119 protein-coding genes, 5 tRNA genes, 3 rRNA genes and 1 pseudogene (2 of these 128 only partly in view) are annotated in these 112,822 nt (G+C 61.8%); 81 read left to right on the plus strand and 47 right to left on the minus strand.

What is annotated here, in order from left to right; translation table 11 throughout:
- The 9 genes from METLI_RS07945 to METLI_RS07985 form a co-directional block, all read left to right on the plus strand.
- On the plus strand, positions 1-105 hold the end of the coding sequence (locus METLI_RS07945; RefSeq protein WP_004039316.1) for an NADH-quinone oxidoreductase subunit 5 family protein. It extends 1,800 nt beyond the left edge of the window; 105 of the gene's 1,905 nt are visible here — the last part of the coding sequence; its start codon lies off the left edge, out of view; its stop codon occupies positions 103-105.
- A gap of 11 nt (positions 106-116) precedes the next feature.
- A complete protein-coding gene (locus METLI_RS07950) occupies positions 117-962 on the plus strand; it encodes a respiratory chain complex I subunit 1 family protein (RefSeq protein ID WP_004039317.1) in 846 nt (281 codons plus the stop codon).
- Between the two features lie 4 nt (positions 963-966).
- Positions 967-1,410, plus strand: a complete 444-nt coding sequence (locus METLI_RS07955; RefSeq protein WP_004039318.1) for an NADH-quinone oxidoreductase subunit B family protein — start codon at positions 967-969, stop codon at positions 1,408-1,410.
- Positions 1,407-1,784 carry an NADH-quinone oxidoreductase subunit C gene (locus METLI_RS07960; RefSeq protein ID WP_004039319.1) on the plus strand — a complete coding sequence of 126 codons (378 nt, stop codon included), beginning with the start codon at positions 1,407-1,409 and terminating at the stop codon, positions 1,782-1,784. Before METLI_RS07955 ends, METLI_RS07960 begins: the two co-directional genes overlap by 4 nt.
- Positions 1,769-2,848, plus strand: a complete 1,080-nt coding sequence (locus METLI_RS07965) for a hydrogenase large subunit (RefSeq protein WP_004039320.1) — start codon at positions 1,769-1,771, stop codon at positions 2,846-2,848. The genes METLI_RS07960 and METLI_RS07965 overlap by 16 nt, the downstream gene beginning before the upstream one ends.
- A 6-nt stretch (positions 2,849-2,854) precedes the next feature.
- Complete coding sequence (locus METLI_RS07970; RefSeq protein ID WP_004039321.1) at positions 2,855-3,259, plus strand: 4Fe-4S dicluster domain-containing protein; 405 nt, start codon at positions 2,855-2,857, stop codon at positions 3,257-3,259.
- A gap of 98 nt (positions 3,260-3,357) precedes the next feature.
- Complete coding sequence (locus tag METLI_RS07975; RefSeq protein WP_004039322.1) at positions 3,358-4,674, plus strand: protoporphyrinogen/coproporphyrinogen oxidase; 1,317 nt, start codon at positions 3,358-3,360, stop codon at positions 4,672-4,674.
- Positions 4,671-5,645, plus strand: coding sequence for a glycosyltransferase family 4 protein (locus METLI_RS07980; RefSeq protein ID WP_004039323.1), 975 nt, complete (start codon positions 4,671-4,673; stop codon positions 5,643-5,645). Before METLI_RS07975 ends, METLI_RS07980 begins: the two co-directional genes overlap by 4 nt.
- Positions 5,642-6,343: a glycosyltransferase gene (locus METLI_RS07985; protein WP_004039324.1), complete on the plus strand. Its 702-nt coding sequence runs from the start codon at positions 5,642-5,644 to the stop codon at positions 6,341-6,343. The genes METLI_RS07980 and METLI_RS07985 overlap by 4 nt, the downstream gene beginning before the upstream one ends.
- Before the next feature lie 131 nt (positions 6,344-6,474).
- Here METLI_RS07985 and METLI_RS07990 read toward each other — a convergent pair whose 3' ends face one another.
- On the minus strand, positions 6,475-7,512 hold the full coding sequence (locus METLI_RS07990) for a radical SAM protein (RefSeq protein WP_004039325.1): 1,038 nt from the start codon (positions 7,510-7,512) through the stop codon (positions 6,475-6,477).
- A 94-nt stretch (positions 7,513-7,606) separates the two neighbouring features.
- On the opposite strand from METLI_RS07990, the gene METLI_RS07995 reads away from it, so the two are divergent.
- The 4 genes from METLI_RS07995 to METLI_RS08010 all read left to right on the plus strand — a co-directional run bounded on the left by METLI_RS07995 (position 7,607) and on the right by METLI_RS08010 (position 10,933).
- On the plus strand, positions 7,607-8,158 hold the full coding sequence (locus tag METLI_RS07995; RefSeq protein WP_004039326.1) for a ferredoxin domain-containing protein: 552 nt from the start codon (positions 7,607-7,609) through the stop codon (positions 8,156-8,158).
- A 9-nt stretch (positions 8,159-8,167) separates the two neighbouring features.
- On the plus strand, positions 8,168-9,241 hold the full coding sequence (locus METLI_RS08000; protein WP_004039327.1) for a GHMP family kinase ATP-binding protein: 1,074 nt from the start codon (positions 8,168-8,170) through the stop codon (positions 9,239-9,241).
- A gap of 177 nt (positions 9,242-9,418) precedes the next feature.
- The gene (locus METLI_RS08005; RefSeq protein ID WP_048103722.1) at positions 9,419-9,976 is read left to right on the plus strand and encodes a hypothetical protein; all 558 of its coding nucleotides are present in this window, start codon (positions 9,419-9,421) and stop codon (positions 9,974-9,976) included.
- A gap of 156 nt (positions 9,977-10,132) precedes the next feature.
- Positions 10,133-10,933, plus strand: coding sequence for a lipase family alpha/beta hydrolase (locus METLI_RS08010; protein ID WP_048104174.1), 801 nt, complete (start codon positions 10,133-10,135; stop codon positions 10,931-10,933).
- A gap of 89 nt (positions 10,934-11,022) precedes the next feature.
- On the opposite strand, the gene METLI_RS08015 is transcribed toward METLI_RS08010, so the two are convergent.
- Positions 11,023-11,529 (minus strand): hypothetical protein, encoded by a 507-nt coding sequence (locus METLI_RS08015; protein WP_004039330.1) that lies wholly within the window; start codon positions 11,527-11,529, stop codon positions 11,023-11,025.
- Positions 11,530-11,641: 112 nt separating this feature from the next.
- Here METLI_RS08015 and METLI_RS08020 point away from each other — a divergent pair, with 112 nt between their 5' ends.
- The 7 genes from METLI_RS08020 to METLI_RS08050 are packed head-to-tail and all read left to right on the plus strand — an operon-like array spanning position 11,642 to position 18,049.
- Positions 11,642-11,911, plus strand: coding sequence for a hypothetical protein (locus tag METLI_RS08020; protein WP_048103723.1), 270 nt, complete (start codon positions 11,642-11,644; stop codon positions 11,909-11,911).
- Between the two features lie 11 nt (positions 11,912-11,922).
- Positions 11,923-13,641, plus strand: coding sequence for a carboxypeptidase-like regulatory domain-containing protein (locus tag METLI_RS08025; RefSeq protein WP_004039332.1), 1,719 nt, complete (start codon positions 11,923-11,925; stop codon positions 13,639-13,641).
- Positions 13,625-14,527, plus strand: a complete 903-nt coding sequence (locus METLI_RS08030; protein ID WP_004039333.1) for a DUF4350 domain-containing protein — start codon at positions 13,625-13,627, stop codon at positions 14,525-14,527. The genes METLI_RS08025 and METLI_RS08030 overlap by 17 nt, the downstream gene beginning before the upstream one ends.
- Positions 14,524-15,498: an AAA family ATPase gene (locus METLI_RS08035; protein WP_004039334.1), complete on the plus strand. Its 975-nt coding sequence runs from the start codon at positions 14,524-14,526 to the stop codon at positions 15,496-15,498. The genes METLI_RS08030 and METLI_RS08035 overlap by 4 nt, the downstream gene beginning before the upstream one ends.
- Complete coding sequence (locus METLI_RS08040) at positions 15,499-16,806, plus strand: DUF58 domain-containing protein (RefSeq protein WP_004039335.1); 1,308 nt, start codon at positions 15,499-15,501, stop codon at positions 16,804-16,806.
- Positions 16,803-17,270, plus strand: coding sequence for a hypothetical protein (locus METLI_RS08045; RefSeq protein WP_004039336.1), 468 nt, complete (start codon positions 16,803-16,805; stop codon positions 17,268-17,270). Before METLI_RS08040 ends, METLI_RS08045 begins: the two co-directional genes overlap by 4 nt.
- A complete protein-coding gene (locus tag METLI_RS08050; protein ID WP_004039337.1) occupies positions 17,267-18,049 on the plus strand; it encodes a hypothetical protein in 783 nt (260 codons plus the stop codon). The genes METLI_RS08045 and METLI_RS08050 overlap by 4 nt, the downstream gene beginning before the upstream one ends.
- 42 nt (positions 18,050-18,091) lie before the next feature.
- Here the strand turns inward: METLI_RS08050 and METLI_RS13160 are convergent, their stop codons facing one another.
- Together METLI_RS13160 and METLI_RS13470 are read right to left on the minus strand one after the other, a co-directional pair.
- Entirely contained in the window at positions 18,092-18,337 is a 246-nt protein-coding gene (locus METLI_RS13160; protein ID WP_157203247.1) for a hypothetical protein, read from the minus strand.
- 556 nt (positions 18,338-18,893) lie between these two features.
- The gene (locus METLI_RS13470) at positions 18,894-20,195 is read right to left on the minus strand and encodes a hypothetical protein (RefSeq protein WP_004039338.1); all 1,302 of its coding nucleotides are present in this window, start codon (positions 20,193-20,195) and stop codon (positions 18,894-18,896) included.
- Between the two features lie 144 nt (positions 20,196-20,339).
- Between METLI_RS13470 and METLI_RS08060 the strand changes: the two genes are divergently transcribed.
- Both METLI_RS08060 and mmp10 read left to right on the plus strand, forming a co-directional pair.
- A complete protein-coding gene (locus METLI_RS08060) occupies positions 20,340-21,956 on the plus strand; it encodes a hypothetical protein (protein ID WP_157203248.1) in 1,617 nt (538 codons plus the stop codon).
- A gap of 105 nt (positions 21,957-22,061) precedes the next feature.
- Positions 22,062-23,294, plus strand: a complete 1,233-nt coding sequence (gene mmp10, locus METLI_RS08065) for a methyl coenzyme M reductase-arginine methyltransferase Mmp10 (protein WP_004039340.1) — start codon at positions 22,062-22,064, stop codon at positions 23,292-23,294.
- A gap of 268 nt (positions 23,295-23,562) precedes the next feature.
- Here mmp10 and METLI_RS08070 read toward each other — a convergent pair whose 3' ends face one another.
- The 3 genes from METLI_RS08070 to METLI_RS08080 form a co-directional block, all read right to left on the minus strand.
- Positions 23,563-25,212: an AMP-binding protein gene (locus METLI_RS08070; protein ID WP_245529345.1), complete on the minus strand. Its 1,650-nt coding sequence runs from the start codon at positions 25,210-25,212 to the stop codon at positions 23,563-23,565.
- A gap of 80 nt (positions 25,213-25,292) precedes the next feature.
- On the minus strand, positions 25,293-26,975 hold the full coding sequence (locus tag METLI_RS08075; protein ID WP_004039342.1) for an AMP-binding protein: 1,683 nt from the start codon (positions 26,973-26,975) through the stop codon (positions 25,293-25,295).
- A gap of 96 nt (positions 26,976-27,071) precedes the next feature.
- Positions 27,072-27,491: an EVE domain-containing protein gene (locus tag METLI_RS08080; RefSeq protein WP_004039343.1), complete on the minus strand. Its 420-nt coding sequence runs from the start codon at positions 27,489-27,491 to the stop codon at positions 27,072-27,074.
- A 105-nt stretch (positions 27,492-27,596) separates the two neighbouring features.
- Between METLI_RS08080 and METLI_RS08085 the strand changes: the two genes are divergently transcribed.
- Positions 27,597-27,815: a hypothetical protein gene (locus METLI_RS08085; RefSeq protein WP_004039344.1), complete on the plus strand. Its 219-nt coding sequence runs from the start codon at positions 27,597-27,599 to the stop codon at positions 27,813-27,815.
- A gap of 803 nt (positions 27,816-28,618) precedes the next feature.
- Here the strand turns inward: METLI_RS08085 and METLI_RS08090 are convergent.
- Both METLI_RS08090 and METLI_RS08095 read right to left on the minus strand, forming a co-directional pair.
- Positions 28,619-29,797 (minus strand): hypothetical protein, encoded by a 1,179-nt coding sequence (locus METLI_RS08090; RefSeq protein ID WP_004039346.1) that lies wholly within the window; start codon positions 29,795-29,797, stop codon positions 28,619-28,621.
- A gap of 71 nt (positions 29,798-29,868) precedes the next feature.
- The gene (locus METLI_RS08095) at positions 29,869-30,822 is read right to left on the minus strand and encodes a methyltransferase domain-containing protein (RefSeq protein ID WP_048103729.1); all 954 of its coding nucleotides are present in this window, start codon (positions 30,820-30,822) and stop codon (positions 29,869-29,871) included.
- A gap of 50 nt (positions 30,823-30,872) precedes the next feature.
- On the opposite strand from METLI_RS08095, the gene METLI_RS08100 reads away from it, so the two are divergent.
- From METLI_RS08100 to METLI_RS08150, 11 genes are read left to right on the plus strand one after another with little or no spacing between them, the layout of a single operon-like run.
- Positions 30,873-31,493: a DUF5591 domain-containing protein gene (locus METLI_RS08100; protein ID WP_004039348.1), complete on the plus strand. Its 621-nt coding sequence runs from the start codon at positions 30,873-30,875 to the stop codon at positions 31,491-31,493.
- A gap of 30 nt (positions 31,494-31,523) precedes the next feature.
- A complete protein-coding gene (locus METLI_RS08105) occupies positions 31,524-31,862 on the plus strand; it encodes a dihydroneopterin aldolase family protein (RefSeq protein WP_004039349.1) in 339 nt (112 codons plus the stop codon).
- The gene (locus tag METLI_RS08110) at positions 31,849-32,676 is read left to right on the plus strand and encodes a TatD family hydrolase (RefSeq protein ID WP_004039350.1); all 828 of its coding nucleotides are present in this window, start codon (positions 31,849-31,851) and stop codon (positions 32,674-32,676) included. Before METLI_RS08105 ends, METLI_RS08110 begins: the two co-directional genes overlap by 14 nt.
- Positions 32,677-32,719: 43 nt before the next feature.
- Positions 32,720-33,010, plus strand: coding sequence for a DUF424 domain-containing protein (locus tag METLI_RS08115; protein WP_004039351.1), 291 nt, complete (start codon positions 32,720-32,722; stop codon positions 33,008-33,010).
- A 2-nt stretch (positions 33,011-33,012) separates the two neighbouring features.
- Complete coding sequence (locus METLI_RS08120; protein ID WP_004039352.1) at positions 33,013-34,053, plus strand: 60S ribosomal export protein NMD3; 1,041 nt, start codon at positions 33,013-33,015, stop codon at positions 34,051-34,053.
- 2 nt (positions 34,054-34,055) lie between these two features.
- Positions 34,056-34,925 (plus strand): class I SAM-dependent methyltransferase, encoded by an 870-nt coding sequence (locus METLI_RS08125; RefSeq protein ID WP_004039353.1) that lies wholly within the window; start codon positions 34,056-34,058, stop codon positions 34,923-34,925.
- A complete protein-coding gene (gene coaBC, locus METLI_RS08130) occupies positions 34,922-36,055 on the plus strand; it encodes a bifunctional phosphopantothenoylcysteine decarboxylase/phosphopantothenate--cysteine ligase CoaBC (RefSeq protein WP_004039354.1) in 1,134 nt (377 codons plus the stop codon). The genes METLI_RS08125 and coaBC overlap by 4 nt, the downstream gene beginning before the upstream one ends.
- A complete protein-coding gene (locus METLI_RS08135) occupies positions 36,037-36,897 on the plus strand; it encodes a pantoate kinase (protein WP_004039355.1) in 861 nt (286 codons plus the stop codon). Before coaBC ends, METLI_RS08135 begins: the two co-directional genes overlap by 19 nt.
- The gene (locus tag METLI_RS08140; protein WP_004039356.1) at positions 36,894-37,634 is read left to right on the plus strand and encodes a 4-phosphopantoate--beta-alanine ligase; all 741 of its coding nucleotides are present in this window, start codon (positions 36,894-36,896) and stop codon (positions 37,632-37,634) included. Before METLI_RS08135 ends, METLI_RS08140 begins: the two co-directional genes overlap by 4 nt.
- Positions 37,621-38,619 carry a replication factor C small subunit gene (locus tag METLI_RS08145; RefSeq protein WP_004039357.1) on the plus strand — a complete coding sequence of 333 codons (999 nt, stop codon included), beginning with the start codon at positions 37,621-37,623 and terminating at the stop codon, positions 38,617-38,619. Before METLI_RS08140 ends, METLI_RS08145 begins: the two co-directional genes overlap by 14 nt.
- Positions 38,616-39,341 carry a class I SAM-dependent methyltransferase gene (locus METLI_RS08150; RefSeq protein ID WP_004039358.1) on the plus strand — a complete coding sequence of 242 codons (726 nt, stop codon included), beginning with the start codon at positions 38,616-38,618 and terminating at the stop codon, positions 39,339-39,341. Before METLI_RS08145 ends, METLI_RS08150 begins: the two co-directional genes overlap by 4 nt.
- A 7-nt stretch (positions 39,342-39,348) precedes the next feature.
- On the opposite strand, the gene METLI_RS08155 is transcribed toward METLI_RS08150, so the two are convergent.
- A complete protein-coding gene (locus tag METLI_RS08155) occupies positions 39,349-40,677 on the minus strand; it encodes an AIR synthase-related protein (protein WP_004039359.1) in 1,329 nt (442 codons plus the stop codon).
- Positions 40,678-40,730: 53 nt separating this feature from the next.
- Between METLI_RS08155 and METLI_RS13475 the strand changes: the two genes are divergently transcribed.
- The 14 genes from METLI_RS13475 to METLI_RS08235 all read left to right on the plus strand — a co-directional run bounded on the left by METLI_RS13475 (position 40,731) and on the right by METLI_RS08235 (position 51,561).
- Positions 40,731-41,024: a type II toxin-antitoxin system HicB family antitoxin gene (locus METLI_RS13475; RefSeq protein WP_245529346.1), complete on the plus strand. Its 294-nt coding sequence runs from the start codon at positions 40,731-40,733 to the stop codon at positions 41,022-41,024.
- A gap of 141 nt (positions 41,025-41,165) precedes the next feature.
- The gene (locus METLI_RS08165; RefSeq protein ID WP_004039361.1) at positions 41,166-41,393 is read left to right on the plus strand and encodes an antitoxin VapB family protein; all 228 of its coding nucleotides are present in this window, start codon (positions 41,166-41,168) and stop codon (positions 41,391-41,393) included.
- A 373-nt stretch (positions 41,394-41,766) separates the two neighbouring features.
- Positions 41,767-42,012 (plus strand): DUF7557 family protein, encoded by a 246-nt coding sequence (locus METLI_RS08175; protein ID WP_004039362.1) that lies wholly within the window; start codon positions 41,767-41,769, stop codon positions 42,010-42,012.
- Positions 42,009-42,281 (plus strand): type II toxin-antitoxin system RelE family toxin, encoded by a 273-nt coding sequence (locus METLI_RS08180; protein WP_004039363.1) that lies wholly within the window; start codon positions 42,009-42,011, stop codon positions 42,279-42,281. Before METLI_RS08175 ends, METLI_RS08180 begins: the two co-directional genes overlap by 4 nt.
- 267 nt (positions 42,282-42,548) lie before the next feature.
- On the plus strand, positions 42,549-43,352 hold the full coding sequence (gene thiD / locus METLI_RS08185) for a bifunctional hydroxymethylpyrimidine kinase/phosphomethylpyrimidine kinase (protein ID WP_004039364.1): 804 nt from the start codon (positions 42,549-42,551) through the stop codon (positions 43,350-43,352).
- Positions 43,353-43,753: 401 nt separating this feature from the next.
- Entirely contained in the window at positions 43,754-44,212 is a 459-nt protein-coding gene (locus tag METLI_RS08190; RefSeq protein ID WP_004039365.1) for a type IV pilin, read from the plus strand.
- A 15-nt stretch (positions 44,213-44,227) separates the two neighbouring features.
- The gene (locus METLI_RS12790) at positions 44,228-45,985 is read left to right on the plus strand and encodes a glycosyltransferase family 39 protein (RefSeq protein WP_004039366.1); all 1,758 of its coding nucleotides are present in this window, start codon (positions 44,228-44,230) and stop codon (positions 45,983-45,985) included.
- Between the two features lie 145 nt (positions 45,986-46,130).
- Entirely contained in the window at positions 46,131-46,517 is a 387-nt protein-coding gene (locus tag METLI_RS08200; RefSeq protein ID WP_004039367.1) for a type IV pilin N-terminal domain-containing protein, read from the plus strand.
- A 128-nt stretch (positions 46,518-46,645) separates the two neighbouring features.
- On the plus strand, positions 46,646-46,810 hold the full coding sequence (locus METLI_RS13175) for a hypothetical protein (protein ID WP_157203249.1): 165 nt from the start codon (positions 46,646-46,648) through the stop codon (positions 46,808-46,810).
- A 445-nt stretch (positions 46,811-47,255) separates the two neighbouring features.
- Positions 47,256-47,567, plus strand: a complete 312-nt coding sequence (locus METLI_RS08210; protein ID WP_004039369.1) for a nucleotidyltransferase family protein — start codon at positions 47,256-47,258, stop codon at positions 47,565-47,567.
- Complete coding sequence (locus METLI_RS08215) at positions 47,554-47,922, plus strand: HepT-like ribonuclease domain-containing protein (RefSeq protein ID WP_004039370.1); 369 nt, start codon at positions 47,554-47,556, stop codon at positions 47,920-47,922. The genes METLI_RS08210 and METLI_RS08215 overlap by 14 nt, the downstream gene beginning before the upstream one ends.
- A 25-nt stretch (positions 47,923-47,947) precedes the next feature.
- Positions 47,948-48,280, plus strand: a complete 333-nt coding sequence (locus METLI_RS08220) for a hypothetical protein (protein ID WP_004039371.1) — start codon at positions 47,948-47,950, stop codon at positions 48,278-48,280.
- 1,411 nt (positions 48,281-49,691) lie between these two features.
- On the plus strand, positions 49,692-50,951 hold the full coding sequence (locus METLI_RS08230; protein WP_004039372.1) for an AAA family ATPase: 1,260 nt from the start codon (positions 49,692-49,694) through the stop codon (positions 50,949-50,951).
- Between the two features lie 4 nt (positions 50,952-50,955).
- Entirely contained in the window at positions 50,956-51,561 is a 606-nt protein-coding gene (locus tag METLI_RS08235) for a DUF4276 family protein (RefSeq protein WP_004039373.1), read from the plus strand.
- 91 nt (positions 51,562-51,652) lie between these two features.
- On the opposite strand, the gene METLI_RS08240 is transcribed toward METLI_RS08235, so the two are convergent.
- Complete coding sequence (locus tag METLI_RS08240) at positions 51,653-51,892, minus strand: type II toxin-antitoxin system HicB family antitoxin (RefSeq protein ID WP_004039374.1); 240 nt, start codon at positions 51,890-51,892, stop codon at positions 51,653-51,655.
- A gap of 174 nt (positions 51,893-52,066) precedes the next feature.
- On the opposite strand from METLI_RS08240, the gene METLI_RS08245 reads away from it, so the two are divergent.
- The 6 genes from METLI_RS08245 to METLI_RS08265 all read left to right on the plus strand — a co-directional run bounded on the left by METLI_RS08245 (position 52,067) and on the right by METLI_RS08265 (position 53,691).
- Positions 52,067-52,327: a type II toxin-antitoxin system HicB family antitoxin gene (locus tag METLI_RS08245; protein WP_004039375.1), complete on the plus strand. Its 261-nt coding sequence runs from the start codon at positions 52,067-52,069 to the stop codon at positions 52,325-52,327.
- Positions 52,314-52,547 (plus strand): type II toxin-antitoxin system HicA family toxin, encoded by a 234-nt coding sequence (locus tag METLI_RS08250; protein ID WP_004039376.1) that lies wholly within the window; start codon positions 52,314-52,316, stop codon positions 52,545-52,547. Before METLI_RS08245 ends, METLI_RS08250 begins: the two co-directional genes overlap by 14 nt.
- Positions 52,548-52,557: 10 nt before the next feature.
- Entirely contained in the window at positions 52,558-52,806 is a 249-nt protein-coding gene (locus tag METLI_RS12795; RefSeq protein ID WP_281034262.1) for a HepT-like ribonuclease domain-containing protein, read from the plus strand.
- A gap of 16 nt (positions 52,807-52,822) precedes the next feature.
- On the plus strand, positions 52,823-53,008 hold the full coding sequence (locus tag METLI_RS08255) for a type II toxin-antitoxin system HicB family antitoxin (RefSeq protein WP_004039377.1): 186 nt from the start codon (positions 52,823-52,825) through the stop codon (positions 53,006-53,008).
- Between the two features lie 64 nt (positions 53,009-53,072).
- Positions 53,073-53,270 carry an antitoxin family protein gene (locus METLI_RS08260; protein WP_004039378.1) on the plus strand — a complete coding sequence of 66 codons (198 nt, stop codon included), beginning with the start codon at positions 53,073-53,075 and terminating at the stop codon, positions 53,268-53,270.
- Positions 53,251-53,691, plus strand: coding sequence for a type II toxin-antitoxin system VapC family toxin (locus METLI_RS08265; protein WP_004039379.1), 441 nt, complete (start codon positions 53,251-53,253; stop codon positions 53,689-53,691). The genes METLI_RS08260 and METLI_RS08265 overlap by 20 nt, the downstream gene beginning before the upstream one ends.
- 58 nt (positions 53,692-53,749) lie before the next feature.
- Here the strand turns inward: METLI_RS08265 and METLI_RS08270 are convergent, their stop codons facing one another.
- A complete protein-coding gene (locus METLI_RS08270; RefSeq protein WP_245529347.1) occupies positions 53,750-54,223 on the minus strand; it encodes a nucleotidyltransferase domain-containing protein in 474 nt (157 codons plus the stop codon).
- Between the two features lie 74 nt (positions 54,224-54,297).
- On the opposite strand from METLI_RS08270, the gene METLI_RS08275 reads away from it, so the two are divergent.
- The 8 genes from METLI_RS08275 (at position 54,298) to METLI_RS08305 (ending at position 56,739) form a co-directional block, all read left to right on the plus strand.
- On the plus strand, positions 54,298-54,516 hold the full coding sequence (locus METLI_RS08275) for a hypothetical protein (protein WP_048103739.1): 219 nt from the start codon (positions 54,298-54,300) through the stop codon (positions 54,514-54,516).
- A 124-nt stretch (positions 54,517-54,640) separates the two neighbouring features.
- Complete coding sequence (locus METLI_RS08280) at positions 54,641-54,880, plus strand: hypothetical protein (RefSeq protein ID WP_004039383.1); 240 nt, start codon at positions 54,641-54,643, stop codon at positions 54,878-54,880.
- Complete coding sequence (locus tag METLI_RS08285) at positions 54,877-55,140, plus strand: type II toxin-antitoxin system RelE family toxin (RefSeq protein ID WP_004039386.1); 264 nt, start codon at positions 54,877-54,879, stop codon at positions 55,138-55,140. Before METLI_RS08280 ends, METLI_RS08285 begins: the two co-directional genes overlap by 4 nt.
- Before the next feature lie 192 nt (positions 55,141-55,332).
- Positions 55,333-55,506: a HepT-like ribonuclease domain-containing protein gene (locus METLI_RS12800; RefSeq protein WP_281034263.1), complete on the plus strand. Its 174-nt coding sequence runs from the start codon at positions 55,333-55,335 to the stop codon at positions 55,504-55,506.
- 121 nt (positions 55,507-55,627) lie between these two features.
- A complete protein-coding gene (locus tag METLI_RS08290) occupies positions 55,628-55,843 on the plus strand; it encodes a type II toxin-antitoxin system HicB family antitoxin (protein ID WP_004039388.1) in 216 nt (71 codons plus the stop codon).
- Complete coding sequence (locus tag METLI_RS08295; RefSeq protein WP_004039390.1) at positions 55,821-56,057, plus strand: type II toxin-antitoxin system HicA family toxin; 237 nt, start codon at positions 55,821-55,823, stop codon at positions 56,055-56,057. Before METLI_RS08290 ends, METLI_RS08295 begins: the two co-directional genes overlap by 23 nt.
- A 33-nt stretch (positions 56,058-56,090) precedes the next feature.
- Positions 56,091-56,285, plus strand: coding sequence for a hypothetical protein (locus METLI_RS08300; protein WP_004039392.1), 195 nt, complete (start codon positions 56,091-56,093; stop codon positions 56,283-56,285).
- Between the two features lie 64 nt (positions 56,286-56,349).
- On the plus strand, positions 56,350-56,739 hold the full coding sequence (locus tag METLI_RS08305) for a type IV pilin N-terminal domain-containing protein (protein ID WP_004039394.1): 390 nt from the start codon (positions 56,350-56,352) through the stop codon (positions 56,737-56,739).
- A 7-nt stretch (positions 56,740-56,746) separates the two neighbouring features.
- Here METLI_RS08305 and hgcB read toward each other — a convergent pair whose 3' ends face one another.
- Genes hgcB through hgcC form a run of 3 tightly spaced genes read right to left on the minus strand, consistent with a single transcriptional unit; the run spans position 56,747 to position 58,403 of the window.
- Positions 56,747-57,079 carry a mercury methylation ferredoxin HgcB gene (gene hgcB / locus METLI_RS08310; protein WP_004039396.1) on the minus strand — a complete coding sequence of 111 codons (333 nt, stop codon included), beginning with the start codon at positions 57,077-57,079 and terminating at the stop codon, positions 56,747-56,749.
- Complete coding sequence (gene hgcA / locus METLI_RS08315) at positions 57,080-58,108, minus strand: mercury methylation corrinoid protein HgcA (protein ID WP_004039402.1); 1,029 nt, start codon at positions 58,106-58,108, stop codon at positions 57,080-57,082.
- 4 nt (positions 58,109-58,112) lie between these two features.
- Positions 58,113-58,403: an HgcAB-associated protein HgcC gene (hgcC, locus tag METLI_RS08320; RefSeq protein WP_004039405.1), complete on the minus strand. Its 291-nt coding sequence runs from the start codon at positions 58,401-58,403 to the stop codon at positions 58,113-58,115.
- A gap of 126 nt (positions 58,404-58,529) precedes the next feature.
- Here hgcC and METLI_RS13185 point away from each other — a divergent pair, with 126 nt between their 5' ends.
- Both METLI_RS13185 and METLI_RS08325 read left to right on the plus strand, forming a co-directional pair.
- Entirely contained in the window at positions 58,530-58,697 is a 168-nt protein-coding gene (locus METLI_RS13185) for a hypothetical protein (protein WP_004039406.1), read from the plus strand.
- Positions 58,698-58,702: 5 nt separating this feature from the next.
- On the plus strand, positions 58,703-59,023 hold the full coding sequence (locus METLI_RS08325) for a YbjQ family protein (RefSeq protein WP_004039407.1): 321 nt from the start codon (positions 58,703-58,705) through the stop codon (positions 59,021-59,023).
- Here the strand turns inward: METLI_RS08325 and METLI_RS08330 are convergent.
- Genes METLI_RS08330 through METLI_RS08340 form a run of 3 tightly spaced genes read right to left on the minus strand, consistent with a single transcriptional unit; the run spans position 59,016 to position 61,490 of the window.
- A complete protein-coding gene (locus tag METLI_RS08330) occupies positions 59,016-59,573 on the minus strand; it encodes a DUF447 domain-containing protein (protein ID WP_004039408.1) in 558 nt (185 codons plus the stop codon). The genes METLI_RS08325 and METLI_RS08330 overlap by 8 nt on opposite strands.
- A complete protein-coding gene (locus METLI_RS08335) occupies positions 59,561-60,382 on the minus strand; it encodes a triphosphoribosyl-dephospho-CoA synthase (protein ID WP_004039411.1) in 822 nt (273 codons plus the stop codon). Before METLI_RS08335 ends, METLI_RS08330 begins: the two co-directional genes overlap by 13 nt.
- Positions 60,354-61,490, minus strand: a complete 1,137-nt coding sequence (locus tag METLI_RS08340) for a methanogenesis marker 9 domain-containing protein (protein WP_004039414.1) — start codon at positions 61,488-61,490, stop codon at positions 60,354-60,356. Before METLI_RS08340 ends, METLI_RS08335 begins: the two co-directional genes overlap by 29 nt.
- Positions 61,491-61,641: 151 nt before the next feature.
- Here METLI_RS08340 and cfbA point away from each other — a divergent pair, with 151 nt between their 5' ends.
- The 7 genes from cfbA (at position 61,642) to METLI_RS08375 (ending at position 67,646) form a co-directional block, all read left to right on the plus strand.
- Complete coding sequence (cfbA, locus tag METLI_RS08345; RefSeq protein WP_004039415.1) at positions 61,642-62,046, plus strand: sirohydrochlorin nickelochelatase; 405 nt, start codon at positions 61,642-61,644, stop codon at positions 62,044-62,046.
- A gap of 2 nt (positions 62,047-62,048) precedes the next feature.
- The gene (gene cfbE / locus METLI_RS08350) at positions 62,049-63,221 is read left to right on the plus strand and encodes a coenzyme F430 synthase (RefSeq protein WP_004039416.1); all 1,173 of its coding nucleotides are present in this window, start codon (positions 62,049-62,051) and stop codon (positions 63,219-63,221) included.
- 2 nt (positions 63,222-63,223) lie between these two features.
- Positions 63,224-64,297 carry a Ni-sirohydrochlorin a,c-diamide reductive cyclase catalytic subunit gene (cfbD, locus tag METLI_RS08355; protein ID WP_004039418.1) on the plus strand — a complete coding sequence of 358 codons (1,074 nt, stop codon included), beginning with the start codon at positions 63,224-63,226 and terminating at the stop codon, positions 64,295-64,297.
- Position 64,298: 1 nt separating this feature from the next.
- Positions 64,299-65,678: a Ni-sirohydrochlorin a,c-diamide synthase gene (cfbB, locus tag METLI_RS08360; RefSeq protein ID WP_004039420.1), complete on the plus strand. Its 1,380-nt coding sequence runs from the start codon at positions 64,299-64,301 to the stop codon at positions 65,676-65,678.
- 47 nt (positions 65,679-65,725) lie between these two features.
- Entirely contained in the window at positions 65,726-66,592 is an 867-nt protein-coding gene (gene ilvE / locus METLI_RS08365) for a branched-chain-amino-acid transaminase (protein WP_004039423.1), read from the plus strand.
- A 46-nt stretch (positions 66,593-66,638) separates the two neighbouring features.
- Positions 66,639-67,460, plus strand: a complete 822-nt coding sequence (locus METLI_RS08370) for a nitroreductase family protein (RefSeq protein WP_004039425.1) — start codon at positions 66,639-66,641, stop codon at positions 67,458-67,460.
- Between the two features lie 113 nt (positions 67,461-67,573).
- Positions 67,574-67,646 (plus strand) — tRNA-Glu (locus tag METLI_RS08375).
- A gap of 164 nt (positions 67,647-67,810) precedes the next feature.
- On the opposite strand, the gene METLI_RS08380 is transcribed toward METLI_RS08375, so the two are convergent.
- The 4 genes from METLI_RS08380 to METLI_RS08395 form a co-directional block, all read right to left on the minus strand.
- A complete protein-coding gene (locus tag METLI_RS08380; protein ID WP_004039428.1) occupies positions 67,811-68,899 on the minus strand; it encodes a hypothetical protein in 1,089 nt (362 codons plus the stop codon).
- 7 nt (positions 68,900-68,906) lie between these two features.
- A complete protein-coding gene (locus METLI_RS08385; protein WP_004039430.1) occupies positions 68,907-73,160 on the minus strand; it encodes an autotransporter outer membrane beta-barrel domain-containing protein in 4,254 nt (1,417 codons plus the stop codon).
- 421 nt (positions 73,161-73,581) lie between these two features.
- The gene (locus METLI_RS08390) at positions 73,582-73,983 is read right to left on the minus strand and encodes a cupin domain-containing protein (RefSeq protein WP_004039432.1); all 402 of its coding nucleotides are present in this window, start codon (positions 73,981-73,983) and stop codon (positions 73,582-73,584) included.
- Between the two features lie 58 nt (positions 73,984-74,041).
- Positions 74,042-74,884, minus strand: a complete 843-nt coding sequence (locus METLI_RS08395; protein ID WP_048104180.1) for an ATP-binding protein — start codon at positions 74,882-74,884, stop codon at positions 74,042-74,044.
- A gap of 142 nt (positions 74,885-75,026) precedes the next feature.
- Between METLI_RS08395 and METLI_RS08400 the strand changes: the two genes are divergently transcribed.
- Complete coding sequence (locus METLI_RS08400) at positions 75,027-76,484, plus strand: catalase (RefSeq protein ID WP_004039435.1); 1,458 nt, start codon at positions 75,027-75,029, stop codon at positions 76,482-76,484.
- Between the two features lie 18 nt (positions 76,485-76,502).
- Here METLI_RS08400 and METLI_RS08405 read toward each other — a convergent pair whose 3' ends face one another.
- The 4 genes and pseudogenes from METLI_RS08405 to METLI_RS08420 form a co-directional block, all read right to left on the minus strand.
- Positions 76,503-77,687, minus strand: a complete 1,185-nt coding sequence (locus tag METLI_RS08405) for a radical SAM/SPASM domain-containing protein (RefSeq protein ID WP_004039445.1) — start codon at positions 77,685-77,687, stop codon at positions 76,503-76,505.
- Entirely contained in the window at positions 77,684-78,172 is a 489-nt protein-coding gene (ahbB, locus tag METLI_RS08410; RefSeq protein WP_004039447.1) for a siroheme decarboxylase subunit beta, read from the minus strand. Before ahbB ends, METLI_RS08405 begins: the two co-directional genes overlap by 4 nt.
- On the minus strand, positions 78,159-79,706 hold the full coding sequence (locus METLI_RS08415) for a radical SAM/SPASM domain-containing protein (RefSeq protein ID WP_004039449.1): 1,548 nt from the start codon (positions 79,704-79,706) through the stop codon (positions 78,159-78,161). Before METLI_RS08415 ends, ahbB begins: the two co-directional genes overlap by 14 nt.
- A 488-nt stretch (positions 79,707-80,194) precedes the next feature.
- Positions 80,195-81,133 (minus strand): annotated as a pseudogene (locus METLI_RS08420) (IS5 family transposase); the annotation flags it as partial.
- Between the two features lie 246 nt (positions 81,134-81,379).
- Between METLI_RS08420 and METLI_RS08425 the strand changes: the two are divergent.
- Entirely contained in the window at positions 81,380-82,009 is a 630-nt protein-coding gene (locus METLI_RS08425; protein ID WP_004039450.1) for a type 1 glutamine amidotransferase family protein, read from the plus strand.
- Between the two features lie 293 nt (positions 82,010-82,302).
- On the opposite strand, the gene METLI_RS13190 is transcribed toward METLI_RS08425, so the two are convergent.
- A complete protein-coding gene (locus tag METLI_RS13190) occupies positions 82,303-82,479 on the minus strand; it encodes a hypothetical protein (protein WP_157203251.1) in 177 nt (58 codons plus the stop codon).
- Positions 82,480-83,272: 793 nt separating this feature from the next.
- Here METLI_RS13190 and METLI_RS08430 point away from each other — a divergent pair.
- On the plus strand, positions 83,273-86,308 hold the full coding sequence (locus METLI_RS08430; RefSeq protein ID WP_004039451.1) for an Ig-like domain-containing protein: 3,036 nt from the start codon (positions 83,273-83,275) through the stop codon (positions 86,306-86,308).
- Positions 86,309-86,446: 138 nt separating this feature from the next.
- On the opposite strand, the gene rrf is transcribed toward METLI_RS08430, so the two are convergent.
- The 11 genes from rrf to METLI_RS12805 form a co-directional block, all read right to left on the minus strand.
- Positions 86,447-86,568 (minus strand): 5S ribosomal RNA (gene rrf, locus METLI_RS08435).
- Between the two features lie 6 nt (positions 86,569-86,574).
- Positions 86,575-86,646 (minus strand) — tRNA-Cys (locus METLI_RS08440).
- A 74-nt stretch (positions 86,647-86,720) separates the two neighbouring features.
- Positions 86,721-89,646: ribosomal RNA gene (locus METLI_RS08445) — 23S ribosomal RNA — on the minus strand.
- 109 nt (positions 89,647-89,755) lie between these two features.
- Positions 89,756-89,827: transfer RNA gene (locus METLI_RS08450), tRNA-Ala, on the minus strand.
- A 70-nt stretch (positions 89,828-89,897) separates the two neighbouring features.
- Positions 89,898-91,365 (minus strand): 16S ribosomal RNA (locus METLI_RS08455).
- Together the 16S, 23S and 5S rRNA genes with 2 tRNA genes alongside form the textbook arrangement of a ribosomal RNA operon.
- A gap of 1,344 nt (positions 91,366-92,709) precedes the next feature.
- Entirely contained in the window at positions 92,710-93,891 is a 1,182-nt protein-coding gene (locus tag METLI_RS08460) for an RNA-guided endonuclease TnpB family protein (protein ID WP_217178670.1), read from the minus strand.
- Between the two features lie 355 nt (positions 93,892-94,246).
- Entirely contained in the window at positions 94,247-95,953 is a 1,707-nt protein-coding gene (mcrA, locus tag METLI_RS08465; protein WP_004039455.1) for a coenzyme-B sulfoethylthiotransferase subunit alpha, read from the minus strand.
- Between the two features lie 5 nt (positions 95,954-95,958).
- A complete protein-coding gene (mcrG, locus tag METLI_RS08470; protein ID WP_004039458.1) occupies positions 95,959-96,723 on the minus strand; it encodes a coenzyme-B sulfoethylthiotransferase subunit gamma in 765 nt (254 codons plus the stop codon).
- Positions 96,724-96,732: 9 nt separating this feature from the next.
- Positions 96,733-97,260, minus strand: coding sequence for a methyl-coenzyme M reductase operon protein D (gene mcrD / locus METLI_RS08475; protein WP_004039459.1), 528 nt, complete (start codon positions 97,258-97,260; stop codon positions 96,733-96,735).
- Positions 97,253-98,575 (minus strand): coenzyme-B sulfoethylthiotransferase subunit beta, encoded by a 1,323-nt coding sequence (mcrB, locus tag METLI_RS08480; RefSeq protein ID WP_004039463.1) that lies wholly within the window; start codon positions 98,573-98,575, stop codon positions 97,253-97,255. The genes mcrD and mcrB overlap by 8 nt, the downstream gene beginning before the upstream one ends.
- A gap of 910 nt (positions 98,576-99,485) precedes the next feature.
- Entirely contained in the window at positions 99,486-99,668 is a 183-nt protein-coding gene (locus tag METLI_RS12805) for a CxxC-x17-CxxC domain-containing protein (protein ID WP_083838699.1), read from the minus strand.
- 391 nt (positions 99,669-100,059) lie between these two features.
- On the opposite strand from METLI_RS12805, the gene METLI_RS08485 reads away from it, so the two are divergent.
- Together METLI_RS08485 and METLI_RS08490 are read left to right on the plus strand one after the other, a co-directional pair.
- A complete protein-coding gene (locus tag METLI_RS08485; protein WP_004039468.1) occupies positions 100,060-100,734 on the plus strand; it encodes a flavodoxin family protein in 675 nt (224 codons plus the stop codon).
- Positions 100,735-100,774: 40 nt separating this feature from the next.
- Entirely contained in the window at positions 100,775-101,197 is a 423-nt protein-coding gene (locus tag METLI_RS08490) for a hypothetical protein (RefSeq protein WP_004039470.1), read from the plus strand.
- Here METLI_RS08490 and METLI_RS08495 read toward each other — a convergent pair.
- Both METLI_RS08495 and amrS read right to left on the minus strand, forming a co-directional pair.
- Positions 101,184-101,687, minus strand: coding sequence for a Mut7-C RNAse domain-containing protein (locus METLI_RS08495; RefSeq protein WP_245529348.1), 504 nt, complete (start codon positions 101,685-101,687; stop codon positions 101,184-101,186). The two genes, METLI_RS08490 and METLI_RS08495, sit on opposite strands and share 14 nt — an antisense overlap.
- A complete protein-coding gene (gene amrS / locus METLI_RS08500) occupies positions 101,671-102,681 on the minus strand; it encodes an AmmeMemoRadiSam system radical SAM enzyme (protein ID WP_004039474.1) in 1,011 nt (336 codons plus the stop codon). Before amrS ends, METLI_RS08495 begins: the two co-directional genes overlap by 17 nt.
- A gap of 102 nt (positions 102,682-102,783) precedes the next feature.
- Here amrS and pyrH point away from each other — a divergent pair, with 102 nt between their 5' ends.
- The 3 genes from pyrH (at position 102,784) to nth (ending at position 104,280) form a co-directional block, all read left to right on the plus strand.
- Positions 102,784-103,488, plus strand: a complete 705-nt coding sequence (pyrH, locus tag METLI_RS08505) for a UMP kinase (RefSeq protein ID WP_004039476.1) — start codon at positions 102,784-102,786, stop codon at positions 103,486-103,488.
- A 55-nt stretch (positions 103,489-103,543) separates the two neighbouring features.
- Positions 103,544-103,618, plus strand: a tRNA-Pro gene (locus METLI_RS08510).
- Positions 103,619-103,623: 5 nt separating this feature from the next.
- Positions 103,624-104,280 carry an endonuclease III gene (nth, locus tag METLI_RS08515; RefSeq protein ID WP_004039479.1) on the plus strand — a complete coding sequence of 219 codons (657 nt, stop codon included), beginning with the start codon at positions 103,624-103,626 and terminating at the stop codon, positions 104,278-104,280.
- On the opposite strand, the gene METLI_RS08520 is transcribed toward nth, so the two are convergent.
- The 5 genes from METLI_RS08520 to METLI_RS08540 all read right to left on the minus strand — a co-directional run bounded on the left by METLI_RS08520 (position 104,244) and on the right by METLI_RS08540 (position 109,118).
- Complete coding sequence (locus METLI_RS08520; RefSeq protein WP_004039480.1) at positions 104,244-105,425, minus strand: inorganic phosphate transporter; 1,182 nt, start codon at positions 105,423-105,425, stop codon at positions 104,244-104,246. The genes nth and METLI_RS08520 overlap by 37 nt on opposite strands.
- Before the next feature lie 4 nt (positions 105,426-105,429).
- Positions 105,430-106,077, minus strand: coding sequence for a DUF47 domain-containing protein (locus METLI_RS08525; RefSeq protein WP_004039481.1), 648 nt, complete (start codon positions 106,075-106,077; stop codon positions 105,430-105,432).
- A 209-nt stretch (positions 106,078-106,286) separates the two neighbouring features.
- The gene (locus METLI_RS12470; protein ID WP_169313809.1) at positions 106,287-107,564 is read right to left on the minus strand and encodes a response regulator; all 1,278 of its coding nucleotides are present in this window, start codon (positions 107,562-107,564) and stop codon (positions 106,287-106,289) included.
- A gap of 287 nt (positions 107,565-107,851) precedes the next feature.
- Positions 107,852-107,923, minus strand: a tRNA-Ala gene (locus METLI_RS08535).
- An 85-nt stretch (positions 107,924-108,008) separates the two neighbouring features.
- Positions 108,009-109,118: a nicotinate phosphoribosyltransferase gene (locus tag METLI_RS08540; protein WP_004039483.1), complete on the minus strand. Its 1,110-nt coding sequence runs from the start codon at positions 109,116-109,118 to the stop codon at positions 108,009-108,011.
- A gap of 116 nt (positions 109,119-109,234) precedes the next feature.
- Here METLI_RS08540 and METLI_RS08545 point away from each other — a divergent pair, with 116 nt between their 5' ends.
- Complete coding sequence (locus tag METLI_RS08545; RefSeq protein WP_004039484.1) at positions 109,235-109,906, plus strand: MTAP family purine nucleoside phosphorylase; 672 nt, start codon at positions 109,235-109,237, stop codon at positions 109,904-109,906.
- A 9-nt stretch (positions 109,907-109,915) separates the two neighbouring features.
- Positions 109,916-111,220, plus strand: a complete 1,305-nt coding sequence (locus tag METLI_RS08550; protein WP_004039485.1) for an amidohydrolase — start codon at positions 109,916-109,918, stop codon at positions 111,218-111,220.
- A 21-nt stretch (positions 111,221-111,241) separates the two neighbouring features.
- On the opposite strand, the gene METLI_RS08555 is transcribed toward METLI_RS08550, so the two are convergent.
- Together METLI_RS08555 and METLI_RS08560 are read right to left on the minus strand one after the other, a co-directional pair.
- Positions 111,242-112,183, minus strand: a complete 942-nt coding sequence (locus METLI_RS08555) for an HPr kinase/phosphorylase (protein WP_004039486.1) — start codon at positions 112,181-112,183, stop codon at positions 111,242-111,244.
- Positions 112,184-112,235: 52 nt separating this feature from the next.
- On the minus strand, positions 112,236-112,822 hold the 3' end of the coding sequence (locus METLI_RS08560) for an AMP-binding protein (protein WP_004039487.1). The gene runs 1,114 nt beyond the window's last position; 587 of the gene's 1,701 nt are visible here — the last part of the coding sequence; its start codon lies beyond the right edge, outside the window; it ends in the stop codon at positions 112,236-112,238.

The raw sequence follows: 112,822 nt of genomic DNA on the forward strand, positions 1-112,822 counted from the left end.
TTCACCGAGTACTTCGGCGAGGGCAAACTCCTGCGTGTGGCAAATCCGCTCTGCATCCTGCTGATCCTGCTCGCAGGGGCGATCCTGGCGGGGGCGATCCTGTGACCTCGGTTGTCATGGCAATCGTCTACCTGATCCTCGCTCCCGTTCTCGGCGGGCTGATCGCCGGGATCGACCGGAAGATCACCGCACGGATGCAGGGGAGAGTCGGGCCGCCGATCCTCCAGCCCTTCTATGACGTGGCAAAGCTCTTCGAGAAGGAGGACGTCACCGTCACCCCCTCGCAGAACTTCTACATCCTCTCGTACCTGGTCTTCATGGCCGTGACAGGCGCCCTCTTCTTTGCCGGAGAGGACCTGCTGCTCGTGATCTTCGCCTTTACCCTGGCCCACATCTTCATCGTGCTCGGGGCGTACGCCGCCTACTCGCCGTACAGCTATGTGGGGGCCGAGCGGGAGCTGATCACCCTGATGGCCTATGAGCCGATGATCATCCTCACCGCCATCGGGCTCTATCTGGTCACCGGGAGCTTCTATGTGGAGACGATCGCCACATCGCAGGTGCCGGTGATCCTCTACCTGCCGGGCGTCTTCCTGGGCTTCCTGACGGTGCTGACGATCAAACTGAGAAAATCGCCCTTCGACATCTCGACCTCGCACCACGCCCACCAGGAACTGGTGAAGGGGCTGACCACGGAGTTCTCCGGGGCGACCCTGGGGAAGATCGAGATCGCCCACTGGTACGAGACGGTGGTGCTCCTCGGGATTGTGTACCTCTTCTTCGGGTTCAACCCGCTGCTGGGGCTCGCCGTCATCGTTGTCGCCTACATCCTGGAGATCTTCATCGACAACACCTTCTCGCGGATGAAGTGGCAGATGACCATGAAGAGCGGATGGGGTTCTGCCGCAATACTCGGGTTCCTTAACCTCGTCGTCCTTTATTACTTCTATCTGGGGGTGTGAAACGATGGCATATCTGAAAAAATCACCATGGCTCCTCCATTATGACGCCTCAAGCTGCAACGGCTGCGATATCGAGGTGCTCGCCTGTCTCACCCCGCTGTACGACGTGGAGCGGTTCGGGATCATCAACACCGGCAACCCGAAACACGCCGATGTCTTCGTGATCACCGGCGGGGTCAACGAGATGAACCGGCAGGTCGTGAAAAACATCTACGAACAGATGCCCGACCCGAAGGTCGTCGTCGCCGTGGGCATCTGCGCCGCGACCGGCGGCGTCTTCAGGGAGTGCTACAACGTCGCCGGGGGCGTCGACGAGGTGATCCCGGTGGACGTCTATGTGCCGGGCTGCGCCGCGCGTCCCGAGTCGATCATCGACGGGATCGTGAAGGCGCTCGGGATTCTTGAGGAGAAACGAGCGAAAATGAAGGGACAGGAGGGATCGGCATGATAGAAGACGAACCGATAACGACGATCGACCAGGGCGACCTGCTTGCACGGGTCAGGACATACCGCGAGGCAGGTTTCCGCCTGGTCCAGGTCAGCTGCACAAAAATCGAAGAGACCTTCGAGATCACCTACTGTTTCGACAAAGACAACCGTCTCGAGAGCCTGCGCATCACCGTCCCGGTCGGGACGACGCTCCCGAGCATCTCAGGGATCTACTGGGGGGCGTTCATCTACGAGAACGAGATGCACGACTTCTTCGGGGTCGAGGTCACCGGTATAAACGTCGATTACAAGGGGAACCTGCTGAAGACGGCGAAAAAGTACCCGTTCAGCAACGTCACCTTCAGGGGGGAGGTCACATGTCAAAAGAAATAGTCATGCCCTTTGGCCCGCAGCACCCGGTCCTTCCTGAGCCGATCCATCTCGACCTCGTCATCGAGGACGAGAAGGTGAAGGAGGCCCTGCCCTCCATCGGGTATATCCATCGCGGTCTTGAGACCCTCGTTGAGAAGAGAGAGTATCCCGAATACGTCTATATCGCCGAACGGATCTGCGGGATCTGCAGTTTCATCCACGGCGCCACCTACTGCCAGGGCGTCGAGGCGGTGATGAACGTCGAGGTGCCCGAACGCGCCCTCTACCTCCGGACGATCTGGTCGGAGTACTCGAGGCTCCACTCCCATCTCCTCTGGCTCGGGCTCTTTGCCGACGGCATGGGGTTCGAGAACCTCTTCATGGACGCCTGGCGGCTGCGCGAGCATATCCTGGACGACCTCGAGGCGACCACCGGCGGCCGCGTGATCCAGGGGAGTTGCAAGGTGGGCGGGGTCCGGCGGGACATCGACGCCGAGAAACTCGACGAGATGGCGAACGGCCTCGAAACGATGAGAGGGGAACTCACCGATATGGTGGGCGTCTTTTTGAACGACAGCTCGGTGAAGTCCAGGCTGAGAAACATCGGCATCCTCTCGAAAGAGGATGCCTATGCAGACGGGGCGGTCGGCCCGGTGCTCAGGGCGAGCGGAGTCGCTTCCGACGCCCGGATGCTCGGCTACGCCGCCTACGACCGCCTCCATTTCACGCCGGTGGTCGAGGACGGCTGCGACTGTTATGCCCGCTGCGCCGTCAGGGCAAAGGAGATGTACGCTTCGATCGACCTGATCAAAGAGGCGGTCCAGAAGATACCTGACGGCCCGATCGAGGTGAAGGTGACCGGGAAGCCCGACGGCGAGTACTTCGCCAGGGCCGAACAGCCCCGCGGCGAGGTGGTCCATTACGTGAAGGGGAACGGCACGCGCAACCTCGCCCGCCACCGGGTGCGCACCCCGACGATCACGAACATCCCGCCGATGGTGAAGATGCTGGCCGGCTGCGAACTCGCCGACGTCCCGGTGATCGTGCTCTCGATCGACCCGTGCATCGGCTGCTGCGAGAGGTGATCTGATATGGCATACTTTGAGATGGCAAAAACGGTGTTGAAATCGGTCCTCCACGGCCCGGCCACCATCCGCTACCCGGCACAGCCCGCGAAGATCACCCCGATCTCGCGGGGCCACGTAACGATCGATCCGTCGACGTGCATCTCCTGCGGGATGTGCATGCGCAAGTGCCCGTCGGACGCGATCTGCGTCTCGCGCGAGGAGAAGACCTGGGAGATCGATGTGCTCCGCTGCCATGTCTGCAACTGCTGCGTGGAGGTCTGCCCGGTGCACTGCCTCACGATGGAGACGCAGTACTCCTCTGCGGTCACGGTCCATGAGGGGCGCCATCTGGTGAAGATCACCTACGTGAAGCCCGAGCGGCCCGCGAAGCCCGAAGCCGGTCCGAAGGAATCGGCCGGATCTTCGTGAGCAAACCCTCCATCTTTTTTTCACCGTTGTTCTGGTCTGCCGGTGCCCGCGGCCCTAGATGATCAACCATATATGAACTCACCGCACACCTATATGCCGTGAAAACGGCGATACTGGGCGGCGGGCTGACCGGGGTGACGCTTGCCCGGGGCTTGCACGAGCGGGGGGAGGACGTGGTCGTCCTGGAGGCGGAACCCGATTACGGCGGGCTCTGCCGCTCGAAGAGGAGGGAGGGGTTCACCTTCGACACCGGCGGTTCGCACATCATCTTCTCCCGCGACGCCGCCGTGCTCTCCTTCATGAAGGAGGCGCTCGGCGAGAACCGCACCGAGCGGGACCGTCTGACCAAGATCTTCTACAAGGGGCGCTATGTCAAATATCCGTTTGAAAACGGTCTTTCCGACCTGCCGAAAGAGGATCTCTTCTTCTGCATCAACGAGTTCGTCAAAAACCTGATCGCGGTCGAGAAAGGGGCTGCCGCCCCGCCGGAAAACTTCAGGGACTGGATCGTCGCCACCTTCGGGGCAGGGATTGCCGGGTGCTATATGATCCCGTACAACCGGAAGATCTGGAAGTTCCCGCCCGAGCAGATGTCGGCGCACTGGATGGAAGGAAGAGTCCCGATGCCGCCGGTCGAAGACGTGATCAGGTCGGCGATCGGGATCGAGACCGAGGGCTACACCCACCAGTCGGTCTTCTCGTACCCGCAGAGCGGCGGGATCGAGGCGCTCGTGCAGGCGATCGCCGCCCCGGTCGAGGACGCCATCAGGACCGGCTTCGTCGTCCGTTCGGTGCGGCGGCAGGAGGACGGGAAGTGGGTGATCGGCGACGGAAACGAAGAGATCGTCGCCGACCGGTGCGTCGCCACCATTCCCCTGCAGGCCCTTCTCCCCTGCCTCGAAGAGGTGCCGGCGGAGGTGGCTGCGGCATGTGCGGCACTGAAATATAACGCGGTCGCCTGTGTCTGCATCGGGATCAGGGGCGCGACAAAGCCGTATTCCTGGGTGTACGTCCCGCAGGAGGAGATCGGACTCTTCAACCGCATCTCGTTCCCCTCCGGCTACAGCGACGGCAACGCCCCTGCCGGGTGCAGTTCGGTCCTTGCCGAAATCACCTACCGGGAGGGCGACGAGGCGGCACGGATGAGCGACGACGCCCTCGTCGAACACACGGTCGAAGGGCTCATGAAGATGGAGGTGATCGCCTCTGCCGACGATGTCGTCTACGCCGCAGTCGAGCGGCAGCGATACGCCTACGTCATCTACGACCTTGCCTATCTGGAGAATATCAGGGTCATCAGGGAGTTTGTCGAGGGAACCGGGATCGACCTCCTGGGCCGTTTCGCCGAGTTCGAGTACCTGAACATGGACGGGTGCATCCGCCACGTCCTCGATTATCTCGGAGCGAGCAGATGAAGGTGAACTTTTTCGTCGAGGATATGCTTTTTTTCAAGTATATCGGGTGCGCCACCCTTGCACGGATGCTCGCCGGAAAACTCGCCGAGAATGCGGACCTGGACCTCGCCTGGAACGCTCACGGCTACGATTACGATGTGGTCCACTACCATACCTTCGGACCCCTGGCCCTGGCGAACAAGAAGTACAGCCGCGGCGTCAAGGTGCTCACCGCCCACTCCACTCCCCGCCTCAACAACGGCAACCTCGCCTTCTCGGATACGGTGAACCGCCTCTATCCGGGGATATACCGGGGCTTCGACCACATCATCACGATCTCCGGCCCGAACGACCAGGAGGTGCGCGAGATGGCGCCCGACGTGCCGGTGACCCTCATCCCGAACGGCGTAAACCGGGACCGTTTCAGGCCTGAACCGGAAAAACGCGCCGCATTCCGCAGGGAACACGGCATCGGCGACGAAGAGATGGTGGTGCTCACGGTGGCGCAGCAGACGCCGCGGAAAGGGATCTACGATTTCATCGCCCTTTCAAAGGAGCACCCGGACATCAAATTCGTCTGGGTCGGAGGGTTCCCGTACGGCTCCTTCTCCAAGGACTACAGACGGATCGAAGAGGAGAAGAAAGGGTGCGGCAAGAACGTCATCTTCACCGGATTTGTCAGGGACATCACGGCGGCCTACTGCAGCGCCGACCTCTTCTTCATGCCGTCGTTTGCCGAGGGCCTGCCGATGGTCATCCTTGAATCGATGGCGACCGGCGTTCCCGTCCTCGCCCGCAGGATACCGGAGTTCGTCGAGAACTTCGAGGGCGCCGCCCTCTTCTTCGACGACCTTGAGGAGGCCGGGGCGGTCGTCGAGGACGAAACCGTCATCAGGCGGCACGCCGCCCTTTCGCGCCCCTTCACCGATCGTTTCGACATCGGGAGGGTGGCCGACCTCCATGTGAATCTCTATAAGGAGTTGATACCGTGATCTCGGTGATTGTGCCGACCTACAACGAGGAGGAGAGCATCGCCTCCTGCCTCGAATCCCTCTGCAACCAGACCATCCCCAGGGGCGCCTACGAGATCATCGTCGTAGACGGGAACTCGAAGGACCGGACACGCGAGATCGCCGCGAAATATGCCGACCAGGTCTTTGTCCAGACGAGCAAAAAGGTCGGCGGGGCGAGAAACGACGGTGCCGTGGCGGCGAAGGGCGAGATCGTCGCCACCACCGATGCCGACTGTTACCTCCCGCCCGACTGGCTGGAGGGGATCGAGCGGACCTTTGCCGACCACCCCGACGCCGTCCAGGTCTACGGCCTCGTTTTCCCGAAGGAGAAGGGGATCAAGAATACGGTCTCCCTCTGGCTTGCAAACTTCTTCTCGCGCCTGGGCTACCTGACGCACACGATCTACTACACCCTGGGCTGCAACACCGCCTTTCGGCGGGACGCCTTCATGGCGATCGGGATGTACCACACCATCGACGCCGGCGACGACCTGGAGATCGCACGGCGGGCGCGGAAGGCCGGAAAGGTCGTGCTCGTTCCTGCCCTGAAGGTCGGGTTTTCCATGCGCCGCTACGAGCAGTTCGGCACGTTAAAGTCCCTCTGGGAGTGGGTGTATATCGTGGTGAAGGGCGGCGAGTCTGAGAAGTACTCGTATTCAAAGCGCGAATACAAGTGAAGGGTGCCACGCCCGCACCCCTTCACCTTTTTTTTGGGAGAGAGGTTTGCTCCAGATAGCCCGGAGGGATCGCCTTCCCCCCTCGCGCGAAGGTGCACATCCCCAAACCCCCCTATCCCCGCACACTCCCCTCAAAACGCAAACAGCGTGGTCTGCACATCCCTCTCCTCGAACACCAGATACTCGACCGCCCTGTGTGCAACACCGCACCGCCGCAGGTCGGCGCCCGAGTGGAGCGGCCTTCTCCGGCGGGCATCCAGGATCCGCCTGGCGCCCTCAGGCCCGATCCCGGGCACCCGGAGGAGATCGGCGTACGGGGCGGCGTTGACGTCGACCGGCGGCATCTCCCGTGCAAGGAGAATCTTCGGGTCGGCGTCCGTAAGAAAACCGTCTCCGTCCAGCACCTCCGCGACGCGGTCAGGACGCCAGCCGTACGCCCGCACCAGGGCGTCGAGCTGGTAGAGCCGGTTCTGGCGCCAGAGCGTGGCGGCCGGGCGGCCCTGCAGAGGCGTGCCGGCGAGGGGAGTGAACGCCGAGTAATACACCCTGGCCGTGCCGAGGCGGCGGTACTGCCGTTCCATGCACGTGAGGATCTCGGCGTCGCTTTCCCCGGCCGCCCCGACGACGACCTGGGTGGTGTGCCGTCCCGGCATCGCATCGGCGATCCATGCCTGCCGTTTTTCGATGTCCTGCCGGTAGTCCTTCACGCCGGCGACCTCGGAGAGCCGCGAGGCCGAGGGCGCCTCCAGGTTGATCGAGATCCGGTCGGCCAGCCGTGCCGCCTCGGCGATGTCGGCCCGCGCGGCGCCGGGGAGGACCTTTAAGTGGAGGTAGCCGGTATATCCGCTCCTCCTCAGGATCTCGCCGGTCTCCAGGATCCCGGCCATCGTCTCGTCCACGTCGCGGGGGATGCCCGAGGAGAGGAAGAGCCCGTCGGCCCGGCCCTCGCGGTGCATCGTCAGAAAGGCCCGGGCGAGGTCGGCCGGGGCAAGGGCGTAGGCCTCCCGCTTTGTCCTGACCGCGCAGTAGGCGCAGTCGAACGAGCACTTCCCGCAGAGGAGGACCTTGAGCAGGCGCCCGCACCGGGCGCGAACCGGGCGTTCAGAGCGCGGGCTCATGTCGAAGCCGGCCGCTTCGGTGAGCACCGCAAGGGTTTCTCCCAGGGACATAATCGATCCTCTGTGGCCAGAGAAGGAAGATAAGAGGGCGCCGTGCAGGGCGAAAGTGAGAGGATATATGTGTCCGGGGGCGGTACATACACCCATGACTGCGGAATACGATGCAGTACAGACCGTCGCCTCCTTAATGGCGCTCTCAGCACGAACGGCGCCGAAGGGGAAGGGCGTCGACACCATCCGCGTGGAGGTGGTCGGCAGGGCCGATATGGGGCGGCTCGCCGATGCGATGCGCACCTACGGGGAAGCGCACACACTCGGCTTTTTCTCAAGGGACGCGAAAGGAATCGAACAGTCAGATGCCTGCGTCCTGATCGGGTGCCGGGGGCAGGAGGTGGCCGGGATCAACTGCGGCGGATGCGGGTATCAGACCTGCGCCGGGATGACGGCTTCGGTGGCTGACGCACCCGAAAGCGGCGGCGCCCCCTTCAAAGGCCCCAACTGCGTGATCAGGATGGCCGATCTCGGCATCGCCGTCGGTTCGGCGGCGCGGACCGCCGCCATCCACAACGTCGACAACCGGATCCTCTACTCAGGCGGGGTCGGCGCCCTCTCCCTCGGCATGATGGAGGATTGCAGCGTGGTCTATGCGATTCCGCTCAAAGCATCCGGGAAAAATATCTTCTTTGACCGCACATAGGAACAGACCATGCCAACGATGATGATCAGGGGCGGGGACCTCGACCTCGTCGAGTACGAGTTCGAGCCCTTCGCCGCAGGCGAGGGGATCAGGCCCCTGGATATCGGGAGGGAGGTGATCCCGAGGCCGCAGGCCGGCGTCTTCACCGTGCAGGCCCCGGCCCGGATCCACGCCACCGTCCTGGACATGAACAGGTTCGCTCCAGGTCAGCCCGGCGGCGGCGGGTTCGGGTTTGCCGTGAAGGTCTACTGCACGGCGAGCGCAGAATGCACGGACGGAAGCGTCGAGATCGACTACGACCGCGTGCCGATCGTCAGGCATATCGTCGAGGCGTTCAGGGCGACGGTGGGATACGGGGGCGGGTTCCACATCGTCGCCCGGGACCACCGCTACAAGCACGTCGGCCTCGGTTCGACCGGGACGATCCTCCTCTCGGTCTGCCACGCGATGAACGCCGCCCTCGGGTCGCCCCTCACCGCCGAGGAACTCCGCATCCTCGTCGGCAGAAATTTCGTGGAGGAGACGGCCGACGATCGGGTCGCCTTCGGGTTCGAGACCGGCGTCGGCCCGGCCGCCAGCACCTATGGCGGGTTTGTCGTGCTGGGCGACGACCTCAGCCTCGCCTACCGCCACCCCTTTGCCGGGGACAAGAACGTCTTTATCATCATCCCCTCCAGCGAGATCTCCTCGTCCGGGACGTCGGAGTTCAACGTCCTGATGAACCGGGCACGCGACCTCGATTACCGCGACCGTCCGCTCAAGGCCTACATGGTCCTGATGGACCTGATCCCGGCGATAGAGGCGGGCAACCTCAAACGAGCCGGAGAGGTGATGTGGGAGATCGAGTTTAGGGGCTCGAAACGGGCCGAGATCGAGCACCACAGCTTTGCGATCTATACCATGATGAGCGGCCTGCGGGACGCCGGGATCGAATTCGTGGGCATGAGTTCGGTCGGGCCGTCGATTGCGGTGATCACGGAGAAAACAGAGGAGGAGGTCAGAGCGATTGCAAAACGTCTCGGGCTTTCGATCGCCCTCGCCACCGCCGTCGACAACGAGGGGATCAGGATCACGGGGCCGTGAGATCGCACTTCACCGTCACACTTTTTCCCGGTCGAACACCCACCTGCTGACGGTCGGGGCAACGTTTCCGCACCGGCGGCAGCGGCGATGGGAAACGCCCCGTGCGCAGGAATTATAGAGACCGCAGCTGCATGGGGGGATGCGCAGGACTATATACCGCCATCGCCTCTCTCCTGCATGGTCGGGGCGAGATCTGCGGCGCGGGTGCCGGATGCAAGAGGGACCTTCGAGGGAGCCGGTTCTATCGCGAGGAACACCCGGGAAGAACAGGGACAGGACGTTCGTGAAGCCCGGGCGGTGACCGCGACGAAGTGCATCCCCATAGCCATACTTCTTCTCTGCCTCGCCGCACCGCTCCTTGCGGCGGGATGCGTCTCCGGGGGAGACGACGACGTGGCGGTCGTCGAGTATCACCGCACCGGCGGGATCGCCGGTTTCGACGATCGCCTGGTGATCTACGAGAACGGGACGGCAACCGTTTCCAGGCACGGAACCTTCACAACCTTCTCTCCGGATCCGCAGGCCCTCGCCCGGGTCCGCGCCATCGTTGCGTCCGAAGCCTTCCAGTCCCTTGAAGAATCGTATCTGCCGCAGCAGCAGGGCTATGACCTCATCTCCTATGAGGTGACGGCAGGGGGGAAGCGCGTGCGGGCGGAGGACGGAGCGGTCCCGGCGGCACTGGAGCCGCTGATCACCGAACTTAACGAGATCATCCGGGAGAGCACGGCGCCCTGACTCTTTTTTTCCTTCATCCCGCAACACGCGCCGGATAGAAAAGCGATCGGCAGTTTTGAGAGAAAAACTCCTCGTCCTGCACTCCGGGCCGAATATTTAATGCTCGCCCAAAGACCATAATATATAACCACCCATATGATGCGGTCAGACGAGATCATGAGAACCGAGCAGACGCCGGTCGTCCTGGTGCACGGATGGAAGAGCCATCCAGGCATCTGGAACCACCTCACGCCGCAGCTTGAGCGTGCATCCATACCGTACTGGAACTTCGACCATACCTCCATGGGAGATACCCCACCGGCAGCGATCGCTCTGGCCCTGCAGGAGTTCATCCGAACGATGCGGGATGAAAACGCATATCCCGGACCGGTCGACGTCGTATGCCATTCCGTAGGGACGTGTATCGCCCGGTACCTCCTCGAAGTCCTCGACGGCCGGAAGCGGGAAGAGCAGGTCAGGCACCTGATCGGGATCGGGCCGCCGAACAACGGTTCCGCTCTGGCCGAACTCTTCAACGATCCGGTCTATGGGCCGCAGATCCTCGATCAGCTCGCCGGTGTATTTGTGCCGCGGCGCTACGATCCGGCAGACGACGTCATCGCCCAGGAGGTCAGGCCGGGAAGCCGGACGATGGCCGCCCTGCGGTCTGCGGGCGTCCGCCAGGACGTGGCGTACCGGTTCATCCTGAGCGCCAACCTCACCGCCACCCCGGATCTCTTTCCCTGTTTTGACGGAAAAACCTGGGAGCGCTCCGCGGATGGTGAGTGGCAGATGACCTATGCAGGCGATGGGATCGTGCCGCATACCGATTCGTACCTGCCCGGCGCGGGCATCGAGATCCTGCCGGCCGAGCCGGCGGCGCTGAGGTGCAACCCCGATCACTACGGCCATATCAGGCTGCCGCGGAACGCCGAGGTGGTGGACCGGGTGATGGCGCACCTCATGGGCTCTCCCTGAAATTTTTCGGGAGAGGCTCACGCGAAGCCGCAAAAGGCGCGAAGGTGCCGGGGTTAGCGCCGTAAAAGGGCAAAAGCCCGGAAAAAAGATCAGGGGGTGGCGGGGATGGTCCGCGACACCTTCGGGATCTCGGCGACATTCTCAAGCGTCTCGACCGAGCCGTCAGGGAAGGTGACGGTGGTCACCGCCGGGGAGAAATCGGCCTGGACAAGGGGCGCAAACCAGTAACTGTTCAATGCCTGCTCTGCATCACGCAGGTCGATGGCAGGGGTAGTATAGGTCGTCTCGTTCCCGGACCGTGAGATCTTCGCGAAATGTTCGACCCTGAAGGAGGCCGCGTGATCGTCCAGGGCCACTGACTCGACACTCTGGCCGGAAAAAGTCTCGAGTGCTTTTTTAAACTCGTCAGAGGGATCGGCGATCTTGAAGAAGACCGCAATCCGTTCAATCCACGAGAGGGTGTAGTCGAAGGTGACGATCGCCGCTCCGTTTTCATCGATTGACATATCCAGCCTGTCTGCGGTGAACGCTCCTGCAGGCAGAGTTAGGCCGGCGACAAGGAGCAGCACGACCCCGATGCGAACCCATATATCCATACTCTCAACTCCAGATATACATCTGGCTTTCCTCATATAAACATACTGAACAGGATGCCTGTCCACCAGAAATATAGAAAATATATTTATATTAGAATTGTCATCGGTGGTGATGATGGGCTATCCGAAGAAACACTTCGCCGCCGCAGGGCTGATGGGGTGGCTTTTTATGATCATTTTTTTTCTGATCTTCATAAGAAGCATCGATCTCACCATCTTCCTCCTGCTCGTTTCCCTGGGGCTGTTCGTACTCATAGAAGTACTGGACACGTCCTTCGCCAAACCCTCCCATATCATGTATCTTAAATACTGGGTCGCTGTCGGGCTTGTGTTTTTCGTCACCGTCATCGTCGATAAAGTGGTGAGGGTCGTTCAGGCATGAAGAGGAGACACATGCAATGGGTTCTGGCAGGGGTATCCCTGGCGATCATCCTCATCTGCGGGAGCATGATCACCTCGCCGATACTGTACTCGGCCGAAAACGCCTCTTCCACGGCGCATCATGCCGACCCGTCCCTCATCTCCAGAACGGCGGAGAACAGGGCAGGATCGGTCGTGCCTGCCATGGACAACCTTATCGAGAGCACGGGAACAATTGTTCTGAACATTAAAAACAAGGATTTTAAAGCGGCACAGGCCGATCTGGAAGCCTATATGGCCGCCTCGAGGTCATTCAACAGCCTCGTCGTCAACCTGGACCTGTCCGAGAGCGAGATCGGGGAGTTCGTGGAGATCAACAGGGAAAACATTGAATCCCTTTCCACCCTCTTTGAGGAGAGCAAACGCTTTGAGGAGATCTCCAGCCTTGAGGTGGTATACCGGGACGAGGAGAACCCTGAAGCGCTCTACTCGGTTGCCTACGAGGGAGAAGCGCTCAGGATGAAAATGGAAGAGGCGTATCAGCGCTACGCCGCACAGCAGTCGTCCCTTCAGAGTGTGAGCAGCCGCTACGGCCTCTCCACCGCCTCATACAACCAGAGCGTGACCGAGTTTGCCGCGGTCGTCGGCGAGACCGACGCCGCACAGGAGAGCCGGCTGGATGCAATCCCGAAAAACGATGTCTTTCCTCTCACCCTCGGGATAGAACCGACCACCGCCACCTTCGGCGATCGGATCCTGATCGCGGGCACCCTGTACCGGAGCCCGGGGCAGGAGGTCGGGATCTCTATCGACAGCCGCCTGTGGGGGACGGCGATCACCGACATCAACGGCAGATATACGGCCTATTATCCGGTAACAGCGATCGGCACGGGAAAACACCTGATCTATACCTCCCGGGGCAGCAGGTATTCAGATGTGATCGAGTTCACCATCGTGCCGGCGCCGGCCGCCCTGACACTCGAGGCCACGCAGGGGGATTACGGGGCCGGGGAAAACGTCCTTTTCACCGGCACCCTCTCAAGCCTTGACAGACCGGTCTCAAACGCCCTGGTCTCCATCGTGCCCGACGAAGGGGCGGCGATCCAGGTGCTCACCGACGAGAAGGGAGTTTACTCCTGCACCGGCCTGCTGGATCCGGGGATCAGAGAGGTGAAGGCAGTCGTTTCGGGCGAGTCCCTCCCCTTTGCATATACCGCCAGCAGCCCGGTCACCGTGGACGTACCCCATGCATGGATGGGGTTTGCCTCCCTTGTGATGAAGGGTGCGGTAATCCTGGTCCTCGGGCTCGGGCTGGAGTTCATGGTCAGGAGCATACGGGAACAGCGTTCAAAGAGGCGTGCCACTCCCATCAGCCGTCACGAAATTCCTGTCCTCAGGCAGCCCGCCCTGCCACCCGCACCAATAGCCGAGCCGCTGTCTCCCGCCGAGGTGGCGCGGCAGTATGCGCTCCACGTTGGAAACGGCGACTACAGAGAGGCGATCAGGACCCTGTACCTCGCCCTCGCAGACAGGATCGGACGAAAGGCAGAGATCAGGAATTATATCGCATGGACGCCGCGGGAGATTCTTGGCGCTACATCGGGCGCGAGCGAGGCCAAAAACCTCGCCGAATTTATCGGGAAGTACGAACATTCCCATTACGGCACCACGGAAACCTCGCACGGACAGGCTGAGGCGCTGCTGCGGTGGTACGGCAGCGTCACCGAGGCCATGGGTGGTGGTCAGGATTAAGTTCATCAGACTGGCAGCGGCCGCCATCGCTCTTCTGGCCGTTTCTGTCCTTTTCCTCCACCTCTCCACGACCGACCACGAGTTCAGCAGATACAATATCGGGTGGAACGGCACCTCGGTCTTTGCCGGGAACCTGGAGGATGCCGGCGGCGTGGTCCTGCACGAGACTGCGGACCTGCCGAACTACCAGGACGCCGTCCTTCTTCTGATCGCGCCGGAGGGAGAGATCCCTGATAGCGAGATCGGCGATTATAGAGCATTTCTTAAGCGTAACAACACGCTTTTTATTTCTGACGAGTCAGGGGCGTCAAACAAACTGCTCAAAGAAATCGGTTCGGATATCAGAGTTATTCCAGGCAAAATCGCAGGTTTCGACTCGGGATATGCGGATCCGCTCCTTCCGAACGGCTATCCAGAGGGCGATCATCCGCTGCTCGAAGGCGTGGCGTCGATCGCCTTCAACCACCCTGCACAGGTGATGGGAGGCGAGGCCCTCGTCAGTTCTGGCATCTTTAGTTGGTACGACCTGGACGGGAACGGGCGGATGGAGGTGGGAGAGCCTTCAGGAAGGTTCGTCTTCATCTCCAGCCAGCCGGTCGGCGGGGGTGAGGTGATCGTCTGCGCGGACCCGAGCATCCTGATCAACACAATGCTGGGGCGGGGCGTGCCCGGGGACGGCGCCATCTTCGCCGACAATCTGCTTTCGTACAGGAATACCGCAATTCTGGAGAGTGCCCACTCCGCAACCGCCGCGACCGGGGGCATCGGGCAGGCTCTGGCGCACCTGAAGGCGTCGCCTCCCCTGCAGGCAGGCATCATGGGTGCCTGCCTTCTGGTGGCCGGGATTGCGTGGAGAAGAAGAGTATGTCCAGGGGGTCAATCATGACAGGCGAAACAATCGAGCGTGAACTCAAAGCGATATCGAAGTCTTATACCAGGATTGCAGAGCAGGTTGGAAAATTCGTGGTGGGCAACACACCCCTCATCGAGATGATCTTCGTCAGCATGCTCAGCGAGGGGCATATCCTTCTTGAAGGAGTGCCGGGCACGGCCAAGACCGTCATTGCAAAGACGGTAGCAGCCCTTTCAGGCTGTGATTTCAGACGCATTCAATGCGCCGTCGATATGCAGCCAGCCGACATCGTCGGGGTGCGGATGTATGATACGGAGCGGAAGGATTTTGTCCTGAAAAAAGGGCCGATCTTCTCCAATTTCATTCTGGTCGACGAGATCAACCGGGTCAGCCCGCGCACGCAGAGCGCCTTCATCGAGGCAATGAGCGAGCGGCAGACCACGATCGACGGGATTACGCACCCGTTTACCGATCCGTTCTTCGTGATCGCCACCCAGAACCCGTACGAGTTCGAGGGCACCTTCCCCCTCATCGAGGCCCAGAAGGACCGGTTCATGTTCAGCACAAAACTCAGGTACCTTGACGCCGACGAGGAACTTGAGATCATCAGACGGGAGAGCACCGGCTATCTCGACTGGGACGCCTACCGGTCGGCGATCGCCCCGGTGCTTACGCCCGATATGATCCGGCATTTCATCGGGACGGTCAGGAGTGTGCGGGCTGAAGAGCCGATCCTCAGGTATATCAGGGACATCGTCCTCGAAACGCGGAAACACGACGATATCTGGCTCGGCGCCAGCCCCAGGGCGTCAATCGCCTTTGTGCGCGGCAGCAAGGCCCTTGCTGCACTGAACGGGAGAGAATATGTTATTCCTGACGATGTAAAGCGGATCGCACGGCTCGCCCTGCCCCATCGCCTGATCTTGAGACGAGAGTCCGATCTCGGCGGTGTGACGACCGGCGAGGTCACCGAAGATATCCTTGCGGCGGTCGAGGTGCTGTAAGTGGAGGTCGGCCGGAGTGTGCAGGCCGCGCTCCTCTTCACCGTCATACTTGCAGGGTTCTCGATCCTCGCCGACAGCGTTGCCGCCGCTCTTGGCGCCTGCACCCTCGGGGCGTTTCTGGTCTCGCGCTCTGCCGTAGCATCGTTTCATTTCAGGACGGTTGCCGGATCGCTCTCCATCGAACGCACGCTGGAAAAAAAAGTGGTAAAACAGGACGCCTCGATCGAGGTCGGGATAAAGGTCAGGGTCAGGGTGCCGCAGGGGGTCGCCCTGCTGATCGAGGATCTCCCGCCGGTCGGGGCGCGGGTTATAGAGGGGGTCTGCTCCCTTCAGATCCAGGGGCCGTTTGATGGTGAAGAGACGACCACCTACCGCATGACGGTGCCGACAGAGGGACGTGTCAGGTTCGCCGGGGTGAGGGTCGATATACCCGACCACTTTTTCCCGAAATCGGCAACATTTGCCGGGGAATCCATGCAGATGCCCGGTTTTATGGTCAAACCAAACAGGCTGTTTCTGACGCACCGTGGAGGGCACGAGACGCGGGGGCCTGAAGAGCGCCGACTCTACTCGGCGTCTTCGGACCTTGTCAGGTCGTTCAGAGAATTTGTCGACGGCGACGATTACCGGAACGTCGACTGGAAAATGACGGCAAAACACGATGCCCTCTATATAAAGGAATATTCAGCAGAGATCGCTGCACCCCCCCTGATCCTGGTCGATATCCCGCAGGTGCCGGTGGATCCCTCGGTGCGCTCGGCATTTCTCGATACCGTGCAGGCGGCGGTCGCCACCTGGATGCAGGAGTCGGGATCAGTCTCCCTCATGATCATAAAAGGGCCGGCAGTCCTCTCGTTTCTCCCTAAAGATACCGATTACGCCGGGGTGCTGCGTGCCATTCCGGCTTCATGGGACACGATTCAAGAGACATGGTTCTACCGTTCACGCCCTGCATCAGGTCTGCAGATGGAGATCGCCGCCCTTTCAAAGATGGCGAAAAAAGAGGGGGAGGAAAGCGACTCTAAAAAATACTTTGCCAACCTCTCGGCATATTACACCGCGGTTCTGGCCGGAAGAAGCCTCTCGGTCTTTGAAGAGCAGGTCGCCAGAGCGCTCTGGAGGCTCAACCCCGGACGCATCGATATTTTCTCGTGCAACACAGGAGATCAGAGTCATATTCGTCTGGTGACCAGCATCGCAGAGCACCAGGGAATAGCGGTGGAGGTCTGGGCACAGAAGGGCCAGGAGAAGACGGCGGTGTTCGAGCGGATCGGGTTCGATCAGAGAGCGGGGGCGGAGGCGGCATGAACGCCGGGGCCGGTGCATGGGCCGTCCTGATCCTGCCGGCAATTGTTGCAGCCGGTATCGCTGCATATGCCAATCTGGGGATCTATTCGGGTATATTTTCAATCGTGTACCTTTTCGCCGCCATTTATTCGATAAAATGGGGGTCTGAAGGCTGGATACTGGTCTTCGCCGCAGGAGAGCCGCTTGTGCTGGCGACGGCGGCGGCGTCCCCCATCTTCATCGTCCCGGTCCAGGTTACCGTGCTCTGGGCGGCGATGCTGAGCGGCTGGGGAGGGGAAGGCCGGATTTCGATTCTCAAATGGGTGGTTCTGGGAGGGGCGATCGTCGGGATCGCAGGCATAGGGGCGATCCGCACCGTTCATGCCCTGCCGCTTCTTTCCGGCGCGGCGTGTGCAGGGATCGCTGCCGTCGCAATCGTGTGGCTTGGCGAACTCCGCCTGAAGAAAAAGGTCGGGATACAATGATGAGAAAACAGGAGTACAATGACTATTTCCTCAGCGGTGCAGTCCTGATCGGGCTCTCTGCCCTGGTGATCGTCGTCGCCCTCGTCATGGGGAGGGGCGACATGACCGGAGCCGTCCTGGTCGTGAGCGGGATCGCGTGTTTCGTCGGTGGGCTCTTTGTCCTGACGCTTTCGAAAGGTGAGCCTGTGGACCCGGCATATGTGGGCATTCTCCCTGCTGCCGGGACGATCAACCTCAGCCGGGTGGCATCGGACCTCGGCCTGATGGGCGACGGGATCTATATCCCGCAGAAAGGCGGTTCACCCTCGGTTCTCCAGCTCGTCCCGGCCGGATCGTTTGAGGGCGCGGATCTGAAGGGCGATTTTTCCTTTGCGACGGAAAAAGGTTCGACCGGACTGGTCATGATCCCGCAGGGGCTGCCCCTCCTCGAACAGATCCGGAGAGATGCCGGACTGGTCGTGCCGTCCAGCGAACCCAAGGTGCTTGCTTCACTCAAGGAGGTCTGCTCAGAGATACTGGAGATAGCCGAGAGCACGACTGCCGTGAGAAGCGGGGAGAGCATCGTCGTGAGGCTGGATCGATACCGTCTCTTCTCTGGCTGCAACGCCGTGCGCGCCGAGTCGCCGAAGTGCTGCACGATGATCGGGTGTCCGGTCTGCAGCCTGATCGCCTGCATGCTTGCAGAAGGACTCGGGAGGCCCTGCACCCTCTCACGGACCGAGGCCGACGAGAAAAACAAACAACTCACCCTGATCTATACTTTTGCAGACGCATCCTGACAGGGGGATGCACGGCTGGCGGTTTTTTTTCCGCCGTCATTTTCAGCGTGCCCATCCGGCCGCCGCCACCTCTGTGGAGAGGCGGTCTCCCACCGCTTCTGTTAGTACCCAGGGCCGTTGAGGCGTACCGGCGGAGAGGATGGAGCAGTTCTGGCGCCTGTGGAGGCGATGCCGCTCGATCTCAATTGCAGTGGTGCCAATATCCATGGAGCAGGACGTCATGCCCACGCAGGGGCATGGCAGGTTCGCCGGGAACATGGCGCTTCGCTCGTGTGTGTGGGTAGCCATGACACCTTTATCAAACACCGCTCAGGCGATCCGGGACGATAGGCCACAATGAGATGGGGTGAAGTGTTTCTGGACGAACATTGATTGATCCATCCACCGGTGCGATCGGGGGATGATTGATGAGCGCCTCTCCAGCCCGACCGCTCCCTCGTCTCCGGGGCAATCGCATGCGGGGGTCCGGGGGTGCAACCCCCGGCCGGTGTCCGCTCCACCCATCAGAGCGATTTCTACATCCAGACGCTGAGAGCATGAGGGTTCCCGAAAGCCCGGGCAGACACCAGCCGGGGGGCTGGCTGCCCCCCGACACACCCCCGCCGAATGCGATTGGGGCAGGAACCCGCAAAACCCTCCGGCACGACCACCCAGAATTTTTCATCGACCGATGCTCCGCCCTCCCCGTCCCCACATGTCCAGGGCAATCCTCGCGGGGGGTCCGGGGGTGCAACCTCCGGCCAAACATGCGGGGGGGAGGCGATTGATCGTCAGGTCGGTGCGAAGGGGTCGCCTGCGTGAAAGGGCGAAGAGCCGAGAAAATATTCCGGGTCAAAAAAAAAGGTTATTTCCTGCCTCTTGCAAAGAGGAGGAACGCAACGAGAAGGCCGATCAGGCAGGCGGCCAGCCCCAGGGGCTGCTGCTGTGCCGCAGTCGTCGGCGCCCCGGTTGCAGAGGTGCCGGTCTGAGTGAGGGTCGGGGCGTCGGTCGCCCCGGCATCGGCAAAACGCATCGGGCAGAAAGTCCCGCCGCCGGCGATCTCCGTACAGACCATGTTGTTCTCGATGGTGCTGGGGAGTATCTCCCATTTTTCGCCGATGTAGGCGGCGATGAAGACAAGGGCAGAACTGCTCCTCAGGTCCTCGGGCAGGGCGAACCGCAGACGCGCGGCATCGGGAAACACCGCTCCTTCGGGTGTTACTGAAACCGGTCTGCCGATAACACTCCATCCTTCAGGCACATTCCCGGCATCGGTCTCGACAAGGGCGACATTCTCAAGGGCGCACCCTACGATACATGCGCCAAGACTTTCAGACCAGATCTGGACGGCGTCTTCAGGGTCTGTCGTCGTCGAAAGAATGCCGCCGCCGTCCGAGCCGCCGCTCGACACCACGCCCGAACCAGGAGAGGTCGTGGGCGATGATGTGGGTGACGTCGTAGGTGACGTGGTCGGTGAAGTCGTGGGCGAGGTCGTGGGCGATGTTGTGGGTGACGTCGTAGGCGACGTGGTCGGTGAAGTCGTGGGCGGGGTGGTCGGGTCGGTGGTGGGCGACCCATCTCCGATAGGTATGGTCTTTTCAAAGACGTCCTTTCCATCGATGCTGACCACGATCCTGCTCGATCCCTCTTCCACCCCGTTTACGACAAAGGTGATCTGGCTATCAGAGGGCCCGGTCTTGGTCCCGGTCAGGCGAAACTGTGCGACGACAGCCGAGGCGTCGGGCATGGCCTGTCCCTGGAGCCTGAAATAGTCATAAGTTCCTGCCGGGATGTTTTCCTCCCTGGTGAACGTGAAGACGCCGCTCTTCGAGGGCCCTCCCACGTTGATCGTATTCCCGTTGATATACGTGGAGAGTGTCGTATAGACCGTGTTCTGCGTCGAGGCAGAGATCCATCCGCCGCTCAGAGAGAGAGGCATCTGGAAATCGTCCACTTCAAATATGAACCGCTCTCCAGAACCTACCTCGAATCTACCCTCAACAAGGATGGCAAATGACACCCGGTCGGGAAGATCCGTCACCTGTATGGTGATCTGATCCCCGGCCTCGACGGCGTCAGGCGATACGGCGATGCTGACCGCACTGCATCCAGCGACGATACCTGCCAGAAGGATAATCTGGGCAATAATAGCAATTCTGAAACGCAATTTTCCGTCCCCCCGATTACGTGAGATAGTAACCATTATATATTATAAATGTTACTTGGGTTACGGGGGAACGTGATGAAGATAACCTCAGAGTATAGCGTAGCGTCCATACGTATTATGCTCCTTCTGGTCCTGATCTGCGGAATGATAACAGTTGTCTCAGCAGTAGCACCTGTGGTCACAGTATCTGGCAGTCAGTCATTCACCTATAAAGGAGTTGAGGTTCAGGGGATCGACGTGATCGATCTGCTTGATCCATCGGTATCGCATGTCGAGCTTGCCGCAACCGGTGAGAACGATCTGAAAAGCATAGCAGGACCGGAGATCAGATACATTAAGCGGGACTACCCTGCCGCGACCATTACGATTGAAGGGTTTACGATCTCGGTCAATGAGGTCGGCGAGGTTGACCGGTCAGGTCTGAATACCTACCATCTCTACTCCACGCCGGTGATCCCGACGATCAATGCAGCTGTGCCCGGCGAGACAGGAAATATTCTTCTGATCAAGGTGCCGGATATTCCTGACGCCGACAACCTCATGGATCTCAAAAGCCTGCTGACCTCGACCGATACGATGTACATGTACACCGATGGCGGGATCATCTACTGCAACCCGCAGACGAACTCCTATATCCTGTGGGGCAGTGTCAATCCCGGCGACTACAACCCGAGCAACTTCGCAAAGACGCTGAAGGCGACTGAGGTGGACCTTGACGCTTACACCGGCGACGCGGCTCTCGCGCAGATGATGGGGGACATCTACCCTGAGGCCCTACCCGCGGCAGGCGAGTACGCCTGCTACATCTTCAGGTACGATCCCGATGCAAAGAAGATCATCGTCCTCGGTATGGCGGCAGTGATCGTCATGGACAGCGACCGCAGTCTCACCTGGAACGGGAGCACCACGCCTGGTGCGTGGGAGGACGGCGGAGATGCCGCACTCTCCTTTGAAGACGGGGACGATGTGGCGGCGTGTGCCTACCTGATCGTGCGGAAGAACGCCGTCTTCGATGCTGAAATGAGCGTGAACTCAGAGAACCTCAAGGCACTGAAGAACCACCCGACAATCACGGTCTCCTGTCTCTTTGATTTCCTCAAACAGCAGGTGCCAGGCCACACCTATGCAAACAGCCCGATTGAGGTGGCACTGATCGTCGACGGTGCGGCGCAGGCGCCCGACGACATCAACTCGGTCATTCCGATATCGACCGGCTACGGGATCGCAGGGGCCGAAGTCGGCGGGCAGGTGACGGTGTCGGCAGCGGCGCTCTCGGCTCTCGGTGACGGGACCTACAGTGTGATCCTTCTCGGCATCGGCGGTGACGGTTCGGTCGTTGCACTCGACCAGAAAGAGGTCGCCATCGGTTCTGAAAATGGAGGAGCGGCATTGTATTACGAATCCGACAACACCGATTGGAGTGAGCTGGACATCTCCAAGACCAGAAAGGTCCTGACAGTCAAAGATTCCAAGGCAGCAGATGCAAACGCCAATCTGAACGTTGCAGAGATCGAGAGCCTGTCTGGAGACGGGAGTGACGCAGGGGGAGAGGGTGCGGCAAATTCGGCATCGGCAGCTGGCGATGCATCGGTCAGGGATATGAACGTTGCAAACGCTGCTGCGATCGGAGCGGAACCGGCCAGCACGGCAAACCCCTTCGGCGGGGTAAGTCTCACCCCGACAACCCTCGGTTATACCGTGATCGGGCTTATTGTCCTGGGAGCGGCCGGCATGATGCTCACCCGCAACCGGCTCAGATAGAACGGCAGAAAACCGCCCCATCCTTTTTTTTGTTTTTGTGATCCTCAGGCGCGGCCGGGCGGTGTCGCAAGCCTTTAACCACACGGAGAGAGAAAAGATTAGCAGATGGCTCAGCTGACCGTGGACCTTGGCGGACGGCCCGGTGTGGACTGCCGGGGGTTCTGCGAATACTGTTATTTCAGGCATGTCAGGGACGTCGCACCCCTCGGGTGCCGGTACTGCCCCCCGTTCAGGGTAGGGTGCGATTACTGCAGCAGGGGCGTTAAAGAGCAGTACAGCGGGTTCAAGCCACTGTCCACCGTTGCAGACGATATCCTGGCCAGCCTGCAGATGCTCCCGGACGATATCAGCCGGGTCACGATCAGCGGGGGCGGGGATCCGAGTTGTTATCCTGAGTTTGTAGACCTGATCGAACTCCTGGGGAGCATGGAGGCCCCGCTCCATATCGGCTATACCAGCGGCAAGGGGTTCGACGACCCGGCCATTGCCGATTTTCTGATCGATAACGGGCTGACCGAGGTGTCGTACACCATCTTTTCCGCCAACCCGGCTCTCAGGAAACGGTATATGCACGACCCGACGCCTGAAGTGTCTCTTGCGGTCATGCGGAGGTTGTGCGAGGAGATCGACGTCTATGCCGCCGCCGTGGTCATGCCGGGCGTCAACGACGGCGCCGACCTGGAGCAGACCTGCGCATGGCTCGATGAGGCCGGGGCAAAGGGGCTGATCCTGATGCGGTTTGCAAACACCACCGAGCAGGGCCTGATCCTGGGCAACGCCCCGCTTATACCGGGTCAGCCGGTCGAGAGCGTCGAAGCGTTCAGGGAGCGGGTGACCGCCCTCAATGAGAGGTACGCCCTGAAGATCAGCGGCACCCCGCTCTGGGACCCGGAGATCGGGTCTCCGTTCGCCATCCTGGGGGAGCCCGACCTCCTCGCGAAACTCCCGGCGGTGCGGGCCTCCGCATCGGTGATCACCGGGAGCGTGGCGGCGCCCTCTATCAGGCGGGTGCTCGATGCCTGCGGCGGGGGGTGCGAGGTCGTCCCGGTCTCGAAGGAGATCGCATGCCTGATCACCCTGGAAGACCTCAGGGGCATCGACCTCGCCGACCTCGACGAGACCGTGATCATCCCGGGCCGCTGCTTTGTCCACGACCGGCAGGCGTCAGACCTCCTGAGCGCCGACGGGAGGATCAGGACCGTGCTGCGCGGGCCCGATATGCTCACCGCCGACGCCGAGACCTCCATGGGCATGAACAAGAACGAGGTCCTCCAGATGGAGATGGAAGGGTTTTCCGCCCTGATCCACTGCATCAACCAGAACGGCCGGAGAATATAGAGGGGCCTCCACCGATACGGCCCTCGATTCACGCGATAGACCGGAGAGCCCGCATGGCGATCTCGAATACATTTTTCCACTCGTTCGCGGCTTCCCGGCATCCCTGTGCCCGGAGTTTTTATTCCTTCAGTGCGGATTGGCCCGGGAAGGCAGACCCAGGATCCTGAGAGGGTACGCATCTCCCTCTCAATGATGGGGGCATCCAGCCCCCCGGCACCGGCCCTCCAGAACAGGATTTCTCCGGAGCCAAAAAAAGAGATATTATTTTTTAGTCTTCTTTGACCGAATTGTAGCGCTCGTTCTCGCGCTCGCGCAGGACGTTCCGCCTGATCTTGCCGGAGATCGTCTTGGGGAGTTCGTCCACAAACTCGATCGCGCGCGGGTACTTGTACGGGGCGGTCGTATTCTTCACGAACCGCTGGATCTCCTTGACCAGGGTCTCCGAGGGCGTAAAGCCAGGGGCGAGGATGACGAACGCCTTGACAATCATGCCGCGGATGACGTCGGGCGACCCGACGACGGCGCACTCCTGCACGGCCGGGTGCTCCATCAGGGCCGACTCCACCTCGAAGGGGCCGATCCGGTAGCCCGAACTCTTGATCACGTCGTCGGCGCGGCCGACAAACCAGAAATAGCCGTCCGCGTCCATGTAGGCCTTGTCGCCGGTGTAATACCAGTCCCCGCAGAAGGCGTCGGCGTTCGCCGCCTCGTTGTCGATGTACGAGAGGAACATGCCGGGGGGCCGCGGTTCGGCCCAGATGGCGATCCGCCCCTCTTCACCGACCGGAACCGATTGCCCGTCATCGTCGTGGAGCTCGATCCGCCACCCCGGCGCAGGTCGGCCCATCGCCCCCTGCTTCACCTCCATGCCCGGGAACGTCCCGATGCAGAGCACCGTCTCGGTCTGGCCGTAGCCCTCGTAGATGGTAAGCCCGGTGCCTTCCTTCCACGCCCTGATCACCTCGGGGTTCATGGGCTCGCCGGCGCTCACGCAGTGACGGAGCTGGGAGAAGTCGAACTTGCCGAGATCGGCCAGGATCAGCATCCGGTAGACCGTCGGCGGGGCGCAGAAGGTGGTCACCTCGTACTTCTCCAGCACCGGCAGGAGTTCGGTCGCTTTGAACTTGCCGCGGATATCGTAGACCAGGGTGCAGGCGCCCTGCATCCACGGCCCGAAGAACTTGCCCCAGGAGGACTTCCCCCACCCGGTGTCGGCGAGGGTGAAGTGGAGATCGTTCTGCTTGAGGTCGAGCCAGAACCTGCCGGTGATGATGTGCCCGATCGGGTAGGCATGGTTGTGGAGGACCATCTTCGGCTCGCCCGTCGTGCCCGATGAGAAGAAGATGAGCATCGGATCGGTCGAGCGGGTCCTCTTCATGCCAGGGAGTTTTATCAGCTGGGACGAGACCGGGGCCGGGTAGGTGAGCTCCTGGTGGTAACTGACCCAGCCGGGAAGCTCCCCGTCCACCACGAAGCGGGAGACCAGGGAGGGGCACTGGTCGCAGATCTCGTTCACCTTTGCGGCGTTTTCCAGGTCGGTGACGACCATCTTGAACTTGCCGGCGTTCACCCGGTACTTCAGGTCTTTGGCCGTCAGCATCGTCGGGGTCGGACAGAAAACAACGCCGAGCTTAATCGCTGCTGTGGCAAAGATCCACCACTCGGGAATGCGGTGGAGCATGATGATGATCCGGTCGCCCTTGTTGATGCCGTACTTGAGGAGCATGTTCGCCGCCTGGTTGGAGAGGTTCATCAGGTGGCGGAAGGTGTAGAACTTTTCATGCCCTTCCTGGTCGGCCCAGATCATCGCCAGGCGGTTGCGGTCCTGCTTTGCCCACATATCGACGACGTCGAAGCCGAAGTTGAAGTACTCCGGCACCTCCGCATGGTAGGAGGCATAGACGTCCTCGTAATTCATTGCAGTATGCTCGGCGTCTTGCATAGCGGTACTAGATTTGGAGGACAGGTAGATAAGGGGCTCGATTAAAAAAGAGGGGGTCAGGCGTCGGGGCGGTCGCCGGTCTGACCGTTTTCAAACTGCTGCATCTCCTTCATCTTCAGCTCCTTGCGTTTGATCTTGCCGGAGATGGTCTTGGGGAGTTCGTCCACGAACTCGACGGTGCGCGGGTACTTGTACGGGGCGGTCGTCCGTTTGACGTGTTTTTGCAGTTCTTTTACGAGTTGCTCCGAGGGTTCGAAACCGGCGTTGAGGACGACGAACGCCTTGACGATCAGGCCGCGGATCAGGTCTGGGGACCCGACGACGGCGCATTCCTGCACGGCCGGGTGCTCCATCAGCGCCGATTCCACCTCGAAGGGGCCGATACGGTAGCCCGAACTCTTGATCACGTCGTCGTCCCGGCCGACGAACCAGAAGTAGCCCTCGTCGTCCATATAGGCGCGGTCGCCGGTATAGTACCAGCCGTTCTTGAACGATTCCTCGTTTGCCTCTTTGTTCTCAAGGTATTCCACAATGAGGCCGACCGGCCGCGGGTTGAGGGAGATGGCGATCCTTCCTTCCTCGAAGGGTTCGCAGGGGCCGCCTTCCTCGGTGTGGAGCTCGATGTGCCAGCCGGGCGAAGGTTTGCCCATCGACCCGAATTTCGGCTGCATGCACGGGAAGGAGGCGATGGCACAGACCGTCTCGGTCTGGCCGTAGCCTTCCCTGATGGTGAGGCCGGTGCCTTCCTGCCAGATGCGGATCACCTCGGGGTTTAAGGGTTCGCCAGCACTGGTGCAGTGGCGCAGTTCCCTGAGGTCGTATTTCTTGAGGTCGGCCAGGATCAGCATCCGGTAGATGGTCGGCGGGGCGCAGAAGGTGGTCACCTCATATTTCTCAAGGATCGGGAGGATCTCGGTCGCCGAGAACTTGCCCCTGATGTCGTAGACGAAGATCGCCGCACCGGCGATCCACTGCCCGAAAATCTTGCCCCAGCCGCATTTCGCCCACCCGGTGTCGGAGAGGGTGAAATGGAGGTCGTGCTCGGTGAGGTCCTGCCAGAGTTTTGCGGTGATGATGTGGCCGAGCGGGTGGGCGTTGTTGTGGAGGACCATCTTCGGCTCCCCGGTGGTGCCTGAGGTGAAGTAGATGAGCATCGGGTCGGTGGCGCGGGTCCGTTTCGCCACCGGCATCGAGACGGTGCGGTGGGAAACCGGCGCCGGGTAGATCAGTTCGTACGGGAAGCTCGCCCATCCCTCGAGTTCGCCGTCGGCCAGGAACCTGACCTGCAATGACGGGCATTCCCTGCAGATCTCGTCGATCTTCCAGGTATTTTCCAGGTCGGTGATGACCATCTTGAACTTTCCTGCCCTGATCCGGTATTTGAGGTCTTTGGGGGTGAGGAGGGTCGGGCACGGGCAGTATACGGCGCCGAGTTTGATGAGAGCGATGACGAAGATCCACCACTCAGGGATCCGCGGAAGGAGGAGGAGTACACGGTCGCCCTTGCCGATGCCGTATTTGAGAAGGATATTTGCCGCCTGGTTCGAGAGGTTCATCATGTCCCTGAAGGTGAACTTCTTCTCGTTGCCTTTCTGGTCAACCCAGATCATGGCCAGACGGTTCCGGTCTTTTCTGGCCCAGGCGTCGATGACGTCGTAGCCGAAGTTGAACGCCTCGGGGACGTCAATAGAAAAAGACGCTCTGGTCTCTTCGTAGTCTTCCATGTTATGCTCTGCCATGGGATCGGTCCGTATAGGTATGGCGCGTCAGCGTTTTTTAAGTTCACTAATGTTGTGCGCTCGTTTGCGGTCCTGAAAAAGAGAAGGGGGACGGGGTCAGGATCTGCCGGTGGCGGCGATCAGACGCGTGCAGTCGGTGTCGGGGATTGCCCGCATCACTGTTTCCCGGAGATCAGCCACCCAGTCCGCAGAACCGGCAAAGGTTTCGAGGTCGCCAGCGACGGAGGCGAGCGGGAGGGGGTGGTCGAAGATGGTTACCGGCCTGAGTTTCAGCCGCAGCGGGTAGACTTCGCCGGAGCCCCCGAAGATGGGCGTCTGGTTGACGAAGAGTTCAGATATGACCTCATAGACGCCAAAAAGGGAGGGGGCTCCCATGTCCGGTGCACAGAGGAGGATACGGTCGCCGAGGTGTACTTTGCTGATCGTATCGGCATGGCGCTGTGCAACGCCCCAGATCCGTTTTTCCCGGACAATTTCCGGCGCTTTCCCCTCAGAAATGCCAATCCAGCAGGTCATGGATGGTGATAGGCGATGCTCTATTAATATGTTTCGGATGTGGTCGGGCGCTGCGAAACAATTAAATAAGGTGCACCTGTAATCGCCCCATACGGGAGGGACAGTATGCCGTACAAATGGGTAAGCAACAAAGATGTGGATGAGGCCGTGGTCGTGATCATGAACACCCTTGAGGAGGGGAAGGAGTTCCCCGAATGGTTGAGAAGGACGCTTCAGGGGGCGATCGACGATTCTGATCCGGTGTATGTGCGATATTTCTACGATCAGGTGAAGAAGTTCGCACCTTCGTCGCTGAAGGTCTTCGGAGAGACGCCGGTCGTCTGAGGGCGGACAGGGACACCATTTCTTTTTTTGGCTCTTTTCTCCGCGGTTCAGGATGGCTATTGACACCCCGGTTCCCTCGCACATGCGATCGGGGCGGGGACGGGAAAACCACTATGGCATGGATATCCATTATTTTTCATCAATAGATGCTCCGCCTGGTCCCCCTTCCCATGGCCAGGGCAATCATGCGCGGGATCCGGGGGTAAGAACCCCCGGCGCGGGGTGGGCGTTGTGTGAGCGTATGGGAAATATGACTATGCCTCTGCCGGGGGGCCTGCCGCCCCACGGTCCCCCTGCCAATTGCGATTGGGGCAGGGATGGACAAGACACTCCGGCACGTCCATCAATAATTTTTTCATCGACAGATGCTCCGCCCGGCCCGAATCCTCATGTCTGGGGCAATCGTATGCGGGGATCCGGGGGTGCAACCCCCGGTGCGGGGTGGTCGGTGTGTGCGTGTACGGGCAATCGAGCAGCCTCTGCCGGGGGGCCTGTCGCCCCCCGGTCACCCTGCAGATTGCGATTGGGGCGGGGACGGACAAACCACGCCGGCACGCCCGTCCATTATTTTTCATCGACAGATGCGCCGCCCCCTCCCGTTCCCTCATGTCCAGGACAATCCTCGCGGGGGGGTCCGGGGGTGAGAGCCCCCGGCCAGAGGCGACCTTCGCTATGACATACGGGTTACCATGAAAAACATTTCATGGGGTATGCTTGCGTCCCCTTCCCGGACTCATGTGCGATTCTAGAAGATCCAGGGACCTCTCCCTGGTGGAGCCTGCTGCCCCTTCAAAATCCCGGCTTCACTTCTTCCCGGCGGCCTCGCCCTCGACGAAATACTCGATGAGCGTCCGCGTCATCTTTGTGCCCAGGGTGGGGCGCGTGCTTTCGAGCCAGAGGAAAAAGCCCGCCATATGGGGTGTGCGCCGGCTTTCGTACTTGAACCCGCCGACTTTTGCCGGGACCATCTTGAAGTACTCTTTTTTCTTGCGCGATCTGAAGTACAGGATCGGGCGGAGGTCGGGGAGGTTCACGGCGAGGATCACCTTGGAGAAGTCCCTCATGATGCTCTCGTAGGTGAGGGCCTCGCCCCTCATGGTGATGGCACTCTTCTGGCAGAGCAGGCGTATTGCCGGCGGGTAGAGCCCGCCGAAGACGATCTTTTTTACGATCGGGGGGATCTCGTCGGGTTTAAGGAGGTCGGCAGGGGTGGCGCCCGCATCCATCAGTTCGAGCATCCGGTCCCTCCGCTCGTCGTGGAGTTTGCGGTAGTCGAAGGAGCGCCTGGTATGGATGTCGGCAAGGTGGAGAAGTTTCGGGTGGGCAATGGGTTTTCTCGGCTGGTAGCGTATTTCCCGCTGGCTGAGCACCCGTTTGATCTCCTCGCAGGACGAGGTGGTGATCAGCACCGACTCGGGCTCCTTCATCAGCCGCTGCACGATGGAGTTGCGCGAGATGTCCACCGAGGAGACCAGGATGAACGGGACGATCGGCTGCCCGAAGAGGTAGCCGATCAGCCGTTTTTTGAAGATGATCTCCTGCTCGAACTCTTTTAAGTCCGAGGGGGAGGTGACGATCTCGCCGAAACCGACGGTGTTCTGGACGTCGAGGAACATCAGGTCGAACTCGGCGAGGTCCTGGCCGTTGCCGCGGACCTTGATATCGCCGTAATTGGAGTAGAAGGTGCCGTTCTGTTCCTGCGTGATCTTCTGCCTGATATAGGGGGCGTCGGCGCCTTTTCTGACGACGCCCTTGATCAGGTTGCAGTCCGCGACCGTCTCGAGCAGGGCCTCATAGATGACCCCCTCGTACCACCGCCCTTCGGCGGTTCTCATCAGGGAGATGTCCTCTGAAAATAAGTTCTTCTTCTCGGACTTGCGGAGATGGCGCGTGGCTTTCAGGGCCTGGGTGCGTGTCGGCGTGATCGCATTGAGGTGCGCGCGCAGCCACTCCACCATCTCCATTCCGTTATTCGATACCATTTGATGTTCCTGTCTTTCCGGTGTGTTGGTCGGTCGGCGGGTATATAGTTTTACGGGCAATCCCGACCGGGTTATTCGAGAACGAGGATCCGCCGGGTGAGGCTCTTGTGGACCCGCTGTTCATGGTACTGGACGATGCTGAACCGGGCGGCGGCGATCTCTCTGATGTCCCGGTGGGTGACGACGACGGCACGCCGCCCCCCTTTCAGCACCCTCCCGATCTCGTCGAGGGCGCCTTCGTACAGGCGGGTGAAGTTCTCCCCGAGGACGCAGACCGACTGGCCGTACGGCAGGTCGGTGACGACGGCGTCGACTGAACCGGTGCGGAGGGGCAGGGCCGTGGCATCGGCCAGGAGGAGGTCGGCTTCGGGGACGTTGAGGCGTGAGCCAGCGATCATGGTGCGGTCGAAGTCGCTCCCGACGACCCGCACCCCGATCCGCCGTCCCTCTTCGAGCATGCCGCCGGTGCCGCAGAACGGGTCTGCCATCACCTCGCCGGGCATGACGAGGGAGAGGTTGAGGAGGGCCCGCGCCGTCCTCGGCATCATGACGCCCGGGTGGAAATATGGGCGGGTGGACGGGCTCCTGCTTTCGTACGAGGTGCGGAGGTCGCTATAGATGACCCGGCCGAGGTAGCAGCGGTCCTCGGTGAGAACCGCTCGATATACCGTTTCAGGCGCTTTCAGGGAGACCGGGCCGGCGATGCCGTGTCCGATCAGCCGTTCGAGGGCGAGCTGGGAGGGGTACTCCCGGGAGCCCGGGATGATCTTCACCCGCGCCGCAAAGGGGCGCTCCGAGGTGAGGGCGAGGTCGGCCAGAAGGGCGCTGACGGCGTCCGCTGTCGGTTCGCACTCGCCGAGATATTCCATGACGGTATGGGTGAGGGCGAGGCGGTCGGTCGCCGCGGGGTCGGGGCACTCGGCGACGGCCACGCGGTCGCGGCGGTCGCAGATCCGGCCCACACATTCGAGCTCGGCGTAGGGGAGCGTCGGATGCTCCCCCGAGAGCTCAAAGAGCATTTTCATGGCCACTTATTATAAGGGATTCTCAGATATATAGGGGAGCGTGAACGCCCATGAAAGACCGGGATGATACGGAGAGGAGTCCGGAGGGGAGGGGAGACGGGACGCCGCCGTTTTTCCGCCCGGAGTTCGAGGAGGCGTTCCGGTTTATCGTCGGGGCGTATGCCGTCCGGCCCTCTGAACTGGCGGTGTTTCTCCCCTGCTCGGTCCAGAAACCCTACAGCACGAGCCCGAGCCACCGGAAGTTCGACGAGGTGATCGCCGCGGCGGTCCCGGCAGGGAAGGCCCATGTGGTGGTCTTCGGCACCTGCGGGGTGGTGCCACGGGAGCTGGAGCGGATGTACCCCTATGCCACGTACCGCTACAACCTGGGCCGGTGCCCTGACCCGATAGTCCACCGCTCCTTTCTCAGGATCGAGACCCCCAGGATCGCCGCGTACCTGGAGAAGACAGAGGACATCTACCGCCGGCGGGTGGCCTACTGCCTGGGGGACTTCAGGGCGGCGATGACGGCGGCGGTGGAGCGCACCGCCATTCCGGTCACGATTGCGCCGGCGGAGGAGACGATCGCCGCCTGCCGCGACCCCTCGGCGCGGTTTCCCGACGGGAGCCTGAACTCCCGGGCGTATCTTCTGGATTTCGAGCGGGCGCTCTCGGCAGCAGTCCGGCGATGATATAAATCAGCCGGACGCCAACCTCATGCCATGGTTTCTGACAGGGAACAGGCGGTCTTCGAGGCCGGGATCAAACTCGGCGCCCTGTACCACCAGTGGGTCGGCACCCCGATATCGCGGGCGACGGCGGCCTCTGTGGAGGCGGCGATCGAGGCGGCGGTCGGGCTCCAGCCCTACGTGACCGCGATCACGGTCAGGCTCAACCGCGACCTGATGACGGCGAACCCGTTCGGCTACTCTGAGCTGCGGGGCGAGATGTTCGCGGTGACGATCACGACCGAGTACGGCGGGGCTCGCTGCGTCGCCGACCTGCACTATACCGGCGAATACCCGCTGATGAGCATTCGAAGTGTCGATGAAGTCCCCTGAGATCCCGATCACCGACGATCACATCCACTTCAACCCGCGTGCAGGCCGCGGCGTCGAGGCGGCGAAGGACTTCTGGCGGGCCGGCGGGACGCACCTGTTCATGGTCTCCCTGCCGGCGTATTCCCTGGGCGTTCTGCCGCGGACCGGCGACGACTACCGGGAGGCCTTCGATGAGACGCTCCGCGTGGCCGAACTGGTGCGGGGCGTCGGGATCACGGTCTTCCCGGTCCTCGGCGTCCACCCGGTCGAACTCCTGAAGTATGCGGAGAGCGTCGGCCTCCAGGCCGCCGAGGAGATCGTCTGCGCGGGGCTCGAAGTGGCGGCCGGATACGTGGAGGAAGGACTGGCCGTCGCCCTCAAGAGCGGGCGGCCGCATTTCCCGGTGGCGCCCGAGATCGCCGCGGCGTCCGAACGCGTGCTGGTGCGGGCGCTGGAGTTGAGCGCCGATGCCGGGTGCGCCCTCCAGATCCACGCCGAGAGCGGCCCCTGCGCCGATATCCTCGACCTTGCCGCACGGGCCGGCATGGATGGGAGCCGCGTCGTCAAACACTATGCGACCCCCGACACCCCGCTGGTCCCGTCGTTTCTTGCAAAGCAGGAGGGGCTGGCCGGGATGGCGCGGGCCGGGCGGCGGTTCATGATGGAGACCGATTACATGGACGAGAACAGCCGGCCCGGAGCGGTGATGGGGCCGAAGTCCGTGCCCAGGATCACCCGCCACCTGCTGGAGAGCGGTGCGATCACGCCCGGGGACGCATGGTGTATCCATGCCGAAACCCCGGGCCGCGTCTACGGTGTGGAGATCGCCCTCTAGGACGATCCACCCTTTTTTTATCGGTGCCGCCGACATACTACTGATGTACCTGAAAGTCCACCATACACCACAGGGTGAGGTGGTGGCGGTCTGCGATGCCGACCTGCTCAACACCACCCTCAACCACGGCGACGTCCAGATCGCCATCACCGGGGCGTTTTACGGCACCGAGCAGGCGACCGAGGAGGAGATCCGCGCCGCCCTTAAAAATGCCAGCAATGCAAACCTCATGGGGAAGAAGGCGACCGGGGTCGCCATCGCCATGGGACTGATCACCGAGAAGGGATGCCTGTCTGTCGGCGGCGTCCCGCATGCGATCATCATCACCGTCTGATCATGGAAATCCTCAGGAGCGTCTGCCCGCGATGCGGCAAACCCTCGGCCGGGCTCTGCAACGAGTGCCGGGCGGCCGAGACAGAATGGTTCACCTGCGACCCGAGAGTGGAGACGATCTACTGCCCGGTCTGCGACTCGCGCAAACAGGGGAAGACCTGGAGCGACACCACCGTCGATAGGGCGGCCCTGCTCCAGGAGCTGGCGTATTCGGCGCTCCACTTCCACCCGGACGTCAGGCGCCCGGAGGCGCAGTTCACCTTCAGGGAGACGAGCCCGAACCGGACGGCCGTCACCGCGGAGGTCCGCGGCCTGCTCTACGGGGTCGAGGTCTCGGGCGAGTGCAGCACGAAGATCGTCTGGATAAAAGAGCAGTGCGACCGGTGCAACCGGATCAGCGGCGGGTATTACGAAGGGATCATCCAGGTGCGGGCGACCGACCGGCGGCCCTCGACGCGCGAGATCGACCGGGCGGCCCGGATCACCGAGGAACTCGAGACCTCCCTCCAGGAGGCGGGCGAACGGCTCGCCTTTGTCTCGAAGGTCGAGGCGACGAGGGACGGGCTGGATATCGTGGTCGGCTCGAACCATATGGGCCAGCTCCTCGCGAGCCAGATCTCCGGCGCCCTCGGCGGCCGTCTCTCAACCCACCCGAAACTGGTGGGGGAGAAGGACGGAAAGAAACTCTACCGGATCACCTTCCTGGTCCGCCTGCCGCGCTACCAGCGCGGGGACGTCGTCCTCAGCCGCGGCCGGTACCTTGAGGTGCGCTCGGCGACCCAGGGGCAGGCGCAGGTCTTCGACCTGCAGGACGGTTCGAACCGGATCGTCAGGGAGGACGAGATCGAACGGCTTGTCGGGAATGTCGGCGATGCCGAGAGCGCCCTCGTCGCTTATCTCTACGACGACGTCCTAGGCATCCTGGACCCGCGGACGCAAGGAGCCGTGGAGTGCCGGGCGCTGCCCTGGCTCCACCCCGAAGAGGGCGGGACGGTCCTCGTGATCAGGGACGGCGAGACCGGACAGTTCGTGCTCGTCGGGTGAGCATGCGGGTGCGGAGAGTCGGAAAAGAGGCGCTCGCGGCAGCGGTGCGCGAGCCGTGGGCCGATCCCTCCCGCAGGCCGTATGTCGAGGGGGAGACCGCCTGGGTGCCGGTGCGCGATGGGTATCCCTGCGACGATGACCTCCCTGAGCGGCGGCCGTACGGCGGCCGACCCTTCCAGATGATCGGCGACACGGCTGTGGTGCGCGGCCGGCGGCCGACCGCGGAGGAAGTGGCGGCGATCCTCGCATGGCGGCGGCCGGCCTGCGTGCTGTACCTCGCGGCGATCGAGGGCGTCCGACGCCTGCCCGCGGTGGAGACGCTCTACGGCGAGGCTCACCCGGTCTGCCACCACGAGAACGGACTTTGTTACCGGCTCAACCCGGCCGAGGTGATGTATGCGGCCGGGAACCTGGAGGAGCGGGCCTTGATGGGCAGGACAGCGCAGGAGGGCGAGCGGGTGGCCGACATGTTCGCCGGAATCGGCTACTTCACGCTGCCGATGGCGGCGGCCGGGGCGAATGTGCATGCGATGGAGATAAACCCGGTCTCGTTCGGCTACCTCGCAGAGAATATCGAGGCGAACGGGCTTACCGGGAGGGTCAGGGCGGAGTGCGGCGACTGCCGACGCCTGCTCGCCGGCACCTACGACCGGATCGTGATGGGGCATTTCGACGCCGTTGCGTTTCTCTCCGAAGCCCTCGCCCATGCGCGGGGGGGAACCGTCATCCACCTCCACGCCCTCGGGGACGTTGCGGACGCGGCCCGGGTTTCGGCTGAATCGACCGGTTTCAAGGTCAGAATCGCCACCCGCAAAGTAAAGAAATATGGGCCGCATATATGGCATATCGTACACGACATGGTGCTCTCATGACCGGCGGCGGAAAACTCGAAGGGAAAACGATTGTTCTGGGCGTTACCGGCAGCATTGCGGCGGTCGAGACGGTGCGGCTCGCCCACGAGCTGCGGCGGCGCGGCGCCGTCGTCCAGGCAGTGATGACGGCGGCGGCCTGCGGGATCGTCCACCCGGACGCCCTCACCTATGCGACAGGCAGGGAGGCGATCGTCCGCTGCACCGGCATGGTGGAGCACGTCCTCTACTGCGGGGAGGGGGGCCAGGCCGACCTGCTGCTCGTCGCACCCTGCACGGCGAACACCATCGGGAAGATCGCCTGCGGGATCGACGATACGCCGGTCACGACATTTGCGACGACGGCGCTCGGCCGCGGGATGCCGGTGGTGGTGGCGCCGGCGATGCACGAGAGCATGTACCGCCATCAGGGCGTCGCCGCAAACCTCGACCGCCTGCGGGCCTGGGGCATCGATATCGTCCCGCCGCGGATCGAGGAGGGGCGGGCGAAGATCGCCAGGATCGAGGATATCGTCCTCCACGCCGAACGTGCCCTCTCGGGTCGGCCCCTTGCCGGAAAACGGGTGCTGATCACGAGCGGCGCCTGCGCCGAGGCGGTGGACGACGTCCGGGTGCTCACCACCCGCTCGACCGGACAGATGGGCCGCGCCCTGGCCCTCGAGGCGTTCAGGCTCGGGGCCGAGGTAACGGTCGTCCACGCGGGCCGGTTCCCGTGCGTGCGGAATGTGCATGCCGAAACGGCAGGGGAGATGATGGAGGCCGTCCTTCAAGAGGCGCCGGCGGCGGACATCTATATCTCGGCGGCGGCGATCTCGGACTTTTTGCCCGAACGGGCAGAGGGAAAGATCCCGAGCGGGGCGGGGCGGACGATCCGCCTCGAACCGCTTCCGAAGGTGCTGGACGCCGTCCTCGATGTTTTTGCCGGAACGGCGGTCGCCTTCAAACTCGGCTGGGACGAGGAGGCGCGGGCGCGCTCGATGCTGGCCTCGGGCGTCGCCATGGTGGTGACGAATGCGCCGCCGGCGATGGGCGCCCCCGGGGGGGAGTTTGTGATTATGACGGGGGAAAGCAGCGAACAGGTGAGCGGGACGAAGGAGGAGGTGGCAGCGGCGATATGGTCCGCACTGCTGTAGCGTTCTCGCCCGGGCACATCTCAGGCTACTTCATGAAAGTAGCCGGGGAGAGCCCGGCGACGACCGGGAGCCTCGGGGCCGGGATCGTCATCGAGGAGGGAGTCGTGGCCTCGGTCTCGACATCTGATGTGACCGAAGTCGTGGTCGGCCGGAACGACGAGAAAGGGACGGTGCTCTCCGAGACGGCGGGGTCGCCGCCGGTGGAGTACGCCCTGGAACGTCTTGGCGTGAACGCCCGCGTGGAGACACGGTGCAGCCTCCCGATCGGGGCCGGGTTCGGGCTCTCGGCCGCGGCCCTGCTCGCCTCGATCACGGCGGTCGACGCCCTCTTCGACCTCGGCATGGACCGCCGGGAGATTGCGGCCCTCGCCCACGAGGCCGAGGTGGTGCACAGCACCGGCCTCGGGGACGTCGCCGCCTGCCAGGGCGGCGGGATCGTCTGCCGGACGACGCCCGGGCCCGAAGGGGAGATCAGGCGGTTTTACCCCGAGGAGGCGATCTGGGCGGTCTCGTTCGGGCCGCTCCCGACGCCCGAGGTGATTGGGTCGCAGGCGCAGATCGAGCGGATCGCCGCAGCCTTTCCCGAGGGGTGCCCCTCAGACCTCCCTGAATTTTTCAGGCTCTCCCGTGCATTTGCCGGCCGGAGCGGGCTTGTCCCCCCGGAGGTCGGGGCGGTGCTCGCCGCCTGCGACGCCGCCGGGGTGCGGGCGAGCATGACGATGCTCGGGCGGGGGGCTTTTGCCGCCGGTGACGGTGCTGAGGAGGTCTTCTCCCGGTTTGCCCCGCCCATTCCCCTGCACATCGCCCGCGAGGGGTTCAGGCTGCTGGAGGTGCGGGCGTGATCCCTGAGGACCACCCGCGCTATGCTGCCCTGGTGGTGCGGGAGCGCCTGGCCGATGCGATGCGGGCCGGGATCGTGGCGCCCGAGGGGCTGATCGCCCAGGGGCGCGGCGAGGCCTTCGACTACCTGCTCGGCGAGCGGACGACGGCGAGCGCCGCCCGGGCCGAGGTGGACGCCGCCGCGATGCTGCTCGCCGCACGGCGCCCGGTGATCTCGGTGAACGGGAACACCGCCGCCCTCTCCGCCCACCAGCTCGCCGACCTGCAGGAGGCGAGCGGGGCCCTGGTGGAGGTGAACCTCTTCCACCGGACCGAGGAGCGGATGCAGCGGATCACGGCCCTCCTGGAGGAGCACGGCGTGGACGTCCTTTCCGGCGTCCCGGAGCGGCTCATCCCCCTCTCCCACGACCGCGCCCTCTGCCTGCCCGACGGGATCGGCGCCGCCGATCTGGTGCTCGTCCCGCTCGAGGACGGGGATAGGTGCGCCGCCCTGCGGCAGATGGGAAAGGCGGTGATCGCCGTCGACCTAAACCCGCTCTCCAGGACGGCGCAGACGGCGACCCTGCCGGTGATCGACGAGGTGCGGCGGGCGGTGCCGGCGATCACCGCCGCCTGCCGGACGATGACGCCTGCCGCGGCGCGGGAGCGTGCATGCGGCGTGGACGGGAAGAGATACCTGAAAGAGGCGATCGCCGCGATCGCCGCACGGCTGGAGGAGATGGGGCATGCTCTGGAGTGAGAAATACCGGCCGTCGACCCTGGAGGGCGTCCTCGGCCAGGAAGAGGCGGTGCGGGTGCTCTCGTCCTTTGCGGAGAGCGGGAACGTCCCGCACCTGCTGATCGTCGGGCCGACCGGGACCGGGAAGAGCATCGCCGTCGAGGCGCTCGCCCGGACGCTGTACGGTGCCAACTGGCAGGAGAACACCACCGTTTTTCCTGCGGCCGACCTCTTCGAGCAGGGGAAGAAATACCTTGAAGCGGACGAGCGCTTCGGGCACATCTATAAGAAAGACGAGAGTTTCCTGACGAACTTCAAGTACCTGGTGAAGTGGTACGCCGCCATCAGGCCCCTCGACGCCGGTTTCAAACTGATGGTCTTCGAGGGGGCGTCGGCGATCAGCCGCGAGGCCCAGCAGGGGCTGCGCCGGATCATGGAGCGCTACTCGGGGACCTGCCGGTTCGTCTTTCTCACCACGAACGGCAGCGCCATCATCCCGGCGATCGCCTCGCGCTGCCTGCCGATCACCTTCGTCCCGGTGGACGACGACCTGATCAGGCGGCGGCTCACCGCGATCCTGGAGGGCGAGGGCGTGGCGGCCGACCGGGTCTCCGCGGACGACCTCGACCTGATCGTGCCGGCGGCCGGGGGCGACCTGCGGCGGGCGACGATCCTGCTCCAGGTCTTCGCCGAGTCAAAGGGCCCGGTCGATCTTGCACAGACCACCTCGTCAGAGACCGAAACCGTCGCCGCCTCGGCTTTTGCGGCGCTGATGAGCGGGAACCCGGCGGCGGCGCGGCAGCGGGCCGAGTCCCTGCTCATCGACTACGGGCTCACCGGGCCCGAGGTGATCAGGGAACTTGCGAAGGCGGCCGAGCGGGAGTACAACGATCCCAGGATCGCCGTCGCCCTTGCCGACGCCGACCTGGTGATCAGGCGGGGCTCGAACGAATTCATTCAGATCAACGCCCTGCTGGCGAGGATCAGCCAGGAGGTTTTTTCATGAAGCGTAACCTCGAGAAGATACGCCAGCACTACGACCATGTTGCCGGGGTCTATGATTCCCGGTACGGCGGGAGCGTGGGGAACCGGTACCACGGCCATATCAGGGATCACGTGATGCGGTGCCTCCCGCCGGGGGGCGACCTGCTCGATCTCGGCTGCGGGACCGGGCTGTTTATGGCCCATTACCTCTCCAACGGCGGGACGGCGGTGGGACTGGACCTCTCGTATGCGATGGTGCATGCGGCGCGGTTCCAGAACGGGCTCGATCATGTGATGGCCGGAACGGCGGATCGGCTGCCGTTCAAGGACGAGTCGTTCGACGCCGTCTCCAGCATCCTGGCCTTCAGCTACGTGCCTGACCCGGCGGCGATGCTCGCCGAGGTCAACCGCGTGCTGCGGCCGGGCGGGCGGGTGGCGATCTGCACCCTGGGCCGCAACGTCTTCACCTCGGCGCTGCCGGCGGTCTACCGCCTGGGGGAGCGGGTGCACTGGCGCCGGATCGGGGTCGGGGATTTCGGGGAGCACTACTATACCGAGGAGGAGATGGAGGAACTCTTCGCGGCCGCCGGGTTCGTGGAGACGAAAGTGAACCGGTGCTCGTTCGCCCACGTGAACCTCTCCAGACCCATCTTCGACCTGGCGCAGCGGGCCGAGCCCCTGGTGGAGCGCCGGTGCCCGTACCTCGCCTTCAATATCTGTGCGAGCGGAAAAAAAGAGCGATAGTGCGGCTCTACTCCGGGGTGCGGAGCCGCTCGAGTATCCGTTTTTTCTTTGCCACGGCGGCGTCGGCCGCCTGTTCGACCCGTTTTTTCATCTCGTCGAAGTCGCGGGGTTCGGTGTCGACCACTTTTTTCACCGGGGTGTAGGCCGATTCCCTGAACCGCGGCTGGAAGTCGCATTCTTTTCCGCCGGAGAGGAGGACCGATGCCGCCGGCCCCTCCTCGACGTAGCCGATTCTCTCTATGGGGACGCCGGCGCCGCGGATGATGGTCTTGACCTCGTCCACGTATTCAGGCGGGACGACGATGAGCAGGGCGTCGAGGGAAACGCCGAGGTAATCGATCTCGAGGGCGTCGAGCATGGCAAGCACCCGCGGCTCGACGAGTGAGCGGAGGTGTGCCTCGTCGATGACGATCCGGCAGTCGGCGGTCTCGGCCATCTCGTAGACGTCGCCGCGGAGCCCGCCGTTGGTGACGTCGGTCATCGTGTGGATGTGGCGGAGGACCGGGCTCTTGAGGAGGGCCTCGGCGGCCCTGAGGAAGTGGAGGTTGATCGTCTCCTCGACGACCTCGGGGTAGCCGAAGTAGAGGGCGGTGGTGGCGATGGTGCCCCCGCCGGCGCCGGCGGTCATGAGGATGATGTCGCCGGGGCGGGTCTCTTTTCTGGCGGTGAGGTAGTCGGCGACGCCGACGGCGCCGACGCACCCGGTCATGCGGTCGCCAAGCACCATGTCGCCGCCGATGCGTAAGGTGGAGCCGGTGACCAGGGGGACGCCCATCGCTTCGGCGACGACGGCGATCCCGGCGGTGTAGTCGAAGATCTTCGCCACGTCGCCGTCGTCGGCGACATGGATGTCGGAGAGGAGGGCGACGGGTGCTGCGCCCATCACATAGACGTCGCGCAGGGTGGCCCGTGTGACATGGAACCCTGCAAGGAAGGGGAAGTCCGAGAGGCGGGAGTGCATGCCGTCGACGGTGGTGATGATGTACTGCCCGCCGGCCTGGACGGCGCCGGCGTCGTCCATCTCGTCGACGCCGACGGCGGCGGCGGCCTTGCCGATGATCCGCGGGAACTGGCGGTGGGCGAAGAAGTCGCCTTTGCCCCGGGAACCGACGCCGAACTCGCCCATCGTGACCCCGGCACGTTCGTAGGCGAAGAGGTCGCCCTCAAGCCCGGAGGTGTTTTTTACTTCCTGCACGACGGCGCGGGCGAATTCCTGTGCATATTCGTCTGAGACCCGCCTCTTGATGGTGGTGATCTCGTGTGTGAGGGCACTGACGATCTCGTCCTCGCCCCTGCCCGCGGCAAATGCCCGGCGGACAAATCCCTCGATATCCATAGATCAGGATCGACGGGAGGGGTGTTAAAGGCAGTGATGCGGGGGAAGGCGAAATGATGATGACGCCAAGAGGCGTTTCATCAGGTATGCCTGAGGCAAGGGAGGCGGGCGAGATGAAGAGGTCGGCACTGACGGCAGTTCTCCGGGAGGAAGACGGGGTGTATGTATCCGAATGCCCTGAACTGGGTGTCGCTACCTGCGGGGATACGCCGGAGGAGGCGCTGGTGAATTTGAAGGAGGCTGTGGAGGTGTACCTGGAGAACGCAAAAGAACCCGGTCTCGATGGTAGAGGTGCCGGGGTCCGGGCAGAGGACGCCCCTGCGGACCGGCGCAACACGCTTGAATAAGAAGTTGATAGGAGAGTGGTCTCCTCATGTGTCAACAAATCTTTGAGGACCGTGAGGAGGATGGCGGGCGGTGATGCGGGAGAGGCCGACGCCGTCTCCTCCCCGTAATTCATATATGGATACACATACATACACCGCCACATGGCGACAAGGACGATCTCCATCACCGATGAAGCCTACGACCTCCTGAAAGGGCTGAAGCGATCGGAGAGGGATAGTTTCTCCGATGTGATCCTCCGCCACTACCCCAGGAAGAGAAGATCGTCCGAGGTGCTGAAGGAGATCGGGGAGTGTGATGAACTGGCCAGCAGCATCGAGCGGGCATCGAAGGAGATGCGGGGGGCTCGATTGAGAGAGGTCGACCTCTGATGCCAGTCGCCGACACCTATTTTTCTGATGCGGCGGAGGCCGGGGGCGATCGAACTCTCCACCTCGTACGAGGAGCAGGATATCGCCCTCAGCACGACGGTGTCCGATCACCAGGGACGAGCATTTCTCTTCGGTCCGGGGGCTGAAGGTCGTCGGGTACTGATGAACGGCGAGGGCGTATGTGCGACAGCGCCTGCCGCGTCGCACATCCTGGAGCATGACCGGAACTCCCTGTGTACGTTTGGGGCAGAGGGTTGTTTTCGATCCGTGAACTGGGTATTCATGGTGCGTGAACTGCCTGTCCACCATCCCCGGAGGGGGCGGGGATCTCTCGATCATAACCTAGATATTGGATACCTCCGTATACCATAGTATGCCATGTGCCACCGACACCACGACCATCAAGATCAAGGTCCCCCTTAAGAACCGCCTGGATTCTCTGAAGATCCACCCGCGGGAGTCCTATACCGACGTGATCGGGCGGCTTGTGGAGATGGCCGTCGATGACGAACCTCTCAGCGATGCGACGATCAAGGCCATTGAGGAATCCCTCGAAGATATCAAGAAGGGCCGGGTCTATACCCTTGAGCAGGTCATCTCGGAGCTGAAAGACGAATGAGCTATCGGGTCTTCTTCTCCGCGACGGCCCGCCGTGAGATCACGCGCATCCCGAGGGACGATGCCCTCAGGATCGGTGAAGCGCTGGTCTCCCTGGCCGGGGAGACAGACCCGAAAAGGCAGGTGAAGAGGGTGCAGGGAGGACAGAACCCCCCATTTTATTCTCTCCGGGTCGGGGAATACCGCGCGATCCTCACCATCGTCGATGACGTGATGGTCATCCATGTGATCGAGGTGGGGCATCGGCGTACGGTGTACAGGAAGTATTGATGGAGAACGGATTATCGGATTGCCGGACCTGGATGCAGGTGTCTTTTTCTGGCTCTTCGCGTTCTTCGCGGCTTCGCGTGAACGTATGTTGAGATTTTAAGAAGAAATCTCACGCGAAGGCGCGAAGGCCGCGAGGGGGATGGGAAGCGTTCAGGAATATCGCGCCTTCGAGCGAGCTGATTTTGAGATTGTCGTGGATGGACTCACGCTCCGGACCGCGGCCCGATGCCGCCACCTACTTCTCCTCCCGGCGCACACCTCTCCCCCATGTATTCCTATCCGTGCGCCCTCACGATCGCCGGCTCGGATTCGGGCGGCGGGGCCGGGATCGAGGCCGACCTCGCGGCCTTCGCCGCCCTCGGGGTCTGGGGGACGGCGGCGGTGACGGCGGTGACCGCCCAGAACCCCGGCGGGGTCGCGGGGGCGTGGCCCCTCCCCCCGGAGGCGGTGGCGGCGCAGATGCGGTCGGTCTTCGAGGCGTTCCCGGTGGCGGCGGCGAAGACCGGGATGCTCGCCGAGGCCGGGATCATCAGGGCGGTGGCGGCGGCCCTCCCGCCCGGCGTTCCCCTCGTCGTCGACCCGGTGATGGTGGCGACCTCGGGCGCCCGCCTGCTCGCCGCGGATGCGGCCGAGGCACTGGTGCGCCACCTCATCCCCCGTGCGGCGGTGGTGACCCCGAACATCCCGGAGGCCGAGGCGCTCGCGGGGGTGGCGGTCAGGGACCTCGACGGGATGCGGGAGGCGGGGGAGGCGGTCCTGGCGATGGGCGCCGCCGCCGTGATCGTGAAGGGCGGGCACCTCGCCGGGGCGCCGGCCGACCTCCTCCTCGATCACGAGGGGGAGGTGCTCCTCACCGGCACCCGCTCGCCCTACGATGTCCACGGCTCGGGGTGCTGCTTCTCTGCGGCCCTCGCGGCCGGCCTCGCCCGCGGCATGCGCCTGCGGGAGGCCTTCCCGGCGGCGAAGGCGTTCACCGCCGCGGCGATCCTCCACGCCGTCCCTGACCGCGCCGGGCGGCGGTCGGTCCGCCCCCTGTGGGGGTGCGGCAGGGGGGAGGAAAAATCGGGATGAGGGAGAGCGGCGCGATCGCAAAAAATCGTTATTTTTCTATAATTTATCAAAATACGATTTTTTCTTCGGCACAATAAATACGCAATGTTTATATTTTCATCATCTGAATTGACCCAGCCGCCGCGGGGCGATCACCCCCCGATCCTGCGAGGGGGCTGAGACGGCCGCCACCCTCCCCGGAGGAGGCCCGCCCCTCCGGGCCGGCCCTCCAGGGCGGGGCGGGTATCGCACCCCGGAAGAAACCACAGTTCTCCGACTTCTCCTGCGGATTCGCAGGATCAGGGCCGGGAAATATATATCATATTACTATATCGCAGGCGCATTAAAATGAAAATCATTATATACAAGAAGAGTATAGCATGTAGTAGCCATGCCCCCCCGGGGTGTGGAGGTGAAAACCGATGAAACAGTTCGTACAGAATGAAGAAGCGGTGTCGCCGGTTATCGGCGTCATCCTCATGGTCGCCATCACGGTGATCCTGGCCGCGGTTATTGCCGCGTTCGTGTTCGGGATGACCGGGAATGTGCAGACGACGAAGACCATTGCGGTCACTGCCGGACAGAACAGCAATGATGTTGTTCTGACATATCAGGGCGGTGCGGACGCAACAGCATTACAGTATTTTAAAGTTACTGTAACCCCATCGACAGGAAGCGCTGTAACAAACTATGCTTTCTTTGAACATGGAGACGCTGATGTAACCCAGCAGACAGCTGAACCAGGCAGTATTACATTTGACCCTCTACCAGTTGGAACTGTAATTACAATTTCTAGCGGAACGTCAGGCCAAGACCATGTCGTTGTTGTAGGTCACTTTACTGACGGTTCAGACCAGGTTGTCCTTGACACCTACGTCTAAAACCCCCTCTTTTTTATGAGGAAAAATTTAGCAAAGCAAACTGCGTTTATTTTTATTCTTCTTTTCACAATCTCCCTTGCCTTCATCTATCCCCACCTCCTCCTCACCGACGAATGGATCACCGCCGCCCAGCTCAACCACCTCGTCACCGGCGGCGACCTCCTCTACGGCTACACACCCTATGGTTCCTCAGCCTACGCCGCCTCCCACCACAACGTCCTCTGCTACACCCTCGCCCTCCCGATCGTCTCCCTGCCCGCCTACTACCTCTTCGCCCTCTTCGGCGACAACTTCCGCCTCGTCGTGGTCCTCCTCTGGTCGGGCCTGCTCCTCGCTCTCCTCCTGATGGTCGAGTGCTGGCACCCGCAGTATGCCCGCTGGCGGGGCGTGCCCTGGACCTATGCCGCCATCATCTCCTGGGGCGTGCTCCTCGTCCTGAACATGGCCCTGTACCGCCCCTTCTGGTTCGTGCGCGGGGTGCACCCCGCCGATGTGGGCGTGTACCCCGAGGTGGCGGCGATCGTCTTCACGAACGGCGTCGCCTTCGCCCTCTTCGGCGTCCTCGCCTACCTGATCTTCAGGGAGGTCTTCGAGAGCGAACGCTGGGGGCTCTTCGGGCTCGTCGCCGTCGTCACCTCCTCGTCGTACCTCTTCTGGTCGGGAAACGCGAAGGACCACATGCTCGTTGCCCTCTTCTTCGCGACCGCCCTCTACTTCTTCACCCTCTACCTCTCCCGCGACGACCCCCTCTGGCTCTTCTCCTCCTTCATCGCCGTCGGCTGGACGGCCTGGGCCCGGCCCGAACTCGGGCCCGCCCTCGCCGCCGGGCTCTTCCTCTTCGCCCTCGCCCTCTCGGTCAGGAAGGGGTGGCGCAGGATAGGGGCCACGGCACTCGCCGTCCTCGGGGTGCCGCTCGGCGCCCTCCCCCTCTTCATCAACAACCTGGGGCTCTCGGGCAATCCCCTCGTCCTCCCCTGGATCGCCGGCTACGCCGCCGCCGCCGGATCCCCGGTTCCCGGCGGCATGGGGACTCTCCAGGCCACGGTCCTGGGGCAGCTCACCCCTTCATCGAGCGACTTCATCTCCGGCCTCTACGGCACCTTCATCGACCCGGTCTTCGGGAACGCCGCCGGGATCTTCCAGGTCTCCCCGCTCTCGGCCTTCGCCCTCCTCCTCGCCCTCGCCGCCGGGTACGCGTACTGCCGCTCCCGGACCACCGGCATGCCCTCCCGCGACGCACACCTCCTGGCCTTCTTCACCCTCTCCGTCGCCCTCGTCCTCCTCACCTACGGCCGCTCCCTCCCCTGGATGCCCGATAGCGCCGGCGTCATCCCTGACATGCGCTACCTCTCCCCCATCTACCTCCCGATGCTTGTCCTCGGCCTCTACGCCCTGAAATACATCGGTTTCAGCGAAGGTGAGGTCACGACCTCCCTGAAGACCCTCTTCTGGCTCGTCCTCATCGACCTCCCCCTCATCTACATCGTCCTCCAGGTCCTCGCCGGCACATGGCAGGCCGGCCAGATCGCCTTCCTGATGTACCTCACCTTCTTCTTCCTCGCCATTGCAGGGGCGCTCGCCGTCGGCGTCATCCTGAAAAAGGTCAGGCCATCAACCCTTGCGTACGCCATCCCGGTGCTGATGCTCCTCCCCCTCGCATGGCAACTCGTGGTCGGCTTCCGCTTCGCCACCTCCTGCTGGGAGGGGTATCACTTCTGGATCCCGGCGGCGCAGTACATCTGGTACATCCAGTACTGGATCTTCCCCCTCTAACATGCAGACGATCAGCACGAGAACTACCATCCCTGAAAAAACACCCCGGACGACCACCATGAACAGATCAACACGTTCAAAACCATCCCCGGAGAGGGTACCGACGCACCGGGCACCAACCCCCCACGCAAAAGAGGTGACAGGAATGAGACTACCCCTCAGTGACGAAGCAGTATCCGAGGTCATCGGCACCGTCCTGGTCGTTGCCCTCGTCGTAATCTTCGCCTCCATCAGCGCCGCCTTCATCTTCGGCTCCATCGGCGAGCAGGAGGAGATGAAGGTGGTCTGCATATCAGGGACTGCAAACTCCAACGGGACCGCCACATTCACGGTCCAGGGAGGCGGAGACCTCCCGCGGGTCGAGAACATCACGGCGCGTTACAGCGACGGGTCTTCAGAGAAGATCTTTAACAGCCGCCCCTCGGCGGGAGATTCGGCGACAACAGGCAGGGTTGTGACCGGAGAGCGGGTCATCCTCGTCGGCTCCTTCGACGACAACACACAGCAGATGATCTATGACGGCCGGTTTTAGATCTGGATAACCTTCCTGGGGCGAGGGGGAAGAGTCACCAATGGAATGCCCCTATCCGCCTCCTCTCTTTCCTCTTTGCCGTCGCCATTCTCGTCGCCGACGCCGGGGCGGCGTTCCTCGCCTCCTGCGTGGCGCAGTACGGGCCGCTCTTCCACGGCCCCGCGGGGTGGTGCGTCCCGGTGGGGGTGCCGCTTGTCTTCGCCGCAGCGTGGTTCGTGTGGCGGGGGGAGGACGGGGAGGAAGAGGCGGAAGAGGACGGGGAAGACGAAAACCCCTCTTCGGATATTTTCTGAGATACGCCAGGACCGAAAGGTGAACCGGCCGGCAGATCACACCAGGACACAAATGTCCCGGGATGATCCCTTCATCCCGCGCGCGAGGGACACGTTCGCACAAAAACGTGCGAGCATGTTTTCAGCCGGGACAGGCGGGACAGCCGGGACAGGGAAAAATATCCCGGAGCATAGAGGGCATCCGGCGAATCAGACGATTTTTTGCAGAGAATATCGGTCCCACCATCAGATCATGCATCCCGGGACAGCCGGGACACAACACCCATCTAACGGGACCGCGACCCTGAGCAGTGCACGAAAAGATGGACCGATCTGCCCTCGCGTGCGATCGAAGGCGGTCAGGCGCCCACGTCTCCCGACCAGAACAGGAGGACGATACATGTCGCCATCACTCCGGCGAAGGATTAATCAGGAGATACGACCTGAATAACACGAGTGACCCTCCATGACCGGCACGCCGCATGTCCCCGTCCCGTATGGTGAAATCAGGCAGATATGCAGGAAGCACCATATCAGGAAACTCTCTCTCTTCGGGTCCGTGCTCCGGGAGGACTTCGGGCCGGAGAGCGACATAGACATCCTCGTGGAATTTGAAGAAGGCCACACCCCCGGATTCTTTCGGCTCTTTGCGATCAGGGAGGAACTCTCCCGCGCCTTCGGCGGAAAGGAGATCGACCTCCTCACGCCCGGAGACCTGAGCCGCTATTTCAGGGACGACGTCCTTGCCGCCGCCGAGGTCTGCTATGCAGAAGGATGACGTTGTTCCCCTCAGGCACACCCTTGATGCCGCGAAAAAAGCGGTTTCGTTTCTTGAAGGCCGCAGGCGCGAAGACCTGGAAGAGGACGAGATGCTCGGTTTTGCCGTCGTCCGCCTCCTTGAGATCATCGGCGAGGCGGCGAAACTCGTCTCGCCGGAGCTTCGCGAGAAACACCCCGAAATACCCTGGAGTGCAATGGTCGGCATGAGAAACCGGTTGATCCACGGATATTTCGACGTGAACTACGATATCGTCTGGGACACCGTAACATCCGACCTCCCACCCGTGATAGATGATCTTGAGCGTATGGTGGCCGCTATGGTACCTGAGAGCGGAGGGGAACGGGCGTCGTGATCAACGACGACAGTCACGGCATCGTTTGCAAGTCTCCGGCCTCATCACCGGCCGCTCGGCCCTCGCCATCCACCTCTGGACCCTCGGCACCCTCCTCCTCATCGCCGCCGCCTGCCTCCTCGTCGTCAGGTGGTACGAGGAGGGCCAGCGGCCCGTTGCCCTCCTCCTCGCCGGGGCCGGGGCGGCGTTCCTCGCCTCCTGCGTGGCGCAGTACGGGCCGCTCTTCCACGGCCCCGCGGGTTGTTGCGTCCCGGTGGGGGTGCCGCTTGTCTTCGCCGCAGCGTGGTTCGTGTGGCGGGGGGAGGAAGTGGAGGGAGAGGACGGGGAGGACGAACCATCCTCTTCGGACTCTTCCTGAGGATTATGAGCCGGAGATCTCACGCAAAGGTGCGAAGTCCCGAATACTCGGCTTCGTTGAATCAGGCATGAACCTAAGGCTCAAGCATACGGGATGAAAAACCTGATGTGTGTTCTGGTTTCTTTGGTGGTTCATGGGGAGAGCAAGCTGTCGGGTTTGTGGGATCTGAATCCCATCGTTGAATCTAGCTTCATGTCTTTTTCAAAAGCATACGTACGTCTTTGAACGCGAATGGTAAATTGCCTTTGAGGGGCTTTGTTGAAAAGCTCCCCTCCAACAACGATCGAGATCGCTTGAAGGTGCTTTGGTGAGGGCATGATAGATCTTCCTTTATCGTGGAACCAGGCTCCGGGATGGTCTGGAAGAGGCTATTCGCCCGGCAGTTTCCGAGAGCAGATGCGGGATCAGTGCCCCGCAAAACTGCGAGTGGGGCGGGGACGGGAAAAATACGCCAGCCAGGCCATCAAGATTTTTTCCGGTAGATAATCTACCCTCCCTGCCCCTGCATATCCAGGGCAATCGCATGCAGGGGTCCGGGGGTAAGAACCCCCGGCGCGGTGCGGGCGTTGTGTGAGCGTATGGGATCTCAGGGTACACCTCTGCCGGGGGGCCTGCTGCCCCCCGGTCCCCCCGCCGGTTACGATTGGGGCAGGGATGGGCAAACCTCGCCGGCATGTCCATCCATCATTTTCATCGAGAGATGCTCCGCTCGGCCTCTCCTCCCCCTATCCAGGACAACCGCACGCCGGGGTCGGAGGTAAGAACCGCCGGCGCGAAGATGGGGAAAAGCGAATGAATCACGCTCGCATCCGGAAAAGTGATGATTTCTACAAAGCCGAATACTCTATCCTTCGCGGCCTTCGCGTCTTCGCGTGAGCTTATCCCCCGAAGATCCCCGGAGAGGCTCACGCGAAGGCGCGAAGAACGCGAAGATGAGCTATTCCAGAACAGTCCCCCGACCTTCATGATCAATCGCACCTATAGCGTGAGGCAACGGAGGGAGAGACCCTTAAAGAGGCGCCGGAAAACATGGGGGACGCCATCGCCGGGTGTGTGGCCGTGCTCAACGAGCGTGCACACCGGCAGGGAGGGAGCAGCAGCATCGACGTTTCCTTGTAACTGCCATGGCAAAACTCCCCCTCATCTCCGGCTCAACGGAGGGTCAGGGCTTCCACACATTCGGTCGCACCACATCCAGGAGACAGGACGTCATAGGATCCTGGAAACGACCGGGCCGGCTGGAGAGGAGAAGTCCCGAACCAGAAAAACAAGGTTTCCTGGCCGCGGCAATTAACGCAGAAATTATTTAGCAGAAGAACTCCACTATCGTTTCTTATCAGAACATCCAAAAGATACCATCAAGAGGTCCCGGCCAGACGACCATTCGATCGCCGCACACAATGGAGTTCCAATGCACACACCCGACCATCCCTCCCACCCTCATCCGCCCAGAATAGAATACCTCAAGGTGAAAAATTATCGCGCCCTCCACGACCTTGAACTCAAAGACCTCCAGCCGTTCACCGTATTTCTCGGTCCCAACGGGAGCGGAAAATCAACCATTTTCGATGTATTTGCATTCCTCTCGGAATGTTTTACCATCGGTCTTCGAAGGGCATGGGATAAAAGAGGCAGATTCAAAGAGCTCAGAACACGGGGATCGGAAGGGGATATCGTCATCGAACTGAAATACAGAGAGCAGCCAGACGATCCCCTCATCACCTATCATATCGCAATCGGCGAAGACGCAAAAGGCCCATACGTCGCCGAGGAATGGCTTCAATGGCGCCGAAAGCGTAGTGGGAAACCATTTAAATTTCTTGATTTCAGGAGCGGGTCCGGCGAAGTCATCACCGGTGAAAGACCCGATGAAAAGGATGAACGCAGACAGGAAACCCTTGACTCCCCGGAATATCTCGCAGTAAACACCCTGGGGCAACTCGCAAAGCACCCTCGCGTCAGCGCTCTTCGCCGCTTCATCACAGACTGGTATCTCTCATATCTCAGCGCGGATGCAATGAGAGGTCTGCCTGAGGCCGGCCCCCAGGAACACCTCTCTTCGATCGGTGACAACTTACCCAACGTGATCCAGTACCTCAAGGAGCAGCACCCGGGCACGCTCAATACCATTCTCTCCGCTCTCTCCGAGAGGATCCCTCGCCTTGAAAAGGTCGATGCAGTCCTTCTTGCTGACGGCAGGCTTCTCATCCAGATAAAAGACGCCCCGTTCGAACAGCCGGTGCTTGCAAAGTTTGCATCAGACGGAACAATCAAGATGCTCGCCTATCTTACGATGTTGAACGACCCGGAGCCGCCCCGATTGATCGGCATCGAAGAGCCTGAGAATCAACTGCACCCCCGTCATCTTACGGTGCTTGCCGAGGAGTTCAGGGCCGCCTCAACAAGGACCCAGGTGCTGGTGACCACCCATTCGCCGATCTTCGTGAACGCCCTCGCCCCGGAAGAGGTCTGGATCCTCTACCGGAATGTTCAGGGATACACACAGGCCCGGCGGGCATCGGACGTGAGAGGGATCAGGGAGTTTGTCGAAGAGGGTGCAAAATTAGGTGATCTCTGGATGGAAGAGTATTTTCCGTTTGATGATCCGGAACGGCTCCAGAGCCGCTTGAAACATGCTGAGCAGGCCGAACAGGCGAAATATACAACGTGATCCGATGCATTTTGAAATCCTCCTCGAAGAAGAATCGGCACGCGTCGCGCTGGAAAATATCCTCCCGAACATAATACGAAACGAAGATTCGTTCGGCATTCATCCATATAACGGCAAAAAAGATATTCTGAACAAACTGCCCCAGAGATTACGCGGCTATAAAAAGTGGATCCCTCCAGACTATACCATCGTTGTTCTGGTTGACAGAGATCGCGATGACTGCATCCTGCTGAAAAGGAAACTGGAAGAGATCGCGAGAGAGGCAGGACTCTCAACAAAGAGTTCGCCCCGTTATGACGGTACATTCCAGGTTTTAAATAGAATCGCAATAGAAGAACTTGAAGCCTGGTTTTTCGGAGACATTGAGGCTCTTGCGGCTGCATATCCCGGGATACCCCCAACCCTGGACACCAGAGAAAAATATCGAGACCCCGACGCGATCGCTGACACATGGGAAGCACTCGAACACGTACTTCAACAGGCCGGGTATCCCGGGCCTCAACAGAAAACGAAAGTTGCATCGAACATATCCAGAAAGATGATACCGGCAAGAAACCGATCAAAAAGTTTTCAATCGTTTTACACCGGGATACAGGCATGCATGCGATAATTGCCTGCGGGGGATGGTCGTTTCCCTCAACCGGGTTGATCTCCGGCGTTTCAGGGCGGCAACATGTTTTTCCCCGGATTCACGGGGCAGTTTAGGCATAGGTCGGCCCGGAAATATCGAGCGAGATCGTGACCGTGCGGTCCACCGGCGGCAGATGAACCGAACCGGCCGCCACCTTGAGGCGGGACGTGATGCACCCCAGAATCGCCTCGTTGATATTCTGGATCGCCTCCTCGGGGGTGTCGCCCTCGGACATGCACCCCGGCAGGTCGGTACATTCTGCGACATACCGCCCCTCTTCGTCCCGTTCCAGTATAATGGTGAATTTCATACCAGCGCGATATATGGGACCGACCCGATATAAGCATTGGCAGTACGGCCACCACAAAATTATCCTCACGCCGCTCGGCCCTCGCCACAGTCCTTCGCTGCTTCGTGGGTCACGTTCCACATGCGCCTGACAAACCCTTATCTCCCTCCGGGACCAGACGTTCCCTGAAGGGACATGATCGTCGAATACATCACCGCGGCGCTGCATCACGCCCGATATGAGATCATCGAGGACGACGAACCCTACTACGGCGAGGTCCCCGAACTGCCGGGGGTCTGGGCCACCGGCACGACGCTTGAGGCGTGCCGGGAACGTCTGGCCGAGGTCATCGACGACTGGCTCGTGATCAGGCTGAGGAGAGGGATGCCCATCCCGCCGATCGACGGGATCACCATCCGGGAGACCACCAGAATGGATGCCGATGCCGGATCATAAGATCCGGCCGGTATCATGGAACGGTCTCGTTCGGGGGCTTAGAAATTTCGGATTCGAAGGACCATATTCCGGGGGCAAACACCCGTTCATGATCAGGGACGATCTGGTCCTCACCGTCCCGAACCCGCACACAAAGGAGATCGGTGTGGACCTGTTGATGCGGATCTTGAAGCAGGCCGGGATCTCGCGGGAAGAATGGGTATTGTCGGAGGAGAGGTAACAACCCCGAAATACTCTGGAGTGCGACGGTCGGCATGAGAAACCGATTGATCCACGGATATTTCTTCGTAAACTACGATATCTTCCGGGACACCGCAACATCCGACCTCCCACCCATGATAGAGGATCTGGAGCGTATGGTGGCCGCCTGGAGGTCCGGGAGCGAAGGGGATCGGGCGTCGTTGATCAAGCATCCGGTTCAAAGAGCAGGCGGTGCCTTCCCAAACGGGTGCTCCCAAACCATTATCCAATACCATTGATAATAATCATCTGATTATGATCTTCAAAGTCGTCGTCACGCCCGACCCTGAAGACGGCGGGTTTATCGTCAGCTGCCCCGCACTCCCCGGTTGCCACTCGGAGGGAGAGACCCTTGAAGAGGCGCTGGAAAACATCAGGGACGCCATCGCCGGGTGTGTGGCCGTGCTCAACGAACGGGACAGAACGACGGCGATCTATTGATACGGACTTTGAAGCGATCGCCAGGAGCGATACCTTCATCTCAACCAAATCAAAAGGAACACCGATGACAAAAGTGATCGATGCCGTGTACGAATCGGGCGTACTCCGGCCCCTCCAGAAGATCGACCTGAAGGAGGGGACGCGGATCAGGATCTCCATAGAAGAGCCGTCCGCCGTCATCAAAGATGCGTTCGGCCTCCTGAAAGGAAAAGACACGACAAAAGCGCTGAAAGAGCTGGACGATGAATGGGGCCTTCATTGACTCGAACGTCTTCCTCAAAATTCTGGAGGGAGACACGGAGATCTACAGGCAGTTTTTAGCCATCAGCCAGAAAAAGCAGATATATCGAAACGCAATTGTCAGAAGCGAGGTCGTCCATGTCTTCATACGATTATATACCGGCAAACGACCCCACGAAATAAAAACAAACCCTGATATTATAACCGGGATCAAAACCGAACTCCAGAAAGTCGAAAAACTCATCGAACTCGCCCGGACGATTCCAATCACCTATTCAGAAGAAGAAACCGCACGAAAAATAATGAAAGATTACGGCCTTTTGCCAAACGACGCTCTTATCGCCGCAACGTGCCTTCAGCACTCGATCGCCGAGATCGCAACCTTCGACAACGATTTTACCAGATGCCCCTTTCTCACCGTTCGTCGCCTCACGCCCGAATAGCGGAGGAAAAGATCCAGTTCCCGGAGATGAACGATGATCCCCTCTTCATCCTGGAACATCACGGCGATCCCCCCAGGTACCGCCGGTTGAACCAGACCAGCGTCTCTCGATAGTCCTGCCAGGCCGAGATCAGACCCGCTTCATACCTGACCCGTGCAGCAGGCTCACGCACGTACACCGCACGCCCGGTCCTGATCACCTCATAGGCGAACGAGACCGGGGCATCGTTGAGGACCCGGCACTCGACGACGCAGAGGTAGCCGATCGCCCGCTCGATCTCCCCTTCGATGCGCCGGGCGACCTTCATCGCCTCATACGGGGAGAACGACCCGGAAAGGAGAACTGCGCAGTCGAGGTCATGAAACGGCCCCCGGAGAAATGACCCGAAGACATACCCGAGAGAGACTGCCGGGAACCGACCCATGACAAACCCGATCTCCCGGAGAAGGCGAGCCCTCTCCTCCCGGTCGAGGAGATGGAGGCGGCCGGTTTCCGGCCCGAAGAGATCTGCTCCAGGGCTGTCCATCGTCATCGTTCCGGGTACTCTTCTGTTCGAGATAATAAATGTGACCCGGAGAGAAGCATGGAACGAAGATACCTACCGGTATGACGAACGCCGCACGTCGTCGCCCTCCCCTCCTGCGCTACGCACTACAGTCCCCCCCCCTCCACGGCCCCGCGGGGGTGTGCATACCGGTCGGGGTGCCGCTCGTCTTCGCCGCGGCGTGGTCTGTGTGGCGGGGGGAGGACGGCGATCCGCCAGACCCTGACAGCCCGGAGGCCGATCAGATCGATGCAACCGGAGACGACGAATCACGCCTGTAACCCCGGCAAAGATAGGAAAGGTTTTCCTCGCGGCCATGTCCATTCAGGGCAGCCGGGGATCTGGCAGCCCCATGCCATATACCATGGCCATGCTTTTATGTCCCATAACTGGCCATAGACTATTATGCAAGAGGAGACGACCACGATCGAAATCGCCAGATCCGACCGGGACCGCTTGAACCACCTCCGTCTCTACCCCAGAGAACCATATCGATCCATCGTACGCCGGCTGCTGGAACAGAGCGAGGATACCGAACCGCTGAGCCCAGAGACGATCGCCGAGATCCAGGCGTCGCTTGACGAGATCAAGCGAGGCGAGTTTGTAACACATGAAGCGCTGAAACGGGATCTGGGGATCGAGTGAGATACTCGCTCATCTACTCGAAAAGAGTCCAGCGCACGATCAAGCATCTCCCGAAGGAAACTGCCACACGCATCATCGGGGCGCTCGAACTGCTGGCGGAAGAAGAATACCCTCACCTCAAGGTGAAGCGCCTGACGGATTCGCCGCTCTTCTCCCTGAGGGTAGGAGCGTACCGGGTGATCCTGGCGTTTGAGCATCAGCAACTCGTGATCATGGCACTCGATCTCGACCACCGAAAAAATGTCTATGATCGCCTGTGAAATTCCCGTCTTCGTTGACGATTCAAAGCGTCCGATCGCGAGAGAGCACTTCCTCTCCGCCGTAACCCCGCCGACCCGTCCCAGACCCGCACACAAAGGAGATCGGTGTGGACCTGTTGATGCGGATCTTGAAGCAGGCCGGGATCTCGCGGGAAGAATGGGTATTGTCGGAGGAGAGGTAACAACCCCGAAATACCCTGGAGTGCGATGGTCGGCATGAGAAACCGGTTGATCCACGGATATTTCGACGTGAACTACGATATCTTCCGGGACACCGTAAAATCCGACCTCCCACCCGTGATAGATGATCTTGAGCATCTGGTGGCCGCCAGGAGGTCCGGGAGCGAAGGGGATCGGGCGTCGTGATCAACGACGACAGTCACGGCATCGCCTGCAGATCTCCGGCCTCATCGGCGGCCGCTGAGCAACGCGGCCCTGACCATACTGTTATAAGAGAACATATCGATGAACCTTACGTGAACGATCCATGAAGCTCGGTGTTGTGATCGAAAAAGACGAAGACGGCTATTATGTCGGAAACGTTCCCACTCTGCCGGGATGTCACACACAGGCGAAAAGCATCGACGAACTGATGGAACGGATAAAAGAGGCGATCGCCCTCTATATCGAGGTGAGCGGCATAGATATCGGCGAACACCGGGAGTTCATCGGGGTGCAATTTGTCGAAGTTGAGGGCTGCTGATGGCAAAACAGTCGTTCGGGCCCTCCAGCACATAGGTTTTGAACCGATCAGACAGCGAGGCAGCCACGTCATCCTCAAGCACCCCGATGGAAGGATGACCGTCGTTCCGGTCCATGAAGGAGAGGAGATAGGCAGAGGACTTCTTCGAACAATCATCAGAGAGGCCGGCCTGACGAAAGACCAGTTCCTGCAGATCCTGGATGAAATATCGTAAATGAGGCATGATAGCGCGTAGCGGGGAACAACGATGTCTGACATCAAGCGCCGGTACGTGATCGCCGAAGACAACACCCCGGTCGGCGTCATCATCGACATCGCGACCTTTGAACGGATCGAATCTATTCTCGAAGACTACGGTCTTGCACAGTTCATCAATGAAGCCGACGACGAAGAGCCCCTCGACCGTGCAGGGGCACAGAAAAAGATACGTGGACCAGGCTGAAACGGCCCCTCTTATGGACGCAGATCGACACCTATAGATACGCCCTCCCACCAGAAAACTGCAGATGAACCGGCACCACCCTGAAGAAGCGGTCTCCCATGTCCTCGGCGTCGCCCTGATGGTCGCCCTCGCCGTCATCCTCGCCGCCGTCACCGCCAGCTTCGTCCTGAGCATGACCGGCGGCCTCCAGACGATGAAGTTCGTGAGCGTCGTCGGCGAGAAAAACGACGACGGGACGGCGACCTTCACCATCCAGGGCGGGGAGGACCTCAAGACCGTCACCGGGATCGCTCTCGTCTACCAGGACGGCACGGTCGAGCACCACTTCTTCGGCGCCTCGCCCTCGGCCGGCGCCACCAACACATCAACGAGCAGCGTCGCCGGGCAGCGGATCGTGCTCGCGGCCTCGTTCACCGACGGGACGCAGATGATGATCCTGGAAAAACAATTCTGATCTCTTTTCACCGCTCACCGCAGCAGGAGGGCTCCTCCTGGCCGCCGCCGCAGCACGACCCATCCCCGCACCCGCAGACACCGCTGTCCATATCCTTCCCCCGCAGGGCCGCCCCGATCATCGCCCAGGCGCACCCGACCCCGCTCTCCACCTCGATCGCCTGCACCGGGCAGTTCCGGGCGCACGCCCCGCACTCCATGCACCTCTCCGGGCTGACGCACGCTACGCGGCGGTCGCCGGCTGCAAAGACGCCATGGGGGCAGACCTCAATGCACCGCCGGCAGTTGAAGCAGCGCTCAGGGTGGTACCTGAGAGTATTCTCTCCGTACGAGTAGAACACTCAGATCGCCCCCGTCAGGCGGGCGGCGGCCAGCAGCAGGACCAGGACGACGCCAGAGAGCGCCATCGCCGCCATGACCGGCACGTACCTGAAGATCTCCCGTTTCACGCCGGTCCGCGAGGTGAACGGCGTCGATCCCGTGAAGTTGAGGGCGAGGTATGCGGTCACGGCCGGCATGAGGAGCAGGGGCGCAAGGGCCGCCCACCCGGGCAGGGCCGGGTCGCCGGAGACGGCCCACGCAAAGGGCAGGGCGACGACACCGCCCAGAACGAGCCCTTTCGTGCTGAAGTCCCGGGTCGGGATGAAGGGCAGCAGGGCCGGGAAGAGCACCGTCCCGGCGAGGACGGCGGCGAGCGCTCCAAGCGCCGCCGGCAGCCCCGCGAGGAGATAGAGGAGGACGGCGCCGGCGAGGGTGGGCAGCGCCGCATGGACCAGTTCCATCGGCGTCAGCACGATGCGGTCGGCGAACGGGAAGCGGACGCAGCGCATCTCGGGGGTCGCCGTTCCCGCAGCCAGGAACGCAGGGAGATCGGCGGCCCGGACCGGCCCATAGGTCACCCGGAAACCTGAGCGCCGCAGCACCTCGTGGGCCGAGACCCCGGGGGCGCCGAGCTGCGGAAGAATGAGCGTCCGGTGCTCCACCACCGACGAAAGCCCGGTGCGTGCAATCTGCCCGACCACCTCGTCGGTCCCGAACGTCCCCTTGCCCGCGGCGCACCAGACATTGATCCCGCGGGTGTCCAGCACCAGGATATACCCGTCATGGCCGGCGAGGGCAGACCTCAGGGCGTCAAAACTCAGGGTATAGTTCGCCGAGACAAAGACCGGCGACGCCGGCGTGGGGCGGCCGAGGCTGTACAGCCCGGGCTCCACCCGGTGACCCATCCGGTCCACGCCCCAGCGCGCCAGGACGTGATCGAGGCGGTGGGCGAGCGTGATCAGGCTGTCCGTCGTCCTGACCTCCGGGACCCCCTGCGTGCAGTCGCACGGGGCGCTTTCCGGGCAGCAATCGCAATCCGTCTGCGCCACCCCCTCACTCCGGCCCGTCCACCAGCGGCCCGAGAACCTGCTTCACCATGCCGCTCAGGCGCCCGGTCTTCATCAGCGCCAGGCAGCAGACCTCCCCGTCCCGTTCCCAGGAGATCAGGGCGAGTTTATCGCCGGGCCTGATCCCCGCCTTCTCGCGCACGTCTTTGGGGAGCACCATCTGTCCCCGTTCGTCCACGCTGAGCACCGCCTCAACCGTGCAGAGCGATTCGGCGCTGCACCTGCACGGCAGGCCGTCGGGCGAACACAATTCGTCATCAGGAGTATTTCGTGGCATGAGCATTCCCGCAGCAACGTGGAGCGCCAGAGTATTTAGAATTATCAGAATGATCAGAATAATCAGAAAGCATTCCAGAACCCGCACACGGCGATCTTATCATCTCCCCGCCCCCCACGCATACGTATGAAGAGCCAGGTGAAATGGGGCCTCGGGTTGATCCTCCTCGGTGCGATCCTCCTGCCCTTCGGCTTCCCGTTTCTCCTCTTCTATGCCGTCCCGCTCATCCTGATCGGCATAGCCCTCATCATCTTCCGGAACCGGGAAGACCGGATCGAGCAGGTCCAGGAGTAAAAGAGATGATCCTCACCACAACAGAAACCGTACCGGGCTACACGGCCACGGTCGTCGGCATCGTCTACGGCAACACCGTCAGGTCGAAAAACATCGGCAAAGACATCATGTCCGGCCTCAAGAGCATCGTCGGCGGCGAACTCGAGGCCTACACCGAGATGCTCACCGAAGCCAGGCTGGAGGCGATCAACCGGATGGAAAACGCCGCAAAAAAGATGGGCGCCGACGCCGTCGTCAACGTCAGGTTCACCACCTCGCAGACGGCGCCGGGGGCGGCCGAACTCCTCGCCTACGGCACGGCGGTGACGCTGGCGCCGGTCAAATAATATATTCTTCCAGCAGGGCGGCCGCCTCGCGCTCCCGCGGTCCCCCGCATTTCCGCACGATGGCAAGGTGGTGGTCGATCAGGGCCTTGAGCGCCGGATCGCCGTTCTGCACATAGCGCGTGGCATGCACCGTCGCCTCGATGATCCCGGCAAAGCCCCGGTTGTGCGCCTGCACCTTCCCGCCGGCGATCACCCCCTCCCCCAGGGGTTCGAGGGCGACAAAATACGTCTCCGCAGTCTCGTGCCTGACCGTCGCCCTAAACGCCGCCCAGGCCTCGCAGGCGGCAAGCCGCTGCACCGCACGGCCGCCCGCCTCGATCTCGACGAACGCCTCTGGCGGCAGGTCTGCAAACGCCGTCCGCACCCAGACCGCCGGGTCATGGGTGACGTTCGCCACCACCCAGCCGTCCCGGCGGATATTCGCCTCGGTGTGCGAGCCCTTGAAGAGCACCATCGAGAGGGCGCCGTTCCGGCAGATGATCCCCATCGGGGCGGCGTTGTCCCGCGTGGTGGCGATCACCTCGTTGATCCCCTCCCTCAGCAGTCCCACTGCCACCCCTCCAGCAGGGCGAGATAGATCCCGGCGATCATGATGTCGGCCAGGGAGCCCGGATTGATCCCCCGCGCCAGGCACTCCTCGTCGAAGACCGAGAGGGCCAGGCGTCCGGCCTGCACCTCACGCGCCCGCAGCACCGTCTCCCCGGCGACGGCAGGCCCGTGCTTCTTTGCGATAAAGGTGTCGGGATAGGCGGCGAGCATATCGAGAAACGTCCGCACGATCGCCTCTCTCCCCGAACCGTGGGCCATGAGGCGGTCGGCCGTCTCGGTACAGAGGGCGAACCCGTTCGTCCACTCCCGTGCCACCATGTCCCGCTCCGCGGAGTAGGCCATCACGTCGTAGAGGGTCATCCCCCGCTCGCGGAGGAGATCGGCGGCGCCGGGATCGTTCACGTCGATCTCGTCTTTTTCCAGCACCCGCACCTGCGTCGCCGAGAAGGCGCGGTAGAAGGCGACGGCGTCCTCGACCGTGGTCTCACGGGCGGCCCGGAAGGCCGCCGACGCCCCCCCGCCGATCACCAGGGGGATCAGCAGGATGAACGCCCCGAAATGGGTGTTCCCCCCGGCATGGCAGTTCGTGTCCCGCACCGCCGCCTCGATCAGGGCGCCGATCCCGCCCTCGCCCGCTTCGGCGCGCTCCAGCGCCGCCCGGGCAAAGACCGCCGACGCCAGAAAGTGCTCCAGGCGGGTGTCGGGGTAGTCGTGCCCCCGGTCCACATTGCCGGGCTTGGGGGAGGCGGTCACCTCCAGCACCATCGCCAGCTGCGCCGCTTCAGTCCTCGTGATCGTCCGGCACCGCATCGAAGACCCGCTCCATGATTTTTTCCGAAAGAAGACGCTTTTCCCGCATGTACGCCGGCGTATCCACGCCGGCCTCCTTCATGGCGACCTCCCTGAGCATGCAGGGCGAACTCGACTTGCAGCACCAGGCAAGGGAGCCGAAACAGGTCGTCCGGCCGCCTTCGAGGGGCGTGCCCTTCACCGCCTCGCGCTTCACCTCCATATAGGCCTCCCGGGAGAACCCGATGTTGTCGAGGAACGGCAGCAGGGGGCAGTGCTTCACCGGCATGCAGCAGAAGGTCAGGGACCGCACGTCCCCGCCGCGGCAGAGCTGCTTTGGCGCATTGTACCACCCGGTCTCGTCGGCCTTGCGGCAGATGGCGGCGTCGATCCCGGCCAGGGTGCGTTCGTCAGAGCGCCGCGCCAGGGAGACCATATCGGCCCCGTGGGCGAACATATCCATCGCTCGGTCGAACGAGGTGATGGAGTTGTTCGCGATGAGAGTGAGCGGGCAGGCGTTCCTGATCTGCCGCAGGCGGGCATAGCCGAAGTCCATTAAGTCCACGTGGATGATGTCGGCCCCGGCCTTCCAGAGCAGGCGGGCCAGGCGCCGGTCGTCGGCTGCCACGCCAGCCCGGATCTTCACCGAGACGGTGACGTCGAAGCCCTTGAGGGCGCGGACGGTCTCGGCAAGAAGGTGCGGCGTTTTCAGCAGGGTCTCGCCGCACCCGGCCGCCGTCATCAACGGCTGGCGGCAGTGGGCGTCGATCTCGTAGACGACGCCGTCCCCGATGGCGTCGGCGACCGCCGCATAGGAGGCCGGAGCGCTCCCCCGGAGGTTGAGGCCGGTGACGACCCCGCTCCCCTCCAGGGCGCCGATCTCTGTGCGCAGCGCGGCGATCGGGTCGTCGTACAGGAACTCGGCCCGCCCTTCGGCGGCCATCTGCCGGCTCGCCTCCATCGTGGCCTCGTCAATAGAATAGCCGCCGATAAAGGCGGCGCCGATATGGTCAGCCCGGGCGAGCACATAGGCGGCGTTCACCATCCCGGCCATGGATGCAATCGCAACCGGGGTCCTGACCACCTGACCGTTGATGATCAGTCCGCAGCGCTCGTAGCTGTCGATCATAATTCCATCCAGATTGGCCCCACCATCACAAAGTCCTTTGGTCACCGCGGTGCGGGGGGCGAACACCCGCACCCCCTTCTCTCAGGGAGGAGAGGGAAGAGGAGCAGGATTCGTAATACTTTTATGATCTGAAAGTTGTACACAGTAGTATATGGCAAGAACAGGATTATTACTCGTCGGACACGGCAGCAAACTCCCCTACAATAAGGAGCTCATCGAGAGCACGGCGGCGCTGATCGCCAGTCAGCACCCGGAGTACCTCGTCAGGCCGGGCTTCATGTCGATGAACGAACCGAGCGTCGACGAGGCCCTGGACGCATTCAAAAAGGACGAGATCGACCTCCTGATCGTCGTGCCCCTCTTCCTGGCAAAGGGCGTCCACATCCTCCAGGACATCCCCGAGCTCCTCGGCCTGCCCGAGGGCGCGAAGAAGGGCACCTTCGCCCACGCCACCGGAGCGATCCCCCTGGTCTATGCCGACCCGATCGGCGGCGACCCGCTGCTCGCCGACCTGATGGTCAAGAACGCCGAAGCGGCGATCCGGTCGAACTCCTGAGAATGAAGATCCTCGTCCTCGACACCATCCACGGCGGCGCCGCCCTCGCAGAGGCCCTGAAGAGGGCAGGCCATGCCGTCGATATGGTGGACGTCTACCGGGGACGCGAAGGAATACCTGCCGGAGAGGCGGCACGGCGCCGCTACGACCTGGTCGCCGCCCCGGTCCACCTCGACCCGGCCCATCCTCTCCTCTGTGCGGCGCCCCGGAGGATCACCCACCACGAGGCGGTGCGGATGCTCCTCGTCGGGAACCGCCCGGCCCGGATGATCGAGATCACCGGCGCGCGCGGCAAGACGACGACGGCGACCGCCCTTGCCTCGGTGCTGCCCGGCCCGGGCATCCTTCACACCTCGATGGGCACCGTCCGCTATCCTGAGGGCGTCACCCTCTGGAAACGCTCCATCACCCCGGCCTCGGTGCTCCCGGCGGCGGCGGAGGCGGCCCGTATCGGCGGCTGGCTCGTCGCCGAGGAGTCCCTCGGCGTCACCGGGGCCGGGGACCTCGCTATTCTCACCGCGACCGGGGACTACACGATCGCCGCCGGGAAAAGGCGCGCCCTTGCCGAGAAGATCAGGTCCATGAGCGGGTGCGCCGAAGTGCTCATCCCCCCGGGGACCGATCTGCCCGGTGCCTGCGCCGCCGACACGATCGCCGTCGTCACCGGGACGCTCTGCCGCTACCGGTGGAAAGGGATCGAGGGCGCGTTCGAGAACCCCCTCCTCGCGCTGCCCGGTTACAGGACGCCCCTCCAGATGGCGGCGGCGGCGGCCTGCCTGCTCGGCGCCGACCCCGCGGCCCTCGCCGCTTTTGCACCCTTAGAGGGCCGGATGGCCGTCGCCCGGCGGGACGGGAAGGTCATCGTCGACAACGCCAACAGCGGGACCTGCCGGGAGACGGCGGTCGGCGCCGCCGCCTATGCCCGCGCCCTCGCGGGCGGCGGCCCCCTCACCCTGGTGATCGGGACCGAGGGGCAGACCATCTGCGAGGGGTTCCCGGCAGATGAGGTGAAACGGACGATCGACGATATCCGCCCTGACCGCGTGGTGCTCGTCGGCGACTACCCGGAGATCGAGGGAATAACGGCCGGAGACCTTGCAGAAGGGGCCGGCATCGCAGAAGAGATCGCAAACGACGGCGGCGCGGTCGTCCTCGCCGTCAAGACATGGAGATAACCATGGATTACATACAGCCAAGGCCCAGTTCAATCGTCGCAGCCCTGTACACCGCCCGGGACCTCGAGGTGGAGGTGGCGATCCTCCACGGCCCGTCCGGGTGCTCGTTCAAGCACGCCCGCCTCCTCGAAGAGGACGGCATGCGGGTGCTGACCACCTCCCTCGCCGACAACGAGTTCATCTTCGGCGGTCAGGCGGTTCTCGAGCGGGTGCTCAAGGGAGCCGAGAAAGATTTTGCCCCGAAGCGGATGGCGGTGGTCGGCACCTGCGTCTCGATGATCATCGGCGAGGACCTGCAGGCGGCGATCGACGCCTCCGGGGTCGAGACCCCGACGATCGCGATCGACATCCACGCCGGCTTCAGGGAGAACATCCAGGGGGTGCTCGCCGCCCTCGAACCGGCGGCGGCGATCGGCTGGATCAGCGCCGACGAACTCGAACGGCAGCGGCGGCTGCTCGCGGCGGCGAACGAGGTCGAGCACCTGCGGGGCGCGGCCTCCCGCTCCTATATCGAGCCCTCCCGCGGCGACCTCAAGCACGTCGCGGCCAGGCGCCTCATCGACCTGGCGCGGGAGGGAAAACGGGGCATCGCCGTCATGAACGCCAAGAAGGAGACCGCCTATATGTTCGCCGACGAACTCCTCGCCCTCCATGATGCCTGCCCCGACGCCGAGATCACCTACATCGCCAACCTCGAAGACCGCGGCCTGCCCAAGGTGCGGGCCGACGCCGCCCGGGTCCTCCAGGGGATGCGCGAGGCCGGGCTCGAGCCCGAACTCCTCGGCGCCCTCGACGAGTACGGGGCGAACGGCGACGCCATCGGCGAGCGGATCAGGGAGATCGAGCCCGACTTCGCCCTCATCGTCGGCGTCCCCCATGCGGTCCCGCCAGAGTATACGGCGGGCGTCGAGGTGGTCTCGGTCACCAACGGCCCGCGGCAGGTGGCGCCCCTCCGCGAGATGGGGCACGCGGCGGTCGTCGTCGAGGTGGACCTCCACCCCAAGACCCTGGGCGTGCGCTCGATCGTCGAGAGCGAGTTCGGCGCCGTCGTGCGCAGCATCGCCCGGGGTGAATGAGATGAAGGCCCTCCTTGTCACCGGGGACCGCTCGGGCAGCGGGAAGACGAGCATCACCCTGGCCGTCGCCGCCCTCCTGGCGCAGGAGGCGCCGGTCCAGACCTACAAGGTGGCGATGGACTACATCGACCCTTCGTACCTGACGGCGGTCACCGGGCGCCCGTGCCGGAACCTGGACAGTTACGTGATGGACCCGACCCTGATCAGGGCCGTCTTCGAGCACGGGGCGAAGGGTGCGGAGATCGCCCTGGTCGAAGGGGTGCGGGGGCTCTACGAGGGGGCCGAGGCGATCGGCGACGCCGGGAGCACGGCCTCGGTCGCAAAGGCCCTCGACCTGCCGGTGGTGCTGGTCGTGGACGCCCGGAGCATCACCAGGAGCGCCGCCGCCCTGGTGAAGGGTTTTGCCGCCTTCGACCCGAAGGTGCGGATCGTCGGGGTGATCCTCAACAACATCAGCAGCGAGGGCCACCGCAGGAAGACCGTGCAGGCGGTCGAGCACTTCTGCAACATCCCGGTCATCGGAGCGATCCCGAAGAGCGAGGAGATGCGGCTTGCGATGCGCCACCTCGGGCTGGTGCCGTACCGCGAGGGCCAGGAGAGCGGCGACTTCCTCGACCGGATCAACGCCGTAAAAGAGGTGATCGGGTCGTACATCGACCTCGACGCCCTCAAGGCCCTGATGGAGGACTACCGCTTTGTCGGCGCCTCCGGGCCGTTCGCCCGCACCCACGAGGCCGACGTCACGGTGGCGGTCGCCTACGACGAGGCCTTCAACTTCTACTACAACGATCTCTTCGACGTCCTGCACGCCGGCGGGGCCGAGATCCGCACCTTCAGCCCGGTCCACGACCCCCTGCCCGCGGCCGACGGCTACATCGTCGGCGGCGGCTATCCCGAGATGCACGCCCCGGCGCTCGAGGCGAACGACCGGTGCCGGGAGGCGCTGAAGGAGGCCGCGGCAAACGGCGTGCCCATCTACGCCGAGTGCGGCGGGCTCATCTACCTCACCGAGCGGCTGGTCCTGCGGGCCGGGTGGCAGGGGCGGGAGCGAGAGGAGACCTGCACCATGTGCGGGGTCTTTTCAGGCGAGACCGTGATGCCGGCCCACCGCACCCTCGGCTACGTGGAGGGGCGGGCCGGGGCTGCGTGCCCCTTCGGCGAGGGGGCGTTCCGGGGCCACGAGTTCCATTACTCAGAGGTGCGGCTCGCGCCGGAGACGACGTTTGCCTACACCCTCTCCCGCGGCACCGGGATTAAGGGGGCGCTGGACGGGGCGGTGACCGAACAGACCCTGGCAAGTTACACGCACCTCCACCCGGCGGCGAGTGCCGACTTTTTCCGTGGTTTTCTTCAGGCGTGCAGGCAGGGGCCGCGCTCCTGAAGCCGAACCATAAAATACTATATCAATCCTGCGCCAATACTCTCTTTATGATTATCTACCTGGACGGGGCGTTCGTCCCTGAGAGCGAGGCGAAGGTCTCGGTCTTCGACCACGGCCTTCTCTACGGCGACGGCGTTTTTGAGGGGATCCGCGCCTATGACGGCCGCGTCTTCAGGCTGGACGAGCACATCGACCGGCTCTACGACTCGGCGAAGACGATCGACATGAAGGTCCCGATCACGAAGGAGGAGTTCAAGGAGGCGCTCCTCGAGGTCTTGCGGAGGAACAACCTCAGGGACGCCTATATCAGGCCGGTCGTCACCCGGGGCAAAGGAGACCTGGGCCTCGACCCGCGGAAGTGCCCGAAGCCGACGATCTTCATCATCGCCACCAGCTGGGGCGCGATGTACGGCGACCTCTACGAGAAGGGGCTCACCGCCGTCAGCGTCTCCGTCCGGAGGAACCCGGCCGAGGCCCTCCCGCCGAACGTGAAGAGCCTGAACTACTTGAACAACATCCTGGCGAAGATCGAGGCGAACTATAAGGGCGGGGACGAGGCGATCTTCTTCGACACCCACGGCTATGTCGCCGAAGGCTCGGGGGACAACATCTTCGTCGTCAAGGACGGCGTCATCGCCACCCCGCACACCCTCAACAACCTCAGGGGCGTGACCAGGAAGGTGGCGCTCGAGGTCGCCGCCTCACTCGGGATCGGTATCGAGGAGCGGAACCTTGGTTACTTCGACCTCTATACGGCCGACGAGGTCTTCGTCACCGGTACCGCCGCCGAGGTGGCGCCGATCACGAAGATCGACGGCAGGATCGTCGGCGACGGACACCCGGGCCCGGTCACCAGGCAGTTGATGGCCGGATTCTCTGCGGTGACCGCAAAGGAAGGCACCCCGATCTTCTGAGGTTCTCCCCCATCCTTTTTTATCCGATTGTGCCGTTCGATCACCCATGGACCATCCGATCACCGTTGACAGCGATGCCTGCACGCGCTGCGGCATCTGCATGGAGATCTGCCCGATGGGGATCATCGCGCAGGACGGGCCCGACGATCTGCCGCGCCTCGTTCCCGGCGGCGAGGCGGTGTGCAGCCGTTGCGGCCACTGCGAGGCCGTCTGCCCGGCCGGGGCGGTCTCGGCCCTGTACCCGGCCTCAGGGCCGCAGCATCTTCCCGGGGGGTCGGCGGCGATCGCCCCCGCGGACCTTGCGGCCTACCTGCGGGCCCGCCGGACGGTCCGCCGGTACCGGGAGGCGTGCGTGGATAAGGAGACGGTCGAGGCCCTGCTCGACGTGGTGAGGTTCGCACCCTCCGGGATGAACGGTCAGCCGGTCCACTGGCTCGTCGTCCACGACCCGGCCGAGGTGCGCCGCCTCGCGGGGCTTGCGATCGCGTGGATGCGGGAGGCGAGTCGGGCCGGCCACCCCATGGCCGATCTCTTCGGGGTGCTGGTGCGGACCTGGGACGCGGGCGTGGACCAGATCTGCCGGGGCGCCCCGCACCTGGTCGTCGCCCACGCCGATGCGAAGGACCCGATGGCCTACACCGACAGCATCATCGCCCTCGCCTGGCTCGAGGTCGCCGCCCCGTCCTTCGGCCTGGGGACCTGCTGGGCCGGGTTCTTCCAGATCGCCGCCGCGTCCTCGCCGGCGCTCCTTGAGGCGCTCGGCCTGCCCGAGGGGCACGCGCCGCAGTATGCGATGGCCCTGGGCTACCCGGCGTACCGGTTCCCCCGCGTGCCAGGCCGGGAGCCGGTGCGGGTCACCTGGCGGTGAGGCCGGCGCACCCCGCTTTTTCCGGGAGAAGGAGAGCGGCCGGCATATAAGGGCGGCCAGGCGCCGGCCGAAGGTTTAAGTACCAGGATCCGGATATATAGTATAGCATTTCTGCTGCCATAGTGTAGTGGCCAATCATGTCGGCCTTTCACGCCGACGACTGGGGTTCGAATCCCCATGGCAGCACTCTTTTTCTCAACGCTTCCCCGAGAACCTGACGTTTCAGGATCCAGAACTTCGCCGACATCTTTGAAACCGTCATCAGGAGGTCAAACCATCGACTTCCCTTCGCGTGAGCGTTCAGCACCGCACCCACCGCCGCGAAAACTCCCCGCACAAAAAAAGAAAAATTAGGTCCGCCTGAGCAGCAGGAAGCCCGCCGCGCCGATCGCGACGACAATGAGCACGACCGCCGCAACCGGGAGGGGTTCGGCCGCTCCAGCAACCGGTTCATCCTCCGCAGGCGCCGCGGTTCCGGCTGTCCCGGTCACGGCCGCCAGAGGTGCTCCGGTCTCAGGGGCGTCCACCGGGGCCGGGGTCGTCTCCACCGGGGTTATCGTGGTGTCGGGCGTGACGACCGGGACCGCACCTCCACTCCCACCGCCGCCGGGCGACGGTTTCGGCGCCGCGCCGAAGAGGCCGAAGGTCGAGAAGTGGTCGGTCTCGCCCCAGGCGACGTTCGCAGCGGTGTCGACGCCGCCGGGGAGCTGCTCCCAGGCGCCGGTCGTGCTCCACCAGTAGACCCTGATGGAGGACTCATCGATCCCGACGACGTCGGCGTCGGTGTAGTGGACCCGCACGATCACCGTCTGGATGTTGTCATTCCCGATCGTGCTCGTGATCTCGGCAAACCGACCGACATCGCGGGTGCCCGGGGGGACGGGCTGGTCGTCCGGGGACGACGTGAAGAGGGTGAAGACGATCGTCTCGCCCTGGAAGTCCCCGGTCGTCGTCAGGACCGCCGAAGCCCCGCCGCCGTCGACGATAACCGACTGACCGCCGGTGGCGTTGACCGGCCGCGTCGTGCTCTCCTCGGGCCGCTCCTTCGGCAGGGCCGCGCTCGCCGTCAGGGTCAGGTTTGTGACGCCGCCGCTCTCAAAGAGCGCCGACTCCACCGCACGCACGCCGTCGATATAGAAGGTGATGTTCTTGCCCGGCTGCAGGGCGGGCGTCCAGACGACGAGTTTTGCGCCGCCGCCGTACGCCGTCCCGTACACTCCGGTCGGACCGACCAGGATCGTCCCGGCCTCGTTCCCCTCCACCGATGCGACGATGATCGAACCGGCCGGGGCATTCGAGCCGTCCGGGCCATAGACCTGCCCATAGAAGGCATGGGGGATCGTCGACGGGGCGCCCTCGCTCGCGAGCGCCGGGGCGACCAGGAGGCTCGCGGCGATGATGAGCGCCGCGATGATTGCGTGTGCTGGTATTCGCGTCATGATTGCCTCACAGGTTCCACGCCCATTCGGGCATGGGGAGAGGGGTGGTGGAGAACCCGGCAAGGGTGGCGGGGTTCTCCATATAGACCCAGTAGCCGCAGGTGGCGTCCATATCGGGTGCATCGTCCCCGCGGGTGAAGACCCAGGACTCGGGGTTGATCGACGGCGAGACGACGACGGTGTATCCGTCGCGGCCGTCAGGGGTGTACGCGACGGTGGTCAGGGCTGTCGTGACCGACGTCCCGTAGGGCTCGCCCCACCAGAAGTACGCCTGGCCGATCGGCTCAGGGAGACCGACCAGGGCATAGGCCGGGCCGACCAGGTTCCACCCTGCCTCGAGGGTGCGGGTCGGCGGGCTCGTGACCTCCGGGCTGATCCGGACCGGCAGGCGGTCGTAGTCGTTCATCCTGACGTACACAGCATCGAGCGGGTTGATCGTGCTCGCATCGGTCACCTGGACCCAGCGCCCGGCACCGGCGTCCCAGGCATAGGCGACGGCGTAATCGAGGCCGTCGCCGAGGCCGGTGGCCGCCCCCCAGGTGGCGTTCTCAAGGGCCAGCGGGAACGAGAGGGTGTTCCATCCGGGCTCAAGCCCGGTGCGGTAACCGTCGCCGCCGATGAAGGGCGACCCGATCTCAAGCCCGAAGTACGACTTCCCGGTCTCCAGGACGACGTCCGCCGGCCTGGTCAGCCAGGGCTCGTACAGGGCGGCGCCGTAGACCGGGCTCCCTGTTCCGGGGCCGGTGCCAGACGGCCCGCTGGCGTCGCCCCACCAGTTGTGGGTGGCATAGGGCTCGTAGACCTCCCCGTCATAGGAGTACGGGAAACCTGCATAGCCGTTGTTGATGGTGTTGAAGGTGGCGTCGCCGCCCACCGAGAGGATACCAAGGTCCAGGCCGATGAGCTGGGTCTCGCCGTCCACCCGGTCGCCCCGGCACATGCCCACCAGGGCTGCCCATGCCTCACCGTCCACGGTGTTCGCGTCGATATACGAGGGGTTCAGGCTGACGATGCCGACGTTGATCACCCCGATAACGCCGAGAATACCGGCGTCTTCGAGGAGCTCCTCAGTCGCCGCCTCGACAGTTCCTTCGGCGTTCGCCGCCGTGAAGACGGTGTTGTTCGTGATGCACGAACGCAGGGTCACGATACCCCCGGAGGCGGCGATCCCCAGGTTTGCAGCCCCGGCACCGGGCAGGCCGGAGCCTGCCGCCAGGATGACAGGATCAGAGAGGTCCGTGACCTCTGCAACGGCCATGCTGTTCTGGCTTGCGACGGCGCTGACGGTGTTGTCCAGCACACTGGCCTCGGGTGCGACGATACCGAAACTCGCCGCGGCACCGACCGCCGCAGAGAGGGCATGGGAAGAGCCGTCAAGAGGCGGGTCGAGCAGCATCCCGGCGAGCGAGGCGACGTTGATCTCGTCGGTGACCGAGACCGTGTTGCCCTGGATCACGTCGCCGAAGGCGTCGTCCATCGTGGGAGGAACGGGGGCGTAGGTCCCGGCGTCCAGGATCGTGCCGGCATCGAGGACGATGCCGACGCCCACGCCCGCCGTGGCCGCAACGCTGAGGGCTATCCGGTCCTTTACCAGGGCGACCGCCTCGGCGATCGCCTCCGTGGTCTGCAGGACGGTGATGTTGTTGCCCTGGACCAGGCTCTCATCGCCGTCTGCACAGATACCCGCCGCGAGGAAGAGGTGAGCGGTGCCGGCCGCCGCGTCCGAGGTCTCGATATCGCTTCCAGAGGCGATGTTCAGGTATATGCCGGAGGTGCCCACCTCGACGGTGTTCTCCGCCAGCCTGGCCGCATCGCTCGTCCCGATGATGCCGAAGGAGGTCACGAGACCGGCAGATCCGGCGGCGGCGTCGGGCACATCGGCGTTCTCGCTCTCGGCGACGGCGATCCCGATGCTCGAGGTCAGGACCGAGAAGGTGTTCTCATAGACCTGCGTCTCACCTTCGGCAGTGTAGAGGAGGCCGTAGTTCATCGAGACCGGGACGGCGGCTGCAAGCCTGGTCCCGTTCAGGAACCCGAACAGCTCATCGCTCTCAAGGATCTCCTGGTAACCGGCGATGATCTCGTCCACGCCGGATCCCGCGGGGAAGAGGCCGTCGGTCTCGGCATAGAGTGCAAGGGCGTCGGCGTCGCCGTTGATGACGGCGTCGGTGATCGCCGCCCTCTCCTCTACGGAGAGGTTCTGCCACGCATCGCCGTTCTCGTCGATGAGGCTGAGGACAGCGGCCTGCTGCATCTGTTCGCCGGCAAAGGCCTGCTCGATGAGCCCGAGCGGCATGGCACCCTCACAGAGTGCCGCCGCCTCCTCCTCTCCGACCGGCAGGCTGGATACAAGGGAGAGGGCGTTCAGGGAGACCGGGACGATGTTGCGGCAGACCGTCGGGTCCACGACGTCTTCGAGGACGATGCCGGCCGTCACCGTGCGGACCTGGGCGAGGCACACCTCGTCGATACGGGGTTCGAAGGCAAGGGCGCTGCTCAGATCGACGTCCAGGCCTTCAACCTCCTCGAAGGCGGAGAGAGCAGAGGCGCGGTTCTCCTTTGCATCCATCACGGCGGCGTACCTGGCCTGAAGGTCGCTGTTATCCGCAAGGGCGTCGCCGAACACGCCGGAGAGCGGACCAAGAAACGTCATGCTCTGCGCCGAAACAGAGACCGCGTTCCCGTCGACTACCGGGCTCTGGACGGGTTCATCCCACCAGCCCCGGACAGAGATGCCGGTCATCATGAGTTCGCCGGCGATGCCCGCAAAGGGTTCGTCCGGCGTCCCCCCGTCATGGGCGAACACGCCGCCGAAGGTCTCGACGACATTCTCCAGGATCTCGGGTTCGTCGCTCTCATAGACATCGATGCCGTTTACGCTGCCGGACACCCGGAGCAGGTCGTCATCACCGTCGCGGGTCCGGTCCCGGATCGTCATACTCTCCACGACGGCGACGTTCTCGCTCACCCGGCACGCGTCGCACTCCTCGAGATAGATGCCCTCGACCGCCACGCGGCAGGTCTCGGGCGACCCGCTGGCAGAGAGGGTATAGGAGATGTCGTTCCTGGTGACCTGGGCCCTGACGGATTCAAAGGCCGTGATGCCGGCCGGTCTCATCCGCCCGTCGTTCCCGCCGGTGCTGGCGCATTCTACCTCCACAGAGACGGTATTGTTGAGGACCCGCCCCTTCTCGGCCCAACCGAGACGGATGCCGACCGGCTGGACGATGCTGGATACGGTGCTGATCTCGACGGTGTTGCCCTCGATGAGGGTGAGGTCGCCGGCGCCGTGGATGCCGAGCGTCCGGGTTCTGTTGGGTGCAAGCCCGACGACGGTGACCTCATTCTCGATGATTGAGGCACTTTCCGAGTCGCAGGACCTGATCCCCCATACGTCGGCAGAGACGTAGACCCCTTCAACCTCGTCGCCGAGACCCATGGAGACGACCTGGTTGCCCTCGACGAGAACAGAGGGGCTCTCCAGGACCGTGACACCGTCGGGCGCCAGTGATAGGTACTGCTCCTCTTCTATGGTGGAGAGCGGTTTGTTATCCTCAGGAACGAGGGCGGCAAGGACCAGGTTGACGGCGCCCACCTCGACCGGCCCAACCTCCGGGGCCCGTGAGGCGGCAAGGATGCGGTTGTCGCGGACGCGGGCTTCAGGCGCCCTGTCGAGGGTGACACCCATCTGGTGGCCTGATCCCATGACAAGCACCATGTTGTCGCCGATGCAGGCCCCCGCGCCGTCCTCGACGAGAATGCCGCAGGTGTCCGGGGCGGCATCGTTGAGGAGAGAGACGTAGTTGTGCTCGAGGGAGACGGCATCGGCGCCATGGGCGAAGATGCCGATCTCGGTGGCGTTGGCGACCTCAAAACCGCTGAAGGTGACGTTATCCGCGGTGATCTCGACACCGATCGCCTCGCCGGGGACGTCGAGGATCGGTATCCCCTCATCGAGGGCGGTCAGTGCGGAGACGCCCAGGACGCTCATGCTCCGGTCGATCACGAGAGCCTCGCGGTATGTCCCGTTATGGACCCATACCTCGCCGCCCGTCGCCACGCCGTCTATGGCCTCCTGGATGCTGGAGAAGTTTAAGTAACCGTAGTCGGGCGTCTGGTCAGTGTACGATTCGTTCACGGCGACCCTGTCAGGCAGGGCCACCGCAGCTGCCGGTGCCGTCAGCATCACGCAGAAGAGCACCATCAGCGCAAAAAGAAGTCTTGGATGGAGAAGTATCCCCACCCCGGGGGCTTTAACCATGTCTATCACCTAACTATGAGATTGTGCGAGATTCTTTAATCCATAATATTTAGATATATTGAAATTTTAAATGCGATAATACCGATTTTTTATGAATGTTGTTGTATTTTGGCGGTAGATTCTCGAAATAGTTTGACATAGCGCATACTCCGGAGGAGGGGCCTGGTACTTCTCTCATTTTGACAGCCGACATCGAGCGATCTGGTCTCACGCGACGACTCAAAACGGCGTTAGCAGCACCCGAACTTCGCGGCTTCGCGTTCTATAGCATGATTTTTTTGTCATTTTTTTCTGGAAAACTCACGCTATAGTCCGCGAAGATGCGCGAAGGGAAGGTGATGGTTTGATCTCCGGATGGCTGTCTCAAACATGTTGGCGAAGTACGGGGGCTGGAAAAAAAGATGGTTGCGTCCAGGCAGACCTACTCGGTCGTCTTCCCGTCGAAATGCTCTTCCTGTGCCATGGCCTCCGCACGGGTCCGGCGGACGACGCCGTCCTGGTGCTCGGGCGGCGAGTAGATTGTGTAAAGCTTGAGGTTTGCGGTCTTCGAGGTGTTTATGACGTTGTGCAGCGCCCCGTTCGGGACGATCACGGCGTTGCCGTCCTTAACGGCGTGCGCGACGCCGTCGATCACGACCGACCCCTCGCCTTCCTCGAACCGGAAGAACTGGTCGACGTCGTCGTGCACCTCCTCGCCGATCTCCTCGCCGGGCTCAAGGCACATCAGCACGAGCTGGCTGAACCGCCCGGTATAGAGGACTTTGCGGAAGTTGGTGTTCTTTACCGTCTCGGTCTCGATATCTGCGACAAATCCTTTCTTCATCACTGTTCCCTCCCGGGATGATCCTCTCTGCTGCGCCGCGAGTATTTGAGGGTTCAGGTCATCCCCGGCATCCCCGGTGGGTCACCTCTCCCTCGGCCGCAACCCGCCCGGTGATCATGATCGTCCGGTCCTCGACCGGGACCGCTTTCCCCGAGCGCTGCAGGGCCCGGTCCACGACATGGCGCACCCCGCCGCAGCAGGGCACCTCCATGTGCAGGACGGTCACCGAGCGGATCGTGTGCCGCGAGAAGATCTCGGCGAGTTTTGCGACGTAACCCTCGATATCAGCGTCCAGCTTCGGGCAGAAGAGGAGCAGGACCCTGCCCCGCAGGAAGTCCCGGTGGAAACCGGCATAGGCAAAGGGGACGCAGTCGCCGGAGACAAGGAGGTCGGCGTCGTCGAAGTACGAGGCCGCGGGGTTGACGAGGGAGAGCTGGATCGGCCATTGCCGCAGTTCCGACGCCATCGTCCCGCGGTCCTGTGGGGCCGTGTCAGGGAGGGTCCGCACCGCAGACCCCGGACAGGCCGCCGGGGCGCCGGGGGTGCTGTGCGAGGGGACCGGGACGGCGTGTTCGGTCAGGTAGCCGACCGCCTGGCGGTAGAGTTCTTCCTCCCCGTGGCCGAGGAGGTGCTCCAGGTGCGCCCGGATCACCGCCTCGCCCTGCGGGACGATCTTCGCCATCACGGCCCGCTCGTCGTACGGGCCGGCCTCCCGCTCGACGACGCGGATCGCTCCCTCAGGGCAGGTCCCGATGCAGGCGCCGAGGCCGTCGCAGAAGAGGTCGCTCACCAGCCGCGCCTTCCCCTCGATGACCTGGAGCGCCCCTTCGGGGCAGTCAGGGATGCAGAGCCCGCACCCGGTGCACTTCTCCTCGTCGATCTCGATGATCTTTCTCTTCACCATGATACTCCAGATACCTCCCTGTTAGCGCAAAAACATTTGTGATCCGGCCGCCGGGTTTCGGGCAAGGTTTAAATCAGCCCGGGGATAGTTTCCATCATACACCTCGCGGCCCCGCCCGCTAAAGATCGAGGGATGACCTATGGAAAACAAGAATAAACTGACAACGGCCGCCGGCGCACCGGTGGGGGACAACCAGAACGCCATGACGGCCGGGCCCCGCGGCCCGATGCTGCTGCAGGACGTCTGGTACATGGAGAAACTCGCCCACTTCGACCGCGAAGTGATCCCGGAACGGCGCATGCACGCCAAGGGGTCGGGCGCCTTCGGGACGTTCACCGTCACCCACGACATCACCCGGTACACAAAGGCAAAGGTCTTCTCGGATATCGGGAAGAAGACCGATGTATTCGTCCGCTTCTCGACCGTGGCCGGGGAGCGCGGCGCCGCCGACGCAGAGCGCGATATCCGCGGCTTTGCGATGAAGTTTTACACCGAGGAGGGGAACTGGGACCTGGTCGGGAACAACACCCCGGTCTTCTTCCTCCGCGACCCCCACAAGTTCCCTGACCTCAACCGGGCGGTCAAGCGCGACCCCAGGACCAACATGCGTTCGCCCACGAACAACTGGGATTTCTGGACCTCCCTGCCCGAGGCGCTCCACCAGGTGACGATCACCATGAGCGACCGCGGCATCCCCCTCTCCTACCGCCACATGCACGGTTTTAGCAGCCACGCGTACAGCATGGTCAACGCCGGGAACGAGCGTGTCTGGGTGAAGTTCCACCTGCACACCCAGCAGGGGATCAAGAACCTCACCGACCAGGAGGCGGCGGAGATCGTCGCAAAGGACCGCGAGAGCAACCAGCGCGACCTGATGGAGAGCATCGACCGGGGCGACTTCCCGCGCTGGACGATGTTTATCCAGGTGATGACCCAGGAGCAGGCGAAGGCGATGCCGTACAACCCCTTCGACCTGACCAAGGTCTGGTACAAGGGGGAATATCCCCTGATCGAGGTCGGCGTCCTCGAACTGAACCGGAACCCGGACAACTATTTCCAGGACGTGGAGCAGGCGGCGTTCAACCCGGCCGCGGCGGTGCCGGGGATCGGGTTCTCGCCGGATAAGATGCTGCAGGGGCGCCTCTTCTCCTACGGCGACGCACAGCGCTACCGCCTGGGGGTCAACCACCACCAGATCCCGGTCAACCGCCCGAGGTGTTATGCAAACCCCTCGCACCGCGACGGCCAGATGCGGGTGGACGGCAATGCCGGGTCCACCGTGGGCTATGAGCCGAACAGCTTCGGGGCGTGGCAGGAGCAGCCCGGGTATCGGGAGCCGTTCCTGGAGCTCTCGGGCGACGGGGGCGCCTGGAACTTCCGCGAGGACGATGCAGATTATTACACCCAGCCCGGCAAACTCTTCCGCCTGATGAGCCCTGAGCAGCAGCAGGTGCTCTGCGAGAACACGGCGCGGGCGATGGAGGGTGTGCCCGAGTTCATCAAGATCCGGCATATCAACAACTGCATGCAGGCCGATCCGGCCTATGGAAAGGGCGTGGCAGACGCCCTGGGGATCCCGATGGACCGGGTGGAGTGAGCCCACCAACCTTTTTTCTCACTCCTGGTTGACCGAACAGAAGGGGTCAGAGGCCCGAGGGTCGCCGGTGGCGGCATAGGCCCGCACCCGGCAGCCGCCGCCGCAGAGGGTGCGGTAGGTGCAGGTCCCACAGGGGCCGGAGATGGGGAGGTCTCTGGCCCTGAAGAGGGAGAGGACCGGGTTGTCGGTCTCCTGCCAGAGGCGTGAGAACGGTTTTTCCCTGATGTTTCCGACGAGGAATTCGGGGAAACGGGCGAACTGGCAGGGGTAGACGTTGCCCTGCGGGTCGATGTTCGCCACCCTGAGGCCGGCGCTGCACCCGCCGTTTGTGGACTGGAGGAGGGTGCGGGCATCGGCGGCGTCGGGGGAACCGTCACGCTCCAGGGACCTGAGGAGGTGGACGCCGTCCTGGGGGGCGTCGACGGTGAGGAACTCCATGGACCCGGGGTCGGTCGTCTTCGCCTTATGGTAGAGGAGGGTGAGGGCGTCGTCCACCTCCTCCGGCCCCACCTGGAGGCGCTCGTAGGCCTCGCCGCCTCGCCCGGTGGGGACGAGCCAGTAGAGGCAGAAGCGGGAGGCGCCCAGGTCTGCCGCAAGGTCGATGAGGGGCGCAAGCTCTCCCAGGTTCTCGGTCGTCAGGGTGACACGCAGGCCGGTCCGGACGCCGGCCTCCCGGCAGAGGGCGAACCCGGCCAGGGCCCGGTCGAATGCCCCCCTGCTGTTCCTGAAGGCGTCGTGGATCGCGGGGCTCGCAGCGTCGAGGGAGATGCCGGCATAGCCGATCCCGCACTCCCGGATCATCCGGGCGGCGTCGGCGGTGATCAGGGTGCCGTTCGTGCTGAGGGCGGTCCGGATCCCGCGGTCTGCCGCCGCCCACGCCAGGTCGAGGAGGTCCTCGCGGAGGAGGGGTTCGCCGCCGGTGAAGAGGATGAGGGGGACGCCTGCCGCCGCAAGGTCGTCAATGAGGGCGAGGGCTTCGGCGGTCGAGAGTTCTGCCTCTTTCCGGCAGTCCGGGCCCGACCGGCTGTAGCAGTGGGCGCAGGCGAGGTTGCAGCGGTCGGTGAGGTTCCAGAAGACGACCGGGCGGTAGTTCTGCACAAAGGCGAGGTATTTTCCCGGCACTTCGGTGAGCGGTCTGTTCTGGTGGCGCATGACGCCGCTGATCGTCCCGCGTCCGTGTATGCACTGTGTCAGTCTGTTCATGGTAGATCGCCTCTGTTCTCGCCGATACGCACGTTCGGGACCCGTTTGAACTCCTCGGTGCTGAAGAGGACGCAGGGGTCGGTGCAGCCGGACGCCCGCCCCGCCTCTTCGACGGCGGCGAGCACCGCGGTTCGGCTGCGGCCGTGGTGGACGGTGTAGAGGGTGTACTCCCATCGCCCTGGCACCGGGCGGCGGTGGTAGCAGTGGGAGATACCGGGTGAGGACGAGAAATAGGCGATTGCCCGCTCCTCCCCGCCCGCGGGCACCCGCCAGGCCACCAGGGCGTTTGCCGTGATCCCGACGAGCCGCTGGTTGATCCTGGCCCGGATCTTCCTGATCACGCCGTCGTCCCTGAGGCGCTGCACCCGCTCCAGCACCTCTTCACCGGAGATGCCGATCCTCTGCCCGATCGCGGCGAAGGGTTCTTCGACCGCGGGGATGCCCTGCTCCAGCTCGGCGAGGAGGGCGAGGTCAGTCTGGTCCACGGGCGTCCTCCTGGAGCAGCGGGAAGCGGACATCGATCTTGTGGGCCCGGACGGTGGGGAGGTTGAGCATATCGCCCTCAGGGATGCCGGTGCGGTCCAGGATCTCGGCGAGGACGGCATGGAGCCGTTCTTCGGTCGGGGCGGCGAGGGTGAACCAGAGGGAGTAGGGGTGGTCACGCCTGAAGTTGTGCGAGACCTCGGGGTAGGCGCTGACGATCGCCGCCACCTCGCGGACGCGGTCCTCGGGGACGCGGAGGGCGATGAGGGTGGCGGCGGTGATGCCGAACCGCCTGGACTCGAGGACCGGCGAGATGCTGCGGAGGACGCCTGCGGCCTGGAGCCGCTGCATCCTCTCCAGGAGGTCGGCTTCGGTGGTCCCGAGGGAGGCGGCGATCCCGGCCCAGGGGCGGGGGACGAGGGGGAGGTCGTCCTGGAGGGCGTCGAGGAGGGCGAGGTCGAGGGATGGGTCGTACGGGCACCAGGGGTCTTCGCCGCAGACCTCGCCGTCGGGGTCGTCCGGGCGGAGGAGGCCGTCGCACCATCTGGCAGGGACGGCGGCCTCGCCGCGGTACGCCCGCGCCCGGCAGCCGCCGCAGACCGATTTATACCCGCACCGCCCGCATTTTCCGGTGAGGCGGTCTGGGTCGCGGAGGGCCTGGAAGAGGGGGGAGGTCTGCCAGATCTCGGCGAAGGGGGTGGTGCAGAGGGTGCCGGCGCTCACCGGGAGGTAGGGGCAGGGGGTGACCTCGCCGGTGGCGTAGATCCGGCAGTAGGTGATGCCGGCCAGGCAGCCGCGGCTCCAGCCGGGGTTCTCGATCCCGGCCTCTTCGGCGATGCGGCGGAACTGGGGGGCGCAGGTCGGGCGGATACGGAGGCCGCTGTCCCGGTAACGGAGGAGGATCTCCCTGATCAGGGCCTCGTATGCATGGGGGCTGCCCGGGCCGCTGCCCCGGCCGGTCTCCACGGGAAAGAAGATCTGGTAGTCGTGCACGCCCAGGGACCGGCCGAGGGCGAGGACGCCGTCCACGTCGTCCAGGGCCGGGCGGGTGACGGTCATGTTGATCCGCACGCCGATCCCTTCCTCCCGGCAGTGCCCGATCGCCGCAACCGCCCGTTCCCAGACGCCGGGAACGCCGCGGAAGGCGTCGTGCGTCGCCGGGTCGGCGGAGTCGAGGCTGACGGCGACCGACCTGATCCCGGCCCCGGCGAGGCGGTGCGCTGTCGTCCGGTCGAGGAGGTAGCCGCTCGTGCCCATGGCCATGATGAGGCCACGGTCGGTGCCGTGGCGGGCGATCTCGAAGATGTCCTCCCGCATCAGGGGCTCGCCGCCGCTCAGGATGACGACCGGGCGCCCGGCGGCGGCGATCTGGTCGAGGACGCGGAAGGCTTCTTCGGTGGTGAGGGCGCCCTCGGCCTCCTGCTCGCCGGCGTCGGCGTAGCAGTGGGCGCATTTGAGGGGGCAGCGGAGGGTGATGTTCCAGGAGATCAGGGCCGGGGAGGGGGGGTGACCCTGGAGGGGGGGTCTGTGTCGGATTGGCCCGTTGTGCGCTGCATCTCTCCTTACCTCTGGTCGCCGCCGATTTCAACCTTTGGATGGGGGTGGATGACGGCATTTCTGGCCGGCGGTATAGGGCGAGAGGAGGGTGTTCCCCCCGGCGGCGGTGGCACTCTTGCACCCCATGTGCACCGAAAATGCACCGGAAATGTGCAAAGGACGAGGACGGAGGATCGAGCTGGAATTGTATATTCTATAGAGAGGAGAGAGATCTCTCTCTCCTATACCAGTAGATTGCACCAGAATAGAGGCACCCACCTCACCTGGTCGGTCGGGGTCTGTGGGTGGGGGGGTGTGTGCGATCGGTGTTGGGGTGCACATGAGGGGGAGGATGGGGGTTGGCGGGGATGGATTTGGAATTGGGGGATTTAGAATTGTTTTTTTGGGTGCATTTATGGAGTGCAGGCTGGTGCACATGGGTGCATAGGTGCACATGTGGTGGGGTGAGGGCGGGCGTGGAGCCCTGATCAACGCCTGTTTTTGGAAAACATTTCAATCCGCACGTTATCGGATGCTGATCGGAAATGATCTCCTCTGTTATGAGGGGATAGGAGGGAAATGGATATAAGATTTTCTGCACTGTAGAAAACCTCCACGATGAGAAATTGTAAGAATCTGTGGAGGTTACAGACAATCATTTTTCCGGCGATTTCTTTTGTCTGGATGAGAAATATTCTTGCTTTGAGATCCCCGGAGAATTTTCTTTTCAAGACAGAGAATTTGTTTTCAACGAGTTGTCGTCGAGGGTAGATGATGTCATTGAACCGAGTGGCCATTTCCTGTCGGTACGTCCCACCAACGAAGTCAGCATTCCAGGATCGGAGAGGGATAACCGAATTGGCATGAAGGATTTCCCTGATCAGCCGGTGAATGGCTTCAGAGTCGTATCCCAGATCCATGACATAACAATCGGATTTCCGGAGATTGTGGCATTGCCTGAGTAGTTTCTCTGCATGCCGGGTATCATGAACCCGGCTTTTCGAGGCAACGAATCCGGTAATAACCTGTTGTTCGGTATCAACCGAGATTGATGTTTTGAGGAAATGTTTTCGGATTTTACCGGTTCGCTCAGAAAAATAATGACTGCAGTATCCGCTGGTAAACCCGGATGAGTCGATTGCGGTTAGGGGAATTGTATCGTCAGTGGAGTAGAACAGGTTCACGGTTTTCTTGAATGTCAGCCGAAGGTACAGAGATTTTATCCGGCAGAGGAATTTCTGGAGTGTGGTGAAATGCGGTACGATTGAGAGGTTCAGGATATCCTGAACTTGTTCCATGTCACCAACATCTTCAATAAACTCCCGGTAGTGCTGGTTCCTGAAGTCTTTGAAAAGAACGAGAGCAAGAAGCTGATACTGGGCGTAAGTCTTCTTCGAATACTTACAGGAATAGGGCTTGAGGTGAGTCTACTTTATGACCTACATTGCGGCCTGGATAAACCTGATATTCCGGCTCGCCGATCTTTTAATTGTCTCCTTTCTATTTGACCACACATCAAATGAAGGAGACACTGTACCTTAGATCTTTCGGTCGTCGGTCTACCCCTTTTAGTTTCGGATTTCAACAGAGCACTTTTTTTTAAATTGCCGGTAATTTCGGGAAGTAAAATTGATATCTCATCCCGCCAAGTGGTGATGGCGTAGTGATGCCAGATGCCGACACTCTATCTCTATATCCTTGATACGCTTTCCGACTGGGAAGCCGGCCACGCCCTTGGCGAACTCCATTCCGGGAGGTACCTCAAAGACCCGTCGCTGAAGTACGATGTCGTCCTGTGCGGAAAATCCCTGGACACGATAACGACGATGGGCGGATTGAAGTTGACACCGGGTATCACCATTGAGAATATCAGGGCCAAAAAAGGAGATCTCCTGCTCCTGCCCGGCGCAGACACCTGGCTTGATCCCGCCCATGCGTCGATTATCAATATGGTAGACACGCTCCTTGAGCAGGAGATGGTTGTTGCAGCAATCTGCGGGGCTACCCTCGGCCTGGCCAATGCCGGGCTGCTTGACAACCGGCCCCACACCAGCAATGATCCCGAAGTGCTCAAAATGTTCTGCCCCGGATACAAAGGAGAGCAATTTTACCGGACAGAGCCTACAGTGACAGACGGGAACCTTATCACGGCAAGCGGGCTTGCACCGGTTGAATTTGCCTGCAGCATATTCAGGAAACTGGATGTCATGAATCCCGCAACCCTCGACGCATGGTACGGGCTCTTTACGTTAAGGAAACCGGAATTTTTCTATGCCCTCATGGCATCCCTGCCTTCTCAATAACAAAAAAGAAAATTCTGGCTCTGTTGATAACCTGATCGGATGGGCATTGGATGGTGATGGAGCCACGGGTGCCCGGGGTCTGTCGACCACCGCCCCGTGGAGAATGACGGTATTAGGGCATCTCAAAAGATCGAAACCGTAGTCACCCTCGCCCCCTGAGCGCGTTGGGGGAAGGATTTCAACAGAGTAATTTGATCCTTAGTTTCCTGGATTTACCCAATAAACTCCTGAGACCAGAGATGATGTAGCCTATGATGAATTTATTCCAATGCTATATCTGTAAAATCTAAAGATCACAACACCGGCACACCGCCCCCCACCACCCCTTTGATCATCCCCGGGCTGAGCACACGGTGCCCCAGGACCATCCCCGCACTGAAGAAGAGGATCATGGTCAGGCTGGTGAGGGCGACCGAGACACCGAAATACGCCCCCAGATCAAGAAGAGCCCGGACAAACGTGGAGAGCACCACGATCAGGGCGATGGGGCCGCCGGCACCGTCACCTGAGCGGCGGTGAGCAGGAGCAGGGCCCCCAAGCCATCACCTCTCCATCTTCTCTTCATCCCTCTTCATACTCACTTGCGAGAGGAGGGGGGCTCGCGGGATAACCGCAGTATCGGGGCGGGAGCAGATACGAGCATTGTATAAAAAAGATGAAGACCCATAGACAGGAAACGCTCCCTTGCCTACATCAAAAAATCAGCACATCATGCACCATTTTAAGGATTTCGCCGACAAAATACCCCATTTCAAGCCCGGATCCTGCACCCCATCTCCCGGGACCACGACGCGGGCGGTGACACAACCCACCCCAGATCTCCCCAATTTCGCCGCCATTTGTCAATCCCACCGCCCTTATCTCGACGGAAATAGCCTCATTTTCAAAAGTGCCATTTCCGGCCCCCCCTTCCAGGTTCGCCCAAAAACAGCCCTACTCCATCAGCCCCAGGACGCCCTCCCGCGAAGGGCGAGGACTTTTGCCCACGGGCAGGGCCAGGAAGGTACAGAGAGGCAGGGAGAGCCGGCGGAAATCGCCCCAAATAGCCAGAAAATGCCGCCGCCGCCCCTTCTGCTGCCCCCAGGTCAGGCCAGAACACAGCACCCCCCGCCACCCACGGCAGAAATTCTGTGATCCCTGCCACCCGCAATCCCCCATTCAATCCCGGAAAAAAATGAAATAAAGCGCAAGGGGAAAAAACAACACACAATTATACAAATACAATTATATATTATAGCAGACATATGCCGGCCAGAACACCCCATGATACCCCCGAAAATAGGGCTCCTCCTCATCGGCCTGCTGCTGTTCTGCACCGCGGCGGCGGCTTCCGAGCCCCCCAGGATCACCGTGACCGCCGGCACAGGCTGGCTGGTCGCAGGCGGTGCAGAGAGTGCCGCCATCACGGCCGTGGTCACCGACGGCGCCGGCATCCCCATGAAAAACATAAACGTCCTCTTCTCCTGCGACCCGGCGATGGGCTCGATAAAAAATACAGGGATGACCACAGATGCCGAAGGAAAAGCAAAAACCTTCTTCAAACCCGGAACAAAGAGCGGGACGGCCGCGATCACCGCCACCGTCAAAGAGGCCTCGGCCTCGTGCTCCCTGGAGATCGACCACGCCACCCCGTACCGGATCGCCTCCCTCGACTACGAGAGCGAGATCACCGCGGGGTCCACCACCTCCATAACCATCCGACTGGAAGACCGGTACAGAAACCCGGTCGACTCCCGTAAGACGGCGGAGACCGCCCGCTTCCTCGTCGGCTCCCCGACCGGGTCAGCCGGCATCCATGACGGAAGCGCATACACAAGCGATGCCACAATCGAGGTGAACGCCACCGGTTACCTGACCGCACCCTTCCAGGCCGACCTGAAGAGCGGCACGAACATCATCTACGCCGACTTCCCCGGCGCCGTCGCCGACCACTACATCCTGATAACAGGGCTCGCAAACGCCGTCCCCGCCTCGATCGACTGTGCGGTCACCCCCGACCTCTGGGTGCCGGCCGACGGCGCGAGCAGGTTCTCCCTCGTCTACACCCTGAAAGACCTCCACGGCAACCCGGCCGGAGGGCGGTCCCTGACGATCGCCGCCCTGCCCGGCGAGGACCGGACGGTCACCACGAACTCAAACGGTCTGGCCACAATCACCTACGGCCCCAGGGACACCACCGGCACGGTCACGATCACGGCAACCGCGGTCGATGACCAGAACGTCACCTGCTCGACGACCCTCTCCTTCACCAGCACCGACCCGGTGGAGATGATCCTCACCGCAGGCCCGCAGTCCATGCCGAGCCTGGACGTAAAACCCGACCAGACCGCCGCCGTAAGGGCGAAGGTGATGGACATCAAGGGCAACCCGGTGCCGGGCGAGACGGTCGCCTTCACGGTCCAGGAGATCGACACCACAGGGTATGCCGCCACCGCCGCCCCCTCGCTCCTCGCCGCAGAGGCTGCGACCGACGCCGACGGCTATGCCACGGTCTATTTCAGGCCGGGCGCCTTCACCCTGGATAAAAACCATCCGGACTACAGCCCGACGGCCACCGGCACCTGCACCGTGACCGCCGCCTGGGAGGGCGTCACCCGCTCCATCCCGCTCACCTGGAAGAACTACCCGTACCTCTCCATCTCGACCACCGTCGATCCCGAGACCCTCGAAATAAACGGCAGCGTCAACGTGACCGTCACCCTCAAGGGCGACGGCTGGGCGCTCCAGCCCGACCCGATCGACGTGGTGCTCGTCATCGACCGGTCAGGGAGCATGGGGGGCACGGACATCAGCCCGACCCGACTTGCCGCCGCAAAAACAGCGGCAATCGACTTCATCGAACAGATGAACCTTGAGAACGACAGGGTCGGGCTGGTTTCCTTCTCATGGAGCGCTGCAATCGACCAGGACCTGACCGGAAATGAGGCCAGCATCGTTTCGGCGATCAACGCCCTGAAACCTGATGGCGGGACCAACATGAGAAGGGCGTTTTATGAAGCGATCCGGATGCTCAAGACAACAGGCAGAAACGATGCAGTCAAAGCGGTGGTACTAATGTCTGATGGGGACTGGAACCTCCACGGCTCCCCCCTCGCCATCGGGCCCGGATACCCGGACAATGATCCCTATCTCTCATCCCACCACAAGGCATACCCCGAGACATTTGCCGGCTATCCATGGAGCGGCTATGTCGGAACATACGACTTCAGCGCGGAAAAGTACGAGTGGTACCACGACCTCCCCGAGCCCAGGGGGACCGCGGCGGTGAGTGCGACATGGTACCGGGAATACCCCTATAATGCCGAGTTCGCAGGCACCATCTGTACAGACGGCCGGTTCACCAACCAGAACATGTCGGTCTATGCGAACAGCGGTGCAGACGACGAAAAGGTCAGGGTGTACACCATCGGCTTTGTCTCAAATCTCGATCCGCGTGTCGAAGAGGACCTCACAACCCTCTCGAGATCCACGGGTGCGACCTATACCTGGGCAAAAAACACCGCGGAACTCCAGACGATCTACCGGCGGATCGCCGGCGAACTCAAGACCGAGGCCGGCGTGGACACCACGATGGACCTGAGTTTCCAGGACATTGAGGTGAACGACACGCCAGAACCTGGCAGAGAGGTCTTCGCCTACCGGCACATCGAGGGCATCTCGACCAGGATCACCAGCTGGATCGACAACGAGACCGGACACCATGTGATCGTCCAGCCCCACACCGAGGATCAGACCGCCGACTGGGAGGACGATCAGGTCCTCCACTTCAAGATCGACACGGTCAGGCTGCACCAGACCTGGACGGCGACCTACACCCTCAAAACCCTCATGAGCGGGAATATCAACATCTTCGGGCCGGGTTCGGTCATCTCGTTCAACGGCGGTTCCGACAACCTCGAACTGCCCGACACCTTCATCACGGTCGTCCCTGACCTGAACATCACCGGCCTTGACGCCGCCGCCCTGGAGGTCAGGGACCTTCAGCGGGTCGGCTCCGGACCGGTCACCGACTTTCTGCAGGTGGGGTGGACGATCAATTACACCGGCAGCGATACCGCCGGGCAGCACCTCTATTATGCGGATGACGGCGGCCGGACCTGGAACCACTTCCACACCATGCCACAGGTATCCGCAGGAGAGAGAACACAGGCGGCCGCCCTGGACATAAGGGCGCTGCCCGCCGGTTACTACACGATCCGGGTCCACGCGCAGGCGCCTGACGCCCCCGACGCCATCGCAGAACTCCCGGCCCCGATCCCGGTCGGGATCATAGAGACGGCAAAGATCAGGATCGAATAAAATAGGGCCATACAGCGCTGGACTGAGAATGGATTCCCTTTTTATTGACACATGAGAGTCAAGCGCATCCGCCTTTTACATAGTCCAGATGAATCAAGAGAGAAGAAACGAATGTTCAATGCATTTTAATAAGAGAGGGGATAGCAGCGTATCGCTGTTCCCGAGTGCTCCCGCAACTCAGTACCGAGCGTTACGTGAGTGGGCTTAACTGCGGGGTTCGGAATGAGTCCAGGTGTTTCCCCACTGCTATGGCCGCTATCACCCAAAGCCAAGGCCCGGAATCGAACCGGGATGTAGTTGATCTGCAGTCAACCGCGTAGCCACTCCGCCACCTTGGCGACCGTGTGTGCTCTATAATGTTAGCGATTATAGATTTTAAAGGTATGCACAGCGGGTTTCGTCTGGGTTCAACGGAAAACTGGATTTGGACGTTAGTACTTGCGGACTGAACACGTCGTTGCCTTCGTGCGTACATCCCAAGCCTATTAAGCGGGTCTTTTACCCATGTCCTGTAACGGAGTCTCTTTTTGGGCCGGGTTTCAAGCTTAGATGCTTTCAGCTTTTACCCCTTATCGCGTAGCTGCTCGGCATTGCCCTGTCGGACAACCGATCGACCAGTGGCGACGAAAGAAAGTTCCTCTCGTACTATTTCTTTCTTACCCTCAGACTCCTGACACCCCAAATAGATAGTAACCGACCTGTCTCACGACGGTCTAAACCCAGCTCACGATCCCCTTTAATAGGCGAACAACCTCACCCTTGGCTGCTGCTGCACAGCCAGGATGGAAAGAACCGACATCGAGGTAGCAAGCCGCCGGGTCGATATGTGCTCTTGCCGGCGACGACTCTGTTATCCCCGGGGTAGCTTTTCTGTCGTCAATAGCCCTCACCAAAAGGGCGTATTGGTTCGTTAGACCCGAGTTTCCTCTCGCGATTATTTGCTATTCATAATCGCGTCAGGCCAACTTTTGCTCTTGACACTCTTCTGTGAGTTTCTGACTCACATGAGTTGACCTTAGGGCACCCTTGATATTTTTTCGAGGGTGTGGCGCCCCACCCAAACTGCCTACCTATCGGTGTCCTCGTAAGAGTGAGTAGTACAACAAACCAAGGATGGTGTCTCATCGACGGCTCCCCGTTCCCCAGAAGGAACGGATATAACGCCTCCCATCTACACTGCGCAAGGAATATCGTACTACAGCGACAGGCTGCAGTAAAGCTCCACGGGGTCTTCACTTCCCATTTGGGGTCCCTGGCCTCTGCACCAGGATAAAAGGTTCAACGGATTCGTGTTAGGGACAGTAGGACTCTCATTAATCCATTCATGCAAGTCGCCAATTAAGCGACAAGGTACTACGCTACCTTAAGAGGGTCATAGTTACCCCCGCCGTTTACGAGTCCTTCGTCCGGTTGGAACCGGTGTTCAGATACTCGCACTGGGCAGGAATCACCGACTATACTAGTCCTTACGGAGTTGCAGTCAGCTATGTTGTTATTAGACAGTTAGAGTCCCCTGGTCACTGCGACCTGCTTGATCACCAAGCAGGCACCCCTTCTTCCAAAGTTACGGGGCCATTTTGCCGAGTTCCCTTAACACGATTGATCCGACACGCCTTAGCCTATTCAGCTAGGGGCACCTGTGTCAGTTCTCGGTACGGACATTCAATCGCCTTTTCATGGGCTCCAGGAATTTACCAAGTTTCCCTATCACACTTTCACCCGGTTCTCACCATTACGGTACTCCCCGGACTTACATGCTTAGACGGGGCGACGGCCCCGCCCGGTATATCCCGAAGCGTCAGCGCTTATTGCTAAGCAAAGATTGAATGGTACAGGAATATTAACCTGTTTCCCTGTTGACACACTCGCATTACGGTGTATCTTAGGACCGACTAACCCTCAGCTGACGAACATTGCTGAGGAAACCTAGCCCCTTCGGCGGATGGGATTCTCACCCATCTATGCTTCTACTACTGCCAGAATTCTCATTCCCGCACGGTCCACAGGAACTTACGACCCTGCTTCTACCCATGCGGGACGCCTTCCTACTAGATCACCTTACGGTGCTCCGTGGTCTCTGTAGTAGGCTTTAGCCCCGTCCATTTTCAGTGCCCTAAACCTAGACTGGTAAGCTGTTACGCACTTTTTGAAGGATAGCTGCTTCTGAGCTCACCTTCCAGTTGTTTTTGGCCTAGGACGCCTTTCAGTGTTGACACTGAGCCTACATTGAGGGACATTAACCACGGTCTGGGTTGTCTCCCTTACGCATTACAAGCTTACCCCGTAATGCGGACTTCCAGCCGTCTTAGATGTCGGGGAATTTGGAGTTTGACAGGAGGACGAGGAATTTCTCCCCCGCTACCCCCAATCAGTGCTCTACCTCACCGACGATCTCAGGCCAGGTCATGCTACGGCATGTTTCGGAAGGAACCAGCGGATGCCGGGTTCGATGAATCTTTCACTCCTATACGCAGGTCACGAGAATGATTTGCATATCAAAACCTCAGGCGGTCCTCCACGCAACTTTCGTCACGCTTCAACCTGCCCACGCATAGATCACCCGGCTTCGGGTCTTATCCCACTGACTTCGCGCACTTTTAATACGCCGTCCCATGCCCGAAGGCTACGGACTTGTTGCTTTCGCTCCGGCTCCCCTCTACGGTTAACCTTCGCCAATGAGATAAACTCTCTGGCCCGTTCTTCAAAACGTAAGTTACGACACTGGCAACCATACCCGTACTACCGCCTCGCGACGGGTTCCTTCGCATGGAAGATCCTTTGGCGCCGTAACACACTATAACCTGTCAATTTCAGGCGCTTTTAACCACCTTTTCAGGGTTACTTTTCAGCTTTCGCTCACGCTACTAATACGCTATCGGTTTCGAGGTGTATTTAGTTTTGGAGGTTGATGACCCCCAGATTCCCGCGAGAATTCCAACCCACGGTACTCAGGACTCTGCCAGGTTGCATTGACATACGTGTACGGGACTATCACCCCCTATGGTACCTCGTTCCAGAGGACTTCCACTTCGTCGCAACAACCACACGGCAGGCCTACCACACCACATCTCCCCGGAGGGATTCAGTTTGAACTCTGTCGCTTTCGATCGCCTTTACTTACGACATCTCGATTGATTTCTTTTCCTCCCCCTACTAAGATGTTTCAATTCGGGGGGTTCCCGATCCTGACGGATCAACACCGAAGTGTTAGGATGTCCTATTAGGGTATCTCCGGATCGTAGATTCCATGCCTCTCCCCGGAGCTTATCGCAGCTTGGCACGCCCTTCATCAGCACTCGAACCGAGCCATTCACTGACAGGCTTCTGTCCAGCTTTCCGCTGAACCCATTTGACGCCCGTTGTGCATACCTTTACACGGCCTCCTCAGGTCAGGGTATCTGACCTTCAGCCCTTCCCTGCAGATTCGCATCTCCAGGTGCATTGAAATGGACTCAGGGGGATTTGAACCCCCGGCCTCCGCCTCGCAAAGGCGGCGATCTCCCACTGATCTATGAGCCCGATTTCCCTTGGCTGGCATTGGCAACTTTACGGTCTGTTCAGTAACCGCATCAATCCCCTAGAGTTCATTAGGAGGTGATCCAGCCGCAGATTCCCCTACGGCTACCTTGTTACGACTTAACCCCCCTTGCGAAACCTAGATTCGACTACGGCAACAACCGCAGCCTCATCCAAACCTCACTCGGGTGGTTTGACGGGCGGTGTGTGCAAGGAGCAGGGACAGATTCACCGCGCTATTTTGAAACGCGATTACTACGGATTCCAGCTTCATGCGGGCGAGTTGCAGCCCGCAATCCGAACTAAGGGCAGGTTTAGGAGATTGCCTTCACCTTTCGGTGTCGATACCCATTGTCCTGTCCATTGTAGCCCGCGTGTAGCCCGGGTAATTCGGGGCATGCTGACCTACCGTTGCCCATTTCTTCCTCCTCTTTAGCAGAGGCGGTCCCAACAGTGTCCCCACCAGTCCGGAGACTGTGCTGGCAACTGTTGGCGTGGGTCTCGCTCGTTGCCTGACTTAACAGGATGCTTCACAGTACGAACTGACGACGGCCATGCACCTCCTCTCAGCTGATCAAGTAGAGTCTTCAGCCCGACTATCATATCGCTGTCCTACCCGGTGAGCTGTCCGGCGTTGAGTCCAATTAAACCGCAGGCTCCACCCGTTGTGGTGCTCCCCCGCCAATTCCTTTAAGTTTCAGCCTTGCGACCGTACTTCCCAGGCGGCGCGTTTCACGGTTTCCCTTCGGCACCTCGGTAACTCGTGGTCACCGATACACCTAACGCGCATCGTTTACGGCTGGGACTACCCGGGTATCTAATCCGGTTTGCTCCCCCAGCTTTCGTCCCTCACTGTCGGAGTCGTTCTGGTGAGACGCCTTCGCCACAGGTGGTCCCCTGAGGATTACAGGATTTCACTCCTACCCCCAGAGTACCTCTCACCTCTCCCGATCCCTAGGTCGCCAGTTCCCCTGAGACGCCTTCCGGTTAAGCCGGAAGATTTCCCCAGAGGCTTAACGACCAAGCTACGGACGCTTTAAGCCCAGTAATAGTGGCCACCACTCGAGCCGCCGGTATTACCGCGGCGGCTGGCACCGGTCTTGCCCGGCCCTTTCTCCAGGTGGTTTTTAAGCACCTGAACAGCCCGTCCATACGGGCACTCGGGGTTCCCTTATCACAGTTGCCTGCATTGTAAAGTTTTCGCGCCTGCTGCGCCCCGTAGGGCCTGGATTCGTGTCTCAGAATCCATCTCCGGGCTCTTGCTCCCACAACCCGTACCGATTACAGGCTTGTTGGGCCGTTACCCCAACAACTACCTAATCGGCCGCAGACCCATCCTGTGGCGGCGGACCTTTCGCTTACCAGGCATTCCAGCGATGGTAAACTATGAGGTATTATCTCCAGTTTCCCGGAGTTATCCCTCACCACAGGGCAGGTTGTCCACGTGTTACTGAGCAGTATGCCGAGGGCTTGACCCCTCTCGACTCGCATGGCTTAATCGAACCCCGATAGCAGTGACCTCTGGCAGGATCAACCAGAATTTTGAAGTAGGCACACTATCAGTTGTGTTTTAACTAAAGGAATTAGCGGTTACTAAACAGATTTCCGCATTGCCAATGCCAACGTCAGAATCAACACCGACCATCTCGGTGATTTTGATTCTCCATCAAAACGCAGAACAACCTCTGCGTCCCTTGTGTGGAAGCGAACGCATGCGTCGCTTCCGAGTGATTTCGTGGGATTACAGTATTGCACGCCCGAGGTTATTAACCCTTCGCAGCGCCCTGCACCCGGCGATTTTGACGCCGGATGCAGCCATCCCGTGAGGGAACGATATTTGTGCTCCGAGGATATAAACCCTTGCAGCCTCGGTCGGCTGCGGGGATTTCGCCCCGGTACACACCGCCCCCTGCCGATGCCGGTCTCGCCGGCGCGCTCGGCAGTCAGTCACTCGTGTGCCAACAACATAGGGCACGTCAGGATATATACCTTCGCACCCCGGAAGGCGCAGAAGAATATCCGTCAGGACCGTTGCTGACTGTGTGAGGTAACCATCTTGGACGGTGCAGGATATATACCTTCGCAGTCGACCCCCGAAGGGGACGTTAAAGAAAGGCATCACCCGTATGTTCCCTCTGAAATCTCAGGTCCGATTCCGGTCTCGCCGGCGTCGTCGGACCCGCATAGTGCAAGGCAACAATGTTGTTCTTTTCACGATATATATCTTCGCAGTCGACCCCCGGAGGGGACGTTAAAGGAAGAGACAGATCACGATGAAACATCTCAAGACCGATCGGTTCAGGACCGGCCCTGCCGCCGTTGCGTGCCAATAGAATCTGGCATTGACACATATATACCCTTTCATCACGAGGACCGGAGAACAGGAGACGCACCACCACCCGACCGGCCCATGCGCCCCCGGATGCGGTCACAGAGCCGGCCTGACAGGAAAAAAACACGAAATACAGCACTGCACAGGCGCACAGGAGTCGCCACCCCGCCCATGAGCGCTCCGGAAAAGCGCAGAGAAAAATCAAAGAGAGGAGACTCACCCCTCTGCACGACACCGGCCCCCGCAGGATCACCCGCACCAGGAGACAAAGCGCGCATCAACCCCCATAGAGGCCCGCCAGACGGCCATCACCAGACCGGCCAGGTGAGAAAAAATCAGAGATGGAACGGCGGCAGGAGCGCAGAGACCGCAAAAGAGATCTCCGGTAGGGTGACGGCGACGTTTGCCAGAAAGACCCCCTGAGCCGACCGGCAGGCGAACGATAGGGCGCCGCAGAGACCGGCCAGTCCCCTGACGATCCCACAGGGAGGTCACTCCGGCAGAACCCGCGGATGTGTCAACTACCCCGGCCTGAAGGCCGGGGCTTGAGACTCTATCTTGTCAATAGTTCTCGTATGGGTGGCTGACTGCACCCCTGCACCTCTAAGGTATACCTATAGGTGCGTGCTCTGGACTCGATGTTTTGAGCACCGATAAGATCGGCATGAAGCGAATGTCCACAACATTCGCAGACAAACGACCGTCCATTCCGATTGTTCTTGCTGATATGGTTGCATCGAGGGCAGGTCTGGGAGGCGTATGCCGGATCGAGATAGATCGTCGATATACCCTTCTCTCGCGCCTTGTACTCGATGAAGGTCTGGAGTTCAAAGAACGCCCATGAATGATGGGTGTATCGCCGCACCTTTGAGATCTTTGTCCGATCTCTGATCCCGGAGAGATCCTCCAGCCCGATCACATCCACGTTTTTCTGAACGGCAAAAGAAACGATCTCCTTCGAGACGCGGTGGTTCATATCAGTCATCAGCCGTCTCTCCCGGCCAGAGAGATGCTTCAGCATCCTCTTTGCCGACCGGGTGCCCTTAGACTGTAAACGTTTCCGCATGGTAGAATAGACATTTCGGAGATCCTTCGCTTTCCCGCCACAGAAGAACCGACACTTTTTGTCGGTCGTCGAAGCAACCGCAAGGAAGTTCTGGCCGAGATCCACACCCATGAAGGTAGAAGACTTCGTGACCTCACGGGTCTCTGTCTCCCTCTCGCAACAGAGATGGAAGTAGTATCTGCCATCCTGGTGCTTCACCAGTTTCGACGCTCCAAATTTCCATGACCCGTCGAGATACTGCTCCATGTGGGGATAGCGGAAGAACCGATACTTTCTCCGGCCTTCAAGGGTTGTAAGTCCGATCTCGTCTCCGTCAAGCGAGAAGTCTCTCCCGAAGGAGAAGGTCATGGAGGTGGGAGCGTACGTGATCTGTTGCCACTCTGTCTTTTTCGCTCTAACCTGTACCTGAAGTGTCCGGTACGTTCCGGCAACCTGCCGGACGACATTGCAGGACATCTGGGACTTAAGCCCGATCTGCTCCCGGAGGGTAGGATAGACATCCTTCTGGAGGGCGGCAGAACCCTTTGGTTTCCCGAGGTTGTACACGACCGCAGAGACGTAGTTCATTCCCTCGGTGTACGTCCGTACCGTCCGGTCGAGAAGATCGGGGTCAGGACAGTCCATCTTGAGGATGATCGTCTTTGTGGCGAGCACAGAGGTCCATTTCACTCAACAGTATTTAGAGTTGTGCTGGTGAGCCGCAATTCCTCCCCGGCCTGAAGTCCGGGGCCTCCTTGCGGAATTAGTTGAATCCATCCGGCAGGGCGATAGCGACGACGCTCGCGGCCATGGGCACAGGGACGCAATCAGAAGAGACCGACACAGGCGGGAGATTACGGTGAAATGCCCGGACAGTGCAGAAAGCGCCGGCAGAAAAAAAGTATTGAGGTGAAATTATCCAGGTGAAAAGGAGTACAAACCGACCTGCATGAATGGCGCATCCATACAGAAAACCGGACCTGCAGACCGTTCACTGGTACAGCGCATATCAGAGAGACGTGCAAAAAAGTAAGGCAGGGTTGCCTTACCGGGCCGGGATGATCAGGGAGCGCTCGCCTGCCGGCATGAACTCTCTGATCGCGCCCTTTGCGAACTCGCGCCTGGGTTCGGCGAAGTCGAACTTCAGCGAGGGGTCCGCGAAGGTGATCTTGATCAGGGGCTCGAGGCAGAACGCATCGCCGCGGCCATAGTGGGAGCTGCCGACGATAGCGGCGTACTCGCCCTGGTGACCGACGTTCATTGCGTAGTTCGGGTAGTTCGGACCACGCAGCTCGCCCATCAGACCGCGGTCGGGCTCCATGGAGAGGGAGTTTGCCGAACCGCACTGGTCCTGCAGGTCGTAGCCGAAGAAGCCGAGGCGGCTCCATGCGTCCTTGTGGATGATCATGGAGAGGTACCAGCCGTTGAGACCGGCGTTGGAGTTGCCGGTGGCAATGGCGGTGGACAGACCGGAGGCAGCGGCCATGACACCGGCACGCTGGGAACCGCCGAAGTGGTCCTCCATCATCGTCGGGTACTGCTCGTACTGCTCCATCGCATTCACCGTGACTTCGGTGGCGATGTCGTTGACGATGTCCTGGGTCGGCTTGACGCGGTCTGCCGCGGACGGGTTCCGCCAGTCGACCTTGTACTTGTCCTTGATGTAGTCCATGCCGTAGTAGGTGAACTCGTCGAGGATGTTGTCGGTGTACGCGGCGGTCGCATACTGGGTGAAACCGACACCGCCGGACATGTAGGACCCGAGCCAGATCTGGTCGAAGAGCATCGTGCCTGCACCGACGACCTCAAGGGACGCCTTTGCGGGGTCGTTGGGGTACTTGCGGTCGGCCTGGATCATGTCGGAGAAGTGGCCGAACTTGATGCCACCGGGCTCGTTCGGGCCGCGTGCACGGCGGGCCGGGAGAATGGAACCCATCTGGATGACGCCGGCGTGCTTTGCAGCGTAGGAGAGGTCAGCGACTGCCGCCTCACCGGCGCACATGCGGTACGCGGCGATGAAGGACATACCGATCTGCATCGCAGACCACCGGGAGGTAGTACCGCCGTCGCAGGTGCGGGAGACGATGGACGGGATGTGGATTGCCTGGAACATCGACTTGCCGACCTCGGCCTTGAGCTCCTCGGCCTGCTTCTTCGGGAAGAGCTTCTCGATGTTGATCAGGTACTGGGCGTCGATCTCGTCGGCGAGTTCGTCGTCGCCGGTGAAGACCTTCACGTAGCAGTCGTCGGTGAGCGCCGGGTGGGTCTCGACCATGTGCTCCTGAACGACCGCACCGCCGGGCATGGCGTGGTTGAGGATGTGCAGGTACTCGTTGATCGTCTCAGGGGTGACTTCCTTGCCCAGACGCTTCTGCAGGGTGGCGTGGGCCATATCCATGCCGACGATGACGGTCCGGCGGATCTCGTCCCACATCTGCTGCATCGCGGAGTTGTTGACGAAGTGCAGGTCGTCGCCCTCGACAAAGACGCCGGTGCCGGAGACCTCGTAGGTCATCAGCTGGCGCTGGCCCATCGGGATGCCGCCAAGGTGGCAGCGCTCGGGGTCATACATGGAGATGCCGCGCTGCATCTCGATGGAGCGGGACTCCTTCATGAACTCAAGTTTTCTCTGGGACTGGCGGACGCCGCCAAACTTGTAGAACTCGGTCTTCTCGGACTGGACGTCCTGCCCCTGGAACTTCTCCTTGAGCGCTTTCAGGAAAAGCTTCTGGGATCTCTCAATCTTTGCCATTGTATTCACTCCTCCTTCGGCATAAAGCCGTATTTGGTCCTCAGCGAGTGGATCCGCTGGAGGTACTCGATGTATTCCGGATCTTCACGGAGTGCGGTCCCTGCAAGGGAGTGGAAGATCGTGCTGTGCTCCTTGAGCCACGCTGCATCCATGGGCTTGCCGACCTCGACCGGGCGGTCGAGGGGAACGCCGATCTGATCCTTGACGTAGCGGACGATGCCGTCCTCACCGAGCACACAGCGCTGGAGAGCGTCGAACATCATGCCGTCCTCTGCAAGACGGAGGGAGTGACCGTGCACAGTCGCACCACGGCAGGAGACGGTCGCCGGGTCGAAGACCTCGGTCTCGATGAGGTTCTTGGAGTACATGTCGAGGTCGCGCTCGCGGCACTCGACGATCTGGCGGCCAGAGAGGGTGCCGGGGTCGATGCCGCGGAACCGGTAGCACTCCATGTAGGTGCGCTGGTACGGCTGGGACGGGGCGTTGAACATCGAGTCAGCGAACTGGATGTAGCGGACGCGGTCGCCGGCCTTTGCGCCCTCGGTGGGCTTGACCAGCTTGCGCATCGGGTCTGCTGGCTCCTGCTGCTCGGCAAGGGGCGGGTGGGCGGTCGGGTAGGCCGCGCCGGGAGCGCGGTGGCCGAGAACCAGGACGACGTCCTCGTCGGTAACTGAACGAAGTTTCGAGAGTTCATAGGTGGGGTTCATCTGGTTGCGCCTGTTCTGGGCAACGACAGAGGTACCCGGACCATACTGTGGTGTGTATGCCATTTTGTCACCTCAATTGATTGAATCTGGTGTATTTTCCATCTGCATATTGTCAGACAGACTTCCCCCGCTCTGCGCTGCCGGGATGATGATCAGTCCGTCCCGTTTCCGTGGATCGGAGAGCCCGATGACACGCTCATCGGCATTGGGCCCATAGCGTGCATAGTCCACCATGGTGGGACTGCTCTTCATGAACCGGCCGGTCTGGAGGCGATAGGGCATCATGGTGAAGAACTCGTCGCAGAGCGCCTTCACCGCCCCGATCGCCTCTTCGTCCTCGACTTCGAGGGTGACCGTCCCGGTCTGGATCTTCATCTCGAATGCGGCACCGCAGACCTGAATCGTTCGCCTGTTGGTATTGGGGTTGGCCGAGCCTCTCGCCGGGCCGTACGGGACGGTGGCCGGGAGGCCGGGACCGTTGAGCACGATCCGCCGGACTCCCGGGATCCCTGCAATCCGGGTGAGAAGCTGCTCTGCCGTTGTGGGCGAGAGAAGCCTCAGGGGAACGATCCTGCACTGGGGGAAGGCTGAATCAGGCAATAAGATCAACGCCCTTGGCGATCTGGTCCATCGGCTTGTTGAACACATCGATCTTGCCGTAGGTCTCGCCCATCACCTTGGAGGTGCCTTCGGGCGTGAACATCTGGGTGCCGGCATCGAGGGCGCAGGCGGCGACCACACACGGAATGGCGACGCCGTTGGCGTGCCTGGTCACGACGTGGTTGCCGTTGAAGATACCCGGACCGCCGCCACCGTAGATGGAGTGGCTGAAGAACGAGAAACCGACGGCGGTACCCATCATGCGGCCGAAGTCGCAGGAGGGCAGGCCGGTCTCGTGCTCAATGAGGTCGTTGAAGTACAGCAGGGTCGAGGAGACGGCCTGGGCGAACCGGCCGGCACCACAGTTGACGATGGTGGCGGCGAGGGAGCCGGCTGCAACATAGGCGTTCCAGAGCATCGGGTCCTTGGTGTCGTAGAACTGGAAGTAGCCGCCCTTCTTGCCGGGCAGGATGACCTTGTCCTCGATCGCACGCTCGACCAGGGACTGGACGACGGTACCGACGGTGCCGGTCTCGCCGTTTGCCTTGACAAGGTCGTAGACCATGTTGTTGGCGTTGAGGCCCTGGTAGGCGTAGGAGAGGAGCTGGTAGCGCTCGAAGGCACCGATGGCGGCGCCCATCTCGAACTCACCGGCGGTCTCGAGGGTCGAGGCGAGAGCGACGCCCTGGAGGGAGTTCCTGCCGGTCATCATGACAACGTGGTTGACCGGGACGTTGCGCAGGGCAAAGCCGATACCTTCGTTGTTCTGCGGGATGGACAGGATAGAGGAGACGAGCGCGCCTTCCATGTCCATGGTGTGCGGGTAGCCGCCCCAGCATGCGGCCTTGACGGTCGATGCGTTGAAGGCGTCGATGTTGAACTGGTCAACGATCGCATAGGTGGTCGCCGAGGCGACGGCGGTGATTGCCGCGTCGTAGGTGGCGGCGTTCATCAGGCGCTTCTTTGGAACCTGGACGAGCAGGAGCTGACCATTGTTGAACTCGAGGATCTCGGTGTCGTCACCCTCCTCGACCTGCACCATCTCCTTGATCCTGGCGACGATGGCGTCCTTGTTCTCCATGATGGCGAGGTCGAGTTCACGGCCCCGGATCTTGCTCTTGCCCTTTCCAAGCTTTCCGGTCTTGAGAGCATTCTGAATGCCCCCGAGGTTTACATTAATCGTTCTCTTCGTCAGGTCGATGATCTTGCTGGTCGCGGGGTTCACCAGCGGGCTGATCTTATCGAGGGTGACGCCGCTTTTCAGCAGCTTCCCATCATCTGAATAGAGATCGATTGTTTCTGAATATGCTGCCATATCAGTTCATCCTTTTACCCTTTGCGCAGGAAGAAACGTTCCCATAGGATTCAGGCCGGCTAACCGGAACAAATCCCGGAGCGTACTACCTGCAAGCCCCGAATTGGGACATTAGATGTTTTCAGGAAGCCACATATAAAATTTCCTAAGTAAATTGGATATTTTAACAGTTCATGCTAAATTATAATCGTTAATTATAAAAAAATAATATTGAAATATGGCAATTATAGGCCCTAATATAGATAAAGAGCGATTATTACTAAAATCTATCGAAAAATCAGATATAAGCCCGTTTTTAATACATATTTAATCATAAATATTGTATTAAGAATCACATCAAGTAACAATAACATAGATAAAAAAACAGACCTCCGAAACCCACGGATAGAGGACATTAGCCAGAACAAGAATCAACATCTGCTCTGATAGCACTAAAAGGTCTGAATCACGACTAATAACCTTTTTGCCGCGCATAAAACACAGATATAAAGGAACAGCGCGGAAAAAGGCCCCAGAGGAGCGTACACGCAGGGAGACCACGGATGATTCGAAGAGACTTGAGAAAAAATGACGCCGGTATTGTGTATGGGCGGCCCCGATACCCCCACCTGACGATCCACCCGGCACATCCGGATGATGGAGATGATCGTGCATGAAAGGCCGCGATAGATGCGGGGGAGCGGAGCTGGGCGATAACGGGGGTTTTCGGGGGAGGCCCACGCTCCAGGCGAGAATTCTACACAGTCACCCCGGACTCGATCCGGGCCTTATTTCTTCGCGTGAAGAGATGCCGGCGCCGGGAATAACCCACGGGAAACAGAGAAGAACCGGAAAAATTGCCGTACGCACATACTCGAAGAATCGAACAGACAGAATAAGCCCGGCTTCGGGCATCACAAAAGAAAAAAAATTAGTACCTGGGTTTCCTATGCTTGGGAAGGCACTCCCGGCAGTAGACAGGTCTCCCCTCAGTCGGCTGGAAGGGCACTTCACATTCTTTACCGCAGTCAGAACAGACTGCCTTGTGCATATCGCGGGGGCCGCGGGAGAAGTTGTCTCCACCCCTCTGGCCACCAAATCTGTTGCCGTACATTACGCTACCTATGCAGTGGGATGCTGCAACAACCATTTGTCCCCTCAGTATAAATACTCATGCATGACACCAAAATATCCGGAATCGCAGCAGATCCGCACAGTTCAGGCATAAAATCCAGAACAGGGTATAATGATGCAGATCAGACCTGGCAGTTCTCCCGACCGTACCCCCTGGAGCCAGGCATGCACGGGCGATTGCAGGAACACCGGCATACCACAAAAAGGGCTACCAGACCGTTCACCACGGCAACAAAACCCGGAAAATGGTTTTTATAGACAGATGCGTCCCCTCCCTTCCCCTGGCATCCCCCCCGGGGTTTTCGACCCTCTCCCCATGGGCGGAATCACCAGGGAGCAAAAATGTAAAATGGCAGGCCGCGCCATCCCCCATGATTGAGATGAAGATCGTCGGGATCAACGGAAGCCCGCGCGGGCGGGAGAGCAGGACAGGCACGCTTCTGGACGCCGTCCTCAGGGGAGCACAGGAGGCCGGGGCCAGCGTGGAGCGGATCGACGCCGCGGCCCTCGACATCAGGTTCTGCACGGGGTGCACGCTCTGTTACGACCAGGGCGAGTGCCCGAAGAAGGACGACTATAAAGAGACCCTCGGCAAAATGATCGCGGCCGACGGGATCGTCCTGGGCTCGCCGAATTACATCAACAACGTGACAGCGCAGCTGAAGGTGCTGCTGGACAGGATGGCAGATGTAATCCACTGCCAGCGGTTCGTCGGAAAATATGGCTGCGCAGTCTCGACCGCAGGCGGATCGGGCGCAGGCGATGTGGCGAACTACCTCAACGGCGTGCTCAGGGTGCTCGGGGCCGACACGGTCGGCACCGTCGCCGTCGATATCGGCGCCGACGCTGAAGCACTCTTTACTGCGGAGGCGCAGGCATTCAGGCTCGGGCAGGACCTCGCCGCAGCGATCGCGGAGGGGAGGGCGTACCCGGACCAGGGGACGTTCCACGCGGAGATGGCGGAGAGGATGAAGGCACTCGTCACCGCAAACAAAGAGCGTTGGAAGCACGAATATGATTACTGGAGTGCACTGGCACAGAAATAAAAATCATATCGTTCATATACCCCAAATATGAAAAGGATGTATGCGCAGCATAGCCATACTCCTCCTCCTGGTTCTGACCGCCGCCTGTGCGGCCGGGTGCTCAGCCCCGCCGCCCGAAGAGTCGCCGGCACCGACGACCGCGGCCACCCCGGGACCGGCAGGCGGCGAGGAACCCGATATTGTCGTCACGGTTGCGTCCCTCACCCCCCGCTACAGCCCTGACCGACCCTTCGTCTTCACCGCCCGGATCGAGGCGGAGAACCAGGGAGCGATCGAGGGCCGGGGCGTCGTGATCACAGTCACCCTCATCGACGAGGAGGCGAACAGGATCACAGACACGAAAAACCAGTATATCGAACGGTTCATGCCCGGAGATACAAAGATCTTTGATATCACCCTCAGCAACGCCGACCCGGCGCGGACCTACCGGGTCGAGACCGGCGTGATCTTCAATCAGCCCTGAGGTCAGGGACGGCATCCCGGATCTGCCGGCGGATGCGCCGCGTGTGCGAGCCCTCCCAGTAGAGCCGGCGGCAGAGGGGACACCAGTAAAACGAGAGCCCCTGCCGCTCTTTCGGCGCATAATCCGCACCCTCGACCTCCCGTTTTTTCGCCGGCCGAAGAGGCGTATTGCAGAGGGAGCAGCGATCGAACCGCAGAGACGGCACGACAAGCCCGATCGCCGCAAGATGGCGCACCTGTTCGGTCAGATCCTCCGAAGAGAGATAGATCGCACGCTCTCCGCCCCGCCGCGCCAGTTCGGCGTCGCGGGTTAAGAGGAGGCGCCCGTCAGAAGCGGCGATCGAGAGGAGGACCGTATCCTCGCGCGGGTTTCCAGGAGAGAGAGCGTTCGCACTGAGGGTGTCGTAGCCCATCAGCCTGAGGTACCGCGTCAGGGTCCCGAGCATCCGGTCGGCGACAAATCGCGCACGACCCTCAGGCCGGGAAGACACCGGGTATCCTCTCCCCGCAGGAGCCGCATCGATCCTTCGAGAGCCCGACCGTCCTGCTCATGAACCCGGAGCGCTCGATCAGAAGCGACCCGCAGGACGGACAGAGGGTGTTCTCATACGGCCCCGGCGGGACGTTGCCGAGATAGGGGTAGTGCGCGCCGAGTTCGCGCGCCCGGCGGTAGATCCGCTCGAGGAGGGCGAACGGCGTCGGCTCCCGGTCCCGCATATGGTAGTCCGGGTGGAAGCGGGTGAAGTGCATCGGCGTCTCCGGGCCGAGGTTCTCGATCACCCACCTGATCAGCGCCTCCATCTCCTCCATCGAGTCGTTGAGGCCAGGGATCACCAGGGTGACCGTCTCGATATGCATCCCGTGCTCGTGCGCGGCGACCGTGGCGTCGAGCACCGGTTGAAGCCTGGCCCTGCACACCTTCCGGTAAAAGTCGTCGGAGAACGCCTTGAGGTCCACCCGGAAGGCGCCGAGCATGGGAGCGAGTTCAGCAAGCGCCTCCTCGGTGATATACCCGTTCGTCACATAGACGGTCTGGAGCCCCCGCTCCCTGGCGAGCGCCCCCATCTCGAGGGGGTACTCGTGCCAGATCGTCGGTTCGTTGTAGGTCCATGCGATGCTGGCCGACCCGGATGCGAGCGCCCGTTCCACCCCTTCCTCAGGGCTGATCGCCATCAGCGGCAGGTCTTCGAGGCCGGCCTGCGATATCTCCCAGTTCTGGCAGTGCTGGCACCGGAAATTGCAGCCCACGCTCCCGAGCGAGTAGGAGAGCGTCCCGGGAAGGAAATGAAAGAGCGGTTTTTTCTCGATGGGGTCCACCGCCTCGGAAACGACCCTTCCGAAGGTGGCGGCGTACAGGGTGCCGCCGCGGTTGATGCGCACACCGCAGATCCCGTGTTTTCCATCGGCGATCGTGCAGCGGTGGGCACAGAGCGAGCACCGCACCGTACCGTCCCCGATACGCTCATACTGGTGCGCCTCATGCATATGCCTGCCTGGGGCAGGGAAGAGGTTAAAGGTATGGGCATCGACGGCAGGTATCAACAAGATATATGTGGGTCATTATCAAACGGATAAGGTTGGATCAGCATGAAAAAGATCGTACTCTCTCTGGGCGGCTCAATACTCGTACCGGCCCTTGAATCCCACACAATCCCTGAGTATGCAGAGGTTTTGAAACAGATGGCCAGGCGGGGGCAGGTGTTCGTCGTCGTCGGCGGCGGCGGCGAGGCCCGGCGGTATATCGGCGTCGCCCGCTCGCTCGGGATCAACGAGGCGGCCTCCGACGAGATCGGGATCATGATCACCAGGATCAACGCCTCCCTCCTCTGCTATGCCCTTGGCAATGCCGCATACCCCAGCATCGCCACCTCGTACCAGCAGGCGCGGGAGTACGGCGAGTCGGGCAAGATCGTCGTCATGGGCGGCGTCACCCCCGGGCAGACGACCGACGCCGTATCGGCGGTGCTCGCCGAGAGCGTCGGCGCCGACCTGATCATCAACGGCACCTCGGTCGACGGCATCTACAGCGCCGACCCGAAGACCGACCGGACGGCGCGGCGCTATGAGAGGATGACCCCGCAGGAACTCCTGGGCATCATCTCGGGCGCTCGCCTCGACGCCGGGTCCAACACGGTCATCGATATCGTGGCCGCAAAAGTGGTCGAGCGCAGCGGCATCCCGCTCCTCGTCATCGACGGCAGAAAACCTGAAAATCTCACCGCGGCGGTATGCGAGGGGACGTTCACCGGAACCATCGTCAGCGACGGTAAATGCACCCCCCTCCCTCTCTAAAACAAAAAAACACCATAATTATTTTAGGACAGACCACAGAAAGTATAGGGGCTGCGGGGTAGTAGGGTAGCCTGGTCCATCCTAGAGCGTTTGGGACGCTTTGACGGCAGTTCGAATCTGCCCTACCCCACTTTTATGGACGTTGCAACCCCCTGCGCAATCTACCGGGCACTGCTCCGGCACTATCCTGACACCATTCCTGGCGGCATCAGTTACGGCGATCCCTTCGAGGTGCTGATCCTCACCATACTCTCGGCACAGACCACCGACCGCGCCGTCGAGGCCGTGCGGCCGATCCTGTTTTCACGCTATCCGACGCCGGCCGCCCTTGCAGCGGCTGACGAGGAGGAGGTCGGCGAGATCATAAAACCGACCGGATTTTACCGGGTGAAGGCGCGCCATATCATCGGCACCGCCCGCAGGATCCAGGAGGAGCATGGCGGATCGGTCCCCCGCACCATGGAGGCCCTGACCGGCCTCCCCGGCGTCGGGAGAAAGACGGCGAACATCGTGCTCTCGAATGCCTTCGGGATCGACGAAGGGATCGCCGTCGACACGCACGTGAAACGGATCGCCGGCCTGCTCGGGCTGACCGACGAGACCGACCCCGTAAAAATCGAATCCGACTTAAAGGCGCTCTTCCCGCAGGAGGTCTGGGGGCAAATCAACGCCCTCCTCGTCCAGCACGGCCGGGCGGTCTGCATCGCCGGGCGGCCGCGCTGCGCCGCCTGCATGCTCACGCCCTGGTGCCGGTATTATAGTGAGGGGAAGAAGATCGTGACAAGGACATAGCAGCCCCATGCGACCGCCGCCGAGGCCGGGACGGTCATCACCCATGCGGCGACGATGTCACGCACAATCCCCCACTTCACCGCCGAATAGCCCTTGGTCGCCCCGACCCCCATGATCGCCCCGCTCATCGCATGGGTGGTCGAGACAGGAACACCAAAGGCGGTCACGACCGAGAGCACCGCACCGCCGGCACTTGAGGCGCAAAAGCCCTGATACGGCTGCATTTTTGTGATCTTGTTCGCCATCATATCGACGACCCGCCACCCCCCAAGCAGGGTTCCAAGGGACATTGCAGCACAGGAGAGGAGGATCACCCAGAGAGGAACGGTGAATTCGGTCAGGATCCCGGCCGCAACCAGCATCGCCGTGATAATACCCATGGCGTTCTGGGCGTCATTGCTCCCGTGCCCGATCGACTGAAAGGCGGCCGCCACGATCTGCAGTTTCTTGAAACCGTGATTGAGCAGGGGGGAGTTCGAGTGAGAAAAAAGCCGCATAATGACAATGCCGAAACCATAGGCGACCATAAACCCGAGCATCGGTGAGACGACCATAAAGACGATGACACCCAGGATGCCTGATACCGGGAGAAGGCGGGAGGCGACCAGGATCGGGATCAGGACGGTGATCCCGGAGAGCGCCCCGATGGGAATATACCGCGCCCAGTGTTCGCCGTGCGTCTTCGAGAGATATATTGCGACGGCGATCCCGCCAGCCGCCCCGATCAGGAGCATCAGGACGAGTTCGACCACCAGCACCCCTGAGGGCCAGAGGATCGATCCGATGCCGGCCCGGGCGGTCGCCGCCCCGATAAGGCCGCCGATGAGGGCGTGGCTGCTGGAGACCGGTATCCCGAAGTACGAGCAGAAGAACACCCAGAGCACCGCCCCGATCAGGGCCATGAGAATAAGCATCGGCGTGAGGATACCGGGGTCGACAAGGCCGCGCCCGATCGTCTTGGCGATCGCCGTCGTGAAGAGGAGAGGACCGATGAGATTGAAAAAAGAGGCGAGGAGGACGGCCTTGAACGGCGAGAGCACCTTGGTGGCGATCACCGTTGCAATGGAGTTTGCGGCGTCGTTGAGGCCGTTGACAAAATTGAACAACAGGGCCAGAGCGATACCGAGGATGATGATGATTTCCATGCTCTCACGAATGCCGGATCGCAATGTCTGACAGCACGTTCGCTACGTCCTCGCACTTGTCGGTGGCCACCTCAAGGTTCTCGTAGATGTCCTTGAGTTTGATGATCGTAATGGCATCGTTGGTGGCGAAGAGGCTCTTGATGGCGTTGCCGAGCACGACATCGGCGAGGTTTTCAAGCCGGTTTATCTCGATGCAGTGCTGCTCCACGGCGCGGGGGTCGTCGAGTTTGCGGATCAGGCGCACCGCCGTCTGGACCTCCTGGGTCGAGAGGAGAATGAGCCGCGCAAGCTCTTTCATGAAATCGTCGGTCTCGGTTACGCCGTAGCCGTACATCTGCTGGGTCGTGCCGTCGATATAGTCCAGGATGTCGTCAAGCGCCGTGGCAAGCCTCGAGATCTCCTCGGGCTCGAGCGGGGTGATGAACGTCCGGTTCAACTGCTCGTACACCTGATGCGCGATCAGATCCCCCTGGTGCTCGATCTGCTTCATCTTGTGGCACTGGTTCTGAACGTCGACATAATTGTTGATGATAACGTTGAGAAAAACGGCGCCCTCGTTCACCGTATCGGCCATCTGTTCGAAGAGGTCAAAAAATGCCTTATCCTGCGGCACAATCCATTCTTTCAGGCCCACAATACACCCAAGATTCATCGGTCGCCACCGGGCAAAAAACCTCTGTCACATTCCCGGTGCGCACCGCCCGGGTGGGGCAGAGGCCGTATCGGCCATTTGGAAGCATATTTTCGTTTCAAAGCCGCAAATCAGCACCATTTATTCGGGGAACCAGGTCTTTCCCGAATATTCGGACACTGAACGGGCATGAGAGCCTCGCACACCAGGACAGGGAGGGAGGGGCGCACTCAGCCCTTCCTCTCCTGGCTGTGAATAACGGCGGCGGCAAGGATGTGGGCGACACCCTGGAGAAAGTGGACGTCGTCCTCGGTGAAGAGGCGTTTATCTCCGGTGTGCGCCCCCAGCACGCCGAACGGCCGCCCCCTGCCACCGATGATGACGCTCATCCCACTGACCACACCGTGATCGAAGAGGAGAGGCGGGCCGAAAAACCGTTTCTCGGTGCGCAGATCCTCGACGACCACCGGGCCGCTGAAGAGAAGCGTGTAGCCGGCCTGCGACCTGACATCGGCATCGACCGCGGCGCACCCCACCAGACCGGGGCGCCAGCCGACACCGGCGCGGAGAAGAAAGGACCGACCGTCAGGCGCGAGCTCCAGCACCTTGGCGTATTCGACCCCCAATGCATCGGCAACCCGGGCAACCGCCGCCTCCAGAAGAGTCTGGACATCGACGCCGGTCAGGGCCATCCGCCCGAGTTCGGCGACGGCAGCCTGCTGGCGTGCCCGGATTTCAACGAGCGCCTCGGATCGTTTCAGATCGGTGATCTCCTCGGCCACGATGAGGAAAGCCCCGACCGTGCACCCATCACAGCAATGCGGGATCACGGAAACCCTGAAGTAGCGTGGCTGCCCGTTTTTCGGTTCGGCAATCTCTTCGTAGGTGAGATCGGTATTGCAGGAAATCCCGGCCAGCCGTTCTCTGAGGCCCTGGTAGACGCGTTCAGAGATGATCTCCCTGAGATCCTTGCCGATGCACTCCTCTTCGGAGAGGCCATACCATTCGGCAAACTTCCGGTTCACAAACAGGCACCGCAGATCAGAACCGACATAGGACAACAGCGCAGGTATTTTTTCGATGATCAGCGTGAGTTGCTCGTGCTTGCTTTTCAGGGCTTCGGCCGTTTGTTTTCGTTCTACCGCTGTTCTGATCGCATGCTCCAGCTCGGCGTACTGGGCGCAGATCTCGCCCCCCTTCTGGATATAATAGTCGGCCCCGGAGTTGATCGCCTGAATGACGATCTCCTCCCTGCCCCTCCCGGTGAAGATGATGAAGGGCGTGGTGTCCCCCGCATCCCGCAGCGCGTTCAGGAAGGCGATCCCGTCCATACCCGGCATCTGGTAATCAGAGACGATAGCGTCGAAGTGCTTCTCCCGGACCAGATCGAGGGCGATATGCGCTGAAATTGCGGTCTCGCAGACGATGTCGGGATAGGTTTCCGCAAGATAGATCGATGCGATCTCCAGCAGTGATGGTTCGTCGTCGACATACAATACCGATAGCAAAATGAAGGGAACCTCCAGCGGAGGAATGTTATGGTGAGCGTAGTATTTCAAGCTCTTCATTTAATTCGCAGCGGGGCGATTTACCTCTGCTGCCACGGTGTTGCCGGCGACAGAGGGAAAAGACAGGCGAAACCACGTTTTTTCCCGGTGCCCGGCGATGCCGCGGGAGGGAGGGCGCATTATGGGGTGGACATCCGCGGCACGAGCGTTGTTTCAGAACCCCGGAACAGACGGAAACCGGCCGGTACGGAAAAATGATCATGAAAAAAAATGTTCGCAAAAACGAGTGGACCGAGCGGGAATTGAACCCGCGGCCTCTTCCATGCCAAGGAAGCGATCTTCCCCTGATCTATCGGCCCGCTGCTACCCTACAATGTTGAATTCCATCTAATAAAAGGATTGGGTTCACCCACCCCACAGAGGGGTCAAAAAGGGCATGTACGGTCAGAGGAGCGCGAGCACACGCGCCCGGGCCGCCCCCATGCCGGTGTCGCCGACGATCGTCCCCGCCCTGACCTGCGGGACGAGCATCGGGGCCGCTTCCGCAGGCCCGGGTACAGATACGGGCAGGATCGTATGGGAACCGTCAGGGCGCTCCCACACCTGCTTTGTCCCGCTCCACTTGCCGCGCTTCGCGCAGGCCCGCCCTTCGATCTCGACGATATCGAGAGAGAAATCGATCACCGGAGCGTTGGCGATGGCGCCGCCGACACCGAAGGCGGTGACGATATCCCGGTACGCGAGGACATCCTCCTCGGTGATCCCGCCGGAAAGGAAGATCCCGACGTCGCCGTGGCCGTGGGTGTCGAGTTCCCAGCGCACCTCTTCGAGGATGGCGCGCATATCCCCCCGCCGCGACCGCGGCGTGTCCAGGCGGACGGCGGTCGCCGCCCCGGTCTCGGCCGCCTTCAGGCACTCCTCCTTCTCGTCGCCGAACGTGTCACAGAGCATCAGGCGCGGCACACCCGGCGGCATATGACGGTCAAAGGCAGTCCACGCCTCCTCGGGCGAGGCATGGCACATCACATAGGCATGCGGCATCGTCCCGACCACCGGGATGCCGGGCGGGGCCGTGGTGTTCGAGACGCCGTCCACGCCCCCGATCCATGCCGCCCGCTCGATCATCGGGGCGATCGCCGGGTGCTGCCGCCTTGAACCGAAGGAGTAGACCTGCCGCCCGCCGGCCGCGCCTTTGATCCGGGCGGCGGCGGTGGCGACGCCCGAGGCATGGCAGAGAAAACCGAGGAGGGCGGTCTCGAACCGCCCGAAGTCCCGGTAGCGCCCGGCGATCCGCATCACCGGCTCGCGCGGGTAAAAGGCGCTCCCCTCAGGCATCGCATCGACGTCCACCGGCAGCCCCTCCAGCAGGGCCAGGGTGTTGTCCAGGCCGCAGAAGATCCCGCGGCCACCCGGGACGCCGGTCGTCGTCACCTCAACGGTGACGCGGGGATTTTTCCCCTCCTTCTCAAGGACCTCCTCGCAGCGGGCGAAATAGATGTCCGTGCACCCGCCGCGGGCGATCGTATCGTCGTTTACGATATGGAACCGGCTCATAGGACTCCTCAACCCTCGTATTGAGACGACCCAGGGGAAAAAGGAGTGCTTTTACTCTCAGGCACCCAACCATTCCTGATGGCAGGCAGGCACATCGAGAGCAGGAGGTGCCGGTGATGCTCGGGATCATCGGCGGGACCAGCCTCCTCTACTGCACCCTCCCGGCACTCGAGAAACGAACGGTCGCAACGCCCTATGGCCCGGCCGAGGTGATGGCCGGAGAGATTGCCATCGTGCTGCGCCACCAGTTCGGGATGCCACCGCACCGGATCAACTACCGGGCCCAGATGGCCGCCCTCGCCCTCTGCGGGGTGGACCGGATCGTCACCTTCGGCTCGGTCGGTTCGTTGAAAACGGCGATCCCGCCGGGCACGGTGATCGTCCCGACCGACTACCTCAGCCTCACCGACATCCCGTCCTTCCACGACCACGCCATCGAGCATGTGATGCCGGCGCTCGACGACGGGATGATCAGGCATCTCTCCGCGGCGCTCCCCGGGGCCATGGTCGGCGGCACCTATGCGCAGACGCGCGGGCCGCGGATCGAGACGGTCGCCGAGGTGCGCGGCCTCGCGAAGGTTGCCGACGTCGTCGGGATGACCGTCGCCTCAGAGGCGACGCTCGCCCGGGAACTCGGCATCCCGGTCGCCGCCGTCTGCACCGTGGACAACTATGCAAACGGCCTCTCCGAAGAGGTGCTCACCTACGAGCACATCCTCGCCACCTCGAAGAAATTTGCGCAGAGAACAGAGAATATCGTCGAATCGGTCATCGAAGAAATGGGATAAGGACCATCTATGAAGGAAATACAGCAGGGTGAAAGCCTCCTCATCAGGGATGTTGAGGTCGGAAGAGCGCGGGTGAACATCAGGGTCGAAGGCGGCCGTATCGCCGCGATCGGTGCCGATGCCGGCGGGGAAGCGGCAGTCGTCATCGAGGGGCGCGGCGCCGTCGCCCTTCCCGGGCTGTACAACACCCACACCCACGCCGCAATGACGCTTTTGCGCGGCTACGCCGACGACATGCCCCTCCAGGACTGGCTCTCCACGAAGATATGGCCCCTTGAGGCGCACCTGACCGGGGAAGACGTCTACTGGGGGACAAAACTCGCGTGCCTCGAGATGATCCGCTCGGGGACGGTCGCCTTCAACGACATGTACTTCTTCATGGAGGATGCGGCGCGGGCCGTCGACGAGATGGGCATGAAGGCGCAGCTCGCCTACGGCTTTATCGACCTCTTCGACGAGGAGAAGCGGGAGAAGGAGATCAAAGCAACGGAAAAGACCGTCGCCGCGATAAAGAACAGGAGAAATCCCAGGATCCGGGCGGCGGTCGGCCCGCACGCCGTCTATACGGTCTCGCCTGAAGGACTGCGCTGGTGCGCCGAGTTCTCGCGCCAGCAGAACATCGGCATCCACGTCCACCTCTCCGAGACCGATCAGGAGGTCAAAGAATGCGTCGAAAAGACCGGGATGCGCCCGCCGGCACTGCTGGACAAGTGCGGCTGCATCAACCCGCGGACCGTCGCCGCCCACTGCTGCTGGCTGGACACCGCCGACTGCACCCTGCTCGGCGACCGCGGGGCCTATGCCTCGCACAACCCGACCTCCAACATGAAGCTCGCCGTGCACCGGGCGATGCCCTATGCCTGGCTGAAGGACGCCGGCGCCGGAGTCTGCCTGGGCACCGACGGCTGCGCCTCCAACAACAACCAGGACATGTTCGAGGAGATGAAGTTCGCCGCCCTCCTCCAGAAGTTCTTCTGGAACTCGCAGACCCTCCTGCCCGCCGAGCAGGTGCTGGCGATGGCGACGGCAAACGGTGCGGCAGCGATGGGCTTCGACGGCGGCCGGCTTGAAAAAGGGGCGGCGGCAGACATCGTCCTCCTGGACCGCAACGCCATCTGCAACACCCCGCTCCACAACCCGGTCTCGAACGCCGTCTACTCCTGCAACGGATCGGCCGTGACGACGGTGCTCTGCCAGGGGCGCGTGCTCATGCAGGACCGCGTCGTCCCGGGCGAGGAAGAGATCCTTGAGGGAGCGCGGGCGGCGGCAACAAACCTCCTCACCCGCGCCGCCGAAGCCAGGACCGAAGAATAACTTTTTTTCCAGCGCACCGGTTCATCCGTGTATGAGAGCAGCCAGGGTGCGCTGGGTCTCTTCCGGCGTTCCGGCAGTATTGACCAGGACGACCTCGGCAGCCGCGCAGAGCGCCGAGAAGAACCGCCGCCTCAGGTCCTCTTTGAGTGGCGATTTGACCAGGAGGTGAGGATTGAACCACCTGTTCTCTTCCAGTATCGAGAGCGTCTCCCCGACCGAGGGGTACCGGGGGGCGAGGGAGAGGGCGGGATCGCGATAGAGGATGAAGACCTTCCTCAGCGTCGTCATCGGCAGGATGCGCCCCTTGCCAGTGACCAGCCTGAGATCGACGACCGCCCGCCCCTGGGCATCGAACTCGGCCTCTTCGATCAGACCGGCGTACTCGGGCCAGACCGTAGCGAGGTCGGCCCTGATATAGAAGTTCTTCTCTGAACCGTAGGCAAATATCTCGTCGCCAAAGGTGCGGGCATAGAACCAGTCGTCGGCGACAACCCGCGTCGTTCTGTCCCGGAGAAGCCCGTAGGTCTGGGTGGTCTTCCCGGCACCGGAAACGCCGATGATGCAGCACCCCCGGCCGTCGGCATCGATGCAGGCGCCGTGGACCGAGGAGATCCCGTGCCCGTCCTCCAGGACGTCCCCGGCCACCGAGAGGGCAAGGGACTTGATCCAGCCGTAATAACTGATGTTGACCAGAAAAGCCGTCTTCGAGGCGGGTTCATAGAGCACGGTGTCCTCCGGGACGGCCGGATCGGCGACGACATAGAGCCGCCCGTGGGAGCGGATCCCCTGCGAGATGAAGTAGAAGTTCTCCTCCCACCGCTCCTTCACCGTTTTATCGTCGGTCAGCACCTTGATGCAACAGCCATATATCTCAGACTTCACCTCGTACCTGACCTGCGGGGCATAACGCCCCGCATATTCTTCCTTCTCCCCGGCCTTGATCAGGCGAACTGCGTAGACCATACGGGAGGATGGCGCTCCAGGCACATAAAACCGGGCTCGAAAAAAAGGATGATCAGGCAGTCTCGATCTTCGAGTCGGCCTCAAGCCCGAGCTCCTCGATCGCCATCTTCTGCATCTTGAACTTCTGGATCTTCCCGGTGACCGACATCGGGAACTCGGTGACGAACTTGTAGTATTTCGGGATCTTGTAGCGGGCGATCTGGCCGTTGCAGAACGAGATGATCTCATCGGGCGTCACGGTCATGCCGGGCTTCGCGGCGACCCACGCCATCAGTTCCTCGCCGTAGCGCTCGTCAGGGACGCCGATCACGTAGGCGTCGGAGATCTTAGGGTGGTGGTGGAGGAACTCCTCGATCTCGCGCGGGTAGATGTTCTCGCCGCCGCGGATCACCATCTCCTTGAGGCGGCCTGACATCTTCACGTAGCCCTCCTCGTCCATGACGCCGAGGTCCCCGGTATAGAGCCAGCCGTTGGCGTCGAGCGTCGCACGGGTGGCCGAGGGATTGTTGTAGTAGCACTTCATCGACATGTAGCCGCGGGCGCAGATCTCCCCGACCTCGCCGCGCGGGAGGATCCGCTTTGTGTTCGGGTCGATGATCTTGATCTCGGTGTGCGGAAACGCCCGCCCGACCGTCCCAA

Origin of the sequence: Methanofollis liminatans DSM 4140, from assembly GCF_000275865.1 — an archaeon.
GTDB lineage: Archaea > Halobacteriota > Methanomicrobia > Methanomicrobiales > Methanofollaceae > Methanofollis > Methanofollis liminatans.

Coding starts and splice junctions, on each gene's coding strand:
- METLI_RS07950 (WP_004039317.1), top strand. CDS start 117: ATGGCAATCGTCTACCTGATCCTCGCTCCCGTTCTCGGCGGGCTGATC.
- METLI_RS07955 (WP_004039318.1), top strand. CDS start 967: ATGGCATATCTGAAAAAATCACCATGGCTCCTCCATTATGACGCCTCA.
- METLI_RS07960 (WP_004039319.1), top strand. CDS start 1,407: ATGATAGAAGACGAACCGATAACGACGATCGACCAGGGCGACCTGCTT.
- METLI_RS07965 (WP_004039320.1), top strand. CDS start 1,769: ATGTCAAAAGAAATAGTCATGCCCTTTGGCCCGCAGCACCCGGTCCTT.
- METLI_RS07970 (WP_004039321.1), top strand. CDS start 2,855: ATGGCATACTTTGAGATGGCAAAAACGGTGTTGAAATCGGTCCTCCAC.
- METLI_RS07980 (WP_004039323.1), top strand. CDS start 4,671: ATGAAGGTGAACTTTTTCGTCGAGGATATGCTTTTTTTCAAGTATATC.
- METLI_RS07990 (WP_004039325.1), bottom strand. CDS start 7,512: ATGTCCCTGGGAGAAACCCTTGCGGTGCTCACCGAAGCGGCCGGCTTC.
- METLI_RS07995 (WP_004039326.1), top strand. CDS start 7,607: ATGACTGCGGAATACGATGCAGTACAGACCGTCGCCTCCTTAATGGCG.
- METLI_RS08000 (WP_004039327.1), top strand. CDS start 8,168: ATGCCAACGATGATGATCAGGGGCGGGGACCTCGACCTCGTCGAGTAC.
- METLI_RS08005 (WP_048103722.1), top strand. CDS start 9,419: ATGGTCGGGGCGAGATCTGCGGCGCGGGTGCCGGATGCAAGAGGGACC.
- METLI_RS08010 (WP_048104174.1), top strand. CDS start 10,133: ATGAGAACCGAGCAGACGCCGGTCGTCCTGGTGCACGGATGGAAGAGC.
- METLI_RS08015 (WP_004039330.1), bottom strand. CDS start 11,529: ATGGATATATGGGTTCGCATCGGGGTCGTGCTGCTCCTTGTCGCCGGC.
- METLI_RS08020 (WP_048103723.1), top strand. CDS start 11,642: ATGATGGGCTATCCGAAGAAACACTTCGCCGCCGCAGGGCTGATGGGG.
- METLI_RS08025 (WP_004039332.1), top strand. CDS start 11,923: ATGCAATGGGTTCTGGCAGGGGTATCCCTGGCGATCATCCTCATCTGC.
- METLI_RS08035 (WP_004039334.1), top strand. CDS start 14,524: ATGACAGGCGAAACAATCGAGCGTGAACTCAAAGCGATATCGAAGTCT.
- METLI_RS08045 (WP_004039336.1), top strand. CDS start 16,803: ATGAACGCCGGGGCCGGTGCATGGGCCGTCCTGATCCTGCCGGCAATT.
- METLI_RS08050 (WP_004039337.1), top strand. CDS start 17,267: ATGATGAGAAAACAGGAGTACAATGACTATTTCCTCAGCGGTGCAGTC.
- METLI_RS13160 (WP_157203247.1), bottom strand. CDS start 18,337: ATGGCTACCCACACACACGAGCGAAGCGCCATGTTCCCGGCGAACCTG.
- METLI_RS08060 (WP_157203248.1), top strand. CDS start 20,340: ATGATAACAGTTGTCTCAGCAGTAGCACCTGTGGTCACAGTATCTGGC.
- mmp10 (WP_004039340.1), top strand. CDS start 22,062: ATGGCTCAGCTGACCGTGGACCTTGGCGGACGGCCCGGTGTGGACTGC.
- METLI_RS08070 (WP_245529345.1), bottom strand. CDS start 25,212: ATGAATTACGAGGACGTCTATGCCTCCTACCATGCGGAGGTGCCGGAG.
- METLI_RS08075 (WP_004039342.1), bottom strand. CDS start 26,975: ATGGCAGAGCATAACATGGAAGACTACGAAGAGACCAGAGCGTCTTTT.
- METLI_RS08080 (WP_004039343.1), bottom strand. CDS start 27,491: ATGACCTGCTGGATTGGCATTTCTGAGGGGAAAGCGCCGGAAATTGTC.
- METLI_RS08085 (WP_004039344.1), top strand. CDS start 27,597: ATGCCGTACAAATGGGTAAGCAACAAAGATGTGGATGAGGCCGTGGTC.
- METLI_RS08090 (WP_004039346.1), bottom strand. CDS start 29,797: ATGGTATCGAATAACGGAATGGAGATGGTGGAGTGGCTGCGCGCGCAC.
- METLI_RS08095 (WP_048103729.1), bottom strand. CDS start 30,822: ATGAAAATGCTCTTTGAGCTCTCGGGGGAGCATCCGACGCTCCCCTAC.
- METLI_RS08100 (WP_004039348.1), top strand. CDS start 30,873: ATGAAAGACCGGGATGATACGGAGAGGAGTCCGGAGGGGAGGGGAGAC.
- METLI_RS08105 (WP_004039349.1), top strand. CDS start 31,524: ATGGTTTCTGACAGGGAACAGGCGGTCTTCGAGGCCGGGATCAAACTC.
- METLI_RS08110 (WP_004039350.1), top strand. CDS start 31,849: ATGAAGTCCCCTGAGATCCCGATCACCGACGATCACATCCACTTCAAC.
- METLI_RS08115 (WP_004039351.1), top strand. CDS start 32,720: ATGTACCTGAAAGTCCACCATACACCACAGGGTGAGGTGGTGGCGGTC.
- METLI_RS08120 (WP_004039352.1), top strand. CDS start 33,013: ATGGAAATCCTCAGGAGCGTCTGCCCGCGATGCGGCAAACCCTCGGCC.
- METLI_RS08125 (WP_004039353.1), top strand. CDS start 34,056: ATGCGGGTGCGGAGAGTCGGAAAAGAGGCGCTCGCGGCAGCGGTGCGC.
- coaBC (WP_004039354.1), top strand. CDS start 34,922: ATGACCGGCGGCGGAAAACTCGAAGGGAAAACGATTGTTCTGGGCGTT.
- METLI_RS08135 (WP_004039355.1), top strand. CDS start 36,037: ATGGTCCGCACTGCTGTAGCGTTCTCGCCCGGGCACATCTCAGGCTAC.
- METLI_RS08145 (WP_004039357.1), top strand. CDS start 37,621: ATGCTCTGGAGTGAGAAATACCGGCCGTCGACCCTGGAGGGCGTCCTC.
- METLI_RS08150 (WP_004039358.1), top strand. CDS start 38,616: ATGAAGCGTAACCTCGAGAAGATACGCCAGCACTACGACCATGTTGCC.
- METLI_RS08155 (WP_004039359.1), bottom strand. CDS start 40,677: ATGGATATCGAGGGATTTGTCCGCCGGGCATTTGCCGCGGGCAGGGGC.
- METLI_RS13475 (WP_245529346.1), top strand. CDS start 40,731: ATGATGATGACGCCAAGAGGCGTTTCATCAGGTATGCCTGAGGCAAGG.
- METLI_RS08165 (WP_004039361.1), top strand. CDS start 41,166: ATGGCGACAAGGACGATCTCCATCACCGATGAAGCCTACGACCTCCTG.
- METLI_RS08175 (WP_004039362.1), top strand. CDS start 41,767: ATGCCATGTGCCACCGACACCACGACCATCAAGATCAAGGTCCCCCTT.
- METLI_RS08180 (WP_004039363.1), top strand. CDS start 42,009: ATGAGCTATCGGGTCTTCTTCTCCGCGACGGCCCGCCGTGAGATCACG.
- thiD (WP_004039364.1), top strand. CDS start 42,549: ATGTATTCCTATCCGTGCGCCCTCACGATCGCCGGCTCGGATTCGGGC.
- METLI_RS08190 (WP_004039365.1), top strand. CDS start 43,754: ATGAAACAGTTCGTACAGAATGAAGAAGCGGTGTCGCCGGTTATCGGC.
- METLI_RS12790 (WP_004039366.1), top strand. CDS start 44,228: ATGAGGAAAAATTTAGCAAAGCAAACTGCGTTTATTTTTATTCTTCTT.
- METLI_RS08200 (WP_004039367.1), top strand. CDS start 46,131: ATGAGACTACCCCTCAGTGACGAAGCAGTATCCGAGGTCATCGGCACC.
- METLI_RS08210 (WP_004039369.1), top strand. CDS start 47,256: ATGACCGGCACGCCGCATGTCCCCGTCCCGTATGGTGAAATCAGGCAG.
- METLI_RS08215 (WP_004039370.1), top strand. CDS start 47,554: ATGCAGAAGGATGACGTTGTTCCCCTCAGGCACACCCTTGATGCCGCG.
- METLI_RS08230 (WP_004039372.1), top strand. CDS start 49,692: ATGCACACACCCGACCATCCCTCCCACCCTCATCCGCCCAGAATAGAA.
- METLI_RS08235 (WP_004039373.1), top strand. CDS start 50,956: ATGCATTTTGAAATCCTCCTCGAAGAAGAATCGGCACGCGTCGCGCTG.
- METLI_RS08240 (WP_004039374.1), bottom strand. CDS start 51,892: ATGAAATTCACCATTATACTGGAACGGGACGAAGAGGGGCGGTATGTC.
- METLI_RS08245 (WP_004039375.1), top strand. CDS start 52,067: ATGATCGTCGAATACATCACCGCGGCGCTGCATCACGCCCGATATGAG.
- METLI_RS08250 (WP_004039376.1), top strand. CDS start 52,314: ATGCCGGATCATAAGATCCGGCCGGTATCATGGAACGGTCTCGTTCGG.
- METLI_RS08255 (WP_004039377.1), top strand. CDS start 52,823: ATGATCTTCAAAGTCGTCGTCACGCCCGACCCTGAAGACGGCGGGTTT.
- METLI_RS08260 (WP_004039378.1), top strand. CDS start 53,073: ATGACAAAAGTGATCGATGCCGTGTACGAATCGGGCGTACTCCGGCCC.
- METLI_RS08265 (WP_004039379.1), top strand. CDS start 53,251: ATGAATGGGGCCTTCATTGACTCGAACGTCTTCCTCAAAATTCTGGAG.
- METLI_RS08270 (WP_245529347.1), bottom strand. CDS start 54,223: ATGACGATGGACAGCCCTGGAGCAGATCTCTTCGGGCCGGAAACCGGC.
- METLI_RS08275 (WP_048103739.1), top strand. CDS start 54,298: ATGACGAACGCCGCACGTCGTCGCCCTCCCCTCCTGCGCTACGCACTA.
- METLI_RS08280 (WP_004039383.1), top strand. CDS start 54,641: ATGCAAGAGGAGACGACCACGATCGAAATCGCCAGATCCGACCGGGAC.
- METLI_RS08290 (WP_004039388.1), top strand. CDS start 55,628: ATGAAGCTCGGTGTTGTGATCGAAAAAGACGAAGACGGCTATTATGTC.
- METLI_RS08300 (WP_004039392.1), top strand. CDS start 56,091: ATGTCTGACATCAAGCGCCGGTACGTGATCGCCGAAGACAACACCCCG.
- METLI_RS08305 (WP_004039394.1), top strand. CDS start 56,350: ATGAACCGGCACCACCCTGAAGAAGCGGTCTCCCATGTCCTCGGCGTC.
- hgcC (WP_004039405.1), bottom strand. CDS start 58,403: ATGCCACGAAATACTCCTGATGACGAATTGTGTTCGCCCGACGGCCTG.
- METLI_RS13185 (WP_004039406.1), top strand. CDS start 58,530: ATGAAGAGCCAGGTGAAATGGGGCCTCGGGTTGATCCTCCTCGGTGCG.
- METLI_RS08325 (WP_004039407.1), top strand. CDS start 58,703: ATGATCCTCACCACAACAGAAACCGTACCGGGCTACACGGCCACGGTC.
- METLI_RS08335 (WP_004039411.1), bottom strand. CDS start 60,382: ATGCGGTGCCGGACGATCACGAGGACTGAAGCGGCGCAGCTGGCGATG.
- METLI_RS08340 (WP_004039414.1), bottom strand. CDS start 61,490: ATGATCGACAGCTACGAGCGCTGCGGACTGATCATCAACGGTCAGGTG.
- cfbA (WP_004039415.1), top strand. CDS start 61,642: ATGGCAAGAACAGGATTATTACTCGTCGGACACGGCAGCAAACTCCCC.
- cfbE (WP_004039416.1), top strand. CDS start 62,049: ATGAAGATCCTCGTCCTCGACACCATCCACGGCGGCGCCGCCCTCGCA.
- cfbD (WP_004039418.1), top strand. CDS start 63,224: ATGGATTACATACAGCCAAGGCCCAGTTCAATCGTCGCAGCCCTGTAC.
- cfbB (WP_004039420.1), top strand. CDS start 64,299: ATGAAGGCCCTCCTTGTCACCGGGGACCGCTCGGGCAGCGGGAAGACG.
- ilvE (WP_004039423.1), top strand. CDS start 65,726: ATGATTATCTACCTGGACGGGGCGTTCGTCCCTGAGAGCGAGGCGAAG.
- METLI_RS08370 (WP_004039425.1), top strand. CDS start 66,639: ATGGACCATCCGATCACCGTTGACAGCGATGCCTGCACGCGCTGCGGC.
- METLI_RS08380 (WP_004039428.1), bottom strand. CDS start 68,899: ATGACGCGAATACCAGCACACGCAATCATCGCGGCGCTCATCATCGCC.
- METLI_RS08385 (WP_004039430.1), bottom strand. CDS start 73,160: ATGGTTAAAGCCCCCGGGGTGGGGATACTTCTCCATCCAAGACTTCTT.
- METLI_RS08390 (WP_004039432.1), bottom strand. CDS start 73,983: ATGAAGAAAGGATTTGTCGCAGATATCGAGACCGAGACGGTAAAGAAC.
- METLI_RS08400 (WP_004039435.1), top strand. CDS start 75,027: ATGGAAAACAAGAATAAACTGACAACGGCCGCCGGCGCACCGGTGGGG.
- METLI_RS08405 (WP_004039445.1), bottom strand. CDS start 77,687: ATGAACAGACTGACACAGTGCATACACGGACGCGGGACGATCAGCGGC.
- METLI_RS08425 (WP_004039450.1), top strand. CDS start 81,380: ATGCCGACACTCTATCTCTATATCCTTGATACGCTTTCCGACTGGGAA.
- METLI_RS08430 (WP_004039451.1), top strand. CDS start 83,273: ATGATACCCCCGAAAATAGGGCTCCTCCTCATCGGCCTGCTGCTGTTC.
- mcrA (WP_004039455.1), bottom strand. CDS start 95,953: ATGGCAAAGATTGAGAGATCCCAGAAGCTTTTCCTGAAAGCGCTCAAG.
- mcrG (WP_004039458.1), bottom strand. CDS start 96,723: ATGGCATACACACCACAGTATGGTCCGGGTACCTCTGTCGTTGCCCAG.
- mcrB (WP_004039463.1), bottom strand. CDS start 98,575: ATGGCAGCATATTCAGAAACAATCGATCTCTATTCAGATGATGGGAAG.
- METLI_RS12805 (WP_083838699.1), bottom strand. CDS start 99,668: ATGTACGGCAACAGATTTGGTGGCCAGAGGGGTGGAGACAACTTCTCC.
- METLI_RS08485 (WP_004039468.1), top strand. CDS start 100,060: ATGATTGAGATGAAGATCGTCGGGATCAACGGAAGCCCGCGCGGGCGG.
- METLI_RS08490 (WP_004039470.1), top strand. CDS start 100,775: ATGCGCAGCATAGCCATACTCCTCCTCCTGGTTCTGACCGCCGCCTGT.
- amrS (WP_004039474.1), bottom strand. CDS start 102,681: ATGCATGAGGCGCACCAGTATGAGCGTATCGGGGACGGTACGGTGCGG.
- pyrH (WP_004039476.1), top strand. CDS start 102,784: ATGAAAAAGATCGTACTCTCTCTGGGCGGCTCAATACTCGTACCGGCC.
- nth (WP_004039479.1), top strand. CDS start 103,624: ATGGACGTTGCAACCCCCTGCGCAATCTACCGGGCACTGCTCCGGCAC.
- METLI_RS08520 (WP_004039480.1), bottom strand. CDS start 105,425: ATGGAAATCATCATCATCCTCGGTATCGCTCTGGCCCTGTTGTTCAAT.
- METLI_RS08525 (WP_004039481.1), bottom strand. CDS start 106,077: ATGAATCTTGGGTGTATTGTGGGCCTGAAAGAATGGATTGTGCCGCAG.
- METLI_RS08540 (WP_004039483.1), bottom strand. CDS start 109,118: ATGAGCCGGTTCCATATCGTAAACGACGATACGATCGCCCGCGGCGGG.
- METLI_RS08545 (WP_004039484.1), top strand. CDS start 109,235: ATGCTCGGGATCATCGGCGGGACCAGCCTCCTCTACTGCACCCTCCCG.
- METLI_RS08550 (WP_004039485.1), top strand. CDS start 109,916: ATGAAGGAAATACAGCAGGGTGAAAGCCTCCTCATCAGGGATGTTGAG.
- METLI_RS08555 (WP_004039486.1), bottom strand. CDS start 112,183: ATGGTCTACGCAGTTCGCCTGATCAAGGCCGGGGAGAAGGAAGAATAT.